The sequence below is a fragment of the Rhodococcus sp. H29-C3 genome, from assembly GCF_030063405.1.
Taxonomy (GTDB): Bacteria; Actinomycetota; Actinomycetes; order Mycobacteriales; family Mycobacteriaceae; genus Rhodococcoides.
In genome coordinates this window covers 172,076-253,945 of sequence record NZ_JASITC010000006.1, presented here as the reverse complement: position 1 = coordinate 253,945, position 81,870 = coordinate 172,076, and the positions used below count along the sequence as shown (strand labels likewise).

Here is an 81,870-nt window from a genome sequence, read left to right as displayed (position 1 = left end):
TGGTGGTGTTCGTGAGTTTTTCAATGGGTATGGTCCGACGGAGACGACGATTATGTCCAATATTTCGGATGCGTTGGTGGCGGGGGATGTGGTCTCGATCGGTGCGCCGATCCGCGGGATGTCCGCCCTGGTGTTGGACGGTGGACTCCAGCCGGTTCCGATCGGCGTCTCCGGTGAATTATATTTGGCTGGAATGCAATTGGCGCGCGGTTACCACCGCCGATGCAGCCTCACTTCGGAGCGATTCTTAGCGAATCCCTTCGGTGTCGATGGTTCCCGGATGTATCGCACCGGCGACGTGGTGAGGTGGATCGGCGACGACCGCGGTGAGCCCATTTCGATCGAGTATGTGGGGCGCAGTGATTTTCAGGTGAAGGTGCGTGGTTTCCGGATCGAGTTGGGTGAGATCGATGCTGTGGTGACCTCGCATCCGGGGGTCGAGTTCGCGGTGACGGTCGCGCGCTCGGGGGAGCAGGGAGTGGCGGGTGCGACGGTGCTGGTGTCGTATGTGTTGCCTGCTGCGGGTTCGGATCTGGATGTGTTGGAGATTCGGGGGTGGGTGAAGGAGCGGTTGCCGCGACACATGGTGCCTTCGCAGGTAGTCGCTCTCGACGAGTTGCCGTTGACTCCGGTGGGGAAGTTGGATCGTGCGGCTTTGCCGGAGCCTGCCGCTGTGGTGCGCCAGTTCCGCGCGCCGGTGTCGGAGTCGGAGTCCGTGGTGGCGAGTGTGTTCGAGGATGTGCTCGATGTCGATCGGGTGGGGCTCGACGACGACTTCTTCGAGTTGGGCGGCAACTCACTCATCGCAACGCAAGCGGTCGCTCGGCTTCGTAGGGTAGCTACGTCCGATGTTCGAGTGCAGTGGTTCTTCACTGATCGGACAGTCGAGGACTTGGCCAGGAGGATCGACGAATTCGATAGCGAGGCAACACATTCTGCCGGCGATGCACTCGACATTCTTCTTCTGATTCGCGACCACGGAGATGTTGCGCCTGTATTCTGCGTTCATCCGATGCTCGGATTCGCATGGCCGTATGCGGGGCTGATGTCCTTCCTGGATGAAGACCGCCCCCTCTACGGACTTCAATCTCCGGGACTCTCGATGTCGGAGGAGGTACCGACTTCGATTCACGAGTACGCGGCCCGATACGTCGTCGAAGTCCGTCGTGTGCGCCCGACGGGGCCTTATCACCTTCTTGGATGGTCGCTCGGCGGTGTCATCGCGCATGCGATGGCAGCCCAGTTACGCGAAGCAGGGGACACGGTGACGTTGACGATGATGGATTCGGTGTTGCACATCGAACGAAGCGAGTTCGAGGCGGAGTTGAAGTCCTTACTCGTTCCGGTGGGCGTGATCGAGGAAGATGAGTCGACACCGACCGTACTGTCCACCGAACAGGCTACTCGGGCCGCCGCTGCAATCGTTCAAGGTCCGGTAGAACTATCTGTGGGACAGGTGCATTCGGTCTACAAGAGTGCAGTCGCGTCTCCTGGCCAGATAAACGACTACAAGCCTGCACGTCTCGATGTGCCGCTGCTCTACTTCACTGCGGGTAGAACGCATCCCGAGGATGTCGAGGCGGCCGCACAATGGACCGATCATGTAGTCGAGGTCAGGGAGGTCGTTGTCGATGCGGCTCACGAGGATATGACCGGTGCGGAGGCCCTCGCGCTGGTCGGGCCAATCCTGAACGCGTACCTGAATACGAGCGACGGGCGTAACGGGTGATGAGACAGACACGATAAACTCTGCGGCTAGTGCAGTGCGCGGGGGGGATCGACGTAGTTCCTGCGCGTCAGCAGGTTGCACGGCCGACAGCATCCCCACACAAGGGTATGTCCGACAAGTTAGGTAATCGATTTATGCGGAGAGTCAATTCACGTCCCTCGGCGAGGGGTGCCAAGTTAGCAGTGGCGGCCGCGGCAATGGCTCTGCTGCCGCTTGCCGCAAGTGGTTTCACGGCTTCGGCCGATCCAGTCACCGACAACGGAGACCTCTACGCCTACCCGAGCGCACCCAACGGCTCGAAGATAACCCACACCAAGGTCATGGACGATCAGCATTTGATTGTCTATGTCTATTCCGCTGCGATGGACAAGGAAGTGCCGCTCGACGTATGGCGACCGGCCGACACGAGCGTTCCTCGCCCCACTCTCTACCTCCTCAATGGAGCGGGCGGCGGTGAAGACAGCGCAACCTGGCGCTACCGCACGGATGCGATCGACTTCTTTGCAGACAAGAACGTCAACGTGGTCTCGCCAGTCGGTGGCAAGTGGAGCTACTACACCGACTGGAAGCAGGCCGACCCAGTTCTCGGTGTCAACAAGTGGACTACGTTCCTCACCGAAGAACTACCCCCGCTGATCGATGCAGGTCTCGGCACGAACGGCGTGAATTCGATTGCCGGTGTGTCTTCGTCGGGCACCTCGGTTATGCAGTTGGCGATCAATGCGCCGGGGCTCTACAAGGGTGTAGCCGCATACAGTGGTTGCGCTCAGACCAGCGATCCGATCGGCCAGCAGTTCGTCAAGCTCACCACCGAAACGTGGGGTGGAGGCGACACACTGAACATGTGGGGGCCGCCCACCGATCCGATGTGGGCCGACAACGATCCTTATGTACACGCTGAAGGCCTTCGCGGCCTCGAGCTTTACATCTCCAATGGCAACGGATTGCCCGGGCAATACGACAACCTGAATGGTCCCGAGATCAACGGGAAGCCGGGCACCTTGGCGAACCAGGTCATCGTCGGTGGAGTCATCGAAGCTGCCACGAACTACTGCACCCACAACATGGCCAACCGTTTGGGCGAACTGGGTATCCCTGCCACGTTCAACTTCCGTGATTCCGGGAGCCACTCGTGGGGTTACTGGCAGGACGATCTGAAGAACTCGTGGCCCGTACTCGCACGGTCGCTCGGGGTCTGACAGCAGAGATCCAAAGAATAAGAAAGGCCCCATCCGGGAAATCTACGGATGGGGCCTTTTTCATGTCGGCGGGAAATATACCGCTACTGTCCTGTCAGGAACACGGTGCTGCGTTCTCGGTCGAGAAGGTCGGATCGAGCGCGGATTGGACGATGTAGGTAACGCGGTCATCGAAGGTCAAACCTTGATGCGGAACTACGTTGGACTCACAGCCGTCCTGAACCCACATATTCCGGACCTCGGCTGAACCGCTCGGATCGAGGAAAGTTCTCTCCGGAGGTGTGACGACTTTGTCGAACTTGGTGCCCACTACCGTGTACCGCACTCCCGGTTCGACTTCGCCGCCTGCATTGAGTCGTTGCAGGGTGGGAGAGCCGATCAATTGCTGACGACCGGCAGTGCCGAGTCCGGTCAGGCCGAAAAGTACTTCCGAGATGATCGTCTGATCCAATCCAGCAGCGGCGAGGATCAGGTACATCTGCTCGATACCACCGAAGTTGGTCCCATGATTGGTGCCACCCAGCGTCACCAGGTTCTCAACCTTGCTGCTGGAAGGATTGACATCGTCGACACCACCGTTGAACTTCAGATACTGGCGGGCAACGGTTCCGCCCTGCGAATGACCGACGATGTCTACCTTCGGCGCGCCCGTTCGAGCAAGTACCGCGTCGATGAACGTAGCCAAACGCGCTGCCGATGCTGGTATATCTCCGAGACCCCAGATCACTTGGTCAGGGTCGAGTAACGTCCGCACGGCACCGTAGTCGAGTGCGTACACGCAGTAGCCTTCGGCGGCTAATGCAGGCGCCATTGTCTGCCACGTCGTGGCCATATCCGCACCGGTGCCATGTACGAGTACCACCGGAAGGGGGTGCGCTTCGGATGGGACGCATGACCAGTCGTTCGCGCCTGCCGGAGCCGGTCCCATGTCCGAGAACTCGGGCGGCAACGGGGACCCCGAAATATCGGCCACTGCAGACGGAGCCGCCACTGCTGTACTGCCCAACGAGATCAACGCCGCGGACGCGAGAGCTATGGCGACCCTGCCTCTGTGTTTCGGCACGTACAACGACCTTTCGTTCGGTTCTACTACTGGGAGGTAGCGCTCAAAGCAAAAACCAGAGGCGAGGTTCGTCTCCGGTTCGTCTCTCACGATAACAGCGCCGGGTGCAGCTAAAACAACCTGAAAGCGTTGATAAGTGAACTTTTACCTACTATCCAGTCTCGGCCGCACGCTTGTATCCTCGGATTGCGGGGTACAGAAAAACCGCGACCATGCCCACCGCCCACGCGAGTGTCTGCAACACCGGAACCAACACCGGCCCACCCAGCGATAGGCCGCGCATCGCATCTACCGCGCACGACATGGGCTGAGCGGCTACGACGGGCTGGAGCCACGGTGGGTACGCAGCGACTGGAACGAATCCGGAATTGAAGAACATCAGCAACGTGCAGCCAATAGAGACGACCTCCACGAGAGGAGTTTGACCAGCGACGGTGGCGAGGAATGTCACCATGACCGCGAAGCCGATCCCGAACGCAATCGGTAGCAGTAAGAGCGCGATGGCAGACGGAATTCCCTGATTGAAGCGGAAACCGAGGACCATCCCCACCGCGACGATGACGATCGTCGTCGCAAACACCCGAATGGCCTCGGCCATCATGCGTCCGGCCAGGCCGGATGCTCGGTGGGTGGGCGTAGTCGCGAACCGACTGAGCAGGCCGCTCGTCTTCTCGCCCTTCAAGCCGACGGCACTGACAATCGATCCGAACATCGCACCGACCAGCGCGATCATAGGAACCGTCCCGTACACGCTCGGTGAGCCCGTCGCGGCGGAGATCGAGTTGCCGAGCACGATCCTGAACATGAGGAGCGTCAAGGCAGGGTAGAGCAGTGCCTGAATCATCGTCGACGGATCGCGAGTCCATCGGATGAGAAGCCGCTTGCACTGAATCAGACTGTGCGCCCATAGTGCGCGGGCAGAATTCTCGGCATAGTCGAGGGTCGGCTCCGGGAACGTCAATCGGCTTACCGGCGGGGTGCTACCGGGCGCGATGGATGAGGCAGTCATGAGCGCCTCGAACTAGCCCACATGGCCAGGGGAATGAATACCGCTAGCAATCCAAAAATCCATATGAGCGAGGGAAACAGTACGTGGAAACTGACGCCGCCCTCGGCCATGTCGCGCATCGAGAACGAAAATTGGGAGATCGGCTGATTCCGCACCCAGGGTCGGATCCATTCGGGAAACCCCGATTCGGGAACGAAGCCGCACGAAGCCATCCCGAGGATCAACTGGGGAAGCGTGAGCATTTGGCTGGTCGATTCCGGACTCTTCGACAGAGTGCCGATCGCGTCTGCGCCGATCGAGAGCATCGTGCTGATCGCCAACGCGAACGCGCAAAACAGGACGGCCTGTCCCAACCCCGCACTGAACCGGAAGCCGATGACGTAACCGAATGAGAGGGCAGCCGTCAGCGACACCACCGATCGGACGACTCCGGACGAGATCCGTGACACCAGCGGCACTGCGCCTACTACTGGCATGGTCTGCAATCGCATATTGAGCCCACTCAACGATTCGGACGAAGCACGTTGCGACGCTGAGATCGCTGTGAAGGCCATCGCCTGGAGCACGATGATCGGCATCAAGAACTGGGCGTAATCGATACCCTGAAGTTGCATGACGAACTTGAGTGGCAGGTAGAAGCCGACGGTGAAGATGAGCGGTGCAACGACCGCCACCACGAGCTCGCCGTGGCGCACCATTGTCCATACCGACCGAGCCGTCAGGACCTGCCATTGCACGAAGCCGGACGGCCGGCCCTGTCGTCGGACCGAGGTAGTGGACATCGAAGAACCGCTGACAAGGTCCGAACCGGATACACGCGTGCGTGCGCTCGTCGCCGTCATCGGTACTCGACTTCGGACTCGGTCCGGGTAGTTGGGGGCGTAGGCGGTCCGACCTCGGTCGAAACCGGAACCTCTTCATCACTCGAATGTGAGTGGCCGGTCAGAGTGAGGAAGACATCATCGAGCGAGGGACGGCGAAGTGCGATGTCGGCGAGGGCGATTCCAGCGGTGTCGATGCGTCGCAGGATTTCGGACAAAGTTGCAGCACCGTCCGGGGCAGGGACCGAGAGCTGCACCGCTTCCGGACCGAGGTCGACGCGATTAGCGGGGGGAAGGAGTTCGCCGAGCACGTGGGCCACATGCTGCAACTGCGACGGGTCGAGGGGGACCACTTCGCAGTAGCTGCCACCGGTTCGAGCTTTCAACTCGTCCGAGGTTCCCTCAGCGATGACGGTGCCCTTGTCGATGACGATGATGTTGTCGCTCAATACATCGGCTTCCTCGAGATATTGAGTGGTGAGCAGGACCGTGATTCCCTGTGCTTTCAGCGCTTCCACGAGCGACCAGACTCCCTGGCGGCTCCGGGGATCGAGTCCGGTAGTCGGCTCGTCCAGAAACACGACCTGGGGACGGACGACGAGACCGCACGCGATGTCGATTCGTCGACGCATGCCACCGGAATAGCCCCGGACGGGTCGCTTGCCGGTGTCGGCCAGATCGAACTCTTCGAGAAGTGCGAGTGCCCGCGTCTTCGATGCCTTCTTGTCCAATCCCATCAGACGGCCGAACAATTCGATGTTCTCTCGGCCTGACAAGGTGTCGTCGAGCGCCGCATACTGGCCGGTCATCATGATCGACCGACGCACCGATGCGGCATCGGTGACGACGTCGTGTCCGGCGACCAGAGCTCGTCCCGTGTCCGGGCTGAGCAGTGTCGAGAGGACCTTGACAACGGTGGTCTTACCGGCGCCGTTCGGGCCGAGGATTCCGAGAACCGTCCCTTTGGGTGCCGAGAAACTGATCCCGCGGAGCGCATGAACGTCACCGAACGATTTGTGGACGTCCTCCACAAGTACAGCTACGTCCTCGGATAAGGGCATCGATACTCCGTGCGGTCGGTTCTGGAGCGGGCAGAAGGGCAGTGGAGCAAATTGTGAGGGGCATCCTTCACGTCACTCATCGGGTGCACCCCGCCGAAACGTTACCTGCCGGTTGCTCCAACGCAATTTTGCGTCTAAGCCCAATCGATACCGATTTCGTCTTCTATGTCGAGTTTCCTGCACAATGATCGAATTCCGCCGTAGTCCTGAACCAATTGCTTGCGACTGCCGTCCGTCTCGACTTCACGCAGCATAAGATCCCCGCCGACGATGCCTTCTTGGTGGAGAATCGCAGACCAAGTCGAGAAATCGGTGCTGGAAAATGCGTCCATTCCGTCGGCAAGACCGTCGAGAAATATCCGACGATCTCCCGAATTCAAGGATTCGAACACAATGGCGGCCATCTCGTCGGCGATCGACGCATGGCAATACTCGTCTCGATTGTGTAGCGCGACAGTGGCGCGATTCACCGGTTGGATGATGTCGTTGTCTTCGATCAGATTCAGGTAGGACGTAATCGATATCTCGGCCACCGTCATGAATGCCAGTGAATTGAGAGCAGCGTCGTTGGAATCGACCGCACTCGCCTGAGTGGCGTGCCTTCTGCGGACTGTGCCGCTGAGTGGAAGGCACCGATCCGGCAGTGCCCAGCCCCTCTTGCGGCGCGTCAGCGCGCTCGCATTCAGGTGCATGAGTGTGTGGTACTGCTCGTCGACCATGGCTTGCGTGACGGCGATCGCCGTCATGTCGCCCATGCCGATGTCGAACGCATCCTGAGCCAGCAGGGCAAAGCCCGGATGTACGACATGCTGTTCCACGTCCATGACGTTCTTGTTGAAGGCGATCCAACCCCAAGCTCGCAACTTTGCTCTGGTGATGTCCGAAAGAGTGCGGTATACGTCGTGGTCGGCGAACGGAATCAATGCCTCGGGGTAGTCGTGCTTCGAGGTGTCGAAAAGATCGTCGAGGTCGGGCTCGCTCTTCTTGACAATGGCCCGCTTGTTCCAATTGCCTGCCAGTCGTGACACGACGGCACTCTCTACGACGTCGTCCGCGTCGAAGTCCGGTAATGACGGCTTCTCGATCATGATCGATCCCCCTCGTGTGCGGTACCACGAACGATACCGAAAAGACGTGTGCACAGAGCCTGGTAAGCAGTGTGGTTCGGCACGGCTGTGCCGGCCTGCGCCACGAAGGATCTGAAGTCGGTCTCGGACTCGGAGGAGACGATCTCGTCCAATTCTCGGAGCGATTCGGCGAGCGCGGTTCTGGCACGCCCGGCGTAGGGGTTACCTGCCTGAACATCCCAGTACACCTCCGGCTCACCGCTGGCGACGCGATCGACAAGAGCGAGCAGCGTGGTAGCCGGCGGTGGAGCGAGAGAATCGATCGATCTCGGGTCCACTTCTAGCTTCGCCAGAGCCGAACCGAAGGCCAACACAGTGGCGTGGGTCAGCGCCTGTGTCGCCGCGGCCAGTCGATCGTGCTGGTCGGCGTCGACGCGCACGACTCGACCGCCCCAGCCGGAGATTCGGCCGAGAAAGTCCTCGACTCCGCCGCCGCCGCGATGGACCACGGCGGCCACTGGGCGGCCGTTCATCCCGAGAGATGGAGCGAACATGGGGTTGATGCCCACAATCGAGCCGGGTGGGTCGGCACCGGCAACTTTTTGGGCGAACGCCGACTTGACGGACAGAGTCTCCACCAGCAGTGAGCGCGCGCCGAGTAAGGTCAATTCGCTCTCGAACGCCACCGATTCGGGTACCGCTAGTACGACAAGCGGCGTGGCTCGAAGCACCGCTCGTACTTCGGCGTCAGGGTGGACGATGTCGCCGATGAGGTGGTCGATGCCGGGACTTGCAGTGGTCGGGGCGACCGGGTCGAGAGTGAGCACCGTGTCGCCATCCGCGGCCAGTAGGGAGGCGATCAATCGGCCGACCTCACCGCTGCCGCCGATGACCACGGCATCGAACCTCTTCATACGAGCAGTATTGCCTCTTCCGGTCTCCGGCATCACTCAACGGTTGCGGGAGATCCACACCGTGATGTCGGCGTGCACCACCTCGAGTCCGTGTGCATCGGTCACGGATACGGGAACGACGAGATCGAACCCGTCTTCGATGTAGTCGTCGATCGCGTCGAAGTCGGGAAGTTCGGCCAACTCTGCGATAGCAGTCAACGATGTGGTGGCTTTCGCCAGATAGCGGACGTTCATCTCCTTGGGAATCCAGCGATGGGTCGTCGGCACGGTCGCCTCGGCGAGCATTCCCATGGCCGCTTCGGCGAGATTGCATGCGGCGATGGCGTGAAAGGTCCCGAGATGGTTTCGGATTCCCCACCACTTCGGGGCCGTCACGGTGCATTTGCCCGGAGCCATCGAGCGAACGCGGGGGAGAACAGAGCCGAAATAGGGCACGCGCACACACATCGCGAGCGAGAACACGGCCGATCCTATTGAGTTCCGTGGGAGCCGTAGCCAGGCGCGATAGGTGAGTCCGGTGTCGGGTAGCGTCGAATTCATGGTCCGACCTTACTGTTCGGTAAGTTCCTTCGGAAAACGAGTAGTGAATGTGCACCAGGCCTGATTTGTGCTCGAGTCATGTCTGCGGCATACTGGTCGGGTTGCCTGGACACGGGACGCGGTCTTTCGCGGCCGCACCTAGGTGAGTAGTTCCAAGCAGTTGGATCAAGTGTTACGAAAATGCAGCACGAAGAATCAGCACTCCGAGTGAGTGCGTCCGGTTCTGCAGCTTCGAAAGCGAAGACCCCCGGGTCGAAGATGACGAAGCAACGGTCGAAATGTGAGTAGAAATACGACACGCCCGACCGCGTGGACCGGAGAACCATGACAGATGAACAGCGGCAACGGATCGGGTAACGCCTGATCGCCAACGTTCGGTTCGTCGTGTGAGCACGAAGGCAGTTCGAGTTCGACGGCTTCCGAGTCGGCCGGACTCGGGGACTGTGCATACGAGGTGGAGCGGGCCGAACGGCCGGTTCTACGACAAGCGGCAAGAAAAGGACACTAAGCGTGGCGGGACAGAAGATCCGCATCAGGCTCAAGGCCTACGACCATGAGGCGATCGATGCGTCAGCACGCAAGATCGTCGAGACGGTCACCCGTACGGGTGCCCGCGTCGTCGGACCGGTGCCGTTGCCGACCGAAAAGAACGTGTACTGCGTCATCCGTTCGCCCCACAAGTACAAGGATTCGCGCGAACACTTCGAGATGCGCACTCACAAGCGGCTCATTGACATCCTCGACCCGACGCCGAAGACGGTCGACGCGCTCATGCGCATCGATTTGCCTGCCAGTGTCGATGTCAACATCCAGTGAGCGCGGAGACAACGATGACTGATAACAAGAATCGGCCTGCAACAGGAATTCTGGGCACCAAGCTCGGAATGACCCAGGTCTTCGACGAGAACAACCGCGTCGTTCCGGTGACTGTGATCAAGGCAGGCCCTAACGTGGTCACCCAGATCCGCACCATGGAGCGCGACGGCTACAGCGCCGTCCAGGTCGCATTCGGTGCAATCGACCCGCGCAAGGTCAACAAGCCGATCACCGGCCAGTTCGACAAGGCAGGCGTTACGCCCCGTCGTCACGTCGTGGAATTCCGCGTTGCCGACGCCTCCAAGTTCGAGGTAGGCCAGGAACTCACTGCGGCAGTGTTCGAGGACGGCGCATACGTCGACGTCACCGGCACCAGCAAGGGCAAAGGCTTCGCCGGAACCATGAAGCGTCACGGCTTCAAGGGTCAGGGAGCAAGCCACGGTACACAGGCTGTGCACCGTCGCCCAGGATCCATCGGAGCCTGCGCTACTCCCGGCCGCGTGTTCAAGGGAAAGAACATGGCCGGACGTATGGGCGGCGATCGCGTAACCACGCAGAACCTCTCGGTCCACAAGGTGGACAGCGAGAACGGGCTTCTGCTGATCAAGGGAGCAATCCCGGGCCGTCGCGGCAACGTCGTGATCGTCAAGTCTGCATTGAAGGGTGGTGCACGGGCATGACCAGCCTCGACAAGAAGACCGAAACCAACCTGACGCTGAACGTCAAGGAGCTCGGCGGCAAGACCAACGGAACCGTTGATCTGCCTGCCGCAATCTTCGACGCGCCTGCCAACATCGCGCTCCTGCATCAGGTCGTCGTTGCGCAGCTCGCAGCAGCTCGTCAGGGAACCCACTCCACGAAGACTCGTGGCGAGGTTCGCGGTGGCGGCAAGAAGCCATACCGTCAGAAGGGAACCGGTCGCGCCCGTCAGGGCTCGACGCGTGCACCTCAGTTCGTCGGCGGCGGCACGGTCCACGGACCGAAGCCGCGTGACTACAGCCAGCGCACACCCAAGAAGATGATTGCTGCCGCTCTGCGCGGTGCCCTCTCCGATCGGGCTCGCAGCGAGCGCATTCACGTCATCACCGAACTGGTTGCCGGGCAGGTTCCTTCCACAAAGGGTGCCAAAACGTTCCTCGCCGAGCTCTCGGACCGTAAAAAGGTCCTGCTCGTCGTCGGCCGCGAAGACACCGCAGCGTGGAAGAGCGTCCAGAACCTGGACGGCGTGCATCCCATTGCACCCGACCAGCTCAACACGTACGACGTGCTCGAAGCTGATGACGTCATCTTCAGCGTGGAAGCGCTGAATACGTTCATCGCAGGTCCTGCGAAGAACGAGGAGGGTAGCAAGTGACCACCATCGCCGATCCCCGCGACATCTTGCTGGCGCCGGTCATCTCCGAGAAGTCCTATGGACTGATCGAAGAGGGAACGTACACCTTCCTGGTGCACCCGGACTCGAACAAGACGCAGATCAAGATTGCTGTCGAGAAGATTTTCGACGTCACCGTGACCAGCGTCAATACGATGAACCGTCAGGGCAAGCGAAAGCGGACCCGATTCGGTTACGGCAAGCGCAAAGACACCAAGCGTGCGCTCGTAACGCTCTCCGCCGACAGCAAGCCCATCGAGATCTTCGGAGGTCCGGTCGCGTAAGCGACTGGGACTCTTCGGATATAGAGGACGAGAAGACTCATGGCAATCCGTAAGTACAAGCCGACCACTCCGGGCCGTCGTGGTTCGAGCGTCTCCGATTTCGCGGAGATCACTCGCAGCACACCCGAGAAGTCGCTGGTTCGCCCCCTGCACGGTCGCGGTGGACGTAACGCACACGGTCGTATCACCACCCGGCACAAGGGTGGCGGACACAAGCGCGCGTACCGTCTGATCGATTTCCGTCGCAACGACAAAGACGGCGTGCCGGCCAAGGTCGCTCACATCGAGTACGACCCGAACCGCACAGCCAACATCGCATTGCTGCACTTCGCAGACGGCGAGAAGCGCTACATCGTCGCACCCAAGGGCATCGTCCAGGGGTCACCGATCGAATCGGGCGCCAACGCCGACATCAAGCCGGGCAACAACCTGCCTATGCGCAACATCCCGACGGGTACGACCATTCACGCGGTCGAGCTTCGTCCGGGCGGCGGCGCGAAGATGGCACGTTCTGCCGGCGCGAGCATCCAGCTCCTCGGTAAGGAAGGCGCCTACGCCACGTTGCGTATGCCTTCCGGTGAAATCCGTCGCGTCGACGTGCGCTGCCGCGCAACTGTCGGCGAGGTCGGCAACGCCGAGCAGTCGAACATCAACTGGGGCAAGGCCGGCCGCATGCGTTGGAAGGGCAAGCGCCCCTCCGTCCGTGGTGTCGTGATGAACCCGGTCGACCACCCGCACGGTGGTGGTGAGGGTAAGACCTCCGGTGGCCGCCACCCGGTCAGCCCGTGGGGACAGGCCGAAGGCCGTACCCGCAGTAGGAAGAAGGCGAGCGACAAGCTCATCGTCCGTCGTCGCCGTACCGGCAAGAACAAGCGCTAGGAGGGAGTTCAGAATGCCACGCAGCCTGAAGAAAGGCCCGTTCGTAGACGATCACCTCCTCGCGAAGGTTGACGTCCAGAACGATAAGGGAACCAAGCAGGTCATCAAGACCTGGTCCCGTCGCTCGACAATTCTCCCCGACTTCATCGGACACACGTTCGCGGTGCACGACGGCCGCAAGCACGTGCCGGTGTTCGTATCCGACTCGATGGTCGGACACAAGCTCGGAGAGTTCGCACCGACCCGTACGTTCAAGGGTCATATCAAGGACGACCGGAAGGCGAAGAGGCGATGAGTAAGACCGAAACCGCCAATCCGACTGCCAACCCGACCGCAAAGGCAATCGCGAAGCACGTTCGCGTGACGCCGATGAAGGCTCGTCGTGTCGTGGACATGGTTCGCGGGCGCTCCGTAGAGGACGCGCTAAACATCCTGAAGTTCGCGCCACAGGCAGCCAGCGAGCCGGTCGCCAAGGTGATCGCTTCAGCAGCGGCGAACGCAGAGAACAACCTCGATCTCGATCCCAGCACGCTGATCGTGGCGACTGCATTCGTCGACGAGGGCGCGACCCTCAAGCGATTCCAGCCGCGCGCTCAGGGCCGGGCATTCCGGATCCGCAAGCGCACGAGTCACATCACGGTGATCGTCGAGAGCCTGCCCAAGACCGGCGGAACGAGTCGTAACCGTCGTAAGGGCCAGGCGTCCAAGGAAGGGGCTCAGTAGTGGGTCAGAAAATCAACCCGCACGGCTTCCGCTTGGGTATCACCACTGACTGGAAGTCGCGTTGGTACGCAGACAAGCAGTACTCGGAGTACGTCAAGGAAGACGTCGCCATCCGCAAGCTTCTTGCCACCGGCATGGAGCGCGCGGGTATCGCGAAGGTCGAAATCGAGCGCACCCGTGATCGTGTCCGCGTGGACATCCACACGGCACGCCCGGGAATCGTCATCGGCCGTCGTGGCGCCGAGGCGGACCGCATCCGCGGAGCTCTCGAGAAGCTGACCGGCAAGCAGGTTCAGCTCAACATCCTCGAGGTCAAGAACGCCGAGTCCGAGGCTCAGCTCGTGGCACAGGGTGTTGCCGAGCAGCTCAGCAACCGCGTCGCTTTCCGTCGCGCAATGCGTAAGGCCATCCAGTCGGCCATGCGTCAGCCGAACGTCAAGGGCATCCGTGTCCAGTGCTCCGGCCGTCTCGGCGGCGCCGAGATGTCCCGGTCGGAGTTCTACCGCGAAGGCCGTGTGCCGCTGCACACTCTTCGTGCGGATATCGACTACGGGCTGTACGAGGCCAAGACCACCTTCGGTCGTATCGGCGTGAAGGTCTGGATCTACAAGGGCGACATCGTCGGTGGCAAGCGCGAGCTCGCTGCTGCAGCTCCGGCTGCCGGCGGACCCGAGCGCCCGCGTCGCGAACGTCCGTCACGTCCGCGTCGCTCAGGTGCCTCGGGCACCACCGCGACCAGCACTGAGGCCGGTCGCGCTGCATCCGCCGAGGCTCCGGCCTCGTCCGAGCCGAAACAGGAGGGCTGACGATGTTGATCCCACGGCGGGTCAAACACCGCAAGCAGCACCACCCGCGACGTTCGGGTGCCGCCAAGGGCGGAACCGCTGTGACGTTCGGTGACTACGGCATTCAGGCTCTCGAGCCCGCCTACATCACGAACCGTCAGATCGAGGCTGCTCGTATCGCGATCACTCGCCACATCAAGCGTGGTGGCAAGGTCTGGATCAACATCTTCCCGGACCGCCCCCTCACCAAGAAGCCTGCCGAGACCCGCATGGGTTCCGGTAAGGGTTCACCCGAGTGGTGGATTGCGAACGTCAAGCCGGGTCGTGTGCTCTTCGAGCTCTCATACCCGGACGACACCGTTGCGCGTGAGGCTCTTACTCGCGCCATCCACAAGCTGCCTATCAAGGCACGCATTATCACCCGGGAGGAGCAGTTCTGATGGCTACCGGAACCCCAGCCGCAGAGCTCCGTGAGCTCACCGGTGAAGAATTGGTCAACAAGCTGCGCGAGTCGAAGGAAGAGCTCTTCAACCTTCGCTTCCAGATGGCGACCGGACAGTTGGACAACAACCGTCGCCTGCGCGTAGTACGCCACGAGATTGCTCGTATCTACACGGTGTTGCGTGAGCGCGAGCTCGGTCTGGCCACCGGTCCTGCCGAGGACACTGCAGGTGACGCGGCATGAGCGAGGAAAAGACAGTGACTGAAACACGCAACAACCGCAAGATTCGGATCGGCTATGTCGTCTCCGACAAGATGGAGAAGACGATCGTGGTCGAGCTCGAAGACAGGGTCAAGCACCCTCTCTACAGCAAGATCATCCGTCGCACCACGAAGGTCAAGGCTCATGACGAGAACGGTGTCGCCGGTGTAGGCGACCGCGTTCAGCTCATGGAGACCCGCCCGCTGTCCGCCACGAAGCACTGGCGTCTGGTAGAGGTTCTCGAAAAGGCCAAGTAAGTAGCAGTACACAACAAAGCCCCCGTTCGCTGTCGCGGACGGGGGCTTTGTTGTGTGTAGGCGAGCAAGCGGATTCACGGTAGGCCGCGCACAACGGCACTGTTGTCTTCGTGGGCTGACGTTTTCAGCGCAACCGTTCCGCTTGCCTCATCCTCGTGCCAAGAGGATGACCTCTTCTTCGGTCGGTGGACTCTTCGGGTGATACGACAGGCACAGCCTGGTTTTGGTGCGCACGAACGAGGATTCCTCGACCGCTGCATAGAACTCGCCGGCGGGAAGTTTGCCGATGTCGGGGATTGTGCCGCCCTTGACCCGCGCAACTTCCTTGGCAGCTTCGATTTGTACCGGTGCGTTGAGGCGACCGTAGAACTGTGTGCCACAGTTTCCCGGGATCTTGTTGTTGAGACCCTTCGGTGCCTGGGTCGCGAAGACCATCCCCAATCCGTACTTCCTGGCCTGTGACACCAGCGCAAGAGTGCTGTGGAGGCAGATCGTCGTTCGGTCGGATGGGGCGAAGTTCTGGGCCTCGTCGAGCACGAACAATCCACCGAGAGGCCTATCGCCGGCCGGGTTCTTCTTGATCCATGCGAACAGCGCCATCTGCAGCTGATTGACGAAGTTCTCCTTTTGCGATGCCGTCGTCAGCCCTGACATGTTGATGACCGAGATTCGTGCGCCTTTGCCTGTGCTGGGAGTGAGCAGCATCCCCGGATCCGCCGATGATCCCGCACCGCCGAACAAGGGATCGGTGGTCGTGGACGCTTTCAAGTTCTCTGCGAGGTCGGCAGCAATCTTCACACCGTTCTTGAGGGTGCTGGCGCCGTCCGGGAAGTTCTCGAGGAGGTCGATGAAATCGTCCAGGTTTCCCTGGGAACGGTGGCCGAAGTCGACCAGCGCTTGACGAAGTACTGCCATCATCTGTCGACTTTTGGCCGTTCCGCCTACTGCCATTGCCTGCGGAGCCAACGACGACAAGGCACTCTCCACAGCGGAGTCGAACTCGTCGGGATCGTCGATGACCTCCGCGAAATTCGGTAAAGGCTGAAAGCTCAACGCTCGACCGGCACTACGGCGAGGTGTCCATACGACCACCTCACTGTTGGAGAAGTAGTCCGAGGCCTTGGCTTCGTCGTCGCCCGTCCAAGTGCGAGCATCGCTGGGCCACTCGACGCCCAGTCTCGACAGGTCGTTGTTGGGATCGAGCACGATTGCCGAGACGCCTTTGAGTGCGCACTCCTCGAGAAGGCGACGGATGAGAACCGTTTTGCCGGAACCGGAACCGGCGAAGATGGCGGTGTGCTTACGCAGTGTCTCCAGTTCGACACTGACCTCGGGACCACCTTCTGTCGGTGTTCCCAGCGGGATCGCGGTGTCCGAGAGCGGCTGTGCTGGTGGCCCCGGCACGGCCGGTGCCGGAGTCTGTTGTCCGGTTCGCGCGGCGGTGGCTGGGAACAGTCCGGGATCGGTAGCCGGTGGGCGAACCACGGTGTTCGCTCCCGCTGCTTCGTCGAGAACCGGTGTCGTCGGAAGTACGTCGCGGAACAGGGCGATCTTGTGAGCGGGCTGTCTGGCAACCAGCCACGCCTGCAGGTTCTCGTCCTTCTCGGAGGCGAGGGCTTTCAACGCGGACAGTGCGAGCACATCGCTTTCGGTGAACGAGACGACGATCCCGCCCGCATCCTCGAATGCTTGCACCGTTTTTGCGGTCTTGGGCCCACTCGGCCATGGCGCAGACCGGAGGATCACCAGTCGTCGCTTGTCGGTTCCCTGCGTCAATCCAGCAGCAGTGCATGCCTTTTGGATCCTGTTTTGGACGGAGATCGGATGGGTAGCGGCAATCGCGCGGAATCCCCAGTGCTCTTGGTCGTCCGTGACGTCGTCCAGGATTCGCCGTATCCGCCCATGGAGGGACGGTTTGCGCCCGGGTTCGGCGTCGCGCGTGAATTTGTGCTCTACCGTTCCAGTTTCGGTGATCCAGGCATCGAGTCCAGCACCGAAAAGTGAGGGCGCCGTGTCGTCCTCGTCGTCGGCGTCGAGTGCCGAGAGATCGGCTACGGCGAGCAGCTCCGCGAATCGGGCATCGAGTTTTGCGAAATCGCCTGGGGGAGGAGGTGGCGTTGCCGGCGGCGTGACGGCTGGGTTCAGGGTTTCAAGTTCGGTGATGTCGTTGTTGCGTAGGCAATTTTGGATGTGGTCATCCACGGTGCGCAGCAGTGTCCGCGGATTGTAGAGATTCACATCGTCGAATGCTTCGGGCGCGATGGGCCACGTCGGATGTGGAGGAGTGAATCCAGCCTCTTCGTATCGGGCGGCGAAGCGTTTGGCGACGATTTCGACGCCGATCTCTCTCGTCGGAATCTGATGCAGCGATTCGGCTACGTGGAAGCGGTCTTTGACCGACTCGACCGTGTTGTCAGCGATGAAAGTCCAAGCGCTGGGTAGTAGTGAAATGACCGCTACGGTACGGACCAGGTTCTGCCGCAACCCCATCAGGCCGTGAGCTATGTTGTCGAGCTGGGTGCCCTGTTCTGTAGTGAAGACTCCTTTCGGATCGCTCTGCATGCGCGACTGCGCGATGAGGGTGTCGATCTGATCGACAGCGACGACAGTGGGAGCGCTCAGCGAAAGCAGCCACGAAATATCGACGGCCACTTGCTGTGAGGTCAGCACGGCATTGGGCAGACCCCAGTACGTCCGCTGTTCGTGGTCGAGTGCATCGTTCGACCGTAGGAACGCGTCGCCCAGATCCTGCAGGTCGAAGTCAGCGCTCGCTGCCAATACCAGTGCCCGCAGTGTGTGACGTGCTTGTTTGAGGTCCGGGTACTTGCGACGCAGTCGATCGATGAACTTCGATATCAAATCGGGGCTGACGGTGCGCTCGCCCTGCAGAGCCCGGCATTCCATGCGACCCAGTCCGACGTCGGTTCCGAGATCCCAGAGAAGCTTCTCGAGCTGGCTGTCGAAACCTGGTGTGGGCCTCTCGATGTCGGTGAGTATTCCGTGGAGGACGGAGTCCCAGAAAACTTTCTCGTCGAGCAATTCGATCAGGAAGAAGTATCCGCCGGCGCTTTGAACCTTGTCACGAACCTGGCCCAACATGTGAGTTTTTCCCGACCCGGCGGCGCCCTGGATCACCACTCCCAATGGCTTCGAGGTCGATCGCTTGTCGGCTTCGTCGAACGATCGCATGACGCTGCTCAGTGAATTCTCGTTCATTCCACCGACGTGAAGTTCGTTGGTGCGCCAGACGTCGTCGGGAGTGGGGGCCCAGGTCAGTTGAATGGAGGAGAGTGCTGCGTACTGCTCGGCGTCCAAAGTCATCAGCGGTCGATCTTCATCATGTGACGTGACTGGCCGCCGATATGGAGTGCTGCTGTGCGGTCGTCTTCGGTCAAGGTCGCCTGGTTGGCTTCGGGGATCAGGTTGATCTCCTGGGCGCGGTAGAGCGAAGTCAGAGCCGCGTCCAGCGCCGATCGATCCAAGGTCGGCAGAGCTCCGCGAAGTCGCGTCAGCGAGACCCATGCACGCGGCTCACTGGCAAGATGGCGATAACTGTTGCGAACCAGGCTTTCGGGATCGATGCTGGCGTGCTTCTGGGTCGTGCCCGCTGTAGCGGGCAGGAACACCTCGTTGGGTTCGATCCCGACGCGATCGAAGTATCGCCGCATTGCGCGCAGCAGTGTGTACAAAGTCTTGCCGCCACTGCGGCTCGCCTGTGACGGGGTGGGAGCGCCGAACTCTTGGCTTCCGCGGGCCCATCCCGTGTCCGTGAGGTCGACAACTATTCCGCGGCCGACCTTCTCGACCCCGATCAGTTCGGCCCCGAGCAGTTTCTCCCGTGACTTCGCGCTCAGTTCGGAGCCGAGGGTTCTCAGCTCTGTGAGCTTCAGTGGCCGAGATTCCGCCATCAATACGAGCAGTGTTGTCCGTTCGACGAATGTCAGCTCGGTTGTCACTGGTGTGATCCTTCTTTCGTGGCAGTAAGTGTGTTCGGATCTGAGTCTCGGATGATGCGGTGGCGGTACAGCGCAGCCTGTATCTCGTCGACAACCTGCCATACGTCTGCATGTACTCGCTCGTTGGGAATCCGCAGGACCTCGAAGCCCACGGCACGAAGAATCTCGTCACGCTTGTCGTCCTTGGCTTTACTCCATACGGACCGATGTTCGTGACCGTCCAACTCGACGGCGAACAAGTCTTCGAGCCACACGATGTCGAGGAAGTACTTCTGCGCGATGTCGTTGTATTGGAAAGGGTGATTGAGTCGCCGATTCGTGGCCCACGAACGCTTGGAAAGCTCTCGGTCGACGCTCTTCTCGACGTCGCTGCCCGGGTGAGGCCTTCCAGCGACAGCCCAATACTCGACATCGGGCCTCGTTCGAGAGCGCTGGCCGGTGTCTTCCACTTCGAGTAGTTCCCGTGGCAACGTCACGAACACGCTGGACAGTCGGTCGACGGTGGGCACTGGATTGTCGACGAGCCATACGGCGAACCCGCGGGCGGCCAGCCACTCCGACGCAGCCGCGAGGGCGCGCTGCTGCATCGATGACAGCTCGTCCGAACCCAACAGAAGCGCGACCTGCGCACGTTGCCAACTGGCACCGAGGATGCCGGCCAACCCTTCCGCCACCTCGGCGTCGGAGAACTGATGTCCCATTACATCGTTGCCGAGGGATCGTTCGGCGAGATCCGCCAGGAACGGGCCGTAGTGATCGCTCGTCGCGGCCAGCCGGCGTGCGTGGATCCGAACCGCCGCGAAATCCAGCGAGCTGCGACCGGTGATCGACGATGCGTCGGGCAACCACGCAGGGAACAGTTCGATCGCGATCGTAGTCAGCGCCGAGAGCACCTGCTCGATCACAGCTGCCTGACGGTCCCTCGGCTCGACATGAACGCGAATCAAGGCAGCGGCCGTGTCCGACAGATCCTCGAGCGCGACCGCGATCGCATCTCCGGGTGCGCCCACGAGGCAGACGGCTCGATCGAGGGGGAGACCCCACGTGTCGACGTGTCCAATTGTCATGCCATAGTCACCGGTTCGCTCCTGCGCTGCCCATACACATCGAGAAACCATACCGGTGGTCCGTTTCTCTTCTCGCATCCAGTTGCCTCTTTCGGGTTCACCGATTTGGACTCCTTCGGCTGTTTCCCCTACACTTGACCGGTTGCCTGAGGCAGCAGTGTGTCTTCGTGCCACTGCCGTCCTGGCAGCCGACCGCGCGCGTCGGGACGGAAATCCGGCGCGTAAGCAAATCCAGGTCTAGGAGAAGTTAGTGATTCAGCAGGAGTCGCGAGTACGCGTCGCTGACAACACGGGCGCGAAGGAAATCCTTTGCATCCGCGTTCTCGGTGGCTCGTCACGTCGCTACGCCGGAATCGGCGACATCATCGTAGCTACGGTGAAAGATGCCATTCCCGGTGGAAACATCAAAAAGGGCGAGATCGTCAAGGCCGTCATCGTCCGCACCGTCAAGGAGCGCCGCCGTCCGGATGGCTCGTACATCCGTTTCGACGAGAACGCTGCCGTGCTGATCAAGCCGGACAACGATCCCCGTGGAACCCGCATCTTCGGCCCGGTCGGCCGCGAGCTGCGCGAGAAGAAGTTCATGAAGATCGTTTCGCTCGCCCCGGAGGTGCTGTAAATGAAGGTGCACAAGGGCGACACCGTTCTCGTGATCGCAGGCAAGGACAAGGGCGCGAAGGGCAAGGTCATTCAGTCCTACCCGGACAATGACAAGGTTCTCGTCGAGGGCGTCAACCGCATCAAGAAGCACACTGCGGTCTCTTCCAACCAGCGTGGCGCGTCTTCGGGCGGCATCGTCACACAGGAAGGCCCGATCCACGTATCGAACGTTGCAGTAGTCGATTCGGACGGAAACCCGACGCGTGTGGGTTACCGGACCGACGAGGAGACCGGCAAGCGCGTTCGGATTTCCCGGAAAAACGGGAAGGACATCTGAGATGACTACCACTGAGAACACCGCGGGCGTACAGCCCCGCCTCAAGGCGCGCTACCGCGCCGAGATCAAAGACGCCCTGAACACCGAGTTTGCATACGAGAACGTCATGCAGATCCCCGGTGTCGTCAAGGTCGTCGTCAACATGGGCGTCGGCGACGCCGCCCGTGACGCCAAGCTGATCAACGGTGCAGTTGCCGACCTGGCAGCGATCACCGGTCAGAAGCCGGAGATCCGCAAGGCTCGCAAGTCAATTGCTCAGTTCAAGCTCCGCGAAGGCATGCCCATCGGCGCCCGCGTCACACTTCGTGGCGACCGCATGTGGGAATTCCTGGACCGGTTGACCTCCATTGCCCTTCCCCGTATCAGGGACTTCCGCGGCCTCTCCGGCACGCAGTTCGACGGCAACGGAAACTACACGTTCGGCCTCAACGAGCAGTCGATGTTCCATGAGATCGACGTGGACCAGATCGATCGTCCGCGCGGCATGGACATCACCGTGGTGACCACCGCAACCAACAACGAAGAAGGCCGTGCGTTGCTCAAGCACCTCGGCTTCCCGTTCAAGGAGAACTGAGTCCATGGCGAAAAAGGCATTGGTCAACAAGGCCAACAAGAAGCCGAAGTTCGCGGTGCAAGGTTACACACGTTGCAACCGCTGCGGCCGTCCCCGCGCAGTATTCCGCAAGTTCGGCCTGTGCCGAATTTGTGTCCGCGAAATGGCACATGCAGGAGAACTTCCCGGCGTTCGCAAGAGCTCCTGGTGATCTGAGGCCCTCGGGCCTCGTTCGACCACGTCGATGGGTGTGGGTTCCGTTCCAGGAACCCACACCCATTTTCTGTTTACCCAGTAGTAGGCATATCCGGGACCGTAGCATCGAGTGACACGTCGGCTCGATTTGGAATTGGAAGCTCACGTGTCTACACTTAACCGGTTGCCCGGGTCCCGTCGTGTCTGCACACGGCCCGAGCAGCTCGAGTTTCCAGCATGTTGCTAGAGACACTCGGCAGTGCATGTGCGCGCATCTGATGTGCCATCGATTCGTGCATTGCCGGGAGCGCAACCCCTGACCGGCAACAGTCGGTCAGGACATGTTCACTTCGCTGTAGGCCCACGATGTGACGAGTCAGGCCCTGTTCGGGGCACCAGCTCGCGCGTGCTGCATGGGAACCGCTACGAGAAAGGTGCACAGGTCACACCATGACGATGACCGATCCAATTGCAGACTTCTTGACCCGTCTGCGCAACGCCAATTCGGCGTACCACGACGAGGTGAAGCTTCCCCACTCGAAGTTGAAGGCGAATATCGCCGACATCCTCAAGCGCGAGGGCTACATCGCAGATTTCCGCACTGAGGACGCCGAGGTGGGCAAGACCCTCATCGTCGACCTCAAATACGGACCCAGCCGCGAGCGCAGCCTCGCAGGCATCCGTCGTATCTCGAAGCCCGGTCTTCGCGTATACGCAAAATCCACCAATCTGCCCAAGGTTCTCGGCGGCCTGGGCGTGGCGATCATCTCCACGTCCACAGGCTTGCTTACGGAGCGTCAGGCGGCCAAGCAGGGTGTGGGCGGAGAAGTCCTCGCCTACGTCTGGTAGGGGAGGCCACCACCATGTCACGTATTGGAAAATTGCCGGTCACGGTCCCCGCGGGCGTTGACATCACGATCGACGGGCAGAACATCGCGGTCAAGGGCCCCAAGGGTGCCCTCGAGTTGACGATCGCCGAACCCATCCAGATTGCCCGTTCGGAAGATGGCACTCTCGCTGTCACCCGTCCGGACGACGAGCGTCGTAGTCGCTCGCTGCATGGCCTTTCGCGAACCCTCGTCGCAAACCTCATCACCGGTGTCACCAACGGTTACACCACCAAGATGGAGATCCACGGCGTCGGCTACCGCGTTGTGGTGAAGGGCAAGGACCTCGAGTTCGCGCTCGGTTACAGCCACCCCGTGCTGATCGAAGCACCTGAGGGCATCACGTTCACGGTCGAGTCGCCCACGCGATTCACCATCATCGGCATCGATAAGCAGAAGGTCGGCCAGATCGCGGCCAACGTCCGTCGTCTGCGGCGCCCCGACCCGTACAAGGGTAAGGGCATCCGCTACGAGGGTGAAGTTATCCGCCGCAAGGTCGGGAAGACGGGTAAGTGATATGAGCCAGCAAACAGCAGACAAAGCGAACGTCGTGAAGCGCACTCCGCGCGGCACGGACGTGTCGACGAAGCGTCGCCTGTCGAAGGCACGCCGTCATTTCCGCCTTCGGAAGAAGATCTCCGGAACGCCCGAGCGTCCTCGCTTGGTCGTCAACCGTTCTTCGCGTCACATTCACGTCCAGCTGGTCGACGATCTTGCGGGCCGTACGCTCGCGAGCGCCTCGAGCATCGAAGCCGACGTGCGTGCACTCGATGGCGACAAGAAGGCTGTCAGCGCCAAGGTGGGCGAGCTCATCGCCAGCCGTGCGAAGGCTGCCGGAATCGACGCTGTCGTGTTCGACCGCGGTGGAAACAGCTACAGCGGCCGCATTGCGGCTCTGGCAGAAGCGGCTCGCGAAGGCGGGTTGACGTTCTGATGATGACAATGACCGAAAACGGAAGGACAGCCTGATGCCGGGACGTCAACGGCGTGACGGCGGAAGCGGCCCCGCCGGACAGAACAGTGGCCCGAACGCAGCCGGCGGTGACAACAGCCAGCGCGGTGACAACCGCGGTGGTCGTGACCGTCGTGACAACTCGCGCGGCGGAAACGCTGCCGACAAGTCGAACTTCATCGAGCGCGTGGTTGCCATCAACCGCGTCTCCAAGGTGGTCAAGGGTGGTCGTCGCTTCAGCTTCACCGCCCTCGTCATCGTCGGAGACGGCAACGGTTTGGTCGGCGTCGGCTATGGCAAGGCCAAGGAAGTTCCTGCGGCGATCCAGAAGGGTGTCGAGGAAGCTCGCAAGAGCTTCTTCCGCGTTCCGATGATCGCTGGCACCATCACGCACCCGATTCAGGGCGAAGCTGCGGCTGGTGTCGTAATGCTGCGTCCGGCCAGCCCAGGTACCGGCGTCATCGCCGGCGGTGCAGTTCGCGCCGTCCTGGAGTGCGCTGGTATTCACGACGTGTTGTCGAAGTCGCTCGGTAGCGACAACGCCATCAACGTCGTGCACGCCACCGTCGCAGCACTCAAGGGTCTGCAGCGTCCCGAGGAAGTCGCGGCTCGCCGCGGTCTGACCCTCGAAGAGGTTGCACCCGCCGGGATGCTGCGTGCACGTGCACAGGCAGGAGCGGTCAAGTAATGGCGCAGCTCAAGGTCACCCAGATCAGAAGCACCATCGGCCAGCGCGCGACACAGCGTGACACCTTGCGGACTCTCGGACTCAAAGGCATTCGCCAGACGGTCCTCCGCGAGGACAACTCGCAAAATCGCGGTCTGGTCAACAAGGTGCGCCACCTCGTAACAGTTGAGGAGGTCTAACCATGACCATCAAACTCCATCACCTGCGCCCAGCGCCCGGATCCAAGTCGACGAAGATTCGCGTCGGCCGTGGTGAAGGCGGCAAGCGCGGTAAGACCGCAGGTCGCGGTACCAAGGGAACCGGCGCGCGCAAGAATGTGCCGGCACGCTTCGAGGGTGGGCAGATGCCTCTCCAGATGCGGCTTCCGAAGCTCAAGGGCTTCACCAACCCCAACCGCGTCGTGTTCCAGGTTGTAAACCTTCGCGACATCGAGCGGCTCTTCCCCGAGGGTGGCCAGGTCAGCGTCGCTGATCTGATTGCCAAGGGCGCAGTCCGTAAAAACGAGCCCGTCAAGGTGCTCGGCGACGGCACGATATCGGTCAAGGTCGATGTCTCCGCCAATAAGTTCACGGGTTCGGCCAAGGAAAAGATCGCCGCTGCCGGCGGTTCTGTAACCGAGGTCTAGCCACATTCGACCTTGGTCGAGTGAGCGCATCGTGTGTCGATGGCCGCAGCGACAAGCCTTCACAGGCCAACGCTGCGGCCATCGCTGCCTCACCGGTATCTCTACACTGTCCGGCAGGGTGGGGCGGCGACTGACCGATAGGTCGATTGCTGCACACTGTTAGAGTTCTAGAGTTCACGGAAGTGCTTTTCCATGCAGACGATTCCTATCGTTCGCAGTCCATGGTCGAGTGTCGCCGAGGCCGGTAACGGCACCGCAGACACCGACCACCAACGCAGTCGTGCCAGGAGGATCTTTGCTTTCCGCCTTCGTGTCGGCCCTCAGGACTCCTGACCTGAGACGGAAGATCCTTTTCACCCTCGGGTTGGTTGCCCTGTATCGCTTCGGCGCTACGCTCCCATCCCCAGGCGTGGATTACGCCAACGTCAAGGCGTGTATCGATGAGGTATCAGGCGGCGATCAAGCCGGCATCTACTCGCTGATCAACCTGTTCTCCGGTGGTGCGCTGCTACAGCTGTCCGTGTTTGCAATCGGCATCATGCCGTACATCACGGCGAGCATCATCGTGCAGTTGTTGACCGTCGTCATCCCCAAGTTCGAGGAACTCCGCAAGGAGGGCCAGTCGGGCCAAGCGAAGATGACCCAGTACACGCGTTACCTGTCGATCGCCTTGGCGATCCTGCAGGCGACCGGGCTGGTGGCTCTCGCGTCCCGCGGTCAACTACTCCAGGGCTGTCAACAGGACATCATCGCCGACCAGAGCATTTTCGGTCTGATCATCATCGTCCTCGTCATGACCGCAGGTGCTGCGGTAGTGATGTGGTTCGGCGAGGTAATCACCGAGCGCGGAGTCGGAAACGGCATGTCGCTGCTGATCTTCGCAGGCATCGCCTCGCGCATCCCGTCCGAAGGCAAGTCCATCCTGGACAGCCGCGGCGGCCTTGTGTTCGGCCTGGTGTGCGTTGCTGCACTACTCATCATCGCCGGCGTTGTGTTCGTCGAGCAGGGGCAGCGTCGAATTCCGGTGCAGTACGCCAAGCGGATGGTCGGCCGAAAGATGTACGGCGGATCATCGACGTATCTTCCGTTGAAGGTCAACCAGGCTGGTGTCATCCCGGTGATCTTCGCGTCGTCGCTGCTGTACCTGCCCAACCTGATCGCGCAGCTCACCTCTGCCAGTACGGCGACGGACCCGAGCTGGTGGCAGCGAATCATCAACGAGTACCTGGTCAACCCGGCTAATCCGGTCTACATCGCCATCTACTTCGGACTCATCGTCTTCTTCACCTATTTTTACGTCGCGATCACGTTCAATCCAGAGGAACGCGCGGATGAGATGAAGAAGTTCGGTGGTTTCATCCCGGGTATTCGACCGGGTAAGCCGACCGCCGACTACCTGAACTACGTGCTCAGCCGCATCACGTTGCCGGGTGCTATCTACCTGGGAACCATTGCCGTGCTGCCCAACCTGTTCCTCGACATCGGGAGCTCGGGCGGTGCACAAAACCTGCCGTTCGGTGGCACCGCTGTGCTGATCATGGTGAGCGTGGGTCTCGATACGGTGAAGCAGATCGAAAGTCAGCTGATGCAGCGCAACTACGAAGGGTTCCTCAAGTGAGACTTGTTCTTCTTGGTCCTCCCGGTGCCGGCAAGGGCACCCAAGCCGAGATTCTTTCCGAGAAGCTGGGTGTACCGCACATTTCGACCGGCGATCTCTTTCGCGCAAACATCGGCGAGAAGACCGCCCTCGGGATCGAGGCAAAGAAGTACCTCGACGCTGGAGATCTCGTACCGAGCGAACTGACCGTCGATATGGTTCGTAGTCGCTTGGCCGAACCAGACGCCGTCAACGGCTTTCTTCTCGACGGATTCCCGCGCTCGGTGGGGCAAGCAGAGTCACTCGTCACCATCCTCGCCGATATGGGCGCAAAGCTCGATGGCGTGTTGTCGTTCATCGTCGACGAAGACGTCGTAGTTGCTCGCATGCTCTCGCGTGGGCGCGCCGACGACAAAGAGGACGTCATCCGCAACCGGCTCAAGGTCTACCGCGATGAGACTGCGCCTCTGCTCGACTACTACAAAGATCGGATCCTTACTGTCGATGCAATCGGTGAGGTCGAAGAAGTCAGCGCACGCGCGTTGAAGGCGATAGAGGATCTCGACAACTGATGGCTTTCGGTCGTAAACGTAAGGTGGTGCCGTTTCGCAGCGCGGGCGAGTTGGACGCCATGGCTGCAGCTGGGGCGATCGTCGGTTCTGCGCTGGTAGCCGTGCGTGATGCGGCCAAGCCTGGAGTGTCGACCCTCGAATTGGACAGGGTGGCCGAGGCCGTCATTCGCGACGCCGGTGCGGTCCCTTCCTTTCTGGGATACCACGGGTTCACCGGAAGCATCTGCTCGTCCGTCAATGACCGAGTCGTGCACGGAATCCCGTCGGCCGAGGACATCCTCGTTGTCGGAGATCTGATCTCGATCGACTGCGGTGCAGTTCTCGATGGTTGGCACGGGGACTCTGCGTGGACGTTCGGTATCGGAGACATCATCGAGGCCGACGCGTTGCTCAGCGAAGCGACGCGGCTGTCGATGGAAGCTGGAATTGCGGCGATGCTCCCAGGCAATCGGCTCACCGACATTTCGCATGCTATTGAAAACGGAACACGCGCGGCGGAAAAGGCTCACGGTCGCGCTTATGGAATTGTCGACGGTTACGGCGGTCACGGCATCGGTCGTGAAATGCACATGGACCCGTTCCTGGCGAACGAGGGAGCTCCGGGCAAGGGGCCTGAGCTGGTAGTGGGGTCGACCTTGGCGATCGAGCCGATGCTCACACTCGGCACCTACGAGACCGAGATCCTGTCGGATGACTGGACAGTCGTAACAACCGACGGCTCGCGAGCAGCGCACTGGGAGCACACTGTCGCGGTCACAGACGATGGTCCCCGGATCCTGACTCTGCGCCCCTGAAACGTTTCGGCTGCGGTGTCGTAGTTCTGTCGCTCGGCGTTCGCCGAGCTGATCTCAGGTGATCGGCGTCTCGATTCCACAGCGTTCCGTGTGCGGCATATCAACGCTCATGTGGACGAATTGCCCGTCTTTCGTTCACTCGCGGTTGACCTCATTTGGCCTGGTGAGGGTTTGCCGGTAACATTGATCGACGGTGCGCCATGCGCGCCGGTTGCTCGCATGCCTACGCAAGTGGGCGAACGTTCGACCGGCCGATACTGCCAGCTCAGACGATAGAAATTGCTGCTCGCGCAATGGATGTTGCCGGTTCTGAAGGTTGAAGTCGCCGGCTTCGGCTGGGCGGCGGCGCGAGCATCACGGTAGACGAATCACATATGCAATCAACCAGGTGTACAAAGCCAGGGACGCGGAGGATATGGCAAAGAAAGACGGCGCCATCGAGGTAGAGGGCCGAGTTGTCGAACCCTTGCCCAATGCGATGTTTCGCATCGAGCTCGAGAACGGCCACAAAGTACTCGCACACATCAGTGGAAAGATGCGGCAGCACTACATCCGTATCCTTCCCGAGGATCGCGTCGTAGTGGAGCTATCTCCATATGACCTCACGCGTGGGCGCATCGTTTACCGCTACAAGTAAGAGCTTCTTCGGCCAGGTCCGGTCGAAGAGAACCATGCTCGAACGTGTCGGTTTCGTTCTTTGCGAACGGCCTGGTGCGCACGAGCTACACACAGGAGATCAACGACGTGAAGGTTCATCCAAGCGTCAAGAAGATCTGCGAAAAATGCAAGGTGATTCGCCGTAACGGGCGAGTCATGGTGATCTGCGACAACCTGCGTCACAAGCAGCGTCAGGGATAACCACCGAGCACTTCGCTTTCTGCTTGGCACATAGCTAGAAGATGACCTCCCAGCACCAACCGCGACACATGCGTCGCGGCATACCCCCGGCACGGAGGCCGGGGCCCCACTGAGTTTTAAGAAGACGGTTGCTTCGAGAAGGATCTGTTTTCGGCAGTACAGAGGCACAGGGGACGGACTGGGAGCAGACCTCCGGACACGAAAAGGATTGCCACATGGCACGTCTCGCAGGTGTGGATCTTCCGCGCGAAAAGCGCATGGAGATCGCACTGACATACATTTACGGCGTTGGCCGTACCCGTTCCAAGGAAATCCTGGTTGCGACAGGGGTCAGTCCCGACCTGCGCAGCAAGGACCTGTCCGATGAAGATCTGGGCAAGCTCCGCGAGTACATCGAGGAGTCCCTCAAGGTCGAGGGCGACCTCCGCCGCGAGGTTCAGGCCGACATTCGTCGCAAGATCGAAATCGGCTGCTACCAGGGCCTTCGCCACCGTCGTGGTCTGCCCGTCCGAGGACAGCGCACCAAGACCAATGCGCGCACCCACAAGGGCCCCAAGCGCACCATTGCCGGCAAGAAGAAGGCGAAGTAATGCCCCCTAAAGCACGCGGTACAGGTCCCAAGAAGACACAGAAGACGCGTCGGAGGGACAAGAAGAACGTCCCGCACGGATCTGCTCACATCAAGAGCACGTTCAACAACACGATCGTCTCGATCACTGACCCCGCAGGCAACGTCATCTCCTGGGCGTCCTCGGGTCACGTGGGCTTCAAGGGCTCGCGTAAGTCGACGCCGTTCGCGGCCCAGCTTGCAGCCGAAAGTGCTGCTCGCAAGGCGCAAGAACACGGTGTCAAGAAGGTCGACGTGTTCGTCAAGGGTCCAGGCTCCGGCCGTGAGACCGCTATTCGTTCGCTTCAGGCCGCAGGCCTGGAGGTCGGCACCATCTCCGATGTCACCCCCCAGCCGCACAACGGTTGCCGTCCGCCGAAGCGGCGTCGGGTCTAGCGGGAAGGAAAGGTTTAGAAAATGGCACGTTATACCGGTCCTATCACCCGCAAGTCTCGTCGTCTGCGCGTTGACCTTGTTGGAGGCGACCAGGCGTTCGAGCGTCGTCCCTACCCGCCCGGCCAGCACGGCCGTGCGCGGATCAAGGAGAGCGAGTACCTGCTCCAGCTGCAGGAGAAGCAGAAGGCTCGCTTCACCTACGGCGTCATGGAGAAGCAGTTCCGTCTCTACTACAAGGAAGCCAACCGTCGCCCCGGCAAAACCGGTGAGAACTTGTTGACAATCCTGGAGACGCGTCTCGACAACGTCGTGTACCGCGCCGGTCTGGCACGCACGCGCCGTCAGGCACGCCAGCTGGTCACACACGGTCACTTCCTTGTGAACAACAAGCGAGTGGACATCCCCAGCTACCGCGTCTCGCAGTACGACATCATCGATGTCCGCGAGAAGTCCGCGCAGACACTGCCGATCCAGATCGCTCGTGAGAGCTACGGGGATCGTCCGGTGGCCGCATGGTTGCAGGTAGTTCCGAACCGTCTTCGCATCCTCGTTCACCGGGTGCCGGAGCGCGCACAGATCGATGTGCCGCTCCAGGAGCAGCTCATCGTCGAGTTCTACTCGAAGTAAGACGCACCACGCATGTGAGCTTTCGACAAGTTCACATGCGTGTGCGTCTCCATACCTGGACGTCAAATAGCGGACGTCCGTACAGGAGGAACACACAATGCTCATTTCACAGCGCCCGACGCTGACCGAAGAGGTCATCGCCGACAACCGCTCGAAATTCGTCATCGAGCCGCTCGAGCCTGGCTTCGGTTACACACTCGGCAACTCGCTCCGTCGTACCCTGTTGTCGTCGATCCCCGGCGCTGCTGTCACCAGCATCCGTATCGACGGCGTCCTCCACGAGTTCACTACTGTTCCGGGAGTAAAGGAAGACGTCACCGACATCATCCTGAACCTCAAGGGACTCGTCGTGAGCTCCGAAGAGGACGAGCCGGTCACCATGTACGTCCGCAAGCAGGGCCCAGGCGCTGTCACCGCAGGCGACATCGTTCCTCCGGCCGGCGTCACGGTGAACAATCCGGATCTGCATATCGCGACTTTGAACGACAAAGGCAAGCTGGAGATCGAGCTCGTAGTCGAGCGCGGTCGTGGCTATGTCCCTGCCGTCCAGAACAAGGCATCAGGCGCCGAGATCGGCCGTATTCCGGTCGACTCGATCTACTCGCCCGTGCTCAAGGTCACGTACAAGGTGGAGGCCACTCGCGTCGAACAGCGCACCGACTTCGATCGGCTCGTTCTCGACGTGGAGACCAAAAACTCCATCACCGCGCGGGACGCGCTCGCTTCGGCGGGCAAGACCCTGGTTGAGCTCTTCGGCCTCGCCCGTGAGCTGAACGTCGAAGCAGAAGGAATCGAGATCGGACCCTCGCCCGCCGAGGCCGATCACATTGCATCCTTCGGACTCCCAATCGAGGATCTGGACCTCACGGTCCGTTCCTACAACTGCCTCAAGCGCGAAGGTGTTCACACCGTCGGCGAGCTGGTTGGTCGTACCGAGTCCGATCTGCTGGACATTCGTAACTTCGGACAGAAGTCCATCGACGAGGTGAAGGTCAAGCTGCACTCGCTTGGTCTTTCACTCAAGGACAGCCCCGCGTCCTTCGATCCGACGACCGTGCCCGGATACGACGCCACCACGGGTACGTGGAGCGACACCGACGCCGGATCCTTCGCTGAAAGCGAAGGCGCCGAGCAGGACTACGCCGAGACAGAACAGCTGTAACCAGCTCGCTGGAGCTCTTACTAGGAGATTCAACATGCCCAAGCCCACCAAGGGCCGCCGTCTCGGCGGGTCGGCGTCGCACCAGAAGGCCATCCTGGCCAACCTCGCGACGGCACTCTTCGAGCACGGCCGCATCACCACCACCGAGTCGAAGGCCAAGCGCCTTCGTCCCCACGCCGAGAAGCTTGTGACCCATGCAAAGCATGGCGATCTCGCTCATCGTCGTGAGGTCCTCAAGATCATCAACAACAAAGATGTCGTTCATAAGCTCTTTGCCGAGATCGGGCCGTTTTTCGCCGATCGCGACGGTGGCTACACGCGCATCATCAAGACAGTTCCCCGCAAGGGGGACAACTCGCCGATGGCCATCATCGAGCTCGTCAACGAGCAGACGGTGTCCAACGAAGCAGATCGCGCTCGTCGCGTGAAGGCTTCGCAGGTTGCTCCAGCTGCGGAGGCACCTGCCGCCGACAACGTCGTAGAGGCTGTCGAAGCCGACGCGACCGAGGCCGAGGTCGAGAACGCCGAAGCTGTAGTCGAAGGCATCGAGGACAACGACGCTCACGCGTCGGACGCCGCTGATGCCGAGGCCGTGTCGACTGAAACACAGGGCAAGAAGGACTAGTTCCCTTGACCTCATCGCACGATCGAAGCGGGCCCGCCATTCCTTCCGGGGATGGCGGGTCCGCTTCTTTGCGGTCGGCTGCTCGTCTTCGCCTGGACATTGCGTACGACGGTACGGATTTCTCCGGCTGGGCCCGACAGCCCGGCATCAGGACTGTGTGCGGAGTACTGGAAGACGCATTTTCGACCGTGCTGAGGCAGCGAATCGAGCTGACGGTCGCGGGCCGTACCGACGCCGGTGTGCACGCTTTCGGGCAAGTCGCACACTTCGATGTGGTCGGAGGAATCGACGAGCCGGAGCGTTTGGTACGCCGGATGGCGAGGTTCTTACCCACCGATGTTCGGGTGAAGGCGATCTCGGTCGTGTCGGAAGATTTCGATGCGCGCTTCTCCGCGCTTCGCCGGCACTACGAATATAGGTTCAGTACCGCTCGCTACGGAGTCGACCCACTCGAAGTGCGAGGTGTGGTGGGATGGGCGCGAGAGATCGATCTCGATGCGATCCGCGATGCATCGTCGAGGTTGTTGGGCCTGCATGATTTCGCGGCCTTCTGTAAGCGTAGGGATGGCGCCACCACCGTCCGCGAGCTCCAACGATTCGACTGGGAACGCACCGGAGAGCGCGTCAGTGCATACGTCAGTGCCGACGCGTTCTGCTGGTCCATGGTTCGCAGTCTCGTAGGAGCAATGCAGGCAGTGGGTGAAGGTCGTCGTACTCCGGAGTGGACCGAGGCGCTTCTGAATACGCGATCGCGGTCGAGTGAAGTGACAGTTGCGCCTGCACACGGACTGTCGCTGATGGCGGTCGATTATCCTGCCGAGGGTGAGCTCGTCGCGCGGAACCGGGCGACACGCGAAGTTCGCTCGGCCATCACCCAGCCTGGCGGGTGCTGTTAGCCGATCGGTCGGTTGATGGTGGGACCGGGCTACTAGACTTTCACAGTGACCATGGACCCGATCGGACTTGCCGTCGTCCTAGCCAGTGTCCGGCCAGGACGCTTCGGGCCCGTCGTTGCTGATTGGTTCTTGCGGACCGTTTCGGAGCGCAGCGACGTCGTGGCTACGAAGATCGACCTGATGGATGCAGCGCTCCCCGCGGACTTGTCGCCGTCTCCTGCAGGGGAGGCGTTCGCTGCGGCGATCGGTGCGGTCGACGCGGTGGTGGTAGTTACGCCGGAGTACAACCATGGGTATCCTTCTTCCCTCAAGACGGCACTCGATACCGTGAAGTATCAGTGGCGGGGCAAGCCCATCGGATTCGTGTCGTACGGCGGACTCGGTGGTGGACTGCGCGCAACGGAGCAACTGCGTCAGGTGGCGGCAGAGCTGCACATGGTGTCGGTCCGCGACAGTGTCGGCTTTCACCGGGTACGCGCCGCGTTCGATGAGAACGGTCATACCGACGACAGTGCTGCAGTCGATGCTGCCGGCCGTATGTTGGGCCAATTGCATTGGTGGGCAACGGCATCGAAAGTTCAATCGAAAGCGTTTCCGTATCCGGGTTGAGTGAGATCGGCAGCGCTTCGCACGCTGCGGGGCCTGCCGATGAACGCGGTTTCCTGGGAAATCGTCACGAGCGTCAGCTCGGTTTCGTTTCGACCGGCGCGAACCATGATGCGGTCACCTGCGGCGCCGGGTTGGATGATGGAAAGGTCGGGATCCGACATCGGTTCGCGAGGTGGACGTTCGGTCACGGTCATCACCGTGGTGCCGTTGGGTCGCGAGCGCGCGGGCACCACGACGGCGTCGGCGAAGTCCTGCACGAGTACGTCGAATCCTCCTGTGGCTCGGTGTGGGCCGCCGTCGATGAGTAGCCTGTCCGGCGTCGCGATCGAGTCGACGAGTGGGCCCCAAGCGTGTGGTCGATCGGACCTGATCAGAACGTGTGCGCCGGTCGACAGTGCGCGAAATACGAGTTGCTGAGCCAAGTACAGTTCGCCTGCCACCAGTACGGTGTCGATGCCTTTTCCATGTACCCGTGCTGCCACGCCATGGCCTGCAGTGTCCGACCCGAGAAGCTGGCCGCACCCGGAGATCGGAATGTCCAGGCGCTCGACACTGTCGTAAGGAAGGTCTCGGATTGGTTCTGCATGGCCACGAGCGAAGATTGCGAGTGGGAGCGACGCAATCAACGCTTCACGGTGGCGCCCGTTCATCGATACCGCGCCCGGTATGTCGGGTCGGGGAGTGGCCCCCCGGTTCACGAAACGGCATGCGCCACTGATGCGCACACGGTCGGCGCTCGAACCCGGGGTCAGGCGAAACGCGATCGTTGTCGACAGTGACGGAATTGCCCACAACTGGGTCAGGACAGTGGTATCGATGGTGCGACAGTCGAACCCGAATCCGGTGTCGATCACGCCAGGAAGTGGTGCGGATCGCCAGTTCTCGGTCAGACGGTTGGCGGCGACACCCCGACACATATGGGAAGCCGTCGACTGAATCTCGCTGCGCACCAGTATCCTCGAACTGATTCCCCTCTTTTCGAGGGCGCGAGCGACTCGTTCCGATGCGACCCACACAGCACGCGATGCCCCCAGTCGTCCGCTTCCGCGCGCGTCGATCGCATCACGATTGTGTGAGATATTCAGCGTGACGGTGACCCATACAGTGCGCGTCGCCACTGCTGGAAGCGGCCCGATCAACCGTTCGTAGACGTCGGTTGCCGGTGTACCCGACGCTGTTCGCATACCGTGAGAGACGATGTCGATGCTGCTCACGGAAATATCGTGCTGAGAAAGACACTCTGCCAGTGCGGGGAGGTCGAGTCCGGTATCGGTGGATGCTTCCGCACGGCCGAGCCTTGTCATCGCCGCACTGGGAGGGTGTAGTTCGAGAACACACGATACGGTTCCACCTCGCCAGTGAATTCCGGCTGCTCGGCCATCGTCTTCTGAATAGTCTCGTGTAACACCGGGATTCGATATCGTGCGCGATGTGTAACGAGACGCCGTGGTAGCCCAGTCGAGGACCGGTCGCCCGGCGATCACCAGAAATGGAACTGTCGTTGCGGGTGCGGCGACGGACACGATTACGGCAAGCGAGGCGTCGAACGCCACCGCGATCGCCACGCCGACAGCAAGGACCGACTCGAGTGCGACCAATCTGGCGATCCTGGGAATGCGCAGCGACACGAAGTACATCGAGGAACGCGCGGGCATCTGACGGTTGTCACCCGACCCAGAACTGCCATGAGAACGTGTTGGCGCAGACAAGATTTACTTTTCCTCCCCCCGAAGGTCACGTAGTCGAGAAGCGGAGCAGCTCGTCGACTCGTGTTCGAGACTGTACCGGGTCTTCCTGCGCGCTGCCCTCGTCAGGTGCCACGGGCACAGAGGACCTTCGCTTGGCCTAGGGGCTGTAGTCTTTCGCGCGGGAAGGGCTCGTATGGGGATCGAGCCCGCAGCGCAGCAGGGGGGTCTCGTGGCGGCAACGCCCACAACCAAGTGGCAGGTCGGCGGGTATCGATTTCTCGTCCGACGGATGGAACACGCCTTGGTGCGTCGCGATGTGCGCATGCTGCACGATCCGATGCGCTCACAATCGAGGGCTTTGGCAGTAGGCCTCGTGGTGGCGTGTCTGGGTCTGGCCGGATGCGCGGCGTTGGCATTGCTTCGGCCCCAGGACAAGATCGGCGACGCGACGATCGCGGTGGGGAAGGACTCGGGTGCAATGTTCGTCCGAGTGGATGAAGCGTTTCATCCGGTTCTGAATCTTGCCTCGGCGCGGTTGATCGTCGGTAGTCCGGACAACCCGGTGATCGTGAAGGAATCCGAGCTGGCCGCACTCGATCGGGGTTCGCTGGTGGGGATACCCGGAGCGCCGTCGAGCCTGCCACCTGAGGAGTCCGGCTCGCCGGAGTCGTGGACCGTGTGCGACACACTCGACTCCACGGGTGCCGTCGCCGGTACGACCGTAGTGGTGGGGGATCCGCACTACGACGACCGAATCGGTCCACTCGACGACGCCGAAGCCTTCCTCTGGAGCACGACGAACGGAACGTACCTGGTGTACGACGGCGTCCGAGCACGGATCGATCTGGGCGATCGCTCGGTCGTGCGCGCACTCGGGCTGGAGGGAGCGCGGCCGTCGAGTGTCAGTGACGGACTTGCGAATGCTGTTCCTGTTGTTCCAGCGATCGTGCCACCGGCGATCATGCGTGCAGGCGAGATTCCGACCTACCCGATTGCGGGGAAGACGATCGGTTCGGTCGTGAAGGTATCGGGCGTCGACGTTCGGTACTACGTCGTGTTGGAAGACGGCATCCAAGCGATCACGGAGTCGACGGCGCAGCTGATCAAGTTTGCCGATTCGCAGGGCAGCCCCGAGATCGATTCCCTGAACCCCGACGTGTTGCCTTCGGCGCCGACGGTGACGGGGCTGCCGGTCGAGATGTTTCCGCGGGTGGCCCCGAAGATCGTGGATACAGCCGCCGAACCGGTCGGATGCCTCACGTGGATTCCTCAGGCTGCCCCCGACGGTGGTCCTACTGCGCAGCTGGTCATGTCGGCAGGGCGCACTCTTCCTCTCGTCGACTCGGCGCGTCCGGTGCGACTTGCGCAGGCAGACGGGGGAGGAGTGGCGGCCGATGAGGTCTACCTCGAGCCTGGCAGTGGTGGTTTCGTGCAGACCACAGGCATCGAACCGGCGAGCGTGCGACAGGACGCGTCGTTCTTCGTTGCCGATACCGGAGTTCGGTTCGGCGTGCCCGACGTCGATGCTGTCGATGCGCTGGGTCTCGGTGTTCCTGCCCCTGCTCCGTGGCAGATCGTCCAATTATTAGGCACTGGGCCCACATTGAGTCGTGCCGCGGCACTGACTGCTCACGACGGTGTCGGGCCCGATCCCGATGCGGCGAGACTCCCGGCGGGGTGACTGCTGAGGTTTCGGCGCCGGAGTGGCATCGCGATCCCCAACCCCAGTAGGAGTACGACCCCCACGAGGATGGATCCCGTCGTAGCAACCGACCGCGGCCGAAGATCCGGCGGGTCGGGTACGACGGGCGCCTGCATCGACACCGGGTCCACCGCGGCTGCCGAAGGGATTCCATCTACCTGTGCGGTTACGGCCGCCAGTGGATCGACGATTCCGTGACCGATCAGCGGATTCCAGCCATCTGCGGGCTTGTGTGCTGTGGCCTCGATACGTTCGATTACTTGCATTGCGGTCAGCTCGGGTCGGTGAGCCCGAATCAGTGCCGCTACCGCGGAGACGAGGGGAGCAGCGAAGCTGGTGCCCTGAATAGGCACAGTATTGCCCTGCCCGTCGACCGTGCCGTTGGTCAACCCGCTGCCAGTCGGAGACAGTGAGGTCATCGAGGTACCCGGCGCTGCTACGTCCACCCAGGGTCCACCGAGGGTGAAGGCAGAGGGTCGGCCGTCCGGGTCGACCGAGCCGACGGTCAGTACCTGCTCGTCGAACCACGCAGGGGTGGCGATGGTCGCGATTCGATCCCATTGCTCGGCATCGGGATCGGCTGGATCGGGTGGAGGGTTTTGACTGCGACATTGGGCTTCACCGCTACCACCGGTGTTGCCGGCGGCCGCGACGACAACTACGTTGCGGATACGAGCGGCATAGTCGATCGCCGCGCCGAGGGGCCCGTCGGCGATCCCCCTACCGCTCGGAACGCACGCGACCTCGGAGATATTGATGACGGAAGCGCCGGAATCTGCGGCGGTACGCACGGCCTGCGCCATCGTCATGACGTTGCCATATCCGGACGCGTTGTCTGCTGGTGTCTCCGCCTCCTCGTCCTCTGCAGTTCTTTCACGTTGAAATGCGTTGCTGGACTGACGTATCGACAGGATTAGGGCGTCGGGAGCTCCACCGGCGAAACCGCTGCCCGGGACAGTCTGTGCAGCGATGAGTCCCGCCACCAAGGTTCCGTGCGCATCGCAGTCCGACAACCCGTCGCCGGCAAATACATAGTCCCCTCCCGGCCGGAGGCCGGGTAGTCGAGGGTGTGGTGAGACGCCGGTATCGATGACAGCGACTATTTGACCAGCACCACGAGTGATCGGCCACACGGCACGGAAATCGAGTACGCCCTGTGCATCGGGCACGGCGGGGCCGTCCGGGGTTGGCGAAGCGGGCACACAGAGATTTCGTTGCTCGGTGGGTTCCGGTGGCGCAGGCGGAGCCGGTTCGGGGAGTAGCGCGGGGTCGACGAACGGCCTGTCCGCGGATGCCGCTCCGCCACCGAGAAAGGACGCAGCTACGACGACCGCGACACCGATCGCACCCGTCGTCCGAGGCGTCAGCGCTTTCACAATCCGCGCATCGCCGCGTACAGGCCACAGACCCAGCAGACTATGGGAACGATCGCAGCGATCGCCGCGTACTCGACTAGTTCTCCGGTGCGCCGGAGCACCGGTGAATATTCGCGTTGGGGAACGAACGATCCGAAGAGGAGTGCGATGACAGAGACACCGATGGCAGCCGCGAAGGGTGTGATCGGTCGATCGGGAATGCCAAACACCGATGCCGTCGACACCGCGAGAACGATGAACGATCCGGCAGCAACAACAGGGACTGCATGGTCGAGTTCCGCGAAAGTGCGACCGCGAAGGACGAGTACGAACGCAGTGAGCAACGCCAGGACGACTCCTGGCCAATAGATCTCGGAAATCGGGTGGCCAACAAATGCTGAACATAGCGCCCCGGCGGTCGCGGCAGCCGAACAAGCGCAAACAAAGCCGGTCAGGTAGCTACGCGCAGTGCGTGACACGTCCTCCAGATCGTGGAAGGGATTCGAATCCGCTTCGCCCTCTCCGTCGAGCGATGCACCAGCGGTCGGCACCGGAGGCAGTGGCATTCGCGCCTGCATCATCGACATCCTCGGCGCAACGGCAAGCCCCAACAACGCCACTGCGGTGGCGCCGGCACCGACTGCGGATGGTGAAAGAGAACCGAACAGCATTACCGCAGAAGCTGAAACAGCAATGCCCGAAAGCGCAGCGATACCGGTGAACAATGCCTCGCCGTGTCCACCGAGGCGGAGGGCAAGTATCGCGACGGCTCCCGCGACCGCGGCGCCGAGCATCAGATGCGCACCGCCCAGCGCACCTGGCACGAAAAGCACACCCGAGGTGAACACCAGTGGCAGAGCGCATCCCGACAAGAAGACTCCGGTTCGCTCGTCCGAGTAGGCACGTCCGACTATCGAGCCGGCGACCAAGAACAGCAGTCCGACGAATGCAGCTGCGACACCGAGGAAGATATCCGCGGTGTAACGCGGACCTTGCGACAACGGCTCTCGAAGAAGACCGAAACAGGCAATCAGCAGTGCGACGGCGACGATACCGAACCCGACCGACTGCGCAGTCCGGGGCGTCCACAGTCGACTCTCGGTAGCTCCCGACAATGCAACGGCATGCATCAGGTCGTCGAAAAGCGGTGACGGTGCGGGAGATTCGGCATCGCCGAGGACCAGGAGTTCACCGTCGCGGACAAGCGCGTCGCTCAGTGTCCGTGTTGCCTCGAGCGGCCGTTGACCGACTCTGGAAAGAACCCACGACGCCGGCCGACGGCTCTCGGTGTCCGTAGCCTCGCCGCTCACTGCTCGGCTCCCGGCCAGATCCACGATCCCCGGGATCAGCAACGCGATCGGCACATCGGTGGGAAGGGCCATGTCCACTTGCACCGCCCGGGCAAGAATCGTCAATCGGCACAGCTCCATCGGCGCTATGGGCGCGGACGTGCCGACCGAGCGGCGACGCTCCCCACCCGTGACGCGAAGACCGGTGTGGTCGACGGGCTCGACAAGGTTCCCTGTCATCAAGTTCCCCCCGGAATTGATTACGGCAAATCACCGCTGCATTCCGCACGAATGCCGGCAGCGAGAGAGTGTACCGTCCCATTGTCGTCGAGGGTGTATCAGCTACCGCGAACGAAGCTCAGGCCTGGAGCCGAGATCAGACGGGGGCCAGTTCGCTGACATCGGCGAGGAGCTCGAACGAGCGCAACCACGACTGTCGATCCACGACGCCGGAGGCAACGATCAGCTCGTCGGCGTTCGCGTGGCGCGCGAATCCGTCCAAGTACTCACGAACTACCTCGGGCGTACCCACAGCCGAATATGTCGTCATTTGGTTGATCTGGCGTCCTTGGGGCGAATCGAGCAACATATCGGCTTCTTCGTCGGTGAACTTGCGCCCGCGGCCGAGGAGCAGGCTCACTCGGCTTCGCTTGGTGGCGAGGAATTGTCGCTGAGCGTCCTCGTCGGTATCCGCAGCGATGACGTTGAGGCCGGCGATCACGTGTGGTGCTTCCAACTGCGCCGACGGCTTGAAGTCACGTCGATAAATTGAGACGGCCTGCTCGAGTGCGTCGGGTGCGAAGTGCGAGGCGAACGCGAAAGGGAGGCCGAGTGCGGCGGCGAGCTGGGCGCCGAAAAGTGAAGAACCAAGAATGTAGAGGGGCACGTGTGTCCCCGCTCCCGGGGTAGCGCGCACTCCGGGAATCAACGATTCGTCCGACAGGTATGCCTGCAGCTCTTGCACATCTTGTGGGAATCGCTCGGCCGACGACGGGTCGCGGCGCATCGCGCGCATGGTGGCCTGGTCGCTGCCGGGTGCACGTCCGAGACCGAGATCGATCCGGTCCGGGTGCAGAGTGGCCAGCGTGCCGAACTGTTCTGCGATGGTCAGCGGGGCGTGGTTGGGCAGCATCACGCCGCCGGATCCCAACCGAATACGGCTGGTGTTCGCAGCCACGTGTCCGATCAGAACGCTGGTCGCCGACGAGGCGATCGTGGTCATGTTGTGGTGCTCGGCATACCAAATGCGTTGGTAGCCCCATTCTTCGGCTCGCTGCGCGAGCTCCACGCTGGCGTCGAAACTGTCTTTGACGCTCTCGCCTTCGCCGATGAAGGCCAAATCGAGAATCGAGAGTGGAACGGACACGGTGTACGCCTGCCTTTCGCGGAGGAGCTCGAGTGCGAAGTGACACACCGGTAAGAGTGTGAGTACTCACTTCCTCCGGTAATCAACCGTGCGCGAGGTAGTCCTATTCCGCCTTGGTAGGCAGCAGGTGGTCGGTGGCAGTGAAGCACCGAATGAGTTAGCCTTTCGCGAAACATGCTGCTCGTTGGGGAAACGTGAAGTGTGCGCGGTAATGGGGATACCGACCGGTGGGGGCATCGAGGCGTGAATACTGTTCGGTTCGTTCGCGGTGCGCGGCGTGAAGTTCCGCGTACTCCAGGCGGTGAGGTGACGCTTCAGACGCCACCGGAGATACCTCGGGTGATCCCGGGAAACTTGCTGATGAAGCTCATGCCCCTGGTCATGGTGGCAGCCATGGTCGGCATGGTCGCGTTGATGTTCACCTCCGGCATGGCCGCCAACCCGATGATGCTGATGTTTCCGGCGATGATGCTGGTATCGATGCTGGGCATGGTCGCCGGTGGTGGGCGCGGCGGTGGCGCCAAAACTGCGGAGTCGAACGAAGACCGCAAGGACTATCTGCGCTACCTCGACCAACTGCGCAGGGACGTGGCAGCAACCGCGGCCAGCCAGCGTGAGGCGCTCGAGTGGTCGCATCCTGACCCGCAGATTTTGTGGTCGTATGCGGGCACCCCGAGGATGTGGGAGCGCCGCATCTCCGATCCGGACTTCTGTCATGTTCGGATAGGTCGGGGAGACCAGCGACTGGCGACGCGCCTCGTTCCCCCGGAGACCGGGCCCGTCGAAGAACTCGAACCCGTCTCTGCGGTGTCACTGCGGCGGTTCGTACGGGCACATTCCGTTGTGGGGGGTCTCCCCACCGCTGTGTCGCTTCGCGGATTCGCTGCCATTTCCGTGTCCGGAGATCGAGATTCCTCACGTTCCATGGTCCGTTCCATGGTGGCGGCGCTCTGCATGTTCCACGATCCCGACCAGTTGCGGCTCGCAGTGGTCTGCGGCCCCGACACGGTTGCGTTCTGGGATTGGACCAAATGGCTTCCCCACACTCAGCACGATGTTGCCAGGGACGGTGTCGGGACTGCACGAATGATCTATGGATCGTTCCTCGAACTCGAATCCTCGCTCGGCGAACACCTCTCGCTGCGGAACAGATTCGCCCGTGGTGGCTCGCCGTCCGCGGGAGTCCCACAGCTCGTGATCATCGTCGACGGTGGCCTACTCGACAACAGTGGAACCGATCTTCCGCGAACCGGGCTCGATGCGGTCACGATCGTCGATCTCTCCGACTTCTGCACCGCACTTGCTGCCAGTCGAGGCATTCGTCTGTTTGCCGAGAACGGTTCGATCGGCGCTGTCAGCGGCTCACGCGTCGAGGTATTCGGCGTCTCGGACGCGATGAGCGTCGCACAGGCGGAAACCGTGGCGCGAAGGCTGTCTCCGTATCGAACCGCAGTCGATGTCGGCGTCGATTCCGGCGGAGAGGATACCGAGTCGACCTCGAGCTGGAACTATCTTGTCGGAATCGCCGACGTCGGTCTCCTCGACCCGAGTCGCGCGTGGGTGCCCCGTCGTGGCCGTGATCGCCTTCGCGTACCTATCGGAATTGCACCCGATGGAAGCTCGGTGGAGATCGATCTGAAGGAGTCGGCCGAGAACGGCATGGGCCCGCACGGGTTGTGCATCGGCGCAACCGGTTCGGGAAAATCGGAGTTTCTCAGGACACTCGTCCTGGGTCTCATTGCCACACACGACCCGAACCAGCTCAATCTGGTACTCGTCGACTTCAAAGGTGGTGCGACGTTCGCCGGGCTCGAAGGAGCGCCACACGTTGCTGCGGTGATCACCAACCTCTCCGAGGACCTGTCGCTGGTCGATCGGATGAAGGACGCCATTGCGGGCGAAATGAATCGCCGTCAGGAGCTACTCCGCGATTCGGGCAACTACGCCAATGTGTCCGACTACGAGAAGTCAAGAGCTGGCGGTGCCGCGCTCGCTCCATTGCCTGCGTTGTTCATCGTTGTCGACGAGTTCTCGGAGTTGCTGAGCCAACAGCCCGAGTTCGCAGATCTCTTCGTTGCTGTCGGGCGGTTGGGGCGGTCGCTGCACATGCACCTCCTGCTGGCCAGTCAGCGCTTGGAGGAAGGGAAGCTGCGCGGGCTGGACAGTCATCTGTCGTATCGAATCGGATTGAAGACCTTCTCTGCCAACGAGTCTCGCTCTGTTCTCGGAGTTCCGGATGCGTATCATCTACCCGCGCAACCTGGCGCCGGGTATCTCAAATGCGATTCTGCCGAGATCGTCCGCTTCGCGGCGGCATACGTTTCCGGGCCCTACGTCCGCCCTCGAAACGCGGTACGGGGGAGCAGCGATAGTTCGGTGACGGTTCGACCGCGGATTTTCAGCGCTTATCCGGTGCAGATGGATGCGGTCGAACCGTCGATCGACGATATCGGTGCCCCGCACGAGGAGCGCCTTCAGGAGGAAGAAGCCAGGCGCGACAGCAGGACGGTGCTCGACGTCGTGGTCGAACGGCTGCAGGGCAGCGGTCAAGCGGCACACGAGGTCTGGTTGCCGCCGCTCGATTTGCCGCCCACGCTCGATCGGATGATTCCCGATTCGGTTCTGTCGGCGCCGGTTGCAACGATCCCGTCGCTACGGGCACCGATCGGCATAGTGGACCGCCCGTTCGATCAACGGCGCGATCTACTGGTAGTGGACTTGTCGGCGGCCCAAGGCCACCTCGCGATCGTCGGAGGGCCACAGTCCGGGAAGTCGACGGCGCTGCGGACGCTGATCATGTCGTTCGCTCTGACCCACACTCCTGGGCAGGTGCAGTTCTACTGCCTCGATTTCGGGGGAGGAACGCTAGGCGGACTCGCCTCGCTTCCACACGTCGGATCGGTCGCGAGCAGGCTCGACGTCGACCGGGTGCGGCGGACCGTCGCCGAAGTCGCGGCAGTGATCGGACGACGCGAGAGAATATTCCAACAACGGGGTATCGACTCGATCGTCGAATTTCGTCGTCGTCGCGCCGAGCAACTGATCGACGACGAGGATGGTTTCGGAGACGTCTTCCTGGTCGTAGATGGCTGGGGCAGTATTCGATCCGATTTCGAAGCACTCGAGCCTCAGCTTGCCGCGCTGACAGCGCAGGGGTTGTCGTATGGCGTTCACCTGATCCTCACCGCGTCGCGGTGGGCCGAGATCCGTCCTGCAACCAAGGATCTCGTCGGAACGAGGATCGAACTGAAGTTGGGTGACGCGTCCGATTCCGAGTTCGGGAGAGTGAAGGCCGTACGGGTTCCGGACAGCAGGCCCGGTCGGGGAATCACGAAGGAGGGGTTGCACCTCCTCGTAGGATTGCCGCGGGTCGACGGCTCCTCGTCGACCGTCGATCTCGGTGTCGGAATTCAGCATGCGGTGGCGGCGGTTGCGCAGGCCTACGTCGGTCTTTCGGCGCCACGTGTGCGCATGCTTCCCGAGAGCTTGCCGCGAGGCGAGCTCGTCGATCGGCTTGTCGGCCGCTGGCCACGCTCGCGCGGATCGGTGCCGGAATTGCGGGTTCCCATCGGAATCGACGAGGCAGAACTCGATCCGGTGACACTCGATTTCGCCGAGCAGGCGCACTTCCTGGTATTCGGTGACACCGAGTGCGGGAAGACGGCGTTGCTCGAGTCGATCTGCACTTCTCTCGTCGAGGCCAACACGCCGTCGCAAGTAAAGTTGATACTCGCCGACTACCGTCGCACGATGCTCGGCACCGTCGACACCGACCATCTCGCAGGATATGCAGCCTCGCAAGCTGTTCTGATGACGATGATGACCGAGCTCGCCGCGAAACTCGCCGATCGGATGCCTGGGCCCGACGTCACTCAGCAGCAACTTCGTGAGCGCACCTGGTGGAGTGGACCGGAGATATTCGTGATCGTCGACGACTACGACCTAGTGGCCACGTCGACGGGAAACCCATTGACCGTTCTCGTCGAGTATCTGCCACACGCCCGCGACATCGGGTTGCACGTGGTGCTCTCTCGGAGATCGGGCGGGGCATCGCGAGCGTTGTACGACCCCGTCATTTCACGTATGCGTGATCTCGTGTCGCCTGGTCTGGTCATGAGCGGCAGTCGCGACGAGGGAAATCTGATCGGTTCGGTCAAGCCGAGCGCCATGCCGCCCGGGCGTGGCACGCTGGTAGACAGGCGAGGCCAGTCGCTTGTTCAGCTGGCGTGGACAGCGCGGTGATCAGTGAAAGCAGCTACGCGGCAGTAAGTCTCGGGGACGGTCCGGTGTCGGTATTGACGGTGTCGGGTCTCGGCTCCGCGGAGTTCGAGTTTCGACCTACGGTGACGATGCGTGACGGAACGCCCGAGTACCTGGTAACCGAACTCGGGCGGGATACCCCACCGGAGGTTGCGCACGCGTACCCCATGAGCTTCGTCGAGGACGCCGAGTGCCTTGTCGGTTCGACCGTTGTACCCACGGCAGTGGTGATGCACGGTGTCCTCGGTGCATCGCTCGCTGCGGCTGGTGCACCACCGATCGTCGACGTCCTCGAAATTGCCTGTCCGTCGCACTGGGGCCCCGTCGCTGTGCGCGACGTTCGCGCTGCCGCCATGCCTTTGGCGCGTGAGGTGATCGTGGTCGATGCTGCAAGCGCGGCAACTCACTCCGTCGGTCAGCGAGCGCCTTCGTACGCCATCGTCGTCGAATTGGCCGAACTCGATTCGGTGGTGTGTGCGGTCACCGCCGACGGCCGAGGCGGCTACATCAGGACGTGCAGATGGGATGTGCAGGGCACGCGCGACTTGGGTGGTGATCGAGGGGCCGAGGCTTCGATTCTCGACCGGGTCTCGTCATTCGTTGCCACGCAACGCCATCGGGAGGGGGTGGATGTATTCGTACTGGACACTACGGCCGGCGGTGACGCAAAGGTACTCGCCGAATCGCCGTATCGCATCCATCGAATGCGCGGCGTGGACATCGTTCGGTCCATGGCGGCTCGCGCAGGGCTGTCGATTCCAGCGGACAGCCCGGGGCAGTCGAGGGTGAATCCAGCGGATGAAGTTGGTTATTCGGGCAGCTCGGAAGACGAGACGGAGGATCGCTGGGCGAGGATGACGCCCATGCCCGTCCGTGCGGCAGCCTGGCTGGACGAGTTCGATACCGGCGCGGTGTCGGGTGCCCGGCGTCGTCGGAAGGTGCAGCAGGCTGTCCTGGTGGCGGTCGCGGTGGCGATGAGTTCGGCGGTGTTGGTGGCCGTCGTCTCGATGCGTGGAGAACCGGATCGGCTCGCTGATCCCTCGCACGCGGATTCACCATCGGTGACCATCCCGTCCGCGTCGGTGCCCGGTCCTGTTACCTCGTCCCCACCGGTGACGAGCACTGCCGTACCCGCTGCCTCGGCGCCGAGAGGAGTTGAAGACGGACCGTCGACGAAATACTCCTACGGCCGCGTCGGGCTTCGGATTCCGGACGGTTGGTCGCACCGGGAGGACGCTGAGCGGTCGATTCTCGTGCCGTCGGATCTGCCCGATCGCAGAATCGTGGTCACTACCACCGTTCTGCGTCCAGGCGCATCGTTCGACGACGTTGCCGACGATCTGTCCGCGATGGTGGCTGCCCGTGCTTCCGATGGCGTGGTCGGCGATCTGATTCGGGCGAGGGACGTCGGTGGTCGAGTCGCGCTGTCGTACAAGGAATCCCCCGATGTCGACTCGACGGTGAACTGGCAGATCTTCGTCGAGGACGATCTGCAGATCAGCATCGGTTGTCAGAGTCGGCGTGGTGAGCAGCACCTGCTCGATGCCGAATGCGCCGGGGTTGTCTCCACTTTGACGGTTGCACCCGAGTGAACTGCGATCAATTCATTCAAAAATTTCCACATCCATGGAACCGAAGGGCATCGCGCGTGCGTCCAACCAGATGTAGGGGGGAATCGCACTTGCGCCGAAGGCGAACCGCTGCCCAGTTCGAGTACTCGACCGAGCACTCGGAACCGAAGACATCGAGGAGTTGACATGGCAGAAGCCAATATCGAAACCATGATCGCCGTGGCCGCAAAGGTAGACGGCCTGCGCGACCAGATCGGAGGGCTGCTGAGGCTGCTTCGCTCGGATGTCGACCTTGCGGCATCGGGAATCTGGAAAGGAAAGGCGTCGACCTCGTTCGGTCAGGTCATGACCAACTGGGATTCGAGCGCATTCAAACTCGAGAATGCGCTCGCGGGCATCAGTGAGTCGATCAAGACCAGTGGTATCGAGTACGACCAGTCCGAGCAGGACAACGTCTCGTCGATCAATGCGGTCGCAGGCACGCTGAACCTGTGATGTTCGAGCGTGCTTCACGGTTGCGAAGCACTCGAACACATCTCACGAGAGTCCACCACTTGCCCCACCGAACGGAAACGAGGAACTGACTATGGACGGCGAAATCAGATACAACTTCGGCTCGATCACCGATCTGGCCGGCGGTATGACCAACAAATGGCAGTCGCTCAACGACAAACTCGACGAGATCAAGTCGTCGATTCAACCTCTCGTTGCGACGTGGCAGGGTGCCGATGCCGACGCGTATCAAGTCAAGCAAGGGGAATGGAACTCGGCGCAGACCGAGCTCACCACGGTCCTGCAGAGCCTGATCGGCGCGGTCAACTCCGGCAACCAGAAGATGATGGAACAGGAAGCTATGAACCGGTCCCGTTTCTCGTGAGGTAGTCGTGTGGCCATGTGCCCCGGCATTGCGCTCGATGCCGGGGCCGTGCCGTGTCCGCAGGACCAGCCGCCAATACTGATCGGCACTCGACTCGGGTTGCTTCTACGTCGTCGTACCTGTGAGGTGGAAGCGTGGACCCCGTCGAAGCACGCAGGCGCATAGCCGATGCGCAGAGTGCAGCGCAAAGTCGCTTGGAGTCTTTGCGTGCACAGTTCGATGTGATCGTGGCGGGGTCCGAGTGGACCACCGATGACGACGAGCACGATCCGGAAGGATCGACCATCGCCTTCGAGCGCGCCAAGGTGATCGGGCTGGCGCGGGATGCAGAGGTCGAAGTTCGTGAGCTCGACGCAGCTCAGGAACGTGTCGCGTCAGGTTCTTACGGAGTGTGCGAGCGATGCGGTTCGGCTATCGCGGATCCGCGCTTGGAGGCGCTCCCCGCGGCTCGGCGCTGCATAGTCTGCCTCCGACTTCGGTGAAGGCGTTTTGACCTGCTGTAGTTACAACCGGTATTGTCCCACGATGGCGTGGATGAGATCGTCGCGCGCGTTGTGCGGCGATCACTTGCTCTCGGGTCTCAACTGGCCGCCGAGGGGATACACACGTCTTGGCCAGCAGCGACATCATGAAGACAGGAATTTTTGTGTCTACATACAGCCCTAAGGCCGGGGACACCACCCGGACTTGGCATGTGATCGACGCTACGGACGTTGTACTCGGTCGGCTCGCCGTCCAGGCAGCCAACTTGCTCCGTGGCAAGCACAAGCCCACCTACGCAGCCAACGTCGACGGTGGCGACTTCGTCGTCATCATCAACGCGGAGAAGGTTGCCATCAGCGGTAACAAGCGCGATGGCAAGCTCCTCTACCACCACTCCGGCCACCCGGGCGGTTTGAAGTCGCGCACGGTCGGCGAGGTTCTCGACAGGACCCCCGATCGTCTCGTGGAAAAAGCCGTCATCGGCATGATCCCCAAGAACAAGCTCGGCAGTGCCATCGCGGGCAAGCTGAAGGTCTACGCGGGACCGAACCACCCGCATACAGCTCAGCAGCCCGTTCCGTTCGAGATCAAGCAGGTGTCCCAGTGACGGCGCCGGAGGGAAATGACGTGACGTCGCAGGAGAACACCGAAGAGGTCGTCGAGATCGCCGCGGACGAGTTCGTGGCCGTCGAAGAGCCTGAGGTAGTCGAGGAGATCGAAGCCGCTGCTGCAGCGCCTGCACCGATCCTGTTCGATCGCCCGATCCAGACGGTCGGTCGTCGTAAGGAAGCCGTCGCTCGCGTGCGGTTCTCCTCGGGCAGCGGTGGGTTCAAGCTCAACGGCCGTAGCCTCGAAGACTACTTCCCCAACAAGGTGCACCAGCAGCTGATCAAGGCTCCGTTGGTCCTCGTCGATCGGGCAGAGTCCTTCGATATCGTCGCCCTGCTTCACGGTGGCGGCCCGTCCGGACAGGCAGGCGCATTGCGTCTGGCTATCGCGCGCGCCCTCATCGAGCTCACCCCGGAAGACCGTCCGCCGCTCAAGGCTGCCGGCTTCCTCACGCGTGATGCGCGTTCGGTGGAGCGCAAGAAGTACGGTCTGAAGAAGGCACGTAAGGCGTCGCAGTACTCCAAGCGCTGACGTTCTTTCCAGTTCTACCCGCGAGGGCAGGCGTCCAGAATTCTCGGATGCCTGCCCTCGCGGCGTTTGAAGATCAATTTTTATTCTGGCGAAGGGGGACGAACTCCAGATGACTCGACTGTTCGGTACCGATGGTGTGCGGGGGCTGGCCAACGGCTTGTTGACTCCGGAGTTGGCGGTGAAGGTGGCCAGGGCTGCCGCAACCGTCTTGACGCAGGCTTCAGCGACGGAACGACCCGTCGCGGTGGTGGGTCGTGATCCTCGAGCGAGTGGTGAGATGCTCGCAGCCGCGGTGACTGCAGGCCTTACGGCGTCGGGAGTCGACGTGCTCGACGTCGGGGTCCTCCCGACACCTGCCGTTGCGTACCTGACATCGGCGCGCGGTGCGCAACTGGGTGTCATGATCTCCGCGTCTCATAATCCGATGCCGGACAACGGAATCAAGATTTTCGCGGTAGGCGGACACAAGCTCGACGACGACGTCGAAACTCGAATCGAGACCCTCGTAGCCGGAGACGGTGCCATGCCCGCACCCACCGGTTCGGGTATCGGCCGCGTCCGAGTGATGATGGGTGCTGCCGAGGAATATGCGGCGCATCTCGGCTCGGCACTGTCGATTCGGCTCGACGGCGTCACCGTTGTCGTCGATTGTGCGAACGGTGCTGCGTCCGCCGTCGCGCCCTCGGTGTACGCGGCAGCGGGAGCGAGGGTGATCGCGATCAACGCGGACCCGGACGGCCTCAATATCAACGACAGCTGCGGATCCACGCATATGGAAGAGCTACAGGCAGCCGTGGTGTCCCATGGAGCGGACTTGGGCATCGCTCACGACGGTGACGCCGACCGATGCCTCGCCGTCGACGCCTCCGGGCACATTGTCGATGGCGACGCAATCATGGCGATACTGGCCATCGGAATGAAGGAATCCGGCGAGCTCACCGACAACACGCTGGTCGCGACCGTCATGAGCAATCTCGGTTTGCACATTGCGATGCGCGCCGCTGATATCGACATGCGCACCACAGCAGTAGGCGACCGGTATGTTCTCGAGGATCTTAGAGCTGGGGGCTACGCCTTGGGGGGCGAGCAAAGTGGCCACGTTGTCATTCCCGGGTTCGGGACCACCGGTGATGGAACCCTCACCGCGTTGCGAATCATGGGGAGAATGGCCGAGACCGGTCGTTCTTTGGCCGATCTGGCCTCGGCAATGACCACACTTCCGCAGGTGCTCATCAACGTGAAGGTATCGGACAAGACAGCTGTGGCGACGGCGCCTGCGGTGCTCGAAGGTGTGGCCGAGGTCGAGCGTATTTTGGGGGATACAGGTCGAGTGTTGTTGCGGCCCAGCGGTACCGAACAGTTGGTACGGGTGATGGTGGAGGCGGCCGAGCCGGACCTCGCCCGTCGACTCGCCGAGGAGTTGGCGAATCGGGTCGGGCAGGTCTGACTCGGGCCGTCCCCGAGATCAGTGTTTTCGGTCGGATCAGTCCGTCAGAGCACGAAGCGCGGTCAACTGTGCGACACGTCCTGCGGTGTTTTCTGCCAGAGGTTGGACGTTCAGTGTGGTGACACCGGCCTCGGCGAATGCCGCGACGCGTTCCTTCACGTAGCTTTCCGGACCGATCAGGTTGATGGCGCGCACGAGCTCGTCGGGCACCGCAGCCGTCGCTTCTTCCTTCTTGCCTGCCAGATACAGGTCCTGAATCTTCTCGGCCTCGGCTTCGTAACCGTATCGTCGAGCGAGGTCGTTGTAGAAGTTCTTTCCCTTGGCTCCCATTCCGCCGATGTACAGGGCGAGGTGAGGCTTGACCCATGGGAGGTACTTCTCAGCGTCCTCGCCGATGGCGAGCGTCGGACTTGCGAAGACCTCCAGGTCGCCCAGGGACGGGTCTCGCTTGGCCTTGCCTGCACTCAGCGCGTCGCCCCACACTTGGTCCGCTTTTTCCGGGAAGTAGAAGATCGGCTGCCAGCCCTCGGCGATTTCTGCGGTGAGCTCGACGTTCTTGGGTCCGAGTGCAGCGATGACTACCGGGATCTTTTCGCGCACAGGATGATTGATCAATTTGAGCGGCTTGCCCAGGCCTGTTCCCTTGTCTGCAGGCAAGGGGATCTGGTAATGCTTGCCCTGGTGGACGACCTTCTCGCGGCGCCACACCTGACGGCAGATCTCGATGACCTCGCGGGTCCGAGCGATGGGTGCGTCGTACTTGACCCCGTGGAAACCCTCGACGACCTGGGGGCCGGACGCGCCGAGGCCGAGAACGAAGCGACCGTCGGAGACGTAGTCGAGGCCGGCTGCAGTCATGGCAGTCAATGATGGTGTGCGGGTGTAGATCTGGAAGATGCCCGACGCGATCTTGATCGTGGACGTCTTCGCTGCCAGGAAGCCGAGCTGGCTGACGGCGTCGAACGAGTATGCCTCGGGAACGAAGATGATATCGAGGCCCGACTTCTCGAGTTCTTCTACCTCGGCCACGGTTTCTTTGAAACCGCCCGAGTAGTTGAGCGTGGTTCCGATATGCATGAGACTCCTCGCAGGTGTGAGCGTGTTATCTGTAACCCGAGCTGTATACCTGGGACGTTACCGGTACCGGAGGGAACCGATCCCACGCGGGCTGCGTCGAACAGGACAGGGGTATTTCGCCCGACGGACGTGGAAGCGTGGTGTGCGAGATGTGTGACGAGTTGGACATCGATGCGGCTGCAGTCGGTGCTGTAGCCGGAGCTTTCAGCGATAGCGCCCAGGCAATTGCGTCGGCTGCAGAAATTGCGAGCGGGTTCACTTTCGGTCCGACGGTCGCCGGCCGGAACTACGGCGACCTCGGTGTGCGTATTGCAGCGGCCGGCGAACGTGTGGGGTCGTCGCTACGACGCTGGAGTGAGGCGTCCGAGGACAACGCCGACCGGTTTCGCACCAGCGTCGACGGATATCGATTTTTCGACGATGCGCTGTCGACGGGTCTGCACGATCCCCGAATCGAATCGACCCGATGACATCACCGACGATGCCGGGTGTGGAGTCTTTGGTCTCGGTCGACAGCCTTCTCGACGGCGGTACCCGTGGCTTGCTGTATTTCGAACGTCACCTCCCGACGCTGAATCGGATCGATGGTTCTCTCGAGTGGACGTACGCCGAAATGTGCGCACGCTACGACGAGCAACGAGGGCTGGATATTGCGGCCTTGACTGCCGATGCCGAAGCGTTGGGCAGAGTGCTCGAGGTTGCACGCTCGCAGATCGAGGAACAGCGGCGTCTGTCCGCGGTGCTGGACCGTTCGTGGTCGGGCACAGCCGGTGAGGCGGCGATGTCGGACGTGGAATCGGACCTGCAGTGCGCACTCTCGCGTGTGAACTCGATCGATCAGCTGTACCAATCCATGCACACCGCAGTCGATGTCATCGGCGAGATCGTACGGGACAAGGCGACCGTCGTGGGATCGATCGACTTCTCTCGCGTCGGCGGCAAACCGATCGAGTCGATCGAGGCGATCTCGTACTTCGCCGGTCTCGAGCTCGATTCCTTCCAAGGTGTCGGGCCGGTCGCGAATGCGTTTCTGGCTACGGTCGAGACTGCGCTGCCGGAGATCGCGAAGGTGGTCGACACGCGGACACCCCTCGACAGTGTCGGACTGGGCAAGGTTCGAAAAGTCTGCGATGCGTGGCTGAACGAAGTTTTCCGGCCCGCGGTCACGGAGACCTGTCTCGCATTCGTGGAAATCTGCACGGCTACGGACACCGGCGTTCGAGACCTCTTGGCAGTCGTGGCGAACACAGCGGAGGCCATCGAAAATTCCGAATTTCGGTCCACCGACATCGACGACTCGGCTGTGAGCCGACTGGACCCCGAGTGCCGAACTGCACCCGACGATCTTCCGGAATGTGGCCCGGGCACGATGCCGCCGCCGGAACCGCAGCAGTCCGCACCGCAGCAGTCCGCACCGCAGCACTCGGCCCAGCCGCAGTCCGCACAGCCGCAGGCCGCACTTCCGCAACAGGCTGTGCCGACAACAGCCCCTGCGACCAGCAGCATGCCAGCGCAGCCGCAGCCGCAGCAGAGCCCGGACATCGACACCGGAAGTCGCACTGGCCCCTCCGGTTCAGCAGGCTCGCCCGACTCGGCGGCAGCAATCGAGTCGGCGGTGCAACGTGCACTCGAACCGCTCACCGCCGATATTCGCTCGGCCATAGATCGCATTCTTGATTCCGAAGCTGGTGAAACACCGGCCCCTCTAAACGGTCGAGGGGAGGCGCTGAGCTCGAACAGCTTTGTTCCGGAACAGGATTCACCGGCTTTCGTGGAGCCGCCGGAGGCTGACGCGGAACCAGCGAACGCTGGCACGCAATTGCCGACTGCTGACCCGGCGGAGCCGGACCCGGGTGGAATGTCACCAGAACGAGGGCACCTCATGGCCGAGTTGGATGGGCACAGCGCGAAGATCGCTGTGGCGGAAAATGGAACGTTGTCATTGGAACTCGGTAACCCCGACGGCGGAGTACGTCGATTCGAACTTCGGATGGGTCCGCTCGGGCTTCCCGTGATCGTCGAGACTCTCGAAGCTCCGCCCGTCGTTACCGGCTCGGCTCCGGAACAACAGACACCCGAGCTAGCTAACCCCGAGCGAGCTATCCCCGAACAGGGAGATCCCGACCGGCCTACGGGTGAATCGAACGTCGAGAAGCCGGAGGTGGAACCGGAGGAAGGGCCCGACCCAGAGCCTGCACCCGCCGTACCGGACCTCGGTACGTCCGAAGACTCCGAACCCGAATATTTCGAACCTGGGGTGTGCGCGCCGGACCGGGGGAGTGCCGAGGGTGAAGCCGCCACGATGGAACCCCCGATAGAGCCCCCGATGCAAACTCCGTCGCAGCCCCGGACACCGGCAGAGGGTCCGGCACCTTCAGCGGCGGAGCAGGGCCCAGAGGGGCCGTCGTTGGACTCGGGTGCACACCTTGCCGAAGCCGGGCCGCTGTGACCGGCGGTGGGGGCACGTGGAGGAGCGAAATCCAACGCGTTCGGGCCGAGCACCGTGCCGCACTGGATCGGGTGTCGGATCGACTCGACACGATTGCGCGCACTACGGCCGGTGTCGGGCCGTCACCGGCCGCAATTGACGACCACGGCCCGCGTCCGGGGCCGAGTGGAGTTTCTAACGAGAACGTCGAGGAAGATCGATCCGTGAACGCGTACCGGTCGTATCTGTTGCCGGCGAACCTCGATACGCGGGTGCAGGCAGCAGTCCAGGCAACCTGGGCCGAGGACAACCCGCCTTCGAGCTGGCTGAGGTGAAGAGGATCAGCGACCGATCACTGCACGCACTGCCGAGATTGCGCTCGGCTTCGGCTGCTCCGCGATTGGTGCGTGGGGATCGATTACTCGCGTGTTCTTCAATTCCGCTGCACCGGCGAGTTCTTCGTACTTCTTGTCGCCGGAGAGGTGGAACAACAGGAATGCAGTCAGTAGCGCGCGGACGACCTCGACTGTCGACCTCTCGGTACCGCCGAAGCCGAGGGGGCTGAGCAGCCGTCTTCCTTCGACCATGCCGTCGGAAGACGCTTTGTCGATGCGTCGAAATGTCGAGGGCCCTCCCCATGCGCCGGCGAGCGCGAGTGTGTTGTCGTTCAACGAATCGGTCATGGCTGCATCTCCCAGCACCAAACCGGGCACCGGCAAGGATTGCGCTGCGGTCTCCGCGCTCGGCACCGTCGGTGCTGGAAAGAGCGCGGCTACGGCTTTGATGTCCGAGCGTGATGCGGCTGCGAGAACTGCAACGCTCGCTCCCATGCCGTGGCCGGCTACGGCGAGTTTGTCGGGGTGCACACTGATATTGCCGGTTCCCAACCGCACTCCGGTCATGATGTCGAGCACTGTGCCGAGGTCGGCGGCAAGGCCGCGGTGTGACGGAAACGGCCCGCGTTCGGTGTCGGGCGCCGCGGCGACGATGCCCCACGACGCAAGGTGCTTCAGGGTGTTCGTGTAGTGGTCGCCGCGCAACAGCCAGCCGTGCCCGAAAGCGACTCCGGGCAGGTTGTAGCCCTCCGCCGGGGTGTAGACGACGCCGGGTTGCCCGGCGAGGGCGAGGTCACCGCGGAGCACTTCGTGCGGACCGCGCTTGCTGAGTTCTGCTGCGAGCTTCTTAGGTGTCGCCACGGATGTAGACGCTATCGGATCGGGTGTGATCGGCGGGGGTACGGGGCCGAGTCGGGGTTCTCGCGTTCTCCCGCGAGGATCTCCGCCGGTCTCCGAGTACCCTCAAGCACCATGTGCGGAATCGTGGGATACGTCGGCCACCGCCAAGCTCTGGGTGTAGTGGTCGAGGCGCTTCGGCGTATGGAATACAGGGGATACGACTCAGCGGGGATTGCGATACTCGACGGTGCTGGGAACACCGCTGTCGAACGCAAGGCGGGTCGGTTGGCGAATCTGGAGGCCGAACTGGAAGAAGTCGGCGCCGAGAGGTTCGTCGGGTCGACGGGGATGGGTCACACCCGGTGGGCAACTCACGGGCGGCCGACAGATCGAAACGCACATCCACATCGTGACGTGTCGGGGTCGGTCGCGGTCGTGCACAACGGAATCATCGAAAACTTCGGTCCACTTCGCGCCGAGCTCGAGGCCCGGGGCGTCGAGTTCTCCAGTGACACCGATACCGAGGTCGCAGTCCACCTCGTCTCGTGCGCGTATGAAGAGGGCCCGACGAAGGGCGATTTCGTCGCTAGCGCGAAGGCGGTGTTACGCAGACTCGAGGGCGCGTTCACTCTCGTGTTCACCCATTCCGATCATGCCGACACTATTGTCGCCGCGCGTCGCTCGACGCCGCTGGTCGTAGGCGTAGGTGTCGGCGAAATGTTCGTGGGTTCGGATGTGGCTGCATTCATCGAGCACACTCGCGAGGCCGTCGAACTCGGCCAGGATCAGGTAGTCGTCATCACTGCCGGTGGATACGAGATCACCGACTTCGACGGCAACGTAGCGTCGGGACGCCCTTTCCACATCGATTGGGATCTGGCTGCGGCCGAAAAGGGTGGTTACGACTACTTCATGCTCAAGGAGATCCAGGAGCAGCCCGCAGCCATCGCGGACACCTTGCTCGGGCACTTCGAGAATCAACGGATCGTCTTGGACGAGCAGCGGTTGTCGGATCAGGAGCTACGCGAGGTCGACAAGATTTTCGTCGTGGCGTGCGGAAGTTCTTATCATTCCGGGCTGCTTGCGAAGTACGCCATCGAGCACTGGACGCGGCTTCCGGTCGAGGTGGAACTCGCCAGCGAGTTTCGCTACCGAGATCCGGTTCTCGATCGATCCACTCTCGTGGTCGCGATTTCGCAGTCCGGCGAAACCGCGGACACGCTCGAAGCCGTACGCCATGCGAAAGATCAGGGCGCGCGAGTTCTAGCCGTGTGCAACACCAACGGCTCGCAGATTCCGCGCGAGGCCGACGCAGTCCTCTACACGCGAACAGGTCCAGAGATCGGCGTCGCGTCGACCAAGGCGTTTCTCGCTCAGGTCACTGCCAACTACCTGGTCGGGCTTGCCCTGGCGCAGGCTCGCGGAACGAAGTACCCCGATGAAGTCGCACGGGAGTTCGCAGACCTCGAAGCGATGCCCGTACTCGTGCAGAAAGTGCTCGATTCGGTGGAGCCGGTGCGTGAACTTGCACGAGAATTGGCCACTTCGCCGACGATTCTGTTCCTCGGCCGCCACGTCGGATATCCGGTGGCACTCGAAGGCGCCCTCAAGCTCAAGGAACTCGCGTACATGCACGCCGAGGGCTTCGCTGCAGGTGAACTCAAACATGGTCCCATCGCGTTGATCGAGGACGGGTTGCCCGTAATCGTGGTCATGCCCTCGCCGAAGGGGCGCGCGGTCCTTCACTCGAAGATGCTCAGCAACATTCGTGAAATCCAGGCGCGTGGTGCTCGAACAGTAGTGATCGCGGAGGAGGGTGACGACACTGTCCGTCCCTTTGCCGACCATCTGATCGAGATCCCGGTGGCTCCGACTCTTCTGCAGCCACTGCTCTCGACTGTGCCGTTGCAGGTCTTTGCCGCCGAAGTGGCTCAGAGTAGGGGATACGACGTCGACAAGCCGAGGAACTTGGCGAAGTCCGTCACTGTCGAGTAGCGGCAAACTGGGTGAACGTCCGACGGGAGACTGCTTATGCGGCACTATTTCACGCCTGATCAGGTTCGTGACGCGGAGCGACCGCTCCTCGAGGCGTTGCCGCCGGGCGTTCTGATGCGCCGTGCAGCCTACGGTCTGGCGACGGTAGTGGCGCGCGAGTTGGTTGGTCGGACAGGCGGGGTCGTCGGCCGACGGGTGAGCATTCTGGTCGGGTCGGGTGACAACGGCGGCGACGGGCTGTGGGCGGGCGCCATGCTGCGCGCCCGTGGGGTAGCGGTGAGTGCGGTCCTGCTGAAGCCGGACCGCACGCACCCGGAAGGCCTTGCGGCATTTCGACGCGCCGGCGGCAAAGTGGTGGCTGCACCGGACAATCCCGACCTGGTCATCGATGCCATCGTCGGAATCTCCGGCACCGGGCCGCTTCGATCCGATGCGGCGGCCATCGTTGCCGCACTCGACGCTCCGATCGTATCCGCGGACATTCCCAGCGGTGTCGATCCGACGACGGGCAGCGTGGATGGTCCAGCTGTTCGAGCTGCGGTGACCGTAACCTTCGGTGCGCGCAAACCCGTGCATGTCCTAGCGGTGCCGTATTGCGGCAGAGTCGAACTCGTAGAGATCGGGTTGAGCATGCCCGATCCGTACATTCGTGCCTTCGAGCCTGCCGACGTCGGCGCCCTTTGGCCGATTCCTTCTGCCGAGGACGACAAGTATTCGCAGGGTGTCGTAGGGATCGCCGCGGGCAGTGATCGATATCCGGGGGCTGCATTGTTGTGCACCGGAGCTGCGGTGGCCGCGACATCGGGGATGGTGCGGTACGTGGGTAGCGCGGCCGCAGAGGTTGTCTCTCACTATCCCGAGGTCATCGTCTCTGCCGATCCGGCAAGTGCTGGACGCGTCCAGGCATGGGTGGTCGGTCCAGGGTTCGACACCGGGGAAAGGTCGAGGGAGTGGTTGTCCGACATCCTGTCCTCCGATCTGCCCGTGGTGGTCGACGCAGATGCCCTGACCGTTCTGGCGTCGGAACCAGATCTGGTTCGGTCGCGCTCGGCACCGACGTTGCTCACACCGCATGCCGGTGAATTCGAGCGGTTGGCCGGCCGGGTGCCCGGCGCCGACAAGGTGTCCGCGGTACGCGATCTGGCATCGAATTGGGGTGTGACCGTTCTGCTCAAGGGCCGAGCGACGGTGGTCGCCGACCCGGATGGCAGGGTCCTCGTCAATGATGCGGGCGGATCAGCGGCGTCGACGGCAGGGTCCGGAGATGTTCTGTCCGGAGTGCTGGGGGCATTGCTGGCTACCGGACTCGAAGCCGCCGTTGCTGCTGCGTGTGGGGCCCGGGCACACTCTCTGGCGGCGGCGAAGGCCGCGCATGGGTCCAACGGCGAGTTCGCGGCACCGATCTCGGCTGGTCCTCTCCTGTCCGCGCTCCCCGAGGCCATCAGGATTCTTCGCTCCGTCGCACTGTGAAGACTTTTATGGACGGCCGCGCAGTGTTTTCGGTCACGATCGGCGCGAAGTGGAACGAGGACCTCGGTGCACCGAGTACAGAGCGATGTGTTGCGAGTGGCATCATCGAACGTTGTGGACAGTGAACTCGTGCCGGTAGTCGATGTGGCAGCAGTCAGCACACAGGACTCCTACTCCGGTACAGGTGCGACTGCCACCATCGATCTCGACGCGATCGCCCACAACGTCGCTGTTCTCCGTGAATACGCTGGTGACGCATCGATGATGGCCGTCGTGAAGGCGGATGGCTACAACCATGGTGCGCTGGCGGTTGCAACAGTGGCGCTGAACGCGGGAGCCGAAGAGTTGGGTGTCACGACACTCGACGAAGCGCTCACGCTGCGAAGGGCCGGCATCACTGCCCCGATTCTTGCCTGGCTGCACCGACACGACACCGACTTTGCTCCGGCAATCTCGGCTGGGGTCGAGATCGGCGTGTCCTCGGCCACCCAACTGTCGGCAGTAGTAGCCGCTGCTCGCATTGCGCACGTCCCCGCAGTCGTCACGTTGAAGGTCGACACCGGCTTGAACCGAAACGGCATCCCCGTCGAGCAGTGGGACGAGGTGATCGAGGCACTGGGTAGGGCCGTCGCGGAGGAGTCCGTTTCGTTGCGCGGAATCTTCTCTCATCTGGCGTGCGCGGACAGTCCGCAGCATCCTGCCAACGATCGCCAAGCGGAAAATTTGCGTGCCGCTCTCGCTCGCGTGCGGGCAGCCGATATGCAGCCAGAGAAGGTGCATCTGTCCAATTCGGCGGCCACTCTCACTCGTCCCGATCTCCGTTTCGACATGGTCCGTCCAGGTATTGCGATGTACGGTTTGTCGCCGATACCGGAACTCGGTGATTTCGGTTTGCGGCCCGCGATGACGGTGTCGACACCGGTAGCGTTGGTGAAGAAGGTCGGGGCCGGTGACGGAGTGTCCTACGGGCACACGTGGACCGCCGAAAAGGACACCACGGTTGCGCTCATCCCGATGGGATACGCCGATGGGCTCGTCCGCAATCTGAGCGGGCGTTTCGACGTGCAGATCGGTTCGCGCCGGTTTCCCTCGGTTGGGCGGGTATGTATGGACCAGTGCGTGGTGGATCTCGGGCCGAGCGGGTCAGGGGTCACCGAAGGCGATACTGCGGTCCTCTTCGGATCCGGTGACGGAGGGGGACCACGTGCACAGGACTGGGCGGATCGGTTGGGCACCATCCACTACGAGATAGTCACCGGAATTCGGGGCCGAGTGCGCAGGTCGTACAAGGGCATCGGCGCGGGACCACCGGAGATGAGAGCGGGTGAGGTGATCAGATGAATTTGCTCGGAAATCTAGGCATAGTCAACAGCGTCGGGTTGGCCCTGCGCGAAACGATGCTGCGTTCGAACAAGGATCCTCTGGCCAACGAGAATCTCGAGCTGATGGACGCCGATCGGGGATCCATCGTCACCGCCGACGACGGAGTTCCGCTCGCAGTTCGCGAAGTCGGGCCCACCGACGCCCCCATCACCGCGGTATTCGTACACGGGTACTGCCTCCATATGTCTTCGTGGCACTTTCAGCGCCAGGCGTTGGAGCAAGAGTGGGGCTCGTCCGTCCGAATGGTCTTTTACGACCAGCGGGGCCATGGCAAGTCCGGTGAGCCGACGCCTGAAAGTTGCACCATCGAGCAGCTCGGGTCCGATCTCGACGCCGTCATCCGCGCAGTCGCACCGCGCGGTCATCTCGTACTCATCGGTCACTCGATGGGTGGAATGACGATTCTGTCGTTGACGCGTCAGCGTCCGGACCTGGTCAAGGACAGGGTCGTCGGCGTTGCCTTGCTATCGACGACAGCCGCTGGACTGGCCGAAACCGGCTTGGGTAAAAGCCTGAACAATCCCGTCATCGACGCATTTCGCTTTGCTGTCCGCACTTCGCCCGGCGTGGTCCAGCTCGGACGCGGGGCCGTACGGGCGCTGATCTCGCCGGTGCTTCGTGCGGCGTCATACGGAACGCGGGTGAGTCCGCGCTTGGTCGCCTTCTCTCAATCGATGATCGACGACACCTCGGTAGTCACGATCGTCAACTTTCTGAAAACCCTCGAGCTACACAACGAAAAGGATGCGCTGGTGCACTTGACCCGCATTCCGGTGACCGTCATGTGTGGCGACGAGGACTGGATCATTCCGCTCGCGAGCTCGTTGGCGATGGCTCGAGCCCTGCCCGAAGCCGAAGTCGTTCGGGTGCCTCAAGCAGGTCATCTCGTGCAGCTCGAGTTTCCGGACAAAGTCAATGCCGCCCTGGTTCGCCTCCTCACCCGTGCCGACGCTGTGCGGGCACGTCGTCGAAGCGGACGGCGCGGAATTGGCTGAGTGCCCGCCGCCGTCCACGTTGCATTTCGATGGACGCTCACTGATCTTGCCGACGGCGGCCGACACGGAGGACTTCGGATACCGGCTGGCTCAAACCCTCGTCGCCGGCGACCTCGTGATCCTCGATGGACCGCTGGGTGCGGGAAAGACCGCGATGACGCGTGGCATCGCGTCGGGTCTCGGGGTGCAGGGCAGGGTCAGCTCGCCGACATTCGTCATTGCCCGCGAGCACCGGGCCGGGATTCGGCCGAACGGTGCTGCCCCCGTGTCCTTGATTCACGTGGATGCGTACCGGCTGGGAATGACGGGGCAGTCGTCTCTCGACGAACTGGACGCGTTGGACCTCGACACCGATCTGGAAGCGGCTGTGGTCGTCGTCGAATGGGGCGAGGGACTGGTCGAGCAGCTCACCGACTCTCATGTTTCGGTACGTATTCGGCGCGACCTCGACACCGATGACAGATCCGTCGAATTGAGCCGAGTCCAACGTTCGGTGCAGGACTGACGGTGCCGCGGCAGGCCCGTCGTGACATGCGGGTACCCTGAGAAACCGTGCTCGTTCTCGCTGTCGATACCTCCACGCCCGCAGTCACCGCCGGTGTGGTCCGCGTCACCGACGGGCAGCCGCATGCCCTGTCCCAGCGAATCGTGGTCGATCCTCGGCTTCACGCCGAGGTGCTCACGCCCAACATTGTCCAATGCTTGGCCGAGGCCGCCCTCACTCCGCAGGATCTGCAAGCCGTAGTCGTCGGTGTCGGTCCTGGCCCGTTCACCGGTCTTCGTGTCGGAATGGCTACTGCCTCCGCATTTGCCGACGCACTGGGCATTCCGATCTACGGTGTCTGCAGTCTCGACGCGATTGCCGCCGAACTTCCCGACGAGCCCGATCTGGTGGTCGTCACCGATGCCAGGCGTCGCGAGGTGTATTGGGCGCGGTACCGACATGCGGTCCGGTACGCAGGCCCGGAGGTCGTTGCTCCTGCTTTGCTCGATGTTGCCGGGGCGAGTGGGGCTGCTGGATCTCCGTTACATCTCGCGTTGTTCGAAGTTCCTGTACGAGAAGTGGTGTCGCCGTCGCCGCAGGGGTTGGTACTGGCGGCTCTCGAGCAACTGGCATCCTCATCCGCGCCGGCACCGATCGTGCCGCTCTATCTTCGCCGGCCGGACGCGAAAACGCTCGAGGAGCGGGCAGCAGCGAAGACGGTGACATCATGACCGTGATTCTTTCGCCACTGACCATGGCCGATGTCGAGCGTTGTGCCGAACTCGAGAGCGTGTTGTTTCCTGGGGACGACCCATGGACCGCGCAGGCTTTTCTGTCGGAACTTGCTGCGCCGCACAATCATTACGTTGCCGCGCGTGAGGGCGGCACGCTGGTGGGTTATGCCGGGGTCGCCTTGCTGGGCCAGGGGGAGTCGGTGGAGTCGGAAGTACACACCATCGGGGTCGATCCTCTCTCACACCGCCGCGGCATCGGAGGGGCATTGTTGGCCGATCTGCTCGCGGTTGCCGACAGTCACGGTGGACCGGTATTCCTCGAAGTGCGTACCGACAACGAACCGGCTATCGAGCTCTACACCCGTACCGGGTTCGTGGTGGTCGGGACTCGACGAAAGTACTACCAGCCGAGCGGTGCGGACGCGTACACGATGCGGCGCGAAGTCGGGAATGGAGGCACGCTCTCGTGATCGTGTTGGGCATCGAAAGTTCTTGTGACGAAACAGGTGTGGGTGTCGTCCGCTGGCGTGATTCCGGTGTGTGCGAGTTACTCGCAGACGAGGTCGCGTCCAGTGTCGACGAGCATGCTCGGTACGGCGGTGTCGTCCCCGAGGTAGCCTCACGCGCGCATCTCGAGGCGATGGTTCCGACCATGCGGCGTGCGCTGGCAACTGCCGACATCGATCGGCCCGACGCAGTGGCCGTGACGATCGGCCCCGGATTGGCAGGTGCCCTGCTCGTCGGCGTCGCCGCAGCCAAAGCGTATGCGGCCGCATGGGGTGTGCCGTTCTACGCCGTCAACCATTTGGGTGGGCATGTAGCGGTCGATACCCTCGAGCACGGTCCGATGCCCTCATGCGTCGCGCTTCTGGTATCCGGCGGGCATACGCACCTGCTGCACGTGGACGACCTCGGTGCTCCGATCGTCGAGTTGGGCACCACTGTCGACGACGCAGCGGGTGAGGCGTTCGACAAGGTTGCCAGGTTGCTCGGTTTGGGTTATCCGGGCGGCCCGGCGCTCGATGATGCTGCGCGTGAAGGTGATCCGCATGCTATTGCGTTTCCGCGAGGTATGACGGGTCCGCGCGACGCGAGGTACGATTTCTCGTTCTCCGGGGTGAAGACGGCGGTGGCCAGGTTCGTCGAGGCACGTCGACGCGCAGGAGACAGCATTCCCGTCGCAGACATCGCTGCGTCCTTTCAGGAGTCCGTGGCCGATGTGCTGACCATGAAGGCAGTGCGCGCGGCTCAGGATGTCGATGTGAACACGCTCGTGTTGGGGGGCGGAGCCACCGCGAACTCGAGAATTCGATCGATGGTTGAAACTAGGTGCAGCGCAGCGGGATTGACGTTGAGAATTCCGAAGCCTCGGTTATGCACCGACAATGGAGTGATGATCGCCACGCTCGGCGCGCACCTGATAGCGGGTGGGGCAGAGGCATCCGATCTGCGAGCGGCGACCGACCCGGGGCTCCCGGTGTCCACCAGCCTGATCTCTGGCCGCGCCTAGTTCGTGGTGGCCGGCTGATTCGTTGTCACTGGACCCGAGGTCGGTTGCACAGGTGCTCCTGCCGTGCTGTCTGCAGTGTCATCCGAGGGTGAAGCCGGGTTCGCTGGAACGATTGCGGGCGGAGACCACACGGTCGGTGGGGGCGTCAACTCCGGCGGCGACGGAGGAGTAGGTGTCCCGCCGGCGTCCGCCGTGGGGACACCAGGCGGGAGAACCGGAACGGACTCGCTCGACGTCACCGAAGGTACTCCGGTCGGGGTCGTTTCGGACGGGGTGGCCAGAGGCGGGGTGGCCAGAGGTGGGGTGGCTTGAGGCGGGGTCGACTCAGGCGGTGTGGATTCCGGAATACTCGGAGTCGGCGAGGGCGGCGCGATCGTGGTGCTGTCGGGGAGCGGAACGATCTCGCCCCAATTCGGCAGAGTGGGAAACGGAATCAACGGAAGATCCGGCGCCGGGTGCAGCGTCGGCGTCGATGCCGCCGGCCAACTGGTGGGCGTCGGCGCCACGTCGGTGACGCTGCTGCGCTCGGATGTGGCCGATGCCGATGCCGACATCTGGGCTGAAGTCGGATTCCCGGTCGAGACCTCGGTGGAGGTTGTCGTGGCCCGCGGATCGGCCGCGCTGATGGTGGTGCCGTCGACGATCGAGGCTTTGCTCTGATCGCTCTGTTGCTCTGACGGAACTTCGGTGCCTGCCGGGGAGTAGCCGGTGTCATCGGACGGGGTCAGTGCCTGAATTCCGTAGACGAGGACGATACCGGCGACGAGGAAAGCTCCGACCAACGCTCCGGAGTAACGACCGACCGATCGAACCGGCGATCCGGCAGTGGCACCGACCGTGGGGTAGAGACCCTGAGCAGCGGTCAGGGCGACATGCGCGGCACCTGTAGCAAGGACGGCATCGGGTTCGTCGACGGTAAGAACCGGAAGTCCGAGTTCGGACTCGACGACGGTCCGCACGAGCGGTATGTGGGCGCCGCCGCCGATGAGTACCACCGCTTCGGGTGCACGGCCCGTCCGGTCGGCCGCCTGCGTGATACGACGCACCAACTTTGTCACCGACGGGCGGATCAGCGCGTCGAATTCCGTCCGAGACACCGTGGTCGTCACCCCGTCGTGGCTGATGGATGCCGAGTCGTATGTCGACAGGTGTTCTTTGACCGTGCGGTACCGCGCAGAATCGTTGCTGCGGTTGTCCTCTCGCGATCGACTTTCGCGTTCCGGTCTACCGCGTACGAGCTCCTTGACGAGATTGTTGACCGCGTCACCACCGAATTCGTCGCGGGGTTCGTAGGCGTGGACGAGGCCGGATTGGGCATCGATGATCGTCACGGTCGAGCCCGAGGCGCCCAGGTCGACAACCGAGACGGTGCCGTAGCGCGCAATGAGCCCGGAGTCGGCAAGGAATGCGTGGGAAGCCGCGGATTCAGGAATCAACGAGACAGCACGGCGTGAACTGCTACATGCCGAACGAATGGACGAGGATTGTTCGGGAGTGCGATACGACACGGCGATGGTGTCCGGCTCACGCCGTCCGGTCGAATGTGCGCCTTGCCCGGCGGGTGCAGGAGCCAGGGTCGTCATCAACTCTATTGCCGATGTGACCAGCTGACCGATGTCCGTATTTGCTTCACTGTCTGCGGACACCGTGCGGTATTCGACGGTGTGCGAACCATCTTCGTCCACCACGACCAGGGCAGCGCACACAACCTCGGTTCCGGTAGAAACCCCTATTCCAACCTTCATCGTGCACCTCCCCACCCTGTTCGAAATCGACTACGTGTCCCGACGCTGTTGCGGCTCCGTTTCGCCGCAACCCGATACTGCATCAGAAGTTCACCATCGGAACTATATCGTCTCGTTATCCGAACGTTACAGAATTTTTCGAAAAAACGTGAACTTTCGCACCGAGATACCGCTATGACAAGGAGGTCTGCGTTTCGATCAATTCTCTCGAGGGGCGAATTTGGCTGGTTCTACGCCCTATTCCCGGCTGGGCGAGAAGGAACGGCGTGTACTTCTGTGCCGCGCACTGTTTCGACCCGTCGTCACAGCAGTCCTTTTGACTGCCTTCTACTTCGTCGCCCCGATGAACGGTGCCGCCGACGTCGGGTCCCTCACCATCCTTGCCGTCGTACTGATCGGGGTCGGCGTCGTGTTCGCATGGCAGGTCGCGAAAATTCTGAAGGCCGACTATCCGACAATCCAGGCGATCGAAGCCACTGCGGCAATCGTTCCGATATATCTCATCGGTTTTTCCACCGTTTACTACCTGATGGCCGAAGCGGCGTCCGACAATTTCACCGAGCCGGTGTCCCGGATGGGCAGCCTCTATTTCACCCTGTCCGTGTTTTCCACCGTGGGGTTCGGTGATATTGCCGCATCCACCGATTCTGCCCGCGCTGTCGTTTCGCTACAGATAGTGGGGAATCTGGTGATCATCGCGCTCGGCGGCCGACTCCTGTTGGCCGCGATCAGGCGAGGGCAAGCGCGAAACGTCGGCTGATCGGTGCGCGAGGCAGGGTCGAGTCTTCGACGTCGGAGAACCCAGACCTTGAGTGCTGGCACTCGCGTGTATAGAGTGCTAGTTGGCACTGAGTGAGTTCCCGGCACCCGCGACGACGGGAACGAGCGCAGAGCTACGAACGTAGAAGATGCACAACAGCACGATCAAACACAGCTGTCCGGGGATCCGACCCCGGACGCGCACCCCGTAACAATGGAGGGCTCAACGTGGCGAGCGTGAAAATCAAGCCGCTCGAGGACAAGATCCTCGTCCAGGCCAATGAGGCCGAGACGACGACCGCCTCCGGTCTGGTCATCCCCGACACAGCCAAGGAGAAGCCTCAGGAAGGCACCGTCGTCGCAGTCGGCGAAGGCCGTGTCACCGAAAAGGGCAACCGGATCCCGGTCGACGTCAAAGAAGGCGACACCGTCATCTACAGCAAGTACGGCGGCACCGAGATCAAGTACGCCGGCGAGGAGTACCTGATTCTGTCGGCACGCGACGTGCTGGCCGTCATCGCCAAGTAAGTCATATACGCACCCCGCCCCGGAACCCGATTCACTTCGGTCCCGGGGCGGAGTGCGTTCGATCGAGTCCCGACTCGAAGGAGAAACACCGAAAACATGGCAAAGCAAATCCGATTCAACGAGGAAGCTCGCCGCGCCCTCGAGCGTGGAGTCGACAAACTCGCCGACGCGGTCAAGGTGACGCTCGGACCCCGTGGACGGCACGTTGTGCTGGCCAAAGCTTTCGGTGGCCCAACGGTCACCAATGACGGTGTCTCGATCGCCCGTGAGATCGACCTCGAAGACCCGTTCGAGAACTTGGGTGCCCAGCTCGTCAAGAGCGTCGCGACCAAGACCAATGACGTCGCAGGCGACGGAACCACCACCGCAACAGTGCTTGCACAGGCACTCGTTCGCGGCGGACTCAAGAACATCGCCGCCGGCGCGAACCCGATAGCACTCGGATCGGGAATCGCCAAGGCTGCAGACAAGGTTGCCGAGGCGCTCCGCGCTGCCGCTACTCCGGTCGAGGGCAAAGAGGCCATCGCCCAGGTTGCGACAGTGTCTTCACGCGACCCCGAGATCGGCGAACTGGTCGGCGAGGCACTCACCCGTGTCGGCTCCGACGGCGTGGTGACGGTCGAAGAGTCCTCGACTCTGAGCACCGAACTGACGGTCACCGAAGGTGTGCAGTTCGACAAGGGCTACCTGTCGCCGTACTTCGTGACCGATCTCGATGCACAGCAGGCTGTTCTCGAGGACGCGTACATTCTGCTCTTCCGCGAGAAGATCACCTCCCTTCCCGACTTCCTTCCGTTGCTGGAAAAGGTCGCCGAGAGTGGCAAGCCACTGCTGATCATCGCCGAGGACATCGAGGGCGAAGTTCTCTCGACACTCGTGGTGAACTCCATCCGCAAGACCATCAAGGCCGTTGCCGTCAAGGCACCGTTCTTCGGTGATCGTCGCAAGGCGTTCCTCGACGACCTGGCAGTGGTGACGGCAGCACAGGTCATCACAGCCGATGTCGGCCTCAGTCTCAAGGAAGCAGGACTCGAGCTTCTCGGTCAGGCGCGTCGCGTCGTCGTCACCAAGGACGACACCACGATCGTCGACGGAGCGGGCACTCAGGTCGACATCGATGCACGTGTCGGACAGTTGCGTCGCGAGATCGAGAACACCGACTCGGACTGGGATCGGGAGAAGCTCGAGGAGCGCCTCGCGAAGCTGTCCGGTGGCATTGCGGTCATCAAGGTGGGCGCAGCAACCGAGACCGAGCTCAAGGAACGCAAGTTCCGCGTCGACGACGCGGTCAATGCGGCCAAGGCTGCGGTCGAAGAAGGCATTGTTCCCGGTGGAGGGTCGGCGCTGACGCAGGCTGCGCTTTCGCTCGTGGACAATCTCGGACTGACGGGTGACGAGGCTACCGGTGTCGCAGTCATGCGTACGGCCCTGAATGCGCCGCTGTTCTGGATCGCAGCCAACGCTGGTGTCGACGGTTCCGTCGTGATCAGCAAGGTCGCCGAACTCCCCAAGGGCCACGGCTTCAACGCCGCGACTCTGACCTACGGAGATCTACTCGCCGACGGCGTGGTGGACCCGGTCAAGGTGACTCGCTCGGCAGTCGTCAATGCTGCCTCGGTCGCACGGATGATTCTGACGACCGAAAGCGCGATCGTCGAGAAGCCGGTCGACTACGAGGAGCCTGCGGGCGGGCACGGCCACAACCACTGATCGACACGCTGTACGAACAAACGCGATGGACCCCCTCCGAAATGGAGGGGGTCCATCGCGTTCTTGTTGCGCTTCGTCGCGAGCTCTCCGGCTACACAGCGATTCGACGGCGGGTGTGTCGGACGTGGATATCCCGCTCGTTCTCAGACATTCCTCCCCAGATTCCGTATGGTTCGGAAACGCTGAGCGCATGTGTACGACATTGTGCGAGTACTGGGCAACCGCGGCACATTTCCTTGGCGCGCATCTCTCGCTGAGCGCGAGCGCGTCCTCGCTCCCCATCCGGGTGGAAGAACATCGACGAGTCGACTCCACGGCACAGGCCGTGCATCTGCCAGTCCCAGATGTCGGCATTGGGCCCAGGGAGGTGGTTCGGCTGTGGCATGGCTACTCCTAGGGTGCGGCTCGCGTCCTTCGTGAAGTCGGCGAGTGTGGAAGAGCGGCAAGCGGGGCTGGCATCGGTGTCGACGTGAACTTTTCTTTACAAGGCCCGTGAGAAGAACTGAGCATGATTGAAGTTCGGGTCGGTACGCGTGCACCGACTTTGTCGGAACATCCACAACGTTATGTGAGTAGAGGAAAACGAGTCAATAGTTTCTCATCGTGTCGATGTGCATAGGCAATCGCGAAACTTTTACTTGTTGGTTATTTACTTCGGAACAATCTCGTGCATGGCGGAACGGTCGAAGAAGCCGCCGTGCCGCAGCGCCGACGGGTGTGTCTCCACCCTCGTCATGCAACACAGGGTCGTGCACCCCGGTGGGCCGCCACGGGATCAGTAGTGAGAACTGACCGGAGAATTCCAGCATCCTTGCAGCTAGAGCGGCTGAGGCTGCGCTACACAAGCGTGAGAGTCCCTCGCAAATCTGCGCGCGTGAACGATTCGGGCGTCAGTCGAGTTCGAAACGAAGGTAGAGAAAGCGTTGGTCTCGTCCATATCCAGCACGTTCTCTTCGGGACCAGGTGCTGGCCGGCGTAAAAGAGGTACCGTTTAACCTTCTGTTCACACACGGTCTGCATTGCTCACGCATTCATCGCAGAATAAATTGTTAATTCTGTGAAACAAATCGCGGAAAAGTTCGAATTCAGTTTGCGAAACAAGGAAATGGTCGAGCTGTCCGGAACAAAAACCACATTCCCTTGTGCTCGGCGGTATCAAGCCTTCGAGCCCGGGTTTTGCCCGAAGGTACTCTTGCTCGGTGCACCTGGCCGATACAGAACGTGTCCCGACGGCGGTCGACATTTTACGGGGTGCCGCGTTCGGGGCGAATCCTGGTTTGTGGCCGCTCCCGTCGGCGCACGACCCGACTTCGACGTGGCTTCGAGCGATCGTGCTGGGGGGACAGGGGCGGTACGCGCTGGGTCGCGCCGAACTGGACTCGCTCGAGAACGTGCTCCCGACGGGGCGCACCGTGCTCTCGCTTGCTGGGTCGACACGCGGGTCGTGGTCGAGACAGATCGGTGATCACCGTACTGCGACGCGATTCGACGGGTTCGCCATTGCGCGAGTGGGCGTGGCCGGCGGAGTCGAGTGCCCATTGCTGGTCGAGGCCCGATGCGATGCGCTCACCGGGCTGGCCGCCGATGCACTGGGTTCGGGGCGATTCGCCTTGTCCTCGGCATTTCTCGACAGATGTAGTAATACGCTCGCGCAGTACTCGAGCTGGGATCTGTGGCGACCACAGCTGAGACTTCGATGGGTCGCGGCAGAGCTGGCGATGTTCTCGGGCGACGGCTCCGCGGCTGTGCGACACGCACTCGATGCACGCGAACGTGCGACCGATATCGTTTCGTTACGGCACCGAGTGAAAACCGAGCTGATTGTCGCCGCCGCGTACAGCTCGGTGGGGGACCTCGACGGTGCGCGCGCGCTGGCCTACTCGGTGCTCGATGCCTGTTCGGAGCTCGGACTTCTACCATTGCGGTGGGCGAGTGCCATGCTGTTGGACGGCATCTGCGAGGGGAGCGCCGCAAAGAAGGTCGTCGCCGAGAGTGCTGCACTTCTCGGCCGACGGGGTGGCGACGTTATCGCTGTGTGACGTCACGGACCGAGCGGTTCGATTATGAACGGGGAGGGTAGCTATCCTTACTAGGTTCCACCTGCGGGTGGAAGCGCCAGTCGATCCGGGCGGCGTCACTGTAACGCGGGGAATCCTTGAGCGATGAACAACACGGGTGAGGAGTTGGACTCCTTCGTCGTTGCTGCTGCGCAGGGCGAAAGAGCTGCGCTCTCCCGGGTATTGGAAATCATTCGTCCACTGGTCGTGCGGTATTGCCGCGCCCGAGTGGGGTCCGCCGAGCGTGGTCAACTCTCGGCAGACGATGTAGCGCAGGAGGTCTGCTTGGCAGTCATGACCGCCTTGCCTCGCTATCAGGATCAGGGCAGACCGTTCATGGCCTTTGTGTACGGCATTGCCGCTCACAAGGTTGCAGATGCACACCGAAGCGCGTCACGTAACAAATCGGACCCAGCCGCCGAAGTACCAGATGTCGTCTCCACTGAACACGGACCCGAGCAGCGCGCTCTGGAATCCGAGTCGAGCCGACAGATGACTGCACTGCTGGGAACCCTCCCGGCGAAGCATCGCGAGATTCTCGTGCTTCGCCTTGTCGTCGGATTGTCGGCAGAGGAAACTGCGGCAGCAGTCGGGAGTACTGCAGGCGCTGTCCGCGTGGCTCAACATCGAGCCCTCGCGAAGTTGAAGAACGAAGTTGTGAAAGCGGGTGAAATGTATGGCTAGGAACAACGGCCGTGATGGCATTCCCCGTATCGGTCGACCCGACGGGTCGTCGTCCCCATCGCCCGGAAATGACCCATACACCGATGCGGGTCCCGTCGACATCGCTGCAGTGCGTCGTGACGACCAGTTCATCGAGGCACTTCGGAGTGATGGCCCGGTCTCCACGGACAGTGCAGACGAGTACCGCCTCGCGTTGCTGTTGGCCGGTTGGAGAGCCGAGGTCAACTCGCCTGCGCTGCCCAGCAGCCCAAGCGTCGACGAGGTCGTGGTTGCTGTCGAGCAGGAGATCGCTGCTGCGGATCTGTCTCGGAGAAACTCCCGTCGGGGTCGATCCAGTTTCCTACGTCCGGTTGCCGGTGCTGCCGCAGCTATCGCCGTCGTGATGGGCGGGTTGGTCGTTTTCTCGTACAACTCCGCGCCGGGTGATCCGCTGTGGAGCGTCAAGTCGGTGGTGTTCGCTCAGCAGGCGGATTCGACAGTGGCACAAATCGATACGACGTCCAAGTTGGAGCAGGCTGAGCAATTGATTGCCGCCGGTGATGTCGAGGGCGCTCGCACTCTGCTCAACGGAGCGACTTCGACAACGGATTCGGTCACCGACCAAGCCCAACGATCCGATCTCGAAATGTGGCTGCACCGTCTGATGGATCAACTGCAAGCGTTGATCCCTACGCTTCCTGCTCTTCCGCCGTTTGTACCACCCGCGACGGATTCGATCTTGCCGCTGCCGGAGAATGTTCCGTCCGACATCCCGCCGATGCAGGTGCCGACGCAGGAGTTGCCGCTTCCGCCGGTGCAGACGTCACCGGTCGAGGTGCCGCCACCGGTGGCTACCCAGACCGGATCACCGGCGACATCTGCACCGCCCGTCACCGAGACCGCGCCGCCGTCCCCGACGGTCGTCAAGGAACCGAGTCCCACCACGGCAGCTGCGAGTGGGTCGAACGGTGGGGAAGGCACGTCGCAGCCGCGCGCGGAGACACTCGACGGCAGTTAGGTCCAAGCGCAGACACGTCCGAGAAGACGGACACGAAAAGACAGGCCCGGCACGAAGTTCTCGTGTCGGGCCTGTCTCGGTTGTCGTGGGGACGAGCTCAGATTTACGTGTAGGTCAGCTGTCGAACCCGTCGCTGTGTAGGGCATCGTTCATCGAGGCATCTGCGAAGCCACGGCAGTAGTCCCACGTCACATACGCGTCCGGTACCGGGTCGTATGCGGGCTCGTGGGGGCGGACCGTACCGTCGACCAGCAGTTGGAGCAGGTTCGCTCGCAGCATGTCCCAGTCGTGGTAGTGGTCTTGCTGACAGTCTTCGCAGCACACGACGAGACCACGAATACCGCGGTGGCCGAGAAGTGCTTCGTAGACGGCCAGATCAGCCAGATCCTCCTCGACGGCTAACCGCTCCTGAGGATCCAACGGCTGTCCCGGCTCGATAGCGTCGAGGGCGGCCGATGGGTCGGCGGGGTCACCGGCGAACGGATCCGGAGGTAAACCTGGAGGCAATTGATCGCGCACGCCTCCACGGTACGCAGGACTGGTGGGTATGCGCCAGCCGTTCACGTTCGAGTTGCCGACAAACATGCTCGATTCGTCTGATTTCGCCGGTTCCGGCCCGCCTCACAGAGCGTCTGGGGCGGCTTCACAGTGCGCGTTCACGCTGGCGGTGCGGAGCCGATACCATGGCACAAGGCGCCGCGGCCGAGCGCGCGCACGCAACATGTACTCCATCCGTTCTCTTTCCACACGCACCTCGCGTATCGCGTATCGCGTCTCCTCGACGCGGCTCGATGCGCACCCAGGCTCTAGGGAGGGCCAGATCCACATGAGTAGTCCAGGAGCCCATGTCCGTACCGGTGGCGACGATCCCAACAAGGTCGCCATGCTCGGTCTCACCTTCGATGACGTCCTACTGCTGCCCGCTGCGTCAGATCTGATTCCGAGCGCAGTGGACACGTCGAGTCAGATAACCCGCGACATCAGACTTCGAGTTCCCCTCGTCAGCTCGGCGATGGACACCGTCACCGAGGCGCGCATGGCCATCGCCATGGCGCGCGCAGGTGGAATGGGCGTGCTGCACCGCAACTTGTCGCTGCTGGATCAAGCTGCGCAGGTGGAGACGGTCAAGCGGTCCGAGGCAGGCATGGTGACCGATCCGGTGACATGCAAGCCCACCGACACTCTCGCCGAAGTCGATGCGATGTGTGCTCGGTTCCGTATCTCCGGCCTGCCGGTGACCGATGAGACCGGTGCCCTGGTCGGCATCATCACCAACCGCGACATGCGTTTCGAGGTCGACCAGAATCGCCGAGTCGACGAGGTTATGACGAAAGCACCTCTGATCACCGCCCGTGAGGGTGTGACGGCGGATGCAGCGCTGGGGCTCCTTCGACGTCACAAGATCGAGAAGTTGCCGATCGTCGACGGGCAGGGTGCGCTGACCGGTTTGATCACGGTCAAGGATTTCGTCAAGACGGAGCAGCATCCGTTCGCCACCAAGGATCGCGACGGTCGGTTGCTCGTCGGTGCCGCGGTCGGTGTCGGTGAGGATGCATGGGCGCGCTCGATGGCGCTGTCCGACGCCGGTGTGGACGTACTCATCGTCGATACCGCACACGGCCACAACTCGCAGGTCCTCGAGATGGTCAGCAAGCTCAAAGCCGAGGTCGGCGAACGCGTTCAGATCGTCGGCGGCAACATTGCCACTCGCGCTGGCGCGTTGGCCTTGGTCGAAGCCGGAGCGGATGCGGTGAAGGTCGGGGTCGGACCCGGATCGATCTGCACCACTCGCGTCGTTGCGGGTGTGGGCGCGCCTCAGATCACGGCAATCCTCGAAGCCGTTGCAGTCTGTAAACCGCACGGCGTTCCCGTGATCGCCGATGGCGGACTTCAGTTTTCCGGCGACATCGCCAAGGCCCTTGCAGCGGGTGCGTCGACCGCGATGCTTGGATCACTTCTGGCAGGTACCGCCGAGTCGCCCGGTGAGCTGATTCTGGTCAACGGCAAGCAGTTCAAGAGTTACCGTGGGATGGGTTCGCTCGGGGCAATGCAGGGCCGTGGTGCTGCCAAGTCGTTCTCCAAGGATCGCTACTTCCAGGACGATGTGCTGGCCGAGGACAAGCTTGTTCCGGAGGGCATCGAGGGGCGCGTGCCGTACCGAGGGCCGTTGTCTCAGGTAATTCATCAGCTCACCGGTGGTTTGCGTGCAGCCATGGGGTACACCGGGTCCAACTCCATCGAGGAATTGCAGAACGCGCAGTTCGTGCAGATCACCGCTGCGGGCCTGAAGGAAAGCCATCCGCACGACGTCACGATGACTGCGGAAGCTCCCAACTACACCTCTCGGTGATGCGCCGCGCCGATCCGGCGTGCTGAAGCACTTCACCTGTAACTCACGAGAAAGGGGCGCACCCGTGCGCGACCTCGTTGAAATCGGCATGGGCAGAGAAGCCCGGCGCACCTACCAGCTCGAGGACGTCGACATTGTGCCGTCCCGGCGTACACGGTCGTCGAAGGAGGTCTCGACGGCCTGGCAGCTCGATGCATACCGCTTCGACATTCCGGTGTTGGCTCACCCCACCGATGCTTTGGTGTCACCTGAATTCGCTATCGAACTCGGTAAGCAGGGTGGGCTCGGAGTCATCAACGGCGAAGGATTGTGGGCTCGGCACACCGATGTTCAAGCGAAGATCGATGAGTTGGTTGCGATCGCCGGAAGTGATTTCGACGCCGATGCGCCGGTAGCGTTTCTGCAGAAGCTGCATGCGGCTCCGCTGCAGCCTGAACTACTTGCCGCCGCCATCGCGCAGGTTCGTGCCTCTGGGGTGACGGTGGCAGTTCGGGTGAGTCCACAGAGCGCGAGAAGCTTGACTCCTGCACTGGTTGCGGCCGGCATCGATCTTCTGGTGATTCAGGGCACGATCATCTCCGCCGAGCACGTCGCGCGCAGCGACGACGAACCATTGAACCTCAAGACGTTCATTGCAGATCTCGACGTTCCCGTGATCGCGGGTGGCGTCAGTGATCATCGCACTGCGCTGCATCTGATGCGGACCGGTGCGGCGGGCGTGATCGTCGGGTACGGCTCTGTGGAGGGCGGCACGACGACGGGTGAGGTGCTGGGCATCGGAGTGCCGATGGCGACTGCGATTGCGGACGCCGCTGCCGCACGGCGGGACTACCTCGACGAAACCGGCGGACGCTACGTCCATGTGATCGCCGACGGTGACATCACCACTTCGGGTGGGTTGGCGAAGGCCATCGCGTGTGGTGCGGATGCCGCGGTGCTCGGTGCTCCACTCGCTGCAGCAGCGGAGGCTCCCGGTAGGGGTTGGTACTGGCCGTCGGCGGCCGCGCATCCATCCATGCCTCGCGGTGCACTGTTGCCGGTTGCGGCAGGAGAGCGCCCAAGCCTCGACCAGGTGCTTCACGGGCCCTCGAGTGAGCCGTACGGTTCGATCAATCTTGTCGGTGGACTGCGTCGTTCGATGGCAAAGTCGGGCTATTCCGATTTGAAGGAGTTTCAGAAGGTGGGCCTGAACGTCAGAGGCTGATCTTCGTCGCTACCGAGAGGCGCGCACCCTGGCTCACCGGGTGCGCGCCTTTTTAGTGCCGTTTTCGAGGTAGATCGGCCCCGAAGATGGTGATACCGGCGGTTACAGCTAAAGTATCGAGTGTCAACTGTCACAGCCCTGTGGTCAGGTCGCGCTTTCTGTCACCTATTATGTGGTCTCGATCACATCGAGGTGTGGCGGGTTCGGCACGCAAGGCTGGTTGCGGCACGTACGAGGTGGAGGTCGAAGGATGCGTAAGACCGATTACGACGTTGTGATCGTCGGATCAGGCTTCGGTGGCAGCGTCACCGCGTTGCGGCTCGTGGAGAAGGGCTACAGTGTCGGGATTCTCGAAGCCGGTCGCCGGTACGAGGACAAGGACTTCGCCAAGACCAGCTGGGACCTCCAGCGTTTTCTGTGGGCGCCCAAGCTCGGGTGCTACGGCATTCAGCGTGTGCACTTGTTGCGTGACTGCCTGATCCTCGCGGGCGCGGGTGTCGGTGGCGGTTCGCTCAACTATGCCAACACGCTCTATCAGCCGCCGGAGTCGTTCTTCAAGGACAAGCAGTGGGCCCACATCACCGACTGGAACAGTGAGCTCACCCCGTTCTACGACCAGGCCACGCGCATGCTCGGGGTAGTCCGCAACCCCCACATGACACCTGCAGACGAGGTCATGAAGTCCGTCGCCGAGGACATGGGCGTTGGCGAGACGTTCATCCAGACCCCGGTCGGTGTGTTCTTCGGTGACGAGGCGGGCAAGAAGGTCGCCGATCCCTACTTCGGAGGTGTGGGGCCTGAACGCACCGGCTGTATCGAGTGCGGCGAGTGCATGACCGGGTGCAGGCACGGGGCAAAGAACACACTCCTGAAGAACTACCTCGCGCTCGCGGAGCGTGCCGGAGCCGACATCATCCCCATGACAACCGTGAGTGGTCTCCGGTCGCTTCCGGACGGTACGTGGGACGTTGCCACCGAGCGGACCGGAGCGTGGATACGCAAGGGTGCCAGGACGTACACCGCCGCCCACGTCGTCATGGCCGCAGGGACCTGGGGCACCCAGAATCTGTTGCATCGTATGAAGGACGACGGCGCTTTGCCATTGCTGTCGAGCACGCTCGGTGAGTTGACTCGTACCAACTCCGAATCCATTGTCGGCGCTGCCAAGTTGAAGGTCGATCCGGCGATGGATCTGACGCGCGGCGTGGCTATCACGTCGTCGTTCCACCCGTCGCCGAACACGCACATCGAGCCAGTGCGATACGGCAAGGGTTCCAACGCGATGGGCTTGCTGCAGACCCTGATGACCGACGGGGGAGGACGTATCCCGCGGTGGCTGAAATTCCTCTTCACTGCGCTCGCACATCCTCTCGACTTCGTGCGAATCGTCAGCGTCAAGAATTGGAGCGAGCGCACCATCATTGCTTTGGTGATGCAGAACCTCGACAACTCGATCACCACGTTCACCAAGCGCGGTCTCTTCGGACGCAAGGTCTCGAGCAGACAAGGCCACGGCGAGCCGAATCCGACGTGGATCCCCGAAGGCAACGATGCGACGCGTCGGGTAGCGAAAAAGATCGGCGGCGTTGCCGGCGGAACGTGGGGTGAGCTGTTCAACATCCCGCTCACTGCCCATTTCCTCGGCGGCTGCGCGATCGGCTCGGATGCCGAGCACGGAGTCATCGATCCGTACCAGCGTGTGTACGGTTACCCGACGATGAGCGTGGTCGACGGCTCGGCCGTATCGGCCAATCTCGGAGTCAATCCGTCACTCACCATCAGTGCGCAGGCAGAGCGGTCCGCGGCGTTGTGGCCGAACAAGGGCGAGCAGGATCTGCGTCCACGTCAAGGTGAGCCGTACCGACGGATCGACCCGATCGCGCCCGTCAGCCCAGTTGTCCCTGTATCGGCGCCGGCGGCGTTGCGTCTGCCGATCGTGGAGATTCGATCGTCCAAGACCGCCATGTCGGAAGGTGCGTGATCCTTGGTCGCGTCGTCCCGGTCGAGTGGCTGCGTCGCTCTCCCGGGCCTTCCCACTAAGCTGATCGGGTGACCGCCACGCCGCAGCCTGATCCAGCCCAGCCCCGCCCCGTACTCGTCGTCGATTTCGGTGCTCAATACGCGCAGCTCATCGCGCGTCGAGTCCGTGAGGCACACGTGTACTCGGAAGTGATCTCACATACGGCAACCGTCGAAGAGATCGCCGCGAAGAATCCGATCGCCCTGGTGCTGTCCGGTGGCCCGTCGAGCGTGTACGCAGAAGATGCACCGGCTCTCGACGCCAAGGTCTTCGACCTCGATGTGCCGGTCCTCGGTATCTGCTACGGATTCCAGGCCATGGCCCAAGCTCTCGGTGGCACGGTGTCGCACACCGGGACGAGGGAGTACGGACGCACTCAACTCTCCGTCGACGGCGGAGTCCTCCACGGCGGCCTACCTTCGACGCAGCCGGTCTGGATGAGCCACGGTGACGCAGTCACCGAGGCACCCGACGGATTCACCGTCACCGCAACCAGTGCCGGTGCGCCCGTTGCTGCGTTCGAAAACACGGAGAGGCGTCTTGCCGGGGTGCAGTATCACCCCGAGGTGATGCACTCGCCCCACGGCCAGCAAGTCCTTCGTCGATTCCTCTACGAGACCGCGGGAATCAAGCCCGATTGGACGGCAGCCAATATCGCCGACGCGCTCGTCGAACGAGTACGAGAGCAGGTCGGTGACAGTGGTCGCGCTATCTGTGGATTGTCGGGAGGCGTCGACTCCGCAGTGGCAGCAGCACTGGTGCAGCGCGCAATCGGCGACCGGCTGACCTGTGTGTTCGTCGATCACGGTCTGTTGCGTGAAGGCGAACGCGAGCAGGTTCAGCAAGACTTCGTTGCTGCTACCGGCGCCAAGCTCGTCACTGTCGATGCCGTGGACACTTTCCTGGGTGCGCTCGAGGGCGTGTCCGACCCGGAGGAAAAGCGCAAGATCATCGGCCGCGAGTTCATTCGCAGCTTCGAAGGCGCAGTGTCCGAGGTCCTCGGCGAGAACGCCGAGCAGGGGAGCGGCGTCGACTTCCTCGTGCAGGGAACCTTGTACCCCGATGTCGTCGAGTCCGGGGGCGGTTCCGGAACTGCCAACATCAAGAGCCATCACAATGTCGGTGGTCTGCCCGACGATCTGCAGTTCACCCTCGTCGAACCGCTCCGTGCGCTGTTCAAGGACGAGGTCAGAGCAGTGGGGCGTGAACTGGGCTTGCCGGAGGATCTCGTCGCACGCCAGCCGTTCCCGGGACCGGGACTGGCCATTCGCATCGTCGGTGAAATCACCCGCGATCGACTCGCCACGCTGCGTCATGCCGATTCCATCGTGCGCGAGGAACTGACGATGGCGGATCTCGACAACCAGATATGGCAGTGCCCGGTCGTGCTGCTCGCTGATGTGCGCAGCGTCGGTGTTCAGGGAGACGGTCGTACCTACGGCCATCCGATCGTTCTTCGTCCGGTGTCGAGCGAAGACGCGATGACAGCAGACTGGACGCGGTTGCCGTACGAGGTCCTCGAAACGATTTCGACCCGGGTGACCAACGAGGTACCGGAGGTCAACCGAGTCGTTCTCGATGTGACGAGCAAGCCGCCGGGCACCATCGAGTGGGAGTGAAAATGGTGCTACTGCTTACCTTTTCGTCCAGGGGTAAGCAGTAGCGCCGTTCCCACCACGATCGCCGCTACTACGAATACCCAGCGGAACTGCACATTGCCGAGCGAGACGATGGCGCCTGGGCCGACAAGTGCGCAGACGCTGACTATCGCTGCCGCGAGTCCGACGAGGAAAAGTAGAGCGGACGGCCGTGTTCGGGCTCGATTCTCCAGGGTGGTGTCGTCGTCGCTGTCGCCGTACTGCCAGGATTCAGCCACGGAGTACCTCCAAATTGCCGGCCCGCGCTGATCCCTCTATGGTCAGGATCGACGAGTTATCGGGCGAGTTGCCTTGCTGCACACCGGTGGGGCCGCACTTCGTGCTGGCCGCGATGGACGTGCAATCGGTTCGGATGTTCATCCAGTCAGGAACGGAAATTTTCGCGTTCCCTGCCGTGACGTCGACAGAGATCGTTCGGTCCTCGGTGAGGTCCAGACCGCGCAGGTCGAGTTGGAGATCGCCGCCCTGCACGGTGTATTCGGATTGGAGTTCTGCCATCGTCGTCGGTCGATATTGTTGTTGGCCCGCGTACTGGCTGTCGAAGGAGATAGGTCCGATTATCGACGCGAACACCACGAATGCCACCAACGGGCCGGTCACGATCAGGAGGCCGTAACCCTTTCGCAGGAATGCGCCGAGAATCAAGCCGGTCGCGACCACCGCGAGGGCGACTGCGGCGATCCGCGCCGGGGTGAGCCACGTCGATTCACTGCTTGCAGCAATGGCTCCGGTAAGAGCTGCGGCCAGCAAAGCGAGTCCGATGAAGCTCGATGTCCACCGTGAGCGCTTCTTCTTCTCGATGATCTCGGGCGCAGTTGCTGCTGCGGGTTCGGGGAGGTCCCAGGCGAACGGAGCGACTCCGAGCGGATCCCACGAAGGGGGTGTCGGTGGCTCGGAAAGATCTTGCGGAAGAGTCGATTTGGTGAGATCAACCTCCGTCGCCGGTGGTGGAGTGGGGACATAACTCTTGGGAAGCGTCGTGTACGGGGTATACCCGCCTCGACCGGCGTCATGCTGCCCAGGGCGATGCTGCACTGCTCCCCAGTAGTTCTGCTGGGCGGACGAGTTATACGGCGAGGAGTTGTACGGCGTATTGAAGGAGATCGGAAAATTCGACTGTGGGTAGGCAGAGGCTCCGCCTGGGAAATAGGCAGAGGCTCCGCCTGGGGGATAAGCGGTGGATCCGTCCGGGAGGAACTCAGGCGGCTCGGGACGGCGCTGGTGCAGAAGCCACAGGCCGCCGAGGAGGGCGAGCGTACTGACCAGCCCCGAACCGTCGAGACCGAATCCGGCGGGACCGATCGTCGTGACGGCGATGATCAACGCAACTACCAGAACGATCGTCTTCGTGCTGGTGCCCTTGCCGACCAGTGATTGTGCCGCAGAGGCGGAATCACCCGCTTTGCTCAACAGCAACCATGCGGCGAGGTACAGAACGATTCCGGCGCCGCCGAAGATCGTCCCGACGACGAGTGCGACACGAATGAGAACAGGGTCGACGCCGTAGCGGTATCCGATGCCGGCCGCGACACCCGCGATATGGCCCCTCTGTGGCAACCGGTAGGGGCGGGTGCGCCACATCTGTTGGAGCTGCTCGGAGACGGTTGCATTGCTCATGTAGACCATCGTGGCGGGTTGCTGCGTCGAGCACATCAGGGATAGCCCTGATATTCACGTCGGGTAGGAATGAATCGGCCTTCGATGGAGGTTGTGCTTGTCAGAAAGTCATTCGCACAACGAAGGAGTTTTTCAAGTGAAAATCGGAATCATCGGCGCAGGATTCATCGGTGGCACACTGACGCGGCGGCTCAGTGCGCTCGGGCACGAGGTACGGGTATCGAACTCGAGGTCCCCTGAGACCCTGTCCGATCTGGCAGCGGAGACCGGCGCACACGCAGTGTGGA

The 81,870-nt window shown here is 62.1% G+C and carries 87 protein-coding genes (1 of these 87 running past the window's edge); 66 read left to right on the top strand and 21 right to left on the bottom strand.

The genetic code is table 11. From position 1 onward, the window contains the following. On the top strand, positions 1 to 1,729 hold a 1,729-nt coding region (locus QMK32_RS16425), incomplete at its 5' end, for a thioesterase domain-containing protein (protein ID WP_283476126.1). 134 nt (positions 1,730 to 1,863) lie between these two features. Beyond that, entirely contained in the window at positions 1,864 to 2,928 is a 1,065-nt protein-coding gene (locus tag QMK32_RS16420) for an alpha/beta hydrolase (RefSeq protein ID WP_084348495.1), read from the top strand. Positions 2,929 to 3,022: 94 nt separating this feature from the next. Here QMK32_RS16420 and QMK32_RS16415 read toward each other — a convergent pair whose 3' ends face one another. The 7 genes from QMK32_RS16415 to QMK32_RS16385 all read right to left on the bottom strand — a co-directional run bounded on the left by QMK32_RS16415 (position 3,023) and on the right by QMK32_RS16385 (position 9,403). Then, entirely contained in the window at positions 3,023 to 3,991 is a 969-nt protein-coding gene (locus QMK32_RS16415) for an esterase/lipase family protein (RefSeq protein ID WP_283476125.1), read from the bottom strand. A gap of 151 nt (positions 3,992 to 4,142) precedes the next feature. Next, complete coding sequence (locus QMK32_RS16410) at positions 4,143 to 5,000, bottom strand: ABC transporter permease (protein WP_283476124.1); 858 nt, start codon at positions 4,998 to 5,000, stop codon at positions 4,143 to 4,145. Further along, the gene (locus tag QMK32_RS16405; protein ID WP_283476121.1) at positions 4,997 to 5,782 is read right to left on the bottom strand and encodes an ABC transporter permease; all 786 of its coding nucleotides are present in this window, start codon (positions 5,780 to 5,782) and stop codon (positions 4,997 to 4,999) included. Before QMK32_RS16405 ends, QMK32_RS16410 begins: the two co-directional genes overlap by 4 nt. A gap of 56 nt (positions 5,783 to 5,838) precedes the next feature. Next, positions 5,839 to 6,882 (bottom strand): ATP-binding cassette domain-containing protein, encoded by a 1,044-nt coding sequence (locus QMK32_RS16400; protein WP_283476119.1) that lies wholly within the window; start codon positions 6,880 to 6,882, stop codon positions 5,839 to 5,841. 134 nt (positions 6,883 to 7,016) lie between these two features. Continuing rightward, complete coding sequence (locus QMK32_RS16395; RefSeq protein WP_283476118.1) at positions 7,017 to 7,970, bottom strand: diiron oxygenase; 954 nt, start codon at positions 7,968 to 7,970, stop codon at positions 7,017 to 7,019. After that, complete coding sequence (locus QMK32_RS16390) at positions 7,967 to 8,863, bottom strand: prephenate dehydrogenase dimerization domain-containing protein (RefSeq protein WP_269302944.1); 897 nt, start codon at positions 8,861 to 8,863, stop codon at positions 7,967 to 7,969. Before QMK32_RS16390 ends, QMK32_RS16395 begins: the two co-directional genes overlap by 4 nt. A gap of 36 nt (positions 8,864 to 8,899) precedes the next feature. Then, positions 8,900 to 9,403 carry a hotdog fold domain-containing protein gene (locus QMK32_RS16385; RefSeq protein ID WP_269302945.1) on the bottom strand — a complete coding sequence of 168 codons (504 nt, stop codon included), beginning with the start codon at positions 9,401 to 9,403 and terminating at the stop codon, positions 8,900 to 8,902. Positions 9,404 to 9,913: 510 nt separating this feature from the next. Here QMK32_RS16385 and rpsJ point away from each other — a divergent pair. The 11 genes from rpsJ to rpsQ are packed head-to-tail and all read left to right on the top strand — an operon-like array spanning position 9,914 to position 15,222. After that, entirely contained in the window at positions 9,914 to 10,219 is a 306-nt protein-coding gene (gene rpsJ / locus QMK32_RS16380) for a 30S ribosomal protein S10 (protein ID WP_003938093.1), read from the top strand. Positions 10,220 to 10,233: 14 nt separating this feature from the next. Then, on the top strand, positions 10,234 to 10,899 hold the full coding sequence (rplC, locus tag QMK32_RS16375; protein WP_136169586.1) for a 50S ribosomal protein L3: 666 nt from the start codon (positions 10,234 to 10,236) through the stop codon (positions 10,897 to 10,899). Next, positions 10,896 to 11,573 (top strand): 50S ribosomal protein L4, encoded by a 678-nt coding sequence (gene rplD, locus QMK32_RS16370; protein WP_283476115.1) that lies wholly within the window; start codon positions 10,896 to 10,898, stop codon positions 11,571 to 11,573. The genes rplC and rplD overlap by 4 nt, the downstream gene beginning before the upstream one ends. Further along, positions 11,570 to 11,875 carry a 50S ribosomal protein L23 gene (gene rplW / locus QMK32_RS16365; protein WP_027496310.1) on the top strand — a complete coding sequence of 102 codons (306 nt, stop codon included), beginning with the start codon at positions 11,570 to 11,572 and terminating at the stop codon, positions 11,873 to 11,875. The genes rplD and rplW overlap by 4 nt, the downstream gene beginning before the upstream one ends. 39 nt (positions 11,876 to 11,914) lie before the next feature. Continuing rightward, positions 11,915 to 12,754 (top strand): 50S ribosomal protein L2, encoded by an 840-nt coding sequence (gene rplB, locus QMK32_RS16360; RefSeq protein ID WP_136169584.1) that lies wholly within the window; start codon positions 11,915 to 11,917, stop codon positions 12,752 to 12,754. Positions 12,755 to 12,767: 13 nt separating this feature from the next. Next, positions 12,768 to 13,049 carry a 30S ribosomal protein S19 gene (gene rpsS / locus QMK32_RS16355; RefSeq protein WP_008718309.1) on the top strand — a complete coding sequence of 94 codons (282 nt, stop codon included), beginning with the start codon at positions 12,768 to 12,770 and terminating at the stop codon, positions 13,047 to 13,049. Further along, positions 13,046 to 13,477, top strand: coding sequence for a 50S ribosomal protein L22 (gene rplV, locus QMK32_RS16350; protein ID WP_084348485.1), 432 nt, complete (start codon positions 13,046 to 13,048; stop codon positions 13,475 to 13,477). The genes rpsS and rplV overlap by 4 nt, the downstream gene beginning before the upstream one ends. Then, positions 13,477 to 14,283 carry a 30S ribosomal protein S3 gene (rpsC, locus tag QMK32_RS16345; RefSeq protein WP_088943003.1) on the top strand — a complete coding sequence of 269 codons (807 nt, stop codon included), beginning with the start codon at positions 13,477 to 13,479 and terminating at the stop codon, positions 14,281 to 14,283. The genes rplV and rpsC overlap by 1 nt, the downstream gene beginning before the upstream one ends. Before the next feature lie 2 nt (positions 14,284 to 14,285). Beyond that, positions 14,286 to 14,702 (top strand): 50S ribosomal protein L16, encoded by a 417-nt coding sequence (gene rplP / locus QMK32_RS16340; RefSeq protein ID WP_084348483.1) that lies wholly within the window; start codon positions 14,286 to 14,288, stop codon positions 14,700 to 14,702. Then, entirely contained in the window at positions 14,702 to 14,947 is a 246-nt protein-coding gene (gene rpmC / locus QMK32_RS16335; protein ID WP_072806568.1) for a 50S ribosomal protein L29, read from the top strand. The genes rplP and rpmC overlap by 1 nt, the downstream gene beginning before the upstream one ends. Next, entirely contained in the window at positions 14,944 to 15,222 is a 279-nt protein-coding gene (rpsQ, locus tag QMK32_RS16330) for a 30S ribosomal protein S17 (protein ID WP_084348482.1), read from the top strand. The genes rpmC and rpsQ overlap by 4 nt, the downstream gene beginning before the upstream one ends. 147 nt (positions 15,223 to 15,369) lie before the next feature. Here the strand turns inward: rpsQ and QMK32_RS16325 are convergent, their stop codons facing one another. The 3 genes from QMK32_RS16325 to QMK32_RS16315 are packed head-to-tail and all read right to left on the bottom strand — an operon-like array spanning position 15,370 to position 20,245. Continuing rightward, positions 15,370 to 18,543 carry a helicase HerA domain-containing protein gene (locus tag QMK32_RS16325; protein ID WP_283476109.1) on the bottom strand — a complete coding sequence of 1,058 codons (3,174 nt, stop codon included), beginning with the start codon at positions 18,541 to 18,543 and terminating at the stop codon, positions 15,370 to 15,372. Further along, positions 18,543 to 19,178: a hypothetical protein gene (locus QMK32_RS16320; RefSeq protein ID WP_283476108.1), complete on the bottom strand. Its 636-nt coding sequence runs from the start codon at positions 19,176 to 19,178 to the stop codon at positions 18,543 to 18,545. Before QMK32_RS16320 ends, QMK32_RS16325 begins: the two co-directional genes overlap by 1 nt. After that, positions 19,175 to 20,245: a DUF559 domain-containing protein gene (locus tag QMK32_RS16315; RefSeq protein WP_283476107.1), complete on the bottom strand. Its 1,071-nt coding sequence runs from the start codon at positions 20,243 to 20,245 to the stop codon at positions 19,175 to 19,177. The genes QMK32_RS16320 and QMK32_RS16315 overlap by 4 nt, the downstream gene beginning before the upstream one ends. 250 nt (positions 20,246 to 20,495) lie before the next feature. On the opposite strand from QMK32_RS16315, the gene rplN reads away from it, so the two are divergent. The 22 genes from rplN to QMK32_RS16205 all read left to right on the top strand — a co-directional run bounded on the left by rplN (position 20,496) and on the right by QMK32_RS16205 (position 33,825). Further along, entirely contained in the window at positions 20,496 to 20,864 is a 369-nt protein-coding gene (rplN, locus tag QMK32_RS16310; RefSeq protein ID WP_084348479.1) for a 50S ribosomal protein L14, read from the top strand. Further along, entirely contained in the window at positions 20,865 to 21,182 is a 318-nt protein-coding gene (gene rplX / locus QMK32_RS16305; RefSeq protein ID WP_283476106.1) for a 50S ribosomal protein L24, read from the top strand. 1 nt (position 21,183) lies between these two features. Further along, positions 21,184 to 21,756, top strand: coding sequence for a 50S ribosomal protein L5 (rplE, locus tag QMK32_RS16300; RefSeq protein ID WP_084348477.1), 573 nt, complete (start codon positions 21,184 to 21,186; stop codon positions 21,754 to 21,756). 4 nt (positions 21,757 to 21,760) lie between these two features. After that, the gene (locus tag QMK32_RS16295) at positions 21,761 to 21,946 is read left to right on the top strand and encodes a type Z 30S ribosomal protein S14 (RefSeq protein ID WP_084348476.1); all 186 of its coding nucleotides are present in this window, start codon (positions 21,761 to 21,763) and stop codon (positions 21,944 to 21,946) included. 434 nt (positions 21,947 to 22,380) lie between these two features. Continuing rightward, positions 22,381 to 22,779, top strand: a complete 399-nt coding sequence (gene rpsH, locus QMK32_RS16290) for a 30S ribosomal protein S8 (RefSeq protein ID WP_084348475.1) — start codon at positions 22,381 to 22,383, stop codon at positions 22,777 to 22,779. A 14-nt stretch (positions 22,780 to 22,793) separates the two neighbouring features. After that, positions 22,794 to 23,333, top strand: a complete 540-nt coding sequence (gene rplF, locus QMK32_RS16285) for a 50S ribosomal protein L6 (protein ID WP_269302963.1) — start codon at positions 22,794 to 22,796, stop codon at positions 23,331 to 23,333. Between the two features lies 1 nt (position 23,334). Beyond that, a complete protein-coding gene (gene rplR, locus QMK32_RS16280) occupies positions 23,335 to 23,751 on the top strand; it encodes a 50S ribosomal protein L18 (RefSeq protein WP_088943008.1) in 417 nt (138 codons plus the stop codon). Positions 23,752 to 23,785: 34 nt separating this feature from the next. Further along, positions 23,786 to 24,457, top strand: a complete 672-nt coding sequence (gene rpsE / locus QMK32_RS16275; RefSeq protein ID WP_269302965.1) for a 30S ribosomal protein S5 — start codon at positions 23,786 to 23,788, stop codon at positions 24,455 to 24,457. Further along, positions 24,457 to 24,636 (top strand): 50S ribosomal protein L30, encoded by a 180-nt coding sequence (gene rpmD / locus QMK32_RS16270; protein WP_084348471.1) that lies wholly within the window; start codon positions 24,457 to 24,459, stop codon positions 24,634 to 24,636. Before rpsE ends, rpmD begins: the two co-directional genes overlap by 1 nt. Before the next feature lie 2 nt (positions 24,637 to 24,638). Then, positions 24,639 to 25,082, top strand: a complete 444-nt coding sequence (gene rplO, locus QMK32_RS16265; protein ID WP_269302968.1) for a 50S ribosomal protein L15 — start codon at positions 24,639 to 24,641, stop codon at positions 25,080 to 25,082. A 295-nt stretch (positions 25,083 to 25,377) separates the two neighbouring features. Further along, positions 25,378 to 26,700 (top strand): preprotein translocase subunit SecY, encoded by a 1,323-nt coding sequence (secY, locus tag QMK32_RS16260; RefSeq protein WP_186627185.1) that lies wholly within the window; start codon positions 25,378 to 25,380, stop codon positions 26,698 to 26,700. Beyond that, positions 26,697 to 27,251 (top strand): adenylate kinase, encoded by a 555-nt coding sequence (locus tag QMK32_RS16255; protein ID WP_186627021.1) that lies wholly within the window; start codon positions 26,697 to 26,699, stop codon positions 27,249 to 27,251. Before secY ends, QMK32_RS16255 begins: the two co-directional genes overlap by 4 nt. Further along, positions 27,251 to 28,045, top strand: coding sequence for a type I methionyl aminopeptidase (gene map / locus QMK32_RS16250; protein ID WP_283476103.1), 795 nt, complete (start codon positions 27,251 to 27,253; stop codon positions 28,043 to 28,045). Before QMK32_RS16255 ends, map begins: the two co-directional genes overlap by 1 nt. A gap of 415 nt (positions 28,046 to 28,460) precedes the next feature. Continuing rightward, on the top strand, positions 28,461 to 28,682 hold the full coding sequence (gene infA, locus QMK32_RS16245) for a translation initiation factor IF-1 (RefSeq protein WP_005140011.1): 222 nt from the start codon (positions 28,461 to 28,463) through the stop codon (positions 28,680 to 28,682). 107 nt (positions 28,683 to 28,789) lie between these two features. Further along, positions 28,790 to 28,903: a 50S ribosomal protein L36 gene (gene rpmJ, locus QMK32_RS16240; RefSeq protein WP_136172438.1), complete on the top strand. Its 114-nt coding sequence runs from the start codon at positions 28,790 to 28,792 to the stop codon at positions 28,901 to 28,903. A 215-nt stretch (positions 28,904 to 29,118) separates the two neighbouring features. Then, on the top strand, positions 29,119 to 29,493 hold the full coding sequence (gene rpsM / locus QMK32_RS16235; RefSeq protein ID WP_283476102.1) for a 30S ribosomal protein S13: 375 nt from the start codon (positions 29,119 to 29,121) through the stop codon (positions 29,491 to 29,493). Then, complete coding sequence (gene rpsK / locus QMK32_RS16230; RefSeq protein ID WP_084348465.1) at positions 29,493 to 29,906, top strand: 30S ribosomal protein S11; 414 nt, start codon at positions 29,493 to 29,495, stop codon at positions 29,904 to 29,906. Before rpsM ends, rpsK begins: the two co-directional genes overlap by 1 nt. Before the next feature lie 21 nt (positions 29,907 to 29,927). After that, positions 29,928 to 30,533, top strand: coding sequence for a 30S ribosomal protein S4 (gene rpsD, locus QMK32_RS16225; protein ID WP_084348464.1), 606 nt, complete (start codon positions 29,928 to 29,930; stop codon positions 30,531 to 30,533). Between the two features lie 97 nt (positions 30,534 to 30,630). Beyond that, positions 30,631 to 31,695, top strand: a complete 1,065-nt coding sequence (locus QMK32_RS16220) for a DNA-directed RNA polymerase subunit alpha (protein WP_084348463.1) — start codon at positions 30,631 to 30,633, stop codon at positions 31,693 to 31,695. A gap of 34 nt (positions 31,696 to 31,729) precedes the next feature. Next, positions 31,730 to 32,320: a 50S ribosomal protein L17 gene (rplQ, locus tag QMK32_RS16215; protein ID WP_269302977.1), complete on the top strand. Its 591-nt coding sequence runs from the start codon at positions 31,730 to 31,732 to the stop codon at positions 32,318 to 32,320. 5 nt (positions 32,321 to 32,325) lie between these two features. After that, entirely contained in the window at positions 32,326 to 33,216 is an 891-nt protein-coding gene (truA, locus tag QMK32_RS16210) for a tRNA pseudouridine(38-40) synthase TruA (protein ID WP_283476098.1), read from the top strand. Between the two features lie 51 nt (positions 33,217 to 33,267). After that, entirely contained in the window at positions 33,268 to 33,825 is a 558-nt protein-coding gene (locus QMK32_RS16205; protein WP_283476157.1) for an NADPH-dependent FMN reductase, read from the top strand. Here the strand turns inward: QMK32_RS16205 and eccE are convergent. Further along, positions 33,795 to 35,480, bottom strand: a complete 1,686-nt coding sequence (gene eccE / locus QMK32_RS16200) for a type VII secretion protein EccE (protein ID WP_283476097.1) — start codon at positions 35,478 to 35,480, stop codon at positions 33,795 to 33,797. The two genes, QMK32_RS16205 and eccE, sit on opposite strands and share 31 nt — an antisense overlap. A 262-nt stretch (positions 35,481 to 35,742) precedes the next feature. Between eccE and eccB the strand changes: the two genes are divergently transcribed. Continuing rightward, positions 35,743 to 37,194, top strand: coding sequence for a type VII secretion protein EccB (gene eccB / locus QMK32_RS16195; RefSeq protein ID WP_283476156.1), 1,452 nt, complete (start codon positions 35,743 to 35,745; stop codon positions 37,192 to 37,194). Here eccB and mycP read toward each other — a convergent pair. The 3 genes from mycP to QMK32_RS16180 form a co-directional block, all read right to left on the bottom strand. After that, positions 37,143 to 38,582: a type VII secretion-associated serine protease mycosin gene (gene mycP / locus QMK32_RS16190; RefSeq protein WP_283476154.1), complete on the bottom strand. Its 1,440-nt coding sequence runs from the start codon at positions 38,580 to 38,582 to the stop codon at positions 37,143 to 37,145. The genes eccB and mycP overlap by 52 nt on opposite strands. Before the next feature lie 5 nt (positions 38,583 to 38,587). Beyond that, positions 38,588 to 40,099, bottom strand: a complete 1,512-nt coding sequence (gene eccD / locus QMK32_RS16185; RefSeq protein ID WP_283476096.1) for a type VII secretion integral membrane protein EccD — start codon at positions 40,097 to 40,099, stop codon at positions 38,588 to 38,590. Positions 40,100 to 40,235: 136 nt separating this feature from the next. Next, on the bottom strand, positions 40,236 to 41,225 hold the full coding sequence (locus QMK32_RS16180; RefSeq protein ID WP_283476095.1) for an LLM class flavin-dependent oxidoreductase: 990 nt from the start codon (positions 41,223 to 41,225) through the stop codon (positions 40,236 to 40,238). A gap of 243 nt (positions 41,226 to 41,468) precedes the next feature. Between QMK32_RS16180 and eccCa the strand changes: the two genes are divergently transcribed. From eccCa to glmM, 8 genes are all read left to right on the top strand, one after another. Next, the gene (eccCa, locus tag QMK32_RS16175) at positions 41,469 to 45,467 is read left to right on the top strand and encodes a type VII secretion protein EccCa (RefSeq protein WP_283476093.1); all 3,999 of its coding nucleotides are present in this window, start codon (positions 41,469 to 41,471) and stop codon (positions 45,465 to 45,467) included. Further along, positions 45,464 to 47,077, top strand: a complete 1,614-nt coding sequence (locus QMK32_RS16170) for a type VII secretion-associated protein (RefSeq protein ID WP_283476092.1) — start codon at positions 45,464 to 45,466, stop codon at positions 47,075 to 47,077. The genes eccCa and QMK32_RS16170 overlap by 4 nt, the downstream gene beginning before the upstream one ends. A gap of 165 nt (positions 47,078 to 47,242) precedes the next feature. Further along, complete coding sequence (locus tag QMK32_RS16165) at positions 47,243 to 47,551, top strand: WXG100 family type VII secretion target (protein ID WP_283476091.1); 309 nt, start codon at positions 47,243 to 47,245, stop codon at positions 47,549 to 47,551. Between the two features lie 91 nt (positions 47,552 to 47,642). Beyond that, positions 47,643 to 47,933 (top strand): WXG100 family type VII secretion target, encoded by a 291-nt coding sequence (locus QMK32_RS16160; RefSeq protein WP_084348455.1) that lies wholly within the window; start codon positions 47,643 to 47,645, stop codon positions 47,931 to 47,933. 134 nt (positions 47,934 to 48,067) lie between these two features. Next, positions 48,068 to 48,415 carry a TraR/DksA family transcriptional regulator gene (locus QMK32_RS16155; protein WP_283476090.1) on the top strand — a complete coding sequence of 116 codons (348 nt, stop codon included), beginning with the start codon at positions 48,068 to 48,070 and terminating at the stop codon, positions 48,413 to 48,415. Between the two features lie 164 nt (positions 48,416 to 48,579). Next, positions 48,580 to 49,023 (top strand): 50S ribosomal protein L13, encoded by a 444-nt coding sequence (gene rplM, locus QMK32_RS16150; protein WP_136169556.1) that lies wholly within the window; start codon positions 48,580 to 48,582, stop codon positions 49,021 to 49,023. Further along, positions 49,020 to 49,556 carry a 30S ribosomal protein S9 gene (gene rpsI / locus QMK32_RS16145; protein WP_269302996.1) on the top strand — a complete coding sequence of 179 codons (537 nt, stop codon included), beginning with the start codon at positions 49,020 to 49,022 and terminating at the stop codon, positions 49,554 to 49,556. The genes rplM and rpsI overlap by 4 nt, the downstream gene beginning before the upstream one ends. Before the next feature lie 109 nt (positions 49,557 to 49,665). After that, positions 49,666 to 51,003: a phosphoglucosamine mutase gene (gene glmM / locus QMK32_RS16140; RefSeq protein ID WP_283476086.1), complete on the top strand. Its 1,338-nt coding sequence runs from the start codon at positions 49,666 to 49,668 to the stop codon at positions 51,001 to 51,003. Positions 51,004 to 51,039: 36 nt separating this feature from the next. Here the strand turns inward: glmM and QMK32_RS16135 are convergent, their stop codons facing one another. Beyond that, positions 51,040 to 52,080, bottom strand: coding sequence for an LLM class F420-dependent oxidoreductase (locus QMK32_RS16135; RefSeq protein ID WP_136169553.1), 1,041 nt, complete (start codon positions 52,078 to 52,080; stop codon positions 51,040 to 51,042). Between the two features lie 149 nt (positions 52,081 to 52,229). Between QMK32_RS16135 and QMK32_RS16130 the strand changes: the two genes are divergently transcribed. Genes QMK32_RS16130 through QMK32_RS16120 form a run of 3 tightly spaced genes read left to right on the top strand, consistent with a single transcriptional unit; the run spans position 52,230 to position 54,843 of the window. Continuing rightward, positions 52,230 to 52,550, top strand: coding sequence for a type VII secretion target (locus tag QMK32_RS16130; RefSeq protein WP_283476083.1), 321 nt, complete (start codon positions 52,230 to 52,232; stop codon positions 52,548 to 52,550). Beyond that, positions 52,547 to 54,529 (top strand): hypothetical protein, encoded by a 1,983-nt coding sequence (locus QMK32_RS16125; RefSeq protein WP_283476081.1) that lies wholly within the window; start codon positions 52,547 to 52,549, stop codon positions 54,527 to 54,529. The genes QMK32_RS16130 and QMK32_RS16125 overlap by 4 nt, the downstream gene beginning before the upstream one ends. Then, the gene (locus QMK32_RS16120; RefSeq protein WP_283476080.1) at positions 54,526 to 54,843 is read left to right on the top strand and encodes a hypothetical protein; all 318 of its coding nucleotides are present in this window, start codon (positions 54,526 to 54,528) and stop codon (positions 54,841 to 54,843) included. The genes QMK32_RS16125 and QMK32_RS16120 overlap by 4 nt, the downstream gene beginning before the upstream one ends. 6 nt (positions 54,844 to 54,849) lie before the next feature. On the opposite strand, the gene QMK32_RS16115 is transcribed toward QMK32_RS16120, so the two are convergent. Further along, positions 54,850 to 55,704, bottom strand: a complete 855-nt coding sequence (locus tag QMK32_RS16115; RefSeq protein ID WP_283476079.1) for a dienelactone hydrolase family protein — start codon at positions 55,702 to 55,704, stop codon at positions 54,850 to 54,852. Between the two features lie 111 nt (positions 55,705 to 55,815). On the opposite strand from QMK32_RS16115, the gene glmS reads away from it, so the two are divergent. The 8 genes from glmS to tsaD all read left to right on the top strand — a co-directional run bounded on the left by glmS (position 55,816) and on the right by tsaD (position 64,254). Then, a complete protein-coding gene (gene glmS / locus QMK32_RS16110; RefSeq protein ID WP_283476078.1) occupies positions 55,816 to 57,678 on the top strand; it encodes a glutamine--fructose-6-phosphate transaminase (isomerizing) in 1,863 nt (620 codons plus the stop codon). A gap of 36 nt (positions 57,679 to 57,714) precedes the next feature. Continuing rightward, positions 57,715 to 59,148, top strand: a complete 1,434-nt coding sequence (locus tag QMK32_RS16105) for an NAD(P)H-hydrate dehydratase (protein WP_283476076.1) — start codon at positions 57,715 to 57,717, stop codon at positions 59,146 to 59,148. A gap of 144 nt (positions 59,149 to 59,292) precedes the next feature. Beyond that, entirely contained in the window at positions 59,293 to 60,489 is a 1,197-nt protein-coding gene (gene alr / locus QMK32_RS16100; RefSeq protein ID WP_283476153.1) for an alanine racemase, read from the top strand. Continuing rightward, on the top strand, positions 60,486 to 61,526 hold the full coding sequence (locus QMK32_RS16095) for an alpha/beta fold hydrolase (protein WP_502943640.1): 1,041 nt from the start codon (positions 60,486 to 60,488) through the stop codon (positions 61,524 to 61,526). Before alr ends, QMK32_RS16095 begins: the two co-directional genes overlap by 4 nt. Before the next feature lie 19 nt (positions 61,527 to 61,545). Continuing rightward, the gene (gene tsaE, locus QMK32_RS16090) at positions 61,546 to 62,031 is read left to right on the top strand and encodes a tRNA (adenosine(37)-N6)-threonylcarbamoyltransferase complex ATPase subunit type 1 TsaE (RefSeq protein WP_269303706.1); all 486 of its coding nucleotides are present in this window, start codon (positions 61,546 to 61,548) and stop codon (positions 62,029 to 62,031) included. Positions 62,032 to 62,078: 47 nt separating this feature from the next. Further along, a complete protein-coding gene (gene tsaB / locus QMK32_RS16085) occupies positions 62,079 to 62,741 on the top strand; it encodes a tRNA (adenosine(37)-N6)-threonylcarbamoyltransferase complex dimerization subunit type 1 TsaB (RefSeq protein WP_283476075.1) in 663 nt (220 codons plus the stop codon). Next, complete coding sequence (rimI, locus tag QMK32_RS16080) at positions 62,738 to 63,214, top strand: ribosomal protein S18-alanine N-acetyltransferase (RefSeq protein ID WP_283476074.1); 477 nt, start codon at positions 62,738 to 62,740, stop codon at positions 63,212 to 63,214. The genes tsaB and rimI overlap by 4 nt, the downstream gene beginning before the upstream one ends. After that, positions 63,211 to 64,254, top strand: coding sequence for a tRNA (adenosine(37)-N6)-threonylcarbamoyltransferase complex transferase subunit TsaD (gene tsaD / locus QMK32_RS16075; RefSeq protein WP_283476071.1), 1,044 nt, complete (start codon positions 63,211 to 63,213; stop codon positions 64,252 to 64,254). Before rimI ends, tsaD begins: the two co-directional genes overlap by 4 nt. Here the strand turns inward: tsaD and QMK32_RS16070 are convergent. Further along, on the bottom strand, positions 64,251 to 65,999 hold the full coding sequence (locus QMK32_RS16070; protein WP_283476070.1) for a DUF7159 family protein: 1,749 nt from the start codon (positions 65,997 to 65,999) through the stop codon (positions 64,251 to 64,253). The two genes, tsaD and QMK32_RS16070, sit on opposite strands and share 4 nt — an antisense overlap. Before the next feature lie 220 nt (positions 66,000 to 66,219). Here QMK32_RS16070 and QMK32_RS16065 point away from each other — a divergent pair, with 220 nt between their 5' ends. From QMK32_RS16065 to groL, 3 genes are all read left to right on the top strand, one after another. Next, a complete protein-coding gene (locus tag QMK32_RS16065) occupies positions 66,220 to 66,759 on the top strand; it encodes a potassium channel family protein (protein ID WP_283476069.1) in 540 nt (179 codons plus the stop codon). 227 nt (positions 66,760 to 66,986) lie between these two features. Continuing rightward, complete coding sequence (gene groES, locus QMK32_RS16060; protein ID WP_008718149.1) at positions 66,987 to 67,286, top strand: co-chaperone GroES; 300 nt, start codon at positions 66,987 to 66,989, stop codon at positions 67,284 to 67,286. A gap of 96 nt (positions 67,287 to 67,382) precedes the next feature. Then, entirely contained in the window at positions 67,383 to 68,996 is a 1,614-nt protein-coding gene (gene groL, locus QMK32_RS16055) for a chaperonin GroEL (RefSeq protein ID WP_269303018.1), read from the top strand. A 91-nt stretch (positions 68,997 to 69,087) separates the two neighbouring features. On the opposite strand, the gene QMK32_RS16050 is transcribed toward groL, so the two are convergent. Continuing rightward, positions 69,088 to 69,381 carry a WhiB family transcriptional regulator gene (locus QMK32_RS16050; protein WP_269303020.1) on the bottom strand — a complete coding sequence of 98 codons (294 nt, stop codon included), beginning with the start codon at positions 69,379 to 69,381 and terminating at the stop codon, positions 69,088 to 69,090. Between the two features lie 814 nt (positions 69,382 to 70,195). Between QMK32_RS16050 and QMK32_RS16045 the strand changes: the two genes are divergently transcribed. The 3 genes from QMK32_RS16045 to QMK32_RS16035 all read left to right on the top strand — a co-directional run bounded on the left by QMK32_RS16045 (position 70,196) and on the right by QMK32_RS16035 (position 72,734). Then, on the top strand, positions 70,196 to 71,035 hold the full coding sequence (locus tag QMK32_RS16045) for a hypothetical protein (protein WP_283476067.1): 840 nt from the start codon (positions 70,196 to 70,198) through the stop codon (positions 71,033 to 71,035). 123 nt (positions 71,036 to 71,158) lie between these two features. Further along, complete coding sequence (locus tag QMK32_RS16040; protein ID WP_084348435.1) at positions 71,159 to 71,737, top strand: sigma-70 family RNA polymerase sigma factor; 579 nt, start codon at positions 71,159 to 71,161, stop codon at positions 71,735 to 71,737. Continuing rightward, positions 71,730 to 72,734 carry an anti-sigma-D factor RsdA gene (locus QMK32_RS16035; protein WP_283476066.1) on the top strand — a complete coding sequence of 335 codons (1,005 nt, stop codon included), beginning with the start codon at positions 71,730 to 71,732 and terminating at the stop codon, positions 72,732 to 72,734. The genes QMK32_RS16040 and QMK32_RS16035 overlap by 8 nt, the downstream gene beginning before the upstream one ends. A gap of 114 nt (positions 72,735 to 72,848) precedes the next feature. On the opposite strand, the gene QMK32_RS16030 is transcribed toward QMK32_RS16035, so the two are convergent. Then, entirely contained in the window at positions 72,849 to 73,253 is a 405-nt protein-coding gene (locus QMK32_RS16030) for a DUF5319 domain-containing protein (RefSeq protein WP_084348502.1), read from the bottom strand. A 307-nt stretch (positions 73,254 to 73,560) separates the two neighbouring features. Between QMK32_RS16030 and guaB the strand changes: the two genes are divergently transcribed. The 4 genes from guaB to guaA all read left to right on the top strand — a co-directional run bounded on the left by guaB (position 73,561) and on the right by guaA (position 79,927). Further along, a complete protein-coding gene (guaB, locus tag QMK32_RS16025; protein WP_269303029.1) occupies positions 73,561 to 75,084 on the top strand; it encodes an IMP dehydrogenase in 1,524 nt (507 codons plus the stop codon). Positions 75,085 to 75,148: 64 nt separating this feature from the next. Beyond that, positions 75,149 to 76,288 (top strand): GuaB3 family IMP dehydrogenase-related protein, encoded by a 1,140-nt coding sequence (locus tag QMK32_RS16020; protein WP_269303030.1) that lies wholly within the window; start codon positions 75,149 to 75,151, stop codon positions 76,286 to 76,288. 250 nt (positions 76,289 to 76,538) lie between these two features. Then, on the top strand, positions 76,539 to 78,269 hold the full coding sequence (locus tag QMK32_RS16015) for a GMC oxidoreductase (protein WP_283476063.1): 1,731 nt from the start codon (positions 76,539 to 76,541) through the stop codon (positions 78,267 to 78,269). 68 nt (positions 78,270 to 78,337) lie between these two features. Continuing rightward, positions 78,338 to 79,927: a glutamine-hydrolyzing GMP synthase gene (gene guaA / locus QMK32_RS16010; RefSeq protein ID WP_283476062.1), complete on the top strand. Its 1,590-nt coding sequence runs from the start codon at positions 78,338 to 78,340 to the stop codon at positions 79,925 to 79,927. An 8-nt stretch (positions 79,928 to 79,935) separates the two neighbouring features. On the opposite strand, the gene QMK32_RS16005 is transcribed toward guaA, so the two are convergent. Both QMK32_RS16005 and QMK32_RS16000 read right to left on the bottom strand, forming a co-directional pair. Continuing rightward, on the bottom strand, positions 79,936 to 80,184 hold the full coding sequence (locus QMK32_RS16005) for a hypothetical protein (RefSeq protein WP_283476061.1): 249 nt from the start codon (positions 80,182 to 80,184) through the stop codon (positions 79,936 to 79,938). Then, positions 80,177 to 81,583, bottom strand: coding sequence for a PspC domain-containing protein (locus tag QMK32_RS16000; protein ID WP_283476060.1), 1,407 nt, complete (start codon positions 81,581 to 81,583; stop codon positions 80,177 to 80,179). The genes QMK32_RS16005 and QMK32_RS16000 overlap by 8 nt, the downstream gene beginning before the upstream one ends. Before the next feature lie 97 nt (positions 81,584 to 81,680). Between QMK32_RS16000 and QMK32_RS15995 the strand changes: the two genes are divergently transcribed. Next, positions 81,681 to 81,870, top strand: the 5' end (the start) of a protein-coding gene (locus QMK32_RS15995) for an NADPH-dependent F420 reductase (protein ID WP_283476058.1). Its footprint extends 527 nt past the window's final position; 190 of the gene's 717 nt are visible here — the first part of the coding sequence; its start codon is at positions 81,681 to 81,683; its stop codon lies off the right edge, out of view.

What these genes read in the sequence shown, in the direction of transcription:
- rplO (WP_269302968.1), top strand. Translation starts at nt 24,639, where the DNA reads ATGACCATCAAACTCCATCACCTGCGCCCAGCGCCCGGATCCAAGTCG.
- QMK32_RS16125 (WP_283476081.1), top strand. Translation starts at nt 52,547, where the DNA reads ATGACATCACCGACGATGCCGGGTGTGGAGTCTTTGGTCTCGGTCGAC.
- QMK32_RS16405 (WP_283476121.1), bottom strand. Translation starts at nt 5,782, where the DNA reads ATGTCCACTACCTCGGTCCGACGACAGGGCCGGCCGTCCGGCTTCGTG.
- QMK32_RS16130 (WP_283476083.1), top strand. Translation starts at nt 52,230, where the DNA reads ATGTGTGACGAGTTGGACATCGATGCGGCTGCAGTCGGTGCTGTAGCC.
- guaB (WP_269303029.1), top strand. Translation starts at nt 73,561, where the DNA reads ATGAGTAGTCCAGGAGCCCATGTCCGTACCGGTGGCGACGATCCCAAC.
- QMK32_RS16325 (WP_283476109.1), bottom strand. Translation starts at nt 18,543, where the DNA reads ATGACTTTGGACGCCGAGCAGTACGCAGCACTCTCCTCCATTCAACTG.
- glmM (WP_283476086.1), top strand. Translation starts at nt 49,666, where the DNA reads ATGACTCGACTGTTCGGTACCGATGGTGTGCGGGGGCTGGCCAACGGC.
- rplQ (WP_269302977.1), top strand. Translation starts at nt 31,730, where the DNA reads ATGCCCAAGCCCACCAAGGGCCGCCGTCTCGGCGGGTCGGCGTCGCAC.
- QMK32_RS16295 (WP_084348476.1), top strand. Translation starts at nt 21,761, where the DNA reads ATGGCGAAAAAGGCATTGGTCAACAAGGCCAACAAGAAGCCGAAGTTC.
- rplE (WP_084348477.1), top strand. Translation starts at nt 21,184, where the DNA reads ATGACTACCACTGAGAACACCGCGGGCGTACAGCCCCGCCTCAAGGCG.
- QMK32_RS16160 (WP_084348455.1), top strand. Translation starts at nt 47,643, where the DNA reads ATGGACGGCGAAATCAGATACAACTTCGGCTCGATCACCGATCTGGCC.
- rpsM (WP_283476102.1), top strand. Translation starts at nt 29,119, where the DNA reads ATGGCACGTCTCGCAGGTGTGGATCTTCCGCGCGAAAAGCGCATGGAG.
- QMK32_RS16205 (WP_283476157.1), top strand. Translation starts at nt 33,268, where the DNA reads ATGGACCCGATCGGACTTGCCGTCGTCCTAGCCAGTGTCCGGCCAGGA.
- rplB (WP_136169584.1), top strand. Translation starts at nt 11,915, where the DNA reads ATGGCAATCCGTAAGTACAAGCCGACCACTCCGGGCCGTCGTGGTTCG.
- QMK32_RS16040 (WP_084348435.1), top strand. Translation starts at nt 71,159, where the DNA reads ATGAACAACACGGGTGAGGAGTTGGACTCCTTCGTCGTTGCTGCTGCG.
- rpsQ (WP_084348482.1), top strand. Translation starts at nt 14,944, where the DNA reads ATGAGCGAGGAAAAGACAGTGACTGAAACACGCAACAACCGCAAGATT.
- rpsH (WP_084348475.1), top strand. Translation starts at nt 22,381, where the DNA reads ATGACGATGACCGATCCAATTGCAGACTTCTTGACCCGTCTGCGCAAC.
- QMK32_RS16135 (WP_136169553.1), bottom strand. Translation starts at nt 52,080, where the DNA reads ATGCATATCGGAACCACGCTCAACTACTCGGGCGGTTTCAAAGAAACC.
- rplX (WP_283476106.1), top strand. Translation starts at nt 20,865, where the DNA reads ATGAAGGTGCACAAGGGCGACACCGTTCTCGTGATCGCAGGCAAGGAC.
- QMK32_RS16410 (WP_283476124.1), bottom strand. Translation starts at nt 5,000, where the DNA reads ATGACTGCCTCATCCATCGCGCCCGGTAGCACCCCGCCGGTAAGCCGA.
- rplV (WP_084348485.1), top strand. Translation starts at nt 13,046, where the DNA reads ATGAGTAAGACCGAAACCGCCAATCCGACTGCCAACCCGACCGCAAAG.
- QMK32_RS16000 (WP_283476060.1), bottom strand. Translation starts at nt 81,583, where the DNA reads ATGAGCAATGCAACCGTCTCCGAGCAGCTCCAACAGATGTGGCGCACC.
- QMK32_RS16220 (WP_084348463.1), top strand. Translation starts at nt 30,631, where the DNA reads ATGCTCATTTCACAGCGCCCGACGCTGACCGAAGAGGTCATCGCCGAC.
- eccD (WP_283476096.1), bottom strand. Translation starts at nt 40,099, where the DNA reads ATGACAGGGAACCTTGTCGAGCCCGTCGACCACACCGGTCTTCGCGTC.
- rplP (WP_084348483.1), top strand. Translation starts at nt 14,286, where the DNA reads ATGTTGATCCCACGGCGGGTCAAACACCGCAAGCAGCACCACCCGCGA.
- QMK32_RS16395 (WP_283476118.1), bottom strand. Translation starts at nt 7,970, where the DNA reads ATGATCGAGAAGCCGTCATTACCGGACTTCGACGCGGACGACGTCGTA.
- rpsE (WP_269302965.1), top strand. Translation starts at nt 23,786, where the DNA reads ATGCCGGGACGTCAACGGCGTGACGGCGGAAGCGGCCCCGCCGGACAG.
- rpsS (WP_008718309.1), top strand. Translation starts at nt 12,768, where the DNA reads ATGCCACGCAGCCTGAAGAAAGGCCCGTTCGTAGACGATCACCTCCTC.
- QMK32_RS16095 (WP_502943640.1), top strand. Translation starts at nt 60,486, where the DNA reads ATGAATTTGCTCGGAAATCTAGGCATAGTCAACAGCGTCGGGTTGGCC.
- infA (WP_005140011.1), top strand. Translation starts at nt 28,461, where the DNA reads ATGGCAAAGAAAGACGGCGCCATCGAGGTAGAGGGCCGAGTTGTCGAA.
- QMK32_RS16420 (WP_084348495.1), top strand. Translation starts at nt 1,864, where the DNA reads ATGCGGAGAGTCAATTCACGTCCCTCGGCGAGGGGTGCCAAGTTAGCA.
- rimI (WP_283476074.1), top strand. Translation starts at nt 62,738, where the DNA reads ATGACCGTGATTCTTTCGCCACTGACCATGGCCGATGTCGAGCGTTGT.
- QMK32_RS16105 (WP_283476076.1), top strand. Translation starts at nt 57,715, where the DNA reads ATGCGGCACTATTTCACGCCTGATCAGGTTCGTGACGCGGAGCGACCG.
- rpmD (WP_084348471.1), top strand. Translation starts at nt 24,457, where the DNA reads ATGGCGCAGCTCAAGGTCACCCAGATCAGAAGCACCATCGGCCAGCGC.
- QMK32_RS16070 (WP_283476070.1), bottom strand. Translation starts at nt 65,999, where the DNA reads ATGAAGGTTGGAATAGGGGTTTCTACCGGAACCGAGGTTGTGTGCGCT.
- rplR (WP_088943008.1), top strand. Translation starts at nt 23,335, where the DNA reads ATGAGCCAGCAAACAGCAGACAAAGCGAACGTCGTGAAGCGCACTCCG.
- QMK32_RS16385 (WP_269302945.1), bottom strand. Translation starts at nt 9,403, where the DNA reads ATGAATTCGACGCTACCCGACACCGGACTCACCTATCGCGCCTGGCTA.
- rplF (WP_269302963.1), top strand. Translation starts at nt 22,794, where the DNA reads ATGTCACGTATTGGAAAATTGCCGGTCACGGTCCCCGCGGGCGTTGAC.
- QMK32_RS16400 (WP_283476119.1), bottom strand. Translation starts at nt 6,882, where the DNA reads ATGCCCTTATCCGAGGACGTAGCTGTACTTGTGGAGGACGTCCACAAA.
- rpmC (WP_072806568.1), top strand. Translation starts at nt 14,702, where the DNA reads ATGGCTACCGGAACCCCAGCCGCAGAGCTCCGTGAGCTCACCGGTGAA.
- map (WP_283476103.1), top strand. Translation starts at nt 27,251, where the DNA reads ATGGCTTTCGGTCGTAAACGTAAGGTGGTGCCGTTTCGCAGCGCGGGC.
- QMK32_RS16390 (WP_269302944.1), bottom strand. Translation starts at nt 8,863, where the DNA reads ATGAAGAGGTTCGATGCCGTGGTCATCGGCGGCAGCGGTGAGGTCGGC.
- groL (WP_269303018.1), top strand. Translation starts at nt 67,383, where the DNA reads ATGGCAAAGCAAATCCGATTCAACGAGGAAGCTCGCCGCGCCCTCGAG.
- QMK32_RS16015 (WP_283476063.1), top strand. Translation starts at nt 76,539, where the DNA reads ATGCGTAAGACCGATTACGACGTTGTGATCGTCGGATCAGGCTTCGGT.
- QMK32_RS16165 (WP_283476091.1), top strand. Translation starts at nt 47,243, where the DNA reads ATGGCAGAAGCCAATATCGAAACCATGATCGCCGTGGCCGCAAAGGTA.
- glmS (WP_283476078.1), top strand. Translation starts at nt 55,816, where the DNA reads ATGTGCGGAATCGTGGGATACGTCGGCCACCGCCAAGCTCTGGGTGTA.
- QMK32_RS16315 (WP_283476107.1), bottom strand. Translation starts at nt 20,245, where the DNA reads ATGACAATTGGACACGTCGACACGTGGGGTCTCCCCCTCGATCGAGCC.
- rplD (WP_283476115.1), top strand. Translation starts at nt 10,896, where the DNA reads ATGACCAGCCTCGACAAGAAGACCGAAACCAACCTGACGCTGAACGTC.
- rpsK (WP_084348465.1), top strand. Translation starts at nt 29,493, where the DNA reads ATGCCCCCTAAAGCACGCGGTACAGGTCCCAAGAAGACACAGAAGACG.
- eccE (WP_283476097.1), bottom strand. Translation starts at nt 35,480, where the DNA reads ATGCCCGCGCGTTCCTCGATGTACTTCGTGTCGCTGCGCATTCCCAGG.
- QMK32_RS16035 (WP_283476066.1), top strand. Translation starts at nt 71,730, where the DNA reads ATGGCTAGGAACAACGGCCGTGATGGCATTCCCCGTATCGGTCGACCC.
- rplC (WP_136169586.1), top strand. Translation starts at nt 10,234, where the DNA reads ATGACTGATAACAAGAATCGGCCTGCAACAGGAATTCTGGGCACCAAG.
- rpsD (WP_084348464.1), top strand. Translation starts at nt 29,928, where the DNA reads ATGGCACGTTATACCGGTCCTATCACCCGCAAGTCTCGTCGTCTGCGC.
- QMK32_RS16050 (WP_269303020.1), bottom strand. Translation starts at nt 69,381, where the DNA reads ATGCCACAGCCGAACCACCTCCCTGGGCCCAATGCCGACATCTGGGAC.